The sequence below is a fragment of the Corynebacterium pacaense genome (assembly GCF_900169525.1).
GTDB lineage: Bacteria > Actinomycetota > Actinomycetes > Mycobacteriales > Mycobacteriaceae > Corynebacterium > Corynebacterium pacaense.
Map to the genome: position 1 here is coordinate 1,273,486 of NZ_LT821239.1, position 115,343 is coordinate 1,388,828.

At 63.9% G+C, this 115,343-nt stretch carries 98 protein-coding genes, 1 pseudogene, 1 riboswitch and 1 other annotated feature (1 of these 101 running past the window's edge); of the genes and pseudogenes, 64 read left to right on the top strand and 35 right to left on the bottom strand.

Annotated features, from left to right (window positions below; all coding sequences use genetic code 11):
- Window positions 1–489, bottom strand: partial view of a CYTH and CHAD domain-containing protein gene (locus B7E02_RS06080; RefSeq protein WP_080794470.1) — the beginning only. 1,263 nt of this gene lie to the left of the window's left edge; the window shows 489 of its 1,752 coding nt (coding positions 1–489); the start codon lies at window positions 487–489; its stop codon lies off the left edge, out of view.
- An 87-nt stretch (window positions 490–576) separates the two neighbouring features.
- Window positions 577–1,722, bottom strand: a complete 1,146-nt coding sequence (locus tag B7E02_RS06085; protein WP_080793968.1) for a DUF2786 domain-containing protein — start codon at window positions 1,720–1,722, stop codon at window positions 577–579.
- 195 nt (window positions 1,723–1,917) lie between these two features.
- Here B7E02_RS06085 and B7E02_RS06090 point away from each other — a divergent pair, with 195 nt between their 5' ends.
- From B7E02_RS06090 to B7E02_RS06105, 4 genes and pseudogenes are all read left to right on the top strand, one after another.
- Window positions 1,918–3,258 carry a glutamine synthetase family protein gene (locus B7E02_RS06090; RefSeq protein WP_080793970.1) on the top strand — a complete coding sequence of 447 codons (1,341 nt, stop codon included), beginning with the start codon at window positions 1,918–1,920 and terminating at the stop codon, window positions 3,256–3,258.
- A 36-nt stretch (window positions 3,259–3,294) separates the two neighbouring features.
- Window positions 3,295–6,423, top strand: coding sequence for a bifunctional [glutamine synthetase] adenylyltransferase/[glutamine synthetase]-adenylyl-L-tyrosine phosphorylase (locus B7E02_RS06095; protein WP_080793972.1), 3,129 nt, complete (start codon window positions 3,295–3,297; stop codon window positions 6,421–6,423).
- Between the two features lie 200 nt (window positions 6,424–6,623).
- Window positions 6,624–7,286: a biliverdin-producing heme oxygenase gene (locus B7E02_RS06100; RefSeq protein ID WP_080793974.1), complete on the top strand. Its 663-nt coding sequence runs from the start codon at window positions 6,624–6,626 to the stop codon at window positions 7,284–7,286.
- 215 nt (window positions 7,287–7,501) lie between these two features.
- Window positions 7,502–8,767: pseudogene (locus tag B7E02_RS06105) on the top strand (IS1380 family transposase); the annotation flags it as partial.
- Window positions 8,768–8,804: 37 nt separating this feature from the next.
- Here B7E02_RS06105 and B7E02_RS14355 read toward each other — a convergent pair.
- A complete protein-coding gene (locus tag B7E02_RS14355; RefSeq protein WP_342743706.1) occupies window positions 8,805–9,710 on the bottom strand; it encodes an IS3 family transposase in 906 nt (301 codons plus the stop codon).
- Window positions 9,621–9,749, bottom strand: a sequence feature (AL1L pseudoknot). Its footprint overlaps the gene before it by 90 nt.
- Window positions 9,710–10,021, bottom strand: a complete 312-nt coding sequence (locus tag B7E02_RS06115) for a transposase (protein WP_080792459.1) — start codon at window positions 10,019–10,021, stop codon at window positions 9,710–9,712. It overlaps the preceding feature by 40 nt. The genes B7E02_RS14355 and B7E02_RS06115 overlap by 1 nt, the downstream gene beginning before the upstream one ends.
- 429 nt (window positions 10,022–10,450) lie before the next feature.
- Between B7E02_RS06115 and B7E02_RS06120 the strand changes: the two genes are divergently transcribed.
- Complete coding sequence (locus B7E02_RS06120) at window positions 10,451–10,885, top strand: hypothetical protein (RefSeq protein WP_080793976.1); 435 nt, start codon at window positions 10,451–10,453, stop codon at window positions 10,883–10,885.
- 30 nt (window positions 10,886–10,915) lie between these two features.
- Here the strand turns inward: B7E02_RS06120 and B7E02_RS06125 are convergent, their stop codons facing one another.
- A complete protein-coding gene (locus tag B7E02_RS06125; protein WP_080793978.1) occupies window positions 10,916–12,196 on the bottom strand; it encodes an MFS transporter in 1,281 nt (426 codons plus the stop codon).
- A gap of 142 nt (window positions 12,197–12,338) precedes the next feature.
- Window positions 12,339–12,512 carry a hypothetical protein gene (locus B7E02_RS14360; RefSeq protein WP_179129666.1) on the bottom strand — a complete coding sequence of 58 codons (174 nt, stop codon included), beginning with the start codon at window positions 12,510–12,512 and terminating at the stop codon, window positions 12,339–12,341.
- A 125-nt stretch (window positions 12,513–12,637) separates the two neighbouring features.
- Between B7E02_RS14360 and thrC the strand changes: the two genes are divergently transcribed.
- Complete coding sequence (gene thrC, locus B7E02_RS06135) at window positions 12,638–14,083, top strand: threonine synthase (protein WP_080793982.1); 1,446 nt, start codon at window positions 12,638–12,640, stop codon at window positions 14,081–14,083.
- Here the strand turns inward: thrC and B7E02_RS14365 are convergent.
- On the bottom strand, window positions 14,080–14,250 hold the full coding sequence (locus B7E02_RS14365) for a hypothetical protein (protein ID WP_179129667.1): 171 nt from the start codon (window positions 14,248–14,250) through the stop codon (window positions 14,080–14,082). The two genes, thrC and B7E02_RS14365, sit on opposite strands and share 4 nt — an antisense overlap.
- Before the next feature lie 95 nt (window positions 14,251–14,345).
- Between B7E02_RS14365 and B7E02_RS06140 the strand changes: the two genes are divergently transcribed.
- Window positions 14,346–14,879 (top strand): NUDIX hydrolase, encoded by a 534-nt coding sequence (locus B7E02_RS06140; RefSeq protein ID WP_080793985.1) that lies wholly within the window; start codon window positions 14,346–14,348, stop codon window positions 14,877–14,879.
- Here the strand turns inward: B7E02_RS06140 and B7E02_RS06145 are convergent.
- A complete protein-coding gene (locus tag B7E02_RS06145) occupies window positions 14,876–15,394 on the bottom strand; it encodes a PRC-barrel domain-containing protein (RefSeq protein ID WP_080793988.1) in 519 nt (172 codons plus the stop codon). The genes B7E02_RS06140 and B7E02_RS06145 overlap by 4 nt on opposite strands.
- Window positions 15,395–15,873: 479 nt before the next feature.
- On the opposite strand from B7E02_RS06145, the gene B7E02_RS14060 reads away from it, so the two are divergent.
- Window positions 15,874–16,041 (top strand): hypothetical protein, encoded by a 168-nt coding sequence (locus tag B7E02_RS14060; protein WP_143336662.1) that lies wholly within the window; start codon window positions 15,874–15,876, stop codon window positions 16,039–16,041.
- Window positions 16,042–16,124: 83 nt separating this feature from the next.
- Here the strand turns inward: B7E02_RS14060 and B7E02_RS06150 are convergent, their stop codons facing one another.
- The 3 genes from B7E02_RS06150 to glnA form a co-directional block, all read right to left on the bottom strand.
- On the bottom strand, window positions 16,125–17,516 hold the full coding sequence (locus B7E02_RS06150) for a GntT/GntP/DsdX family permease (protein WP_080793991.1): 1,392 nt from the start codon (window positions 17,514–17,516) through the stop codon (window positions 16,125–16,127).
- The gene (locus tag B7E02_RS06155) at window positions 17,513–18,016 is read right to left on the bottom strand and encodes a gluconokinase (RefSeq protein ID WP_080793993.1); all 504 of its coding nucleotides are present in this window, start codon (window positions 18,014–18,016) and stop codon (window positions 17,513–17,515) included. Before B7E02_RS06155 ends, B7E02_RS06150 begins: the two co-directional genes overlap by 4 nt.
- A 334-nt stretch (window positions 18,017–18,350) precedes the next feature.
- Window positions 18,351–19,787, bottom strand: a complete 1,437-nt coding sequence (gene glnA, locus B7E02_RS06160; RefSeq protein WP_080793996.1) for a type I glutamate--ammonia ligase — start codon at window positions 19,785–19,787, stop codon at window positions 18,351–18,353.
- A 233-nt stretch (window positions 19,788–20,020) separates the two neighbouring features.
- Here glnA and B7E02_RS06165 point away from each other — a divergent pair, with 233 nt between their 5' ends.
- Window positions 20,021–20,494: an RDD family protein gene (locus B7E02_RS06165; protein WP_080793998.1), complete on the top strand. Its 474-nt coding sequence runs from the start codon at window positions 20,021–20,023 to the stop codon at window positions 20,492–20,494.
- A gap of 33 nt (window positions 20,495–20,527) precedes the next feature.
- Here the strand turns inward: B7E02_RS06165 and B7E02_RS06170 are convergent, their stop codons facing one another.
- The 5 genes from B7E02_RS06170 to sucB form a co-directional block, all read right to left on the bottom strand.
- Window positions 20,528–22,120, bottom strand: a complete 1,593-nt coding sequence (locus tag B7E02_RS06170; RefSeq protein ID WP_080794000.1) for an aspartate:alanine exchanger family transporter — start codon at window positions 22,118–22,120, stop codon at window positions 20,528–20,530.
- 108 nt (window positions 22,121–22,228) lie between these two features.
- Entirely contained in the window at window positions 22,229–23,011 is a 783-nt protein-coding gene (locus B7E02_RS06175; RefSeq protein ID WP_080794002.1) for a DUF4191 domain-containing protein, read from the bottom strand.
- Window positions 23,012–23,221: 210 nt separating this feature from the next.
- Window positions 23,222–24,268, bottom strand: a complete 1,047-nt coding sequence (lipA, locus tag B7E02_RS06180) for a lipoyl synthase (protein ID WP_080794004.1) — start codon at window positions 24,266–24,268, stop codon at window positions 23,222–23,224.
- A 113-nt stretch (window positions 24,269–24,381) separates the two neighbouring features.
- Window positions 24,382–25,125 carry a lipoyl(octanoyl) transferase LipB gene (lipB, locus tag B7E02_RS06185; RefSeq protein WP_080794472.1) on the bottom strand — a complete coding sequence of 248 codons (744 nt, stop codon included), beginning with the start codon at window positions 25,123–25,125 and terminating at the stop codon, window positions 24,382–24,384.
- Between the two features lie 102 nt (window positions 25,126–25,227).
- Window positions 25,228–26,961, bottom strand: coding sequence for a 2-oxoglutarate dehydrogenase, E2 component, dihydrolipoamide succinyltransferase (gene sucB / locus B7E02_RS06190; RefSeq protein WP_080794006.1), 1,734 nt, complete (start codon window positions 26,959–26,961; stop codon window positions 25,228–25,230).
- 126 nt (window positions 26,962–27,087) lie between these two features.
- Here sucB and B7E02_RS06195 point away from each other — a divergent pair, with 126 nt between their 5' ends.
- Window positions 27,088–27,483: an oxidoreductase gene (locus B7E02_RS06195; RefSeq protein WP_080794008.1), complete on the top strand. Its 396-nt coding sequence runs from the start codon at window positions 27,088–27,090 to the stop codon at window positions 27,481–27,483.
- On the opposite strand, the gene B7E02_RS06200 is transcribed toward B7E02_RS06195, so the two are convergent.
- Entirely contained in the window at window positions 27,480–29,015 is a 1,536-nt protein-coding gene (locus B7E02_RS06200) for a leucyl aminopeptidase (protein ID WP_080794009.1), read from the bottom strand. The genes B7E02_RS06195 and B7E02_RS06200 overlap by 4 nt on opposite strands.
- Window positions 29,016–29,148: 133 nt before the next feature.
- On the opposite strand from B7E02_RS06200, the gene B7E02_RS06205 reads away from it, so the two are divergent.
- Both B7E02_RS06205 and B7E02_RS06210 read left to right on the top strand, forming a co-directional pair.
- Window positions 29,149–30,261 carry a branched-chain amino acid aminotransferase gene (locus B7E02_RS06205; RefSeq protein ID WP_080794011.1) on the top strand — a complete coding sequence of 371 codons (1,113 nt, stop codon included), beginning with the start codon at window positions 29,149–29,151 and terminating at the stop codon, window positions 30,259–30,261.
- A gap of 99 nt (window positions 30,262–30,360) precedes the next feature.
- Window positions 30,361–31,083 (top strand): SDR family NAD(P)-dependent oxidoreductase, encoded by a 723-nt coding sequence (locus B7E02_RS06210; protein WP_080794012.1) that lies wholly within the window; start codon window positions 30,361–30,363, stop codon window positions 31,081–31,083.
- 3 nt (window positions 31,084–31,086) lie between these two features.
- On the opposite strand, the gene B7E02_RS06215 is transcribed toward B7E02_RS06210, so the two are convergent.
- Genes B7E02_RS06215 through B7E02_RS06230 form a run of 4 tightly spaced genes read right to left on the bottom strand, consistent with a single transcriptional unit; the run spans window position 31,087 to window position 34,271 of the window.
- Window positions 31,087–31,914 carry an adenosylcobinamide-GDP ribazoletransferase gene (locus B7E02_RS06215; protein ID WP_080794014.1) on the bottom strand — a complete coding sequence of 276 codons (828 nt, stop codon included), beginning with the start codon at window positions 31,912–31,914 and terminating at the stop codon, window positions 31,087–31,089.
- A gap of 2 nt (window positions 31,915–31,916) precedes the next feature.
- Window positions 31,917–32,972 (bottom strand): nicotinate-nucleotide--dimethylbenzimidazole phosphoribosyltransferase, encoded by a 1,056-nt coding sequence (gene cobT, locus B7E02_RS06220; protein WP_080794016.1) that lies wholly within the window; start codon window positions 32,970–32,972, stop codon window positions 31,917–31,919.
- Window positions 32,973–33,006: 34 nt separating this feature from the next.
- Entirely contained in the window at window positions 33,007–33,537 is a 531-nt protein-coding gene (locus B7E02_RS06225; RefSeq protein WP_080794018.1) for a bifunctional adenosylcobinamide kinase/adenosylcobinamide-phosphate guanylyltransferase, read from the bottom strand.
- A 5-nt stretch (window positions 33,538–33,542) separates the two neighbouring features.
- Entirely contained in the window at window positions 33,543–34,271 is a 729-nt protein-coding gene (locus B7E02_RS06230; protein ID WP_143336664.1) for a DUF3043 domain-containing protein, read from the bottom strand.
- Window positions 34,272–34,587: 316 nt separating this feature from the next.
- Between B7E02_RS06230 and B7E02_RS06235 the strand changes: the two genes are divergently transcribed.
- Complete coding sequence (locus B7E02_RS06235; protein ID WP_080794020.1) at window positions 34,588–34,932, top strand: HesB/IscA family protein; 345 nt, start codon at window positions 34,588–34,590, stop codon at window positions 34,930–34,932.
- A gap of 258 nt (window positions 34,933–35,190) precedes the next feature.
- Here B7E02_RS06235 and asnB read toward each other — a convergent pair whose 3' ends face one another.
- Entirely contained in the window at window positions 35,191–37,113 is a 1,923-nt protein-coding gene (gene asnB, locus B7E02_RS06240; RefSeq protein ID WP_080794022.1) for an asparagine synthase (glutamine-hydrolyzing), read from the bottom strand.
- Window positions 37,114–37,628: 515 nt separating this feature from the next.
- Here asnB and ctaC point away from each other — a divergent pair.
- The 14 genes from ctaC (at window position 37,629) to B7E02_RS14370 (ending at window position 53,558) form a co-directional block, all read left to right on the top strand.
- Entirely contained in the window at window positions 37,629–38,705 is a 1,077-nt protein-coding gene (gene ctaC / locus B7E02_RS06245; RefSeq protein ID WP_080794024.1) for an aa3-type cytochrome oxidase subunit II, read from the top strand.
- A gap of 21 nt (window positions 38,706–38,726) precedes the next feature.
- Window positions 38,727–39,158, top strand: coding sequence for an aa3-type cytochrome oxidase subunit IV (gene ctaF, locus B7E02_RS06250; protein ID WP_080794026.1), 432 nt, complete (start codon window positions 38,727–38,729; stop codon window positions 39,156–39,158).
- A gap of 521 nt (window positions 39,159–39,679) precedes the next feature.
- Complete coding sequence (ctaE, locus tag B7E02_RS06255) at window positions 39,680–40,297, top strand: aa3-type cytochrome oxidase subunit III (protein ID WP_143336665.1); 618 nt, start codon at window positions 39,680–39,682, stop codon at window positions 40,295–40,297.
- Window positions 40,298–40,385: 88 nt separating this feature from the next.
- A complete protein-coding gene (qcrC, locus tag B7E02_RS06260; protein WP_179129668.1) occupies window positions 40,386–41,276 on the top strand; it encodes a cytochrome bc1 complex diheme cytochrome c subunit in 891 nt (296 codons plus the stop codon).
- Window positions 41,273–42,499, top strand: coding sequence for a cytochrome bc1 complex Rieske iron-sulfur subunit (gene qcrA / locus B7E02_RS06265; protein ID WP_080794031.1), 1,227 nt, complete (start codon window positions 41,273–41,275; stop codon window positions 42,497–42,499). The genes qcrC and qcrA overlap by 4 nt, the downstream gene beginning before the upstream one ends.
- On the top strand, window positions 42,496–44,121 hold the full coding sequence (gene qcrB, locus B7E02_RS06270) for a cytochrome bc1 complex cytochrome b subunit (RefSeq protein ID WP_080794033.1): 1,626 nt from the start codon (window positions 42,496–42,498) through the stop codon (window positions 44,119–44,121). Before qcrA ends, qcrB begins: the two co-directional genes overlap by 4 nt.
- A 314-nt stretch (window positions 44,122–44,435) precedes the next feature.
- Window positions 44,436–45,641, top strand: a complete 1,206-nt coding sequence (locus B7E02_RS06275) for an IS110 family RNA-guided transposase (protein WP_080794035.1) — start codon at window positions 44,436–44,438, stop codon at window positions 45,639–45,641.
- A gap of 845 nt (window positions 45,642–46,486) precedes the next feature.
- A riboswitch (cyclic di-AMP (ydaO/yuaA leader) is annotated at window positions 46,487–46,644 on the top strand.
- 13 nt (window positions 46,645–46,657) lie between these two features.
- The gene (locus tag B7E02_RS06280; RefSeq protein ID WP_080794036.1) at window positions 46,658–47,281 is read left to right on the top strand and encodes a C40 family peptidase; all 624 of its coding nucleotides are present in this window, start codon (window positions 46,658–46,660) and stop codon (window positions 47,279–47,281) included.
- Window positions 47,282–47,452: 171 nt separating this feature from the next.
- Window positions 47,453–48,484 (top strand): NlpC/P60 family protein, encoded by a 1,032-nt coding sequence (locus B7E02_RS06285; protein ID WP_080794038.1) that lies wholly within the window; start codon window positions 47,453–47,455, stop codon window positions 48,482–48,484.
- 29 nt (window positions 48,485–48,513) lie between these two features.
- A complete protein-coding gene (locus B7E02_RS06290; RefSeq protein ID WP_080794040.1) occupies window positions 48,514–49,647 on the top strand; it encodes a glycosyltransferase family 4 protein in 1,134 nt (377 codons plus the stop codon).
- Between the two features lie 94 nt (window positions 49,648–49,741).
- On the top strand, window positions 49,742–50,725 hold the full coding sequence (locus B7E02_RS06295; RefSeq protein ID WP_080794042.1) for an ROK family protein: 984 nt from the start codon (window positions 49,742–49,744) through the stop codon (window positions 50,723–50,725).
- A gap of 234 nt (window positions 50,726–50,959) precedes the next feature.
- A complete protein-coding gene (locus tag B7E02_RS06300) occupies window positions 50,960–51,691 on the top strand; it encodes a lysophospholipid acyltransferase family protein (RefSeq protein ID WP_080794044.1) in 732 nt (243 codons plus the stop codon).
- A 379-nt stretch (window positions 51,692–52,070) separates the two neighbouring features.
- Window positions 52,071–53,321, top strand: coding sequence for an acyltransferase family protein (locus tag B7E02_RS06305; protein ID WP_080794046.1), 1,251 nt, complete (start codon window positions 52,071–52,073; stop codon window positions 53,319–53,321).
- Window positions 53,322–53,402: 81 nt separating this feature from the next.
- A complete protein-coding gene (locus tag B7E02_RS14370) occupies window positions 53,403–53,558 on the top strand; it encodes a hypothetical protein (RefSeq protein WP_179129669.1) in 156 nt (51 codons plus the stop codon).
- Here B7E02_RS14370 and B7E02_RS06310 read toward each other — a convergent pair.
- Window positions 53,518–55,866, bottom strand: a complete 2,349-nt coding sequence (locus tag B7E02_RS06310; protein ID WP_080794048.1) for a glycosyltransferase 87 family protein — start codon at window positions 55,864–55,866, stop codon at window positions 53,518–53,520. The genes B7E02_RS14370 and B7E02_RS06310 overlap by 41 nt on opposite strands.
- Before the next feature lie 148 nt (window positions 55,867–56,014).
- Here B7E02_RS06310 and B7E02_RS06315 point away from each other — a divergent pair, with 148 nt between their 5' ends.
- A complete protein-coding gene (locus B7E02_RS06315) occupies window positions 56,015–56,527 on the top strand; it encodes a polyadenylate-specific 3'-exoribonuclease AS (protein ID WP_080794476.1) in 513 nt (170 codons plus the stop codon).
- A gap of 52 nt (window positions 56,528–56,579) precedes the next feature.
- Window positions 56,580–57,968 carry a class II 3-deoxy-7-phosphoheptulonate synthase gene (locus B7E02_RS06320; protein ID WP_080794050.1) on the top strand — a complete coding sequence of 463 codons (1,389 nt, stop codon included), beginning with the start codon at window positions 56,580–56,582 and terminating at the stop codon, window positions 57,966–57,968.
- A gap of 69 nt (window positions 57,969–58,037) precedes the next feature.
- Here the strand turns inward: B7E02_RS06320 and B7E02_RS06325 are convergent, their stop codons facing one another.
- The 3 genes from B7E02_RS06325 to pknB form a co-directional block, all read right to left on the bottom strand.
- Complete coding sequence (locus B7E02_RS06325; RefSeq protein WP_143336704.1) at window positions 58,038–59,327, bottom strand: glycosyltransferase family 87 protein; 1,290 nt, start codon at window positions 59,325–59,327, stop codon at window positions 58,038–58,040.
- Window positions 59,328–59,417: 90 nt separating this feature from the next.
- The gene (locus tag B7E02_RS06330; protein ID WP_080794053.1) at window positions 59,418–60,617 is read right to left on the bottom strand and encodes a glycosyltransferase 87 family protein; all 1,200 of its coding nucleotides are present in this window, start codon (window positions 60,615–60,617) and stop codon (window positions 59,418–59,420) included.
- On the bottom strand, window positions 60,618–62,807 hold the full coding sequence (pknB, locus tag B7E02_RS06335) for a Stk1 family PASTA domain-containing Ser/Thr kinase (RefSeq protein ID WP_080794055.1): 2,190 nt from the start codon (window positions 62,805–62,807) through the stop codon (window positions 60,618–60,620).
- 95 nt (window positions 62,808–62,902) lie between these two features.
- On the opposite strand from pknB, the gene B7E02_RS06340 reads away from it, so the two are divergent.
- Window positions 62,903–63,280: an Rv2175c family DNA-binding protein gene (locus tag B7E02_RS06340; protein WP_080794057.1), complete on the top strand. Its 378-nt coding sequence runs from the start codon at window positions 62,903–62,905 to the stop codon at window positions 63,278–63,280.
- Between the two features lie 28 nt (window positions 63,281–63,308).
- On the opposite strand, the gene B7E02_RS06345 is transcribed toward B7E02_RS06340, so the two are convergent.
- Window positions 63,309–64,826 (bottom strand): alpha-(1->6)-mannopyranosyltransferase A, encoded by a 1,518-nt coding sequence (locus B7E02_RS06345; RefSeq protein WP_080794059.1) that lies wholly within the window; start codon window positions 64,824–64,826, stop codon window positions 63,309–63,311.
- A 3-nt stretch (window positions 64,827–64,829) separates the two neighbouring features.
- On the bottom strand, window positions 64,830–65,930 hold the full coding sequence (locus tag B7E02_RS06350; RefSeq protein ID WP_080794061.1) for a polyprenyl synthetase family protein: 1,101 nt from the start codon (window positions 65,928–65,930) through the stop codon (window positions 64,830–64,832).
- Window positions 65,931–66,161: 231 nt separating this feature from the next.
- Here B7E02_RS06350 and B7E02_RS06355 point away from each other — a divergent pair, with 231 nt between their 5' ends.
- Entirely contained in the window at window positions 66,162–67,163 is a 1,002-nt protein-coding gene (locus B7E02_RS06355; protein WP_080794480.1) for a methylenetetrahydrofolate reductase, read from the top strand.
- A gap of 9 nt (window positions 67,164–67,172) precedes the next feature.
- On the opposite strand, the gene B7E02_RS06360 is transcribed toward B7E02_RS06355, so the two are convergent.
- Window positions 67,173–67,805, bottom strand: coding sequence for a GNAT family N-acetyltransferase (locus B7E02_RS06360; protein ID WP_080794063.1), 633 nt, complete (start codon window positions 67,803–67,805; stop codon window positions 67,173–67,175).
- Window positions 67,806–67,995: 190 nt separating this feature from the next.
- On the opposite strand from B7E02_RS06360, the gene B7E02_RS06365 reads away from it, so the two are divergent.
- The 24 genes from B7E02_RS06365 (at window position 67,996) to B7E02_RS06480 (ending at window position 93,543) form a co-directional block, all read left to right on the top strand.
- The gene (locus tag B7E02_RS06365) at window positions 67,996–68,421 is read left to right on the top strand and encodes an SAV_6107 family HEPN domain-containing protein (RefSeq protein ID WP_080794065.1); all 426 of its coding nucleotides are present in this window, start codon (window positions 67,996–67,998) and stop codon (window positions 68,419–68,421) included.
- Between the two features lie 168 nt (window positions 68,422–68,589).
- Window positions 68,590–68,979 carry a DUF3040 domain-containing protein gene (locus B7E02_RS06370; protein ID WP_080794067.1) on the top strand — a complete coding sequence of 130 codons (390 nt, stop codon included), beginning with the start codon at window positions 68,590–68,592 and terminating at the stop codon, window positions 68,977–68,979.
- A 558-nt stretch (window positions 68,980–69,537) separates the two neighbouring features.
- The gene (mraZ, locus tag B7E02_RS06375) at window positions 69,538–69,969 is read left to right on the top strand and encodes a division/cell wall cluster transcriptional repressor MraZ (protein WP_080794069.1); all 432 of its coding nucleotides are present in this window, start codon (window positions 69,538–69,540) and stop codon (window positions 69,967–69,969) included.
- A gap of 239 nt (window positions 69,970–70,208) precedes the next feature.
- Window positions 70,209–71,207, top strand: a complete 999-nt coding sequence (rsmH, locus tag B7E02_RS06380) for a 16S rRNA (cytosine(1402)-N(4))-methyltransferase RsmH (protein ID WP_080794071.1) — start codon at window positions 70,209–70,211, stop codon at window positions 71,205–71,207.
- A gap of 13 nt (window positions 71,208–71,220) precedes the next feature.
- A complete protein-coding gene (gene ftsL, locus B7E02_RS06385) occupies window positions 71,221–72,012 on the top strand; it encodes a cell division protein FtsL (RefSeq protein WP_245802177.1) in 792 nt (263 codons plus the stop codon).
- A gap of 8 nt (window positions 72,013–72,020) precedes the next feature.
- A complete protein-coding gene (locus B7E02_RS06390; protein ID WP_080794073.1) occupies window positions 72,021–74,114 on the top strand; it encodes a peptidoglycan D,D-transpeptidase FtsI family protein in 2,094 nt (697 codons plus the stop codon).
- A 52-nt stretch (window positions 74,115–74,166) separates the two neighbouring features.
- Entirely contained in the window at window positions 74,167–75,711 is a 1,545-nt protein-coding gene (locus B7E02_RS06395) for a UDP-N-acetylmuramoyl-L-alanyl-D-glutamate--2,6-diaminopimelate ligase (RefSeq protein WP_080794074.1), read from the top strand.
- Window positions 75,712–75,720: 9 nt separating this feature from the next.
- Window positions 75,721–77,241, top strand: coding sequence for a UDP-N-acetylmuramoyl-tripeptide--D-alanyl-D-alanine ligase (locus B7E02_RS06400; RefSeq protein ID WP_080794077.1), 1,521 nt, complete (start codon window positions 75,721–75,723; stop codon window positions 77,239–77,241).
- Between the two features lie 6 nt (window positions 77,242–77,247).
- Window positions 77,248–78,348, top strand: a complete 1,101-nt coding sequence (gene mraY / locus B7E02_RS06405) for a phospho-N-acetylmuramoyl-pentapeptide-transferase (protein WP_080794079.1) — start codon at window positions 77,248–77,250, stop codon at window positions 78,346–78,348.
- A 3-nt stretch (window positions 78,349–78,351) separates the two neighbouring features.
- Window positions 78,352–79,764: a UDP-N-acetylmuramoyl-L-alanine--D-glutamate ligase gene (gene murD, locus B7E02_RS06410; RefSeq protein ID WP_080794081.1), complete on the top strand. Its 1,413-nt coding sequence runs from the start codon at window positions 78,352–78,354 to the stop codon at window positions 79,762–79,764.
- Between the two features lie 9 nt (window positions 79,765–79,773).
- Window positions 79,774–81,303, top strand: a complete 1,530-nt coding sequence (locus B7E02_RS06415; protein WP_080794083.1) for a peptidoglycan glycosyltransferase FtsW — start codon at window positions 79,774–79,776, stop codon at window positions 81,301–81,303.
- Window positions 81,304–81,337: 34 nt separating this feature from the next.
- Window positions 81,338–82,420 (top strand): undecaprenyldiphospho-muramoylpentapeptide beta-N-acetylglucosaminyltransferase, encoded by a 1,083-nt coding sequence (gene murG, locus B7E02_RS06420; RefSeq protein ID WP_080794084.1) that lies wholly within the window; start codon window positions 81,338–81,340, stop codon window positions 82,418–82,420.
- 126 nt (window positions 82,421–82,546) lie between these two features.
- Entirely contained in the window at window positions 82,547–83,926 is a 1,380-nt protein-coding gene (gene murC / locus B7E02_RS06425) for a UDP-N-acetylmuramate--L-alanine ligase (RefSeq protein ID WP_218672384.1), read from the top strand.
- A 7-nt stretch (window positions 83,927–83,933) separates the two neighbouring features.
- A complete protein-coding gene (locus B7E02_RS06430) occupies window positions 83,934–84,602 on the top strand; it encodes a cell division protein FtsQ/DivIB (RefSeq protein ID WP_080794087.1) in 669 nt (222 codons plus the stop codon).
- 219 nt (window positions 84,603–84,821) lie between these two features.
- Window positions 84,822–86,102 (top strand): cell division protein FtsZ, encoded by a 1,281-nt coding sequence (ftsZ, locus tag B7E02_RS06435; RefSeq protein WP_080794089.1) that lies wholly within the window; start codon window positions 84,822–84,824, stop codon window positions 86,100–86,102.
- A gap of 26 nt (window positions 86,103–86,128) precedes the next feature.
- Window positions 86,129–86,866, top strand: coding sequence for a peptidoglycan editing factor PgeF (gene pgeF / locus B7E02_RS06440; protein WP_080794091.1), 738 nt, complete (start codon window positions 86,129–86,131; stop codon window positions 86,864–86,866).
- Entirely contained in the window at window positions 86,867–87,571 is a 705-nt protein-coding gene (locus tag B7E02_RS06445) for a YggS family pyridoxal phosphate-dependent enzyme (protein ID WP_080794093.1), read from the top strand.
- A 91-nt stretch (window positions 87,572–87,662) separates the two neighbouring features.
- Complete coding sequence (locus B7E02_RS06450) at window positions 87,663–88,109, top strand: cell division protein SepF (RefSeq protein ID WP_080794095.1); 447 nt, start codon at window positions 87,663–87,665, stop codon at window positions 88,107–88,109.
- A gap of 196 nt (window positions 88,110–88,305) precedes the next feature.
- On the top strand, window positions 88,306–88,593 hold the full coding sequence (locus B7E02_RS06455) for a YggT family protein (RefSeq protein ID WP_080794097.1): 288 nt from the start codon (window positions 88,306–88,308) through the stop codon (window positions 88,591–88,593).
- A 446-nt stretch (window positions 88,594–89,039) separates the two neighbouring features.
- Window positions 89,040–90,041, top strand: coding sequence for a DivIVA domain-containing protein (locus B7E02_RS06460; protein WP_080794100.1), 1,002 nt, complete (start codon window positions 89,040–89,042; stop codon window positions 90,039–90,041).
- 105 nt (window positions 90,042–90,146) lie between these two features.
- Complete coding sequence (locus tag B7E02_RS06465) at window positions 90,147–90,356, top strand: hypothetical protein (RefSeq protein WP_080794101.1); 210 nt, start codon at window positions 90,147–90,149, stop codon at window positions 90,354–90,356.
- Between the two features lie 59 nt (window positions 90,357–90,415).
- The gene (locus tag B7E02_RS06470; protein WP_080794103.1) at window positions 90,416–91,033 is read left to right on the top strand and encodes a HEAT repeat domain-containing protein; all 618 of its coding nucleotides are present in this window, start codon (window positions 90,416–90,418) and stop codon (window positions 91,031–91,033) included.
- A gap of 3 nt (window positions 91,034–91,036) precedes the next feature.
- On the top strand, window positions 91,037–92,029 hold the full coding sequence (locus tag B7E02_RS06475; protein WP_080794105.1) for a MerR family transcriptional regulator: 993 nt from the start codon (window positions 91,037–91,039) through the stop codon (window positions 92,027–92,029).
- 92 nt (window positions 92,030–92,121) lie between these two features.
- Window positions 92,122–93,543, top strand: coding sequence for an amino acid permease (locus B7E02_RS06480; RefSeq protein WP_080794106.1), 1,422 nt, complete (start codon window positions 92,122–92,124; stop codon window positions 93,541–93,543).
- A 3-nt stretch (window positions 93,544–93,546) separates the two neighbouring features.
- On the opposite strand, the gene B7E02_RS06485 is transcribed toward B7E02_RS06480, so the two are convergent.
- Both B7E02_RS06485 and B7E02_RS06490 read right to left on the bottom strand, forming a co-directional pair.
- Window positions 93,547–95,064, bottom strand: a complete 1,518-nt coding sequence (locus B7E02_RS06485) for a mannitol dehydrogenase family protein (protein ID WP_080794107.1) — start codon at window positions 95,062–95,064, stop codon at window positions 93,547–93,549.
- Window positions 95,065–95,081: 17 nt separating this feature from the next.
- Window positions 95,082–96,461, bottom strand: coding sequence for an MFS transporter (locus B7E02_RS06490; protein ID WP_080794109.1), 1,380 nt, complete (start codon window positions 96,459–96,461; stop codon window positions 95,082–95,084).
- A gap of 268 nt (window positions 96,462–96,729) precedes the next feature.
- On the opposite strand from B7E02_RS06490, the gene B7E02_RS06495 reads away from it, so the two are divergent.
- The 4 genes from B7E02_RS06495 (at window position 96,730) to B7E02_RS06510 (ending at window position 103,976) form a co-directional block, all read left to right on the top strand.
- Window positions 96,730–97,608, top strand: coding sequence for a DeoR/GlpR family DNA-binding transcription regulator (locus tag B7E02_RS06495; RefSeq protein ID WP_179129671.1), 879 nt, complete (start codon window positions 96,730–96,732; stop codon window positions 97,606–97,608).
- Window positions 97,605–98,984 (top strand): xylulokinase, encoded by a 1,380-nt coding sequence (gene xylB, locus B7E02_RS06500; protein WP_080794112.1) that lies wholly within the window; start codon window positions 97,605–97,607, stop codon window positions 98,982–98,984. Before B7E02_RS06495 ends, xylB begins: the two co-directional genes overlap by 4 nt.
- 372 nt (window positions 98,985–99,356) lie before the next feature.
- Window positions 99,357–102,521 carry an isoleucine--tRNA ligase gene (ileS, locus tag B7E02_RS06505; RefSeq protein ID WP_080794114.1) on the top strand — a complete coding sequence of 1,055 codons (3,165 nt, stop codon included), beginning with the start codon at window positions 99,357–99,359 and terminating at the stop codon, window positions 102,519–102,521.
- 66 nt (window positions 102,522–102,587) lie between these two features.
- Window positions 102,588–103,976: a DNA polymerase IV gene (locus B7E02_RS06510; RefSeq protein WP_080794115.1), complete on the top strand. Its 1,389-nt coding sequence runs from the start codon at window positions 102,588–102,590 to the stop codon at window positions 103,974–103,976.
- 2 nt (window positions 103,977–103,978) lie between these two features.
- On the opposite strand, the gene B7E02_RS06515 is transcribed toward B7E02_RS06510, so the two are convergent.
- Window positions 103,979–104,959: an asparaginase gene (locus B7E02_RS06515; RefSeq protein ID WP_080794117.1), complete on the bottom strand. Its 981-nt coding sequence runs from the start codon at window positions 104,957–104,959 to the stop codon at window positions 103,979–103,981.
- Window positions 104,960–105,285: 326 nt separating this feature from the next.
- Here B7E02_RS06515 and B7E02_RS06520 point away from each other — a divergent pair, with 326 nt between their 5' ends.
- Entirely contained in the window at window positions 105,286–105,870 is a 585-nt protein-coding gene (locus B7E02_RS06520) for a WKL family lipoprotein (protein WP_080794118.1), read from the top strand.
- A 2-nt stretch (window positions 105,871–105,872) separates the two neighbouring features.
- On the opposite strand, the gene B7E02_RS06525 is transcribed toward B7E02_RS06520, so the two are convergent.
- A complete protein-coding gene (locus B7E02_RS06525; RefSeq protein ID WP_080794120.1) occupies window positions 105,873–107,516 on the bottom strand; it encodes an ABC-F family ATP-binding cassette domain-containing protein in 1,644 nt (547 codons plus the stop codon).
- Between the two features lie 130 nt (window positions 107,517–107,646).
- A complete protein-coding gene (locus B7E02_RS06530) occupies window positions 107,647–108,681 on the bottom strand; it encodes a hypothetical protein (RefSeq protein WP_143336666.1) in 1,035 nt (344 codons plus the stop codon).
- Between the two features lie 78 nt (window positions 108,682–108,759).
- On the opposite strand from B7E02_RS06530, the gene lspA reads away from it, so the two are divergent.
- From lspA to B7E02_RS06545, 3 genes are read left to right on the top strand one after another with little or no spacing between them, the layout of a single operon-like run.
- The gene (lspA, locus tag B7E02_RS06535; protein WP_080794485.1) at window positions 108,760–109,347 is read left to right on the top strand and encodes a signal peptidase II; all 588 of its coding nucleotides are present in this window, start codon (window positions 108,760–108,762) and stop codon (window positions 109,345–109,347) included.
- Window positions 109,344–110,273 (top strand): RluA family pseudouridine synthase, encoded by a 930-nt coding sequence (locus B7E02_RS06540; protein ID WP_080794122.1) that lies wholly within the window; start codon window positions 109,344–109,346, stop codon window positions 110,271–110,273. Before lspA ends, B7E02_RS06540 begins: the two co-directional genes overlap by 4 nt.
- Complete coding sequence (locus tag B7E02_RS06545; RefSeq protein WP_080794125.1) at window positions 110,270–110,830, top strand: hypothetical protein; 561 nt, start codon at window positions 110,270–110,272, stop codon at window positions 110,828–110,830. The genes B7E02_RS06540 and B7E02_RS06545 overlap by 4 nt, the downstream gene beginning before the upstream one ends.
- Here the strand turns inward: B7E02_RS06545 and rarD are convergent.
- On the bottom strand, window positions 110,814–111,692 hold the full coding sequence (gene rarD / locus B7E02_RS06550; protein ID WP_080794127.1) for an EamA family transporter RarD: 879 nt from the start codon (window positions 111,690–111,692) through the stop codon (window positions 110,814–110,816). The genes B7E02_RS06545 and rarD overlap by 17 nt on opposite strands.
- A gap of 84 nt (window positions 111,693–111,776) precedes the next feature.
- Between rarD and dnaE the strand changes: the two genes are divergently transcribed.
- On the top strand, window positions 111,777–115,343 hold the full coding sequence (gene dnaE, locus B7E02_RS06555) for a DNA polymerase III subunit alpha (protein WP_080794486.1): 3,567 nt from the start codon (window positions 111,777–111,779) through the stop codon (window positions 115,341–115,343).

Below are 115,343 nucleotides of genomic sequence, written 5' to 3' on the forward strand. Positions count from 1 at the left end.
CAGTTCCCACTCCCGCCACATCTGACGTGCCCCACCGGGCAGGAAGGATTCCGTGCTCACGTGATCGTCGCAGAACTCCGCGATCTCGGTTCCCTCCTCATCCTCCAGGTAGGAGGTGTGCCGTTCATTGTCCACCCGCGCGATAGGGTTGAGGCCCGCGCCTCTGATGATCGCGCGTACCTGGCCGAGGATCTCCCGAGGGACCGTGTGTTCATCGCCGCCGGCCTCATCGAGAGGAACCTGAAGTTCCTCCCGGCCGACCTCGCCGGGAAACTTGATGTGCCATCCGGCATCATTACCGCCGGTTCTGCGCCGCAGGGTGATCTTGGAGCGGGTGAGGCGGAGATCGACGGTGTCGAAGTAGATGGCGCTGAGTAGGTGGGTCTCGGATTTCCCGACCCTGTCCACCCATGCTATCGCGGTGAGATCCGGAACCCCGGTGGAGGCACTGACGGAGAATTTGGTTTCAATTTCCATGTACCGACGCATATTCATAATCCATTCCTAGCAGCACTGGTGAAGGCGCACGCGATATTCGGAATTCGGGTGCGCACCTTCTGTTACTCATTGCTCATGCTACGCGGACATCGGGCCGTTCTGCGTCCCCGGATCCATTGGTCGCCTACCCGCCAGCCCCGCAGAGTCGCCGCCGATTCTGGATCGGGCAGCGGCGTCACGTCCGTCACGGTATCCGGAGGTGTGGTAGGCCCGCAGCCGGAATGACGTGGTGTCCGGGAAGAACTCGTGCAGTGTGGATTCCGCACGTCGGCGCCTGTCCTCGAACGCGGCGACCACCGATCCCGGGGCCTCTGGTGCGACATCGCCGAGGGAATCGACGACCTCGTCGGCAGCCCTCCTGAGCAGCGATCCGATGTTCGACGCGTAGGCGATCATGAAGGAGTGGCGGTAGCTGGAGGTTTCGTTGTTCTCCCTCGCCGCCTGGGCCCCGGGCGCCCGCCGCATGAAGTGGTCCCGTTGCCGGTTGAGGCTGGTGAACAGGTCAATCACATGGGCGACATCCTCGGAGGTTCCAATCACGGTGGAGATTCCCGATCCCGTCAGCAGCAGGGGTGCGCAGGAATGGGCCCGGGCAACGGTGGAGAGCAGCCGGAACTGATGCCTGATCCACGGGGCTCCGATTCTGACCCTGGTGGCGACGAGGCCCGGCCTCATCCCGGGGGAGTACAGGTCCGAGATCACCGCCTCGATGCGATACTGCTGGCGCAGCTGCTCGGCCTTGTCGATCAGTGTTTCCGCCTCCTTTTCAAAGCTGGTGGATTCCGCCTTCTTCAGCAGTGCGTGGATACGATGGTGGGCCTTTCGCTGCTGCGGGGAGAGCCCGGCGAGGAATCTCGCCTCCTCCTCCAGTGGATCCCCGGTGGAGAGGATCTCCCATTCGTCCAGTGATCCCAGGTGCTGGAGATCCCTCAGCATCTTCTCGAGCGCGCCGATCTCGGGATCGCCCAGGTGGCACGGGGGCGTATCGCGCATCCACAATTCCGCGATCCGGCCAGGGGCCGTGGTTGCAATCCTGGGGAGTGCCAGGAACAGGAGAGGCTCGACCCGGCCGCCGAGTTCGTGGCGGAGGTCCCCGGGGGTCCAGCCCCGGGTTGCCAGGACGGTGATCCGGTTGCTGATCAGTCCGGTAAGGGATTGCGAGTATTCCCTCCGTGTCCATTCGTGGTCGGTGGAGGTGGAGGAGGAGTTTCGGGGGATTGCCATGACGGGCTCCTTTTAGCTATTGTGTGCGAGAACTACCTGCGTTTCGTACCTAATCAGAAGGTCGGGACACGGACCACCCCCGAAGCTGCAGAAACATGTCTGGACATCGGCGAACGGTCGCTAAAACCACCCCCGTTATCGCCCGACTTCCCGAGTTTTCAAACCTGCGTCCACCCGCTGCGTAAATTGGTCTGCATGAACAGTCAACAGGAATTCGTCCTAAGCAGCATCGAGGAGCGTGACATCAAGTTCGTCCGACTGTGGTTCACCGATATCCTCGGTCACCTCAAATCGGTCGTCGTCGCTCCCGCCGAGGTCGAGTCCGCCTTCGACCAGGGCATCGGTTTCGACGGTTCCGCCATCGAGGGTTACGCCCGTGTCTCCGAGGCTGACACCATTGCCAGGCCCGACCCCTCCACCTTCCAGGTCCTGCCCCTGGAGGCGGACGGTTCCAGGCTGCAGGCCGCGAGAATGTTCTGCGATGTCACCATGCCCGATGGGCAGCCGAGCTACTCCGACCCCCGCCAGGTTCTGCGTCGACAGGTTCAGTTGGCCGCGGACGAGGGACTGACCTGCATGATCTCCCCGGAAATCGAGTTCTACCTTGTCAAGAGCCTGCGCACGGACGGACAACCGCCGGTGCCCACGGACAATGGCGGGTACTTTGATCAGGCGACATTCAATGAGGCGCCGAATTTCCGCAGAAATGCGATGCTGGCGCTGGAGGAACTGGGTATTCCGGTGGAGTTCTCGCACCATGAGACCGCGCCGGGGCAGCAGGAGATGGATCTTCGTCACGCCGACGCGATGACGGTGGCGGACAATGTGATGACCTTCCGCTACATCATGAAGCAGGTTGCACGCGACCAGGGGGTCGCGGCATCCTTCATGCCCAAGCCCTTCCGTGACCACGCCGGATCAGCCATGCACACGCACATGTCCCTCTTCGAGGGTGATGAGAACGCCTTCCATGACCCCGATGACCCCTACATGCTGTCCCAGACCGCCAAGCAGTTCGTCGCGGGAATCCTTCGGCATGCCCCGGAATTCACCGCAGTGACCAACCAGTGGGCGAACTCCTACAAGCGCATCGTCTACGGCAACGAGGCTCCGACAACCGCAACCTGGGGAATGTCCAATCGTTCAGCGCTGGTGCGTGTTCCCACCTACCGTCTGAACAAGGCCGAGTCCAGGCGGGTCGAGGTGCGGCTGCCCGACACCGCCTGCAATCCCTACCTGGCCTTCTCCGTACTCCTCGGCGCGGGGCTCAAGGGCGTCAAGGAGGGATATGAACTCGATGATCCGGCGGAGGATGATATCTCCAACCTGTCCCGCAGGGAGCGGGTGGCGATGGGCTACGAGGATCTTCCGGCCAGCCTCGATCAGGCGCTGCGCACGATGGAGAAGTCCGACTTCGTCGCCGAGGTGCTCGGTGAGCACGTTTTCGAGTACTTCCTCCGCAACAAGTGGCGTGAATGGCGTGATTACCAGGAGCAGATCACGCCCTGGGAACTGAGAACCAACCTCGACTACTAGCTTGCAGCACCCACGTTGAAGGAGAGTGAGTAAGCGGTGACAACCCCGGAGGACGCACGCACGGAACGGGTGGGATTTGTCAGGGACCCGCTACCGACCATCGCGGCACTGTCCCTGAAATCCGCCCATGCCCGCGACGATCTGGAATGGTTGGGTTGGCGGAACACCGAATCGCTCCGGATGCTGTGGTCGTTGTCCGGGGCGGGCGACCCTGATGTGGCGCTGAACCTCCTCGTCAGGCTCTACCGCGCCCTCGAGGAGGAGGGGCAGGGGCTTCGTGAGGAGTTCGATATGGCACTGCGGGAGAACACCGCACTGCGAATCCGGGTGCTGTCCATGCTCGGAGGGTCCTCGGCGCTCGGTGACCACCTGGTGGCCAATCCATTGCAGTGGAAGCTGCTGCTCGAGGACGCACCGACACGCGAGGAGATGTTCGCGGAAATGCTGGCCTCGGTCGGTGCGGCGCCCGCGCGGGTGGAACTGGCCGAAGCAGACCAGCGGCGGGATACCGCCAGCGATGATCTGAGTACACCCGGGACCTATCGTGCCACGCTCATCGGTGCGGAGGCGGAACGTGAACTCCGGCTGACCTACCGGAGTCTGTTGATGCGATTGGCCGCTCTCGATCTGGCCGGCAGCTTCCCCGCCGATCATCGTCGTGAGGGGCAGCCCAGTGTCCCCTTCACGGTGGTGACACGGCGTCTGAGCGATCTCGCCGATGCCGCACTGACGGCAGCCCTGTCCGTTGCGATCGCCGGCGTCTACGGGGAGAAACCGGTCGATGCGCGGCTCAGTGTCATTGCCATGGGCAAGTGCGGGGCCCAGGAACTCAACTACATCTCGGATGTGGATGTCGTCTTTATCGCCGAGCCGGCCCACTCGAAATCGACAAGGCTCGCCGCCGAGTTCATCCGCATCGGCTGCAACTCCTTTTTCGAGGTTGATGCCGCGCTCCGTCCCGAGGGCAAGAGCGGAGCCCTGGTGCGAACCCTCGATTCCCATCTCGCCTACTACAAACGGTGGGCCGAGACCTGGGAGTTCCAGGCACTGCTCAAGGCACGGCCGATGACCGGCACGATGGAGCTCGGCCGGGAGTACATCGGGGCGCTCGCGCCACTGGTGTGGAGCGCCAGCCAGCGGGAATCCTTCGTCGATGATGTCCAGGCGATGCGCCGTCGGGTCCTGGACAATGTACCCGAGGACATGCGCGACCGGGAGCTCAAACTCGGACGCGGTGGGCTGAGGGATGTTGAATTCGCGGTCCAGCTGCTGCAGATGGTGCACGGGCGTTCGGATGAGACGCTGCGTGTGCGCTCCACGGTCGAGGCGCTGAGTGCGCTGGTGGAGGGTGGTTACGTGGGTAGGGAGGACGGCACGAGGCTGATCGAGGCCTATGAGTTTCTCCGTCTGCTCGAACACCGCCTGCAGCTCGAGAGACTCAGGCGCACCCACTCCCTGCCGCGTGCTGATGACAGGATGAACATGCGTTGGCTCGCCCGCGCAGCAGGATTCACCGCCTCCGGTGAGCGCAGCTCCGCCAAGGCCATGGAGCAGTACCTGCGTCTGGTGAGACTGCAGATCCAGTCACTGCACAGTCAGCTGTTCTACCGGCCGCTGCTCAACTCGGTGGTCAACTTCAGCGTCGGTGCCATCAAGCTGACACCGGAGGCCGCGAAGCTGCAGCTCGGTGCGCTGGGGTATCAGCATCCGGTGCGCGCCTACGAGCACCTCACCGCGCTCGCCGCGGGAAATTCCCGCAAGGCCAAGATTCAGTCGATGCTGCTGCCGACGCTGATGGAGTGGCTGTCCCAGACGGCGGATCCGGATGCCGGTCTGTTGAACTACCGGAAGCTCTCCGATGCCGCCTATGACCGGAGTTGGTTCCTGCGGATGCTGCGCGATGAGGGCGTCGTCGGTCAGCGCCTGATGCGCATTCTGGGAAACTCCCCCTACACGGCGGCACTGATCATCGCGGCGCCGGATTTCATCAAACAGCTCGGTGACGGTGCCAATGGACCCAAACTCCTCGACACGGCCCCGGATCAGGTGAGCAAGGCGATCCAGGCGACGGTGTCGCGGCACAGCAATCCGGACAAGGCCATCTCGGCCGCACGTTCGCTCCGGCGCCTGGAACTCGCCCGTATAGCCTCGGCGGACCTGCTCAACCTGCTCAGCGTGGAGGAGGTCTGCCGCAGCCTGTCCCTGGTGTGGGACGCGGTGCTGGACGCGGCACTGAAGGCGGAGATCCGCGCGGCTGTCGGTGCGGGGGAGGGGCCGGGTACGGCACCGGCGAGGATCTCGGTCATCGGAATGGGCAGGCTGGGCGGTGCGGAACTGGGATACGGCTCGGTTGCGGACGTGATGTTCGTCTGCGAGCCCGAGCCCGGCGCGGATGAGGGCGAGGCGCTTAGATGGTCGATCGACATCTGTGATTCCATGCGTTCGCGGCTGGCAAAACCCTCCGATGATCCGCCCCTTGAGGTGGATCTTGGACTGCGCCCCGAGGGCCGTTCCGGCGCGGTGGTGCGGACGCTCGACTCCTATGTCCAGTATTACCAGCGGTGGGGGGAGGTGTGGGAGGTCCAGGCGCTGCTGCGGGCTACGTGGATCGCCGGGGACCGTGATCTCGGAATCCGCTTCCTTGAGGCCATTGACCCCTTCCGGTACCCGGAAAACGGTGCCACGGAGGCGCAGATCCGTGAGGTGCGCAGAATGAAGGCGCGGGTGGATGCGGAGAGGTTGCCCAGGGGTGCGGATCGCAACACCCACACCAAGCTCGGACGCGGTGCCCTCACTGACATCGAGTGGACCACACAGTTGCTCACCATGCTCCACGCCCATGAGATTCCGGAGCTGCACAACACCTCGACCCTTGCAGTACTCGACGTGGTGGAGGACAAGCGGATCATCACACCGGCGCAGGCCCAGGCGCTGCGTGAGGCGTGGTTGACCGCCACCCGTGCGCGGAATGCGCTCGTGCTGGTGCGGGGTAAACGCACCGATCAGCTGCCACCGCCGGGTCCGCATCTGGCGCAGGTCGCGGGCGCCTCCGGGTGGGATCCCACGGAGTACCAGGAGTATCTGGAGAACTATCTCAGGGTGACCAGGAAGAGCCGGCACGTCGTCGATGAGGTCTTCTGGGGGCTGGACACGATGGAGCCCTAGAAATCCCCTTCGATCCGAAGGGGTTGATCTCCCGAGGTGGGGCCAAGTTCAAACTAAAGACCGATTACTACTTTGGTTACCCTTAGTTAGGGTTGCTTTATTAGTTTTCCGGTTCCCGTCCGGAGCCGGCGGGCTCCGGACGGGCCCCATTCACCAGCACGGCGTGGTCAACGCCGAGCCTGCACCCGAGGAGATCCCCCATGACCAGTGCCGTGGCACAGTCGACCGAACAGAATGCCCTGGCACTGTCCCAGGAACTGAAGACGCACACCGCCAGGGCCCATCAGCAGGCCGAACACTCGTCCTTCATGGATGATCTACTCGGCGGAAGGCTGGATTCGGTGGCCTTCATCCGACTCCAGGAGCAGTCCTGGCTCTTCTACACGGCACTCGAGGAGGCCGCGCGTGCGGTGGCGGACGATTCCAGGGCAGGTTCTCTCCTTGATCCGCGGCTGGAGCGAACGGCCGCCCTGGACCGGGACCTCACCCTTCTCCACGGTGGTTCACGGTGGCGTCCCACAGTCCATGCCTCACCGGCCACCGCTGCCTATGTCTCGCGGCTCAGGCAGATCCGGGATGCCCGCGATTTCCCGCGACTGCTCGCCCACCACTACGTCCGTTACCTCGGCGATCTCTCCGGTGGCCAGATCATCTCCCGGATCGTCGCCCGTGAGTACGGCGTCGATGAAACCGCCCTGAGCTTCTACCGCTTCGAGGGGATCGACAAACTGAAGCCGTACAAGGATGGCTACCGGAACGCACTCGACTCCCTCTTCCTCAGTGGGCCGGAGCGCAGGACGCTGCTGAATGAGGCGGCTGAGGCTTTTACCTTCAACCAGCAGGTGTTCGCGGATCTGGGCTAGGGCCCGCCGGATCCCGTCCGCGCGGGGTCAGCCGGGCGCCGGGTGGACGCCCCATGGACAACCTCGGGGTCTACCCTGAACTTTGCCCCTAAGCCCGGATCCACCGATGTAGTTCGGGTTCCAGCGGCGTGGGAAGAAAAGAAATGCTCTTCTGATCTGGGAAAATACGACTTGTCTAAGGTCCGTATCCCACATCAAGAAAGAGCATCTCGTAGATGCAATTATCTCATACTCCCGCTGCGGTGTCATCATCATTCGATGACCCGAATCTCGTGGCATCCGCTGGTCTGGTTCCGGTCATGCGGCTAGCCGATGAGGCCGGTCTGTCCACCCTGGCCCAGGACCGGTTGAGCGTGCCCACCGACAAGGGCGCCAACGCCGGGGCAAAGATCGCCACACTTGTCGCCGGGATGCTCGCCGGCGCTGATTCCATCGACGATATGGAACTGTTACGCCACGGCGCGATGAGCACACTATTCGACCGGATATATGCGCCGTCGACCCTGGGTTCCTTCCTCCGGTCGTTCACCTTCGGGCATGTCCGCCAACTCGATGCGGTCGCTTCCCGATTCCTGGCCAACCTCGCCGGGCAAGCACCGGCCCTCATGCCTACTACCAGCAGCAATGATTATGCCTTCGTCGATGTCGACGACACGATCATCGAAGTCCACGGACACCACAAGCAAGGCTCCGGCTTTGGGTACTCCGGGGTACGAGGACTCAATGCCCTGGTGTCCACGGTCACCACGAAGGATTGTGCTCCGGTGGTCGTGGCCCAGCGTCTGCGCCGTGGTTCGTGCGGATCACCCCGCGGGGCCGGGCGTCTGATCGCCGATGCGATCGCTACCACCCGACGCCTGCCGGGAATGCAGCAACAGAAAATCCTGGTCCGGGCGGACTCGGCATATTACGGGCATCCGAGTATCAGTGCGGCGCTGAAGGCGGGGGCTGATGTGTCGGTCACCGCCCGGATGACCGCCCCGGTCCAACGCGCCATCGCCACGATTCCCGACAACCGGTGGCAGACCATCCAGTACCCTAACGCGATCTTCGACGAAGACACCAGGCGTTGGATTTCGGTGGCGGAGGTCGCTGAAGTACCGTTCACCGCGTTCGCCTCGCAGAAGGAGCCCCAGCAGGTCCCTGGTCGCCTGGTGGTGCGCCGGATCCCGGAGCTGAACAAAAAGGACGTTGATGAGCCGGGGTTGTTTGATCTGCACCGGTTCCACGCGGTGTTCACCACCAGTGCCCTAGATACCGTTACAGCCGATAAGACCCACCGCCAGCATGCGGTCATTGAGCAGGTCAACGCCGATCTGAAGAACAGCGCTCTGGCGCATATGCCGTCCGGGAAGTTCACCGCAAATGCGGCGTGGCTGGTGTTGGCGGTGATGGCATTCAACCTCACCCGCACCGTTGGTGTCGTCGCCGGCGCCGGGCTGGCCAAGGCGACCACGGCAACGATCCGACGAAGGTTTGTCAAGCCCCGGGTTTTGTAGAGGGTGATTTACTTGTCGATCAGGCCGCGTAGGCCTGATACTTCTGCCATTCCTGGTGAACTTCCTTCGGCGGGCGATGAGCCAGTGCGGAGTGCAACCGGCGGTTGTTGTACCACCCGATCCACTTCGAGGTCGCCACGATCACATCGGTCAGCGCCGGCCACGTCCTGCGGTCGATCAGCTCGGCCTTGAACATCGAATTCAACGCCTCGGCCATCGCGTTGTCATAGGAGTCGCCGCGGGATCCGACCGAGGCCACGACCTTCGACTCCGCCAATGACTCGCCGTAGGTAATAGAGCGGTATTGCACTCCACGGTCGCTGTGGTGGATCAGCCCAGAGACGTCCTCACCAGCGCGAAGACGAGCCGACAGGGCCATATCCAAGGCATCGCGGGCCAACGAGACCCGCATGTGGTTCGTCACTTGCCAACCGATGATCTCACGGGTGTAGGCGTCCAACACAAACGCCGCATACACCCACCCGGCCCGGGTGGGGATATAGGTGATATCGGCGACCCACAGCATATTCGGCGCGGTCACGGCGAAGTTGCGCTCCACCAGGTCGACAGGACACTCGCCGGCGTCGGCGCTGCGAGTTGACGGTCTTTTCTTCCGCCGCCGGATCCCCTTCAGCCCGTCGGTCGCCATGAGACGCTCGACGGTGCAGCGGGCGACGTGACCGAAGGTGGCCTCGCGGTTGATCTCCGCCCACAGCTTCCGGGCGCCGTAACATGAGTAGTTGTCTTCGAAGATCCGGCGCAGTGCCCGGGTGATCTGCTTGTCCCGGATGGACCGGGCTGATTCAGGCCGTGATTTGTGGGCGTAATACGTGCTCAGGGCTATCTTCGCGCTGGTGGTGGCCAGGACGCGGATGATGGGCTCGACCCCGAACTGAGCACGGTTGTCGTCGATGAAGGTGACGATTACTTGTGTGGGCGGTCGAGCTCCGCCGCGAAAAAAGCCGAGGCTTTCTTGAGGATCTCGTTGGCGCGTTTGGCTTCGGCGAGCTCGGCCCGCAGCCTGCGGTTTTCTGTTTCCAGGTCCATCGATTCGGCCGGTGTGTCGGTTCCGGATTGCTTGTGGGTGCGGACCCAGACGCGCAGGGTTTCCTTGCTCACGCCGAGTTCGTCGGCGATGCGGGTGACCGCGCCCCGGGCGGTGACGGGATCAGCTTGAGCGTGGAGCACGAGTTCTACAGCGCGCTGCTTGAGCTCGACAGTGTATTTGGTGGGCATGTAAGGGTTTCCTTTTCCAATTTCCTACCCTCCATTAAACCCGGGGCGAACCAGTTAGTAACCGTTCCGGCCCGCACTGCCCGTAGTGCACGACGGCTGGTTCTGCACCTGCCCGAGCAGTGGAAGTGGCAACCGCAGTGGACTCGACTGTTCTGCCATACCCATTCACCACCACCAGCAGCAGCAGTCTGACCACCCAGCCGATGTATCGGCTACCGAGATGACAACAATTCGTGGAACAACCAGATGACCGTGATCTGGGGGTCACCCCTGCTTCAAAGTTCCGAGGACGCCTGCAGTGAAAATCAGCTCACCACCGAAAGCCGATCGGTGGATTGAGGCTAAGTGGTTTACAGGCGGTGATGGCGAACGTACGCTCGGGTCTAGTTCACCGGAAGCAGTACGTATCAGGGATAGGATTGACAAACAATGGCCATCAAACTCACCATCGATCTTTCAGATGCCACATTCGCAGAGGTGGCGGCGGTTATCGGATACGCCCACCAGCTCGGCGTCGACCCGGATGAGAAACTCAACTTCGAGGGTTCGGTCCTCAGCATTGAATTCGACGGCGACCTTCAACCCGACGACGTGTTCGGTGGGCTCGACGAGGCGGAGGACGCCGACCCCGAGGACGGCCCCCTCTATGTTGATGACATCGTCGACGCGGACGAGGACACCCGGTACCGGCGCCGTCCCCGTCCGCAGCGTGACCCCGCGGCGGACCTGATCAACGAGGTCGGCGATGCCGTCAAGAACATCGTTGACGGCTTCATTCTCGGCGCCGAGCGTCCGGATGGAAGGGGCCACCGTGGTCGGGGTTATGGAAACTTCGGTCCCTTCGGACCCGGTCGACACTTCTGATCACACCGGCCCCGGCCCCGCCCGTGATCGCTACACCACGCGGGGCCGGGGTCGCTGGTGCCTGGAGACGATGAGCAGACAGATCGCGTACCCGATAATCCCGAGCAACCACACGACGAGCACGGCGAGCCAGGCGTATCGGAAATCCGCCCACGCATAGGCCTGCCCGTGGGAATGGCGATCGAGCAGGAGCCCGAGGAGCTGCGTCGATAGCATCGCCGCGGAGAACCCGCCCATGTTGGCAAAGCCGGTTCCGGTGGCATTGAGTGAGCGGTCTACCCGTTCGCGCACGGTGTCGAAGCCGAAGTTCGCCGCCGGCACGATCATCCCGGCGAAGAAGGAGACCACCGCCGCGGCGAGGAAAGCATTGCCGTGCGGTGTCGCAGGAAAGAACAGATAGGTCCACAGCAGGGCCTGGAGGACCGCGGTCCCCAGTGCGAAGGCGTCACGCCTTCTGCCCAGACGCGCGGAGGTGATCCCGGCGAAGGGGCCACCGATGACATTGCCGATGGTGGACAGCGTGAGCACCATGCCCACCTGGGCGGTACTCAGCCCGAGGCCCAGCGTCATCATGGGCATGCCCCACAGGAGTTGGAAGACAACCAGGGGGAACATGTTGGTCCAGTGCGTGAACAGCCCCTGCCAGCAGTAGGGGCTGGTGACAACCAGCCTCAGGTTGTCCAGAATCCTGCCCCCGCTTATCGACGCCCCCACCGCTGCCACCTGCGGTTCCCGCACGGGTGTGTCGCGGACAACCAGCGCGCCGGCCAGCGCGACCAGGGCGCCGGCGGCGCCGAGACTGACGAAGGCCGTGGTCCAGCCGCTGGCGCCGAGGAGCGCGAGAAAGGGAACCGCGGAAAGAAACTGACCCACCTGTCCGATGGCACCGGTTAACTGTGTGAACACCGGAGTCCGGCGGATGGGGAACCAGGAGGGCAGCAGTCGCATGACGGAGAGGAACGCCGTGGCGTCGCCACAACCGATCAGCACGCGTGCGCCGATGGCGATCCCGTAGCTGCTGGTGACCCCGAGCAGAATCTGGCCGGCCGCCATCACAAGGGCGCCGGCGACAAGCAGCCTGCGTGGTCCGAACCGGTCCACCAGTATTCCGGTGGGGATCTGGGCGAGTGCGTAGACACCGAGCTGGACGGAGGTGAACACCGCGACGCGGGAGGCGTCGATACCGAATCTTTCTATGGCGTCCACACCCGCGACGCCGAAGGAGGTGCGCCCGGTGATCGCCATGACGTAGATCAGTACCGCCGACAGCCAGACGATGAGTGCTCGACGCGAAATCCGATCAGAGGCCATAGAAGACATTCATTCCCTGCAACGATTAAACCCACGGGGCCAGGCGGACGCCTGCGATGGATTTGTACATACTACCTATGTTGCGGGATCCGCACGCCATCAGGCGGTCGGACGTGGCGCTCGGGATGGTGGGGGAGGGGCGCTACTGGTAGATCCCGAAGGGGTCGAACTGCTGGATCAAGGGGTAGATGTAGGGTCCGAGAAAGACGAGAGCCACGACAAGGGCGGTACAGCCGATGAGGACGTAGAGGTTGTGTTTGGACACGGGGGCCGGTTCAAGGGAGAAGTCCTTTTCCGGGGCCGGGGGGTTTTGCATGGCGCACATCCTAAATCATCGCGGGGAGTGATCAGGAACACTCTATTGGAAGGGGGCTGGGTTGTCACGGGAATGGGTGTGGTGCGGGGGAGTGCCGGTGGGTGTGGTCGGCTACCCTGTTAACCGTGGACTATATTTCGACGCGCGACTCCAACCGCACCCCGGCTCGTTTCAGTGACATTCTGCTCGGCGGACTCGCCCCCGACGGTGGCCTGTACCTGCCGGCGGAGTATCCGCAGATTGATGATGACACCCTGAACCGCTGGCGTGGTGTGCTCGCCGGGGACGGGTACGCAGCCCTGGCGGCGGAGGTGATCTCCCTGTTCATTGATGATATCCCGGTGGCCGATATCAGGGCGATCACCGCACGCGCCTACACCTACCCGAAGTTTTCCAGCAAGGAGATCGTCCCCGTCACCGAACTAGATGACGGTCTGTGGATCGGGCATCTCTCCCAGGGGCCGACGGCGGCGTTCAAGGATATGGCGATGCAGCTTCTCGGTGAGCTCTTCGAATACGAACTCGGGCGCCGCGGCGAGACCATCAATATTCTCGGCGCCACCTCCGGCGACACCGGTTCCTCGGCGGAGTATGCGATGCGCGGAAGGGAGGGGATCCGTGTGTTCATGCTGACCCCCGCCGGGCGTATGACCCCCTTCCAGCAGGCGCAGATGTTCGGACTCGACGATCCCAACATTTTCAACATCGCACTCGATGGTGTCTTCGATGACTGCCAGGATGTGGTCAAGGCGGTGTCAGCGGATGCCGGGTTCAAGGCCGAATACCGCATCGGCGCGGTCAACTCGATCAACTGGGCCCGACTGATGGCGCAGGTGGTCTATTATGTCTCCTCCTGGCTGCGGATTACCGAGAACAACGGGCAGAAGGTCAGCTTCTCGGTTCCCACCGGAAACTTCGGTGACATCTGCGCCGGGCATATCGCCCGCCAAATGGGGCTGCCCATCGACCGGCTGATTGTGGCCACCAATGAAAATGATGTCCTGGACGAGTTCTTCCGTACCGGCGACTACCGGGTCCGCAGCTCGGCGGACACCTTCGAGACATCGAGCCCGTCGATGGACATTTCGCGTGCCTCGAATTTCGAGCGCTTCATCTTCGATCTGCTCGGACGCGATGCCACACGTGTGGCCGACCTCTTCGGAACACAGGTGAAGCAGGGCGGTTTCTCCCTCGCCCGGGACCCCGCATTTTCGCAGGCGGAGACCACATACGGCTTCGCCTCGGGGCGCTCCAGTCACGCCAACCGGGTGGAGACGATCCGAGACGTGTCCGATCGCCTGGGGATTCTGCTCGATCCGCACACCGCGGACGGCGTGCACGTCGCCAGGCAGTGGCGTGACCGAATCTCCACGCCGATCATCTGCCTGGAAACGGCGCTTCCGGTGAAATTCGCGGACACGATCGTTGAGGCAACCGGAGCGGAGCCACCGATGCCGGAACGTTTCGCTGCGGTCATGGAGGCCGAACGTCATGTCAGCGAGCTGCCCAATGACGTTGAAGCGGTGAAAACCTTCATCGTCGAATCCATCACCGCCGGAAACGGCAGCTAATCGACGACCGCGGTGGTATCTACCTCAACCGAGGCCGCGAAGGTGTGCGCGGGCCGGGACCCCATGACGTGCTCGTCCGCCTTCCTGCGTCCGTCGACAAGCGTGTAGTTGGCATCGATGGACGTGCGTTGGAGACATGGTTTCCGGCGCGCCTGGCCGATGAACATGGATGATCACCGGGCATGACCGCCGCCACGGCCGCCAAACTGCGGGGGTGTAGTGTGGACCGCGCAGTCGAGCCACAGGACAGGGGAGTATAGGTATGTCGACACCGGAGTTCATTGTCAACCTGCGCGCGCGTATCGGAAACGAGGAGTTGTGGCTCCCCGGCGTCACGGCCGTGGTGATCAGGGATGTCCCACCGGGATCGCCCTTCCATGTCGTGCCCGATGTCCTGCTGGTCAGGCGGGTGGACACGGGGGAGTGGACACCCCCCACCGGCATCTGCGATCCCGGTGAGCAGCCCGATGCGGGCGCCGTGCGGGAGGTGCTCGAGGAGACCGGACTTCACGTGTCGGCGGAGGCGCTGCTCGGCGTCGGGGCCGTCGGTCCGGTCATCTATCCCAACGGGGACCGGTGCCGCTTCATGGACACCGCGATGCGATGCGTGGTGGTGGGCGAGAGCGACGCACCCTTCCCCGCGGACGGGGAGAATACCGAGGTGGGGTGGTTCCCCATCTCCCATATGCCGGTCAGCAACCAACGCTTCCGCATGGTCATCGCCGATGCGGTCGCCCAGTTGAAGCATCCGCAGGGTTTCGCCCCGCGGATGGGCTTTGAAAAGAGGCGTCGTTAGGGATCGAGCCTCTCGATGACCTCGGTCTCCTCGATCACGTAGCGACGCGAAATAATGCGATCGCCACGGTCGAAATCGCCGGGAGCCTTACCCTCGACCTGGGATTCCTCGCCGACGGTGGTGTCCGGATCCGATATCTGGGCACCGGGCGCGGCGTCCGCGGTCGCCCATGATGAGCGGTAGTCCGGGGTTTCCGTCAGCTGATAGTGCCCGTGAATCGTTTCCTGCTGCTCCCGGTTCAGTCCGGCGGCGTTGTCGATATCGGGGGCGTCCCGGATGGCGTCTTTGGAGAAGCCGAGGTTGAGGGTGGTTCCCTCCAGTGACGCTCCCCTTAGCGGAACGAGGCTCGCGGAGAGGCCGAAGAGGCCGTGACTGACTTCCGCGAAGGTGGGGGTTCCGGTTTGGTCGTCGAGGTAGATTTCGCTGATGGAACCCAGTTTCTCGCCGGAGCTGTCATATGCGGTGGCGTTGAAGATCGCGCGGATGTCTTCCTGGTTGGTGACTGGTTCGGTCATGATTCAACTCGATCCTTGTGTGTGGGGGATATGTGCTTCCGACCCTAGTTCAGGGAGATGGTTCCGGAAGCTCGGTGACCGTTGCCCGAGTACATGGACGGGGGTGGTCCTGCGGTCGGTTCCTCAATGGAGCCAGCCCCTGTTCAGGTGATTCCGGCAAAGCGACGGGGTGGAGACACGGACCGGTGGGGGTGCATGAATCAAACTCGGGTTGGGACGGGCGGTGGTCGCCCCGCTGGTCGCTGTGGGGTAGCTCCCACCCGAGCAGTACCCCCGTTATGTTTGGGAGCGGAACCTGTGGCACTGAAGCAAACATGAGCCTTTCCTCGTATTTCACCTGTTCGGGGGTGGTTTCGGGGGATTTTGACTCCTCCGGCTTCACTTGCTTCCGACCGCAGCCTAGGATGAGTTATAACGCATTGAATAGAAAATGTGAACTGAACCACCTTGGTTTGGCTTGTTGTTGAGAGGAGTTCGTCATGGGTCTGCGGGTTCGCGCTAATGAAATGAAGGTCTGGGAGACCTTCACCCTGGAACGGCAGCTCGAAGTGATCATCAACGCCGACAAACTCCTCGCCTCCCGCGGCGAACCCGACGGCACCATCTGTGTCTCCGATGTCGTCGCCTCAGAACTGATTGGTATCTAGCACCGCTCATACGCCTGTACAACGGCGGCCGGCGCACCCCGTGGAGGGGGTTGCGCCGGCCGTCTTTTTCGTGTTCGGGCTAGCTATAGCACCAGACTCAGTGCCAGCACGCCGAGGAGCCCGGTGACCGATAGCAGGGTCTCCATCGCGGACCAGGTCTTGAAGGTCTGCACGACCGTCATCCCGAAGTATTCCTTGACCAGCCAGAAACCGGCATCATTGACGTGGGAGAGGAAGACGGAACCGGCGCCGATCGCCAGCACCATCAGCGCTGCCTCCACGCTGCCTGCATCGGCGACAACAGGGGCCATGATTCCGGCGGCCGTGATCGTGGCCACGGTCGCCGACCCCGTTGCCAACCTGATGAACACCGCGACGAGCCATGCCGTGACAAGGGGCGAGAGTGGAGCTGCCTGCACCCAGTTGCCCACCACCTCCGCGACACCGGTATCGACCAGGGTCTGTTTGAAGCCTCCGCCGGCACCGACGATCAGCAGAACACCGGCGATCGGGCCGAAGGCGCCACTGACCACGTTGGAGGAGTCCTGTGCGGAGCGTCCCTGCATGAACCCCAGTAGGACCATGGCCACCAGTACGGTGATCAACAGTGCGTTCAGGGGCGTGCCGAGCACATCGAAGGTGGTGCGCACGATGGTGCCCTCGGGAACCTCGAGTGTCTCCACCAGGGTGCGGGAGAGCATGAGCGCGACCGGGAGGAGGATGACGAAGAAGCCGGCTGCGACGGAGGGACGGCTGCGTTGCCCGTCCCCATCGCCGGTGTCGGCCGCCGATCCGCCCGGGGTGTTCAGCGGAGCCTCGATGGGTACCCAGCGCACCATGAAACGCGCGGCGATGGGGCCGGAAATGATGACGACGGGAATGGAGACGAGCAGACCGAGGGCGAGTGTGAGTCCCAGATCGGCTTCGAGGGCGTCGATGGCCAGCAGCGGACCCGGATGCGGTGGCACCAGCGCATGCAGGGCAGACAGCCCGGCGAGGGCGGGGATTCCGAGCAGGATCACCGGAGTCTTCGAACGTCGTGCCACCAGGATCACAACCGGAATCAGCAGGACGATACCGACCTCGAAGAACAGGGGGATGCCCATGAGGAAGGCCAGTCCCGCCATCACCCAGGGGCGCCAGCGTGTGGTGGTGCGGCTGAGGAAGGTGTCGACGATGGAGTCGGCAGCGCCCGAACTGACGAGGAAACCGCCGATAACGGCGCCCAGCGCCACCAGGACGCCGACACTTCCCAGCGTGGAACCGAAGCCGCTGGAAAATGAGGAGAACATCTCTACCACGGGGGTGCCGGCAGTCAGTGCCAGCGCCGCGGAGCCGATCATGAGGCTGAGGAAGGGATGGAGCTTGGCCCAGACGATGAGGGCGACGATCAGCGCGATGCTGAAGACCGTGGCGAAGACGAGCCTGCCTGGTGACTGCTGTGCCATCTCCGCAGCGAGGACGTGGGTGATCATGGGAGTAGTCCCTCCTTGTGGTAGTCGTTCAGGGTGTGCAGAATCTCCGCGGTGAGGGCGCCGGGGGGAAGCGTGGCGTCGAGCCTTCTGCCGAGTTCGCCGGCGCGCAGCGGCTGGAGATCGCGCAACTGGGATTCGAGAAGTGAGGTGGGCATGAAATGGCCCGCGCGCTGAGCCATCCGATCCGTGAGTACTTCGGTGCCTGCGTCGAGTTCGAAGAATACGACCCGGCCCTGTGCCTGTCGGAGCAGTTCGCGGTAGGAGTGTTTGAGGGCGGAGCAGGTGATGACCGTCGAGTGTCCCGCGGCCGCCTGCTCGCCGGCCCAGTCCCTCATGATTTCCAGCCAGGGCCAGCGATCCTCGTCTTCGAGGGGGATTCCCCATGACATTTTCTCCTTGTTCGCCACCGGGTGGAAGTCATCGGCCTCGGCATAGGGAAATCCGCTCAGTTCATGGATCCGCTGCGCGATCGTGGTCTTTCCGCTTCCGCTGACTCCCATGACGATGATGTGGACAGGGGAGTGGAAAGCGAGTTCAGGTGGGGTGGAGGGGGCAGTGGAAAGCGAGTTCAGGTGGGGTGGAGGGGGCGGGGAGGTTGATGTTGGGTGACATGGCTTGCGCTTTCGTCTGGACAGTATTTTTTAATAGTGATGCGAGCAACATTATTTGTCTGTTGTGACTGCTATCAATCAAGCATAGATCATCCGATCCTAAAAGGTAATACCTAAAGGATTGCGGGTGGTGCGCATACCCCCGCCGCAATGGCGCGACAAAAAGACCGCTGGCCCCACCACACGGTGGGGCCAGCGGTCCTGGCGTCGATAGGCTGCTGTTTTAGCAGTCGAAGTACATCTCGAATTCCTGCGGGGTCGGGCGCAGGCGAACCGGGGTGATCTCGTTATCGAACTTGTAGGCGATGTAGGACTCGATGAGATCCTCGGTGAAGACATCGGACTCGGTGAGGAAGTCCGAATCCTCCTGCAGTGCCTTCAGGGACGCCTCGAGCGAGGTGGGGGCCTGCGGGATGGACGCGGCCTCCTCCGGGGGCAGCTCGTAGAGGTCCTTGTCCACCGGTGCGTGCGGCTCGATGCGGTTCTTCACACCGTCCAGGCCCGCCATCATCATGGCGGCGAATCCCAGGTAGGGGTTGCCTGAGGGGTCCGGTGCACGGAACTCGATGCGCTTGGCCTTCGGGTTGGAACCGGTGATCGGGATACGCACGGCAGCCGAGCGGTTGCGCTGCGAGTACACCAGGTTGATGGGAGCCTCGAAGCCCGGTACCAGGCGGTGGTAGGAGTTCAGGGTCGCATTGGTGAAGGCGAGCACGGCGCCTGCGTGGTGCAGGATTCCGCCGATGTAGTAGCGGGCGGTGTCGGAGAGGCCGGCGTAACCGGACTCGTCATGGAACAGCGGCTTACCGTCCTTCCACAGCGACTGGTGGGCGTGCATGCCCGAACCGTTGTCACCGGCGAGCGGCTTCGGCATGAAGGTCGCGGCCTTGCTGTGCAGCGCGGAGGTGTTCTTGACGATGTACTTGAAGGTCTGGATATCGTCCGCGGCATGCAGCAGCGTGTTGAAGCGGTAGTTGATCTCCTGCTGTCCGCCAGTGCCCACCTCGTGGTGGAAACGCTCGAGCTTGAAGCCCGCTGCGGTGAGGTTGCGGGAGATGTCATCGCGGAGCTCTACGGTCTGGTCGTAGGGCGCCACGGGGAAGTAGCCGCCCTTGATCCGGGTCTTGGATCCAAGGTTCGGGGATCCGTCGATGTTGAACTCCTCGCCGCGGTTCCACCAGCCCTCGTCGGAGTCGACCTCGTAGAAGGCTTTGTTGATCTCGGCGGAGTAGCGGACCTTGTCAAAGACGTAGAACTCGGCCTCGGCGCCGAAGTTGCAGGTGTCCGCGATGCCGGTGGAGGCCAGATACTGCTCGGCCTTGCGGGCGACGTTGCGGGGATCGCGGGAGAAGGCCTCGCGGGTGAAGGGATCATGGACGAAGAACTTCATGTTCAGCGTCTTGGCCTTGCGGAAGGGATCGATGGATGCGGTGGCCAGGTCGGGCAGCAGGTTCATGTCGGACTCGTCGATGGTGGTGAAACCACGGACGGAGGATCCGTCGAATGCCAGACCTTCCTCGATGGCGTCCTCATCGAATGCGGAGGCCGGGATGGTGAAGTGCTGCTCGATTCCGGGAACGTCGGTGAATCGGACGTCGATGTACTCGACATTCTCATCCTTGATGAACTTGGTAACTTCTTCCGGGGTGTTGAACGCCACGGTGACTCCTCATTGACATGGGCTATCAGGGTTTTTGTCTCCGGTTGGTCTACCGGAGGACGCATCACAAGTAGTAGACTCGTTTTCAGATGTAGTCCTTACGACAGAGTTCAGTATACGTCATTATCTGTCGTTCTATCAAAACTTGACCCGGAATTTCCGGAAAAGTCGAGGAAAATCTGAGCCGGAAATCCCGTTTCCGCTTTCACCCCGTATTGGATACATTGAGTTCCATGGCGAATCCGAAAAGAAGCTGGCTCGAAGGCCCCCAGATCCCGGCGGACAACGAAGATCCGGATGCCCCCGGCCGCTGGCCGGGAGAGAAGCTCGGCCTGCCCCAGAGTGGTCCCGGCTCGCTGGTGTCGGTGGCCAGGCGCTGCGGTGGAGTGGCCATTGACTGGATCATCGCCTGGATCCTCGCCATCGCACTGAGCACCTTCACCAAGGCGCTCGGTGATGTCGCCACCTCCACGCTGATCATCTTCGCGATCCTCGGCTGGCTCAGCGTGTGGTTGTTCGCCCGCACCCCCGGCCAGGCGATGCTGGGCATGGGAGTGGCGCGCATCGACGCGGAGGCGCGGGTCGGATGGTGGCGCTCACTGGTGCGTCCGCTGTTCACCGTGCTCATCCTGCCCGCCGTGATGGTCGACCCCGATGGTCGCGGACTCCACGACAAGGCCACCGGCACCGCGGTCATCTACGGTTGACACCCGCCCCACCCGGCCACGACCAGCCGGGTGCTACATCAGCACGAAGAGCAGGACCTGCGCAGCGATGATCTTTCCCACCATCGATATGGGGTAGACGGAGGTGTAGCCCATCGCGGGGAGTTCGTTCCTGGTTGATTCCGACACATAGGACAGCACCGCGGGATGGGTCTGGGTGCCGGCGAGGATCCCGGCGGCCTCGCCGAAGGGAATGCCCAAGATGCGGTGGCCCACGATGAGGACGATCAGCGAGATCAACAGCGTGAGCACCGCGCCCACGGCGATGATCAGCAGGGATGCGGGATCGCTGAGCGCGGTTCTGAACCCGGCACCCGCGGTGGTGCCGATGGCTGCGAGAAACATCGTGATCCCCAGTTGCCTCAGTGCGAGGTTGGCCCCGTAGGGCACCTGCCACACCAGGGGACCGGTGCGGCCCAGCGCACCGAGGACGAGTGCGACCATCAGCGGACCGCCCGCGTTGCCGAGTTTCAGCGCGGCACCGCCGGGCAGCGGAAACTCGATCATTCCCGCGAAGATACCCAGCGCCAGGCCGACCGCGAGGGGAACGATGTTGAAGTCGGAGATGCGTTTGTAGGAATCACCCAGCGTACGGGTCGCCTCGTCGATCCGATCGGCGGGCGCGACCACGCGAACGCGGTCACCCAGCTGCAGGGTCATCTCGGGTTCGGCGACCAGATCGGTGTCCCCGCGGCGGATCCGGGTGATCAACATGCCGTTGAATCGCTGGCGGAGCCGGTGCAGCGGGGTACCGACCATATCCTCATTGGAAACGAAGATCCGCCGGAAATGCAGCTCCTCGCCGCTGTAGGGGTCGCCCGGGAGGATGTCACCGATCAGTTTCTCCGCCCTGGCCAGCTCGTCCTCATCACCGACCACGGTGAAGATGTCACCGGGCTCGGCACGGTCGCCCTCCTCCGGGATGAACTGCTCACCGTCACGCTCGACGCGGGAGATGATCACGTGGAGCCCGAACAATCCCGGGATGTTGGTGATGGCGGGGAGATCATCACGGATGACCTTCAGCCGCCTGCCGTAGAGCTCCTTGATGGCCACCCCCGCCTCCTCCGCCTCCTTGGCGTGGTTGACCTTGAACACCGAGGACAGGACGGCGATCGAGAGGATCACCATCAGGACCCCGAGGGGATAGGTCAGTGAATAGGCGACGACGGGGAACCCCTCGAGTTCCGCGGGAAGGGACTCCACCACGGCGGCCATGGCGGGTGTGTTGGTCAGCGCGCCGGTCAGCAGGCCGGCGCCGGTGGCGGCGTTGACGTCGAAAAGCGTGATCAGTGCCCATGCGGCGGCCGTGGTGGCCGCGATCGCCCCCAGCGCGAGACCGTTGTTGCGGACCCCCGTCGATCGCAGCGAGGTGATGAAACCGGGACCCGCCTCGAGGCCGATGGTGTAGACGAACAGTGACAGGCCGATGACGTAGATCAGGGGTGGGATGGTGATATCGGGCTCGATGGTGGCGAAGGCGAGCCCGACGAAGAGCACCGCGGCCACACCGAGCCGGAACCCGAAGATGCGGATCCTGCCCAGCAGCAGTCCCACCGCCATGATGGACACCAGGGCCAGGAGCTGATTCTCTACAAGAAGACTCACGCACTAATCATGGCATCTGCGGCGGGGCAATAATGTGACTGTGATCAAAAAAGGGTGCACCCCCGGAAGGGATGCACCACATAAGCAGAATGGCCGACACCGACGAACCTAGGCTTCGCCCTTGCGCTCAGCCTGGCGACGTGCACGGCGATTCATGCCGGACATCTTGGCGCCCTTGGGCATCGGCCCCTTGGGAAGCGCCGCTCCGGCTCCGGCGCCGGTGCTGTCCATGGCCTCGATGCGGGCCGCCAGCGAGGCGACGTCGTTTTTGCGGTAGTTGCGCGGAAGCTTGACCAGCTCACGCTGCAGTTTGGCGATCGGGACCTGCCCCTCGCCCTCACCGGTGATGATCTCGTATACCGGCACGCCGGGTGCGACGCGGTTGAGACGCTTGCGCTGCTGCGCCATCAGCGGCTTGAGGCGGTGTGGGGAACCCTCGCCGACCAGCACCACGCCGGACAGACCGATGACGCGGTGCACCGCATCCATGTGGGTGGTCACTGCGACGGCGGTCTTGGTCCTCCAGGTCATGCCGACCCCGGATCGCAGGTTCTCCACGGCCCAACCAGCGGCGCCCTGCTGTCCCTCGGCGCGCTTGTACACGTCGCGCTCGACGCGCCTGGTGAAAATGAACATGGCAAGCACAATGCCCAGCGCGATACCGATGGGCAGCATCCACCACTGGCCACCCCAGATCAGCCCGATGAGGAACAGCAGCAGCGGGATGCCGATGACCGACAGGAGTATCAGCGGTATGAGCGCCTTGTCCTGTTTGCGCTGCATATTGAACACCTGCCACATCTGTGACCGAGTCTGTTTGCGCTGCGCTTTCTTCGCCGCCCTGACCTGCTTCTTGGCGGCTTTATCCGCCTGCTTGCTTGCGTCTGCCATGAACTTAACAATAGGCGATGGCCCCCGTACTTGAAAACGTACCCACGCACGCCGGTGTCCGGCGTGCGTGGGTAAAGGGGGCAGAAGGGGGGCATGAAGGGGTGTCGGGCGCGGACCCAGGCAGCCGCCACCGTGGAGGTACGGGACCCGGAAAAGAGCACCCCCGAGTAAATCGGAGGTGCCGGACACCGCGGGACGCACGGGGAGGGGCTACACCCGCGCCGCCACCGGTGTGTCCTCCGAGGCGCCGTAGCGCTGCAGCAGCGTGGAGGCCTCCTGCGCGGTGGAGCCACCGGAGGTGTCCTCCAGATGGGACAGGTGCTCGGGAAGCTGCTCGCCACGGAAGGCCAGCGCCTGCGCATACAGGCGACCGGCACGGTATGAGGAGCGTACCAGCGGTCCGGACATGACGGCCGCGAATCCCATGTCCGTGGCGGATTCGGCGTGCTCGAGGAATTCCTCCGGCTTCACCCAGCGCTCGATGGGGTGGAAGAGGGGACCCGGCCGCAGGTACTGGGTGATGGTGATGATGTCGCAACCGGCATCGTGGAGATCCTGCAGTGCGGAGGTGATCTCCTCCTTGGTCTCACCCATGCCCAGGATCAGGTTCGATTTTGTCACCAGGCCGAAATCCCTGGCCTGACGGATCACGTCGAGGGAACGCTCATAACGGAAGGCGGGTCGGATCCGTTTGAAGATGCGAGGCACCGTCTCCACGTTGTGTGCGAACACCTCCGGCCGGGATTCGAAGACCTCCTGCAGCAGATCCCTCTTGCCGGAGAAGTCGGGGACGAGGTTCTCCACCCCGGTGTGGGGGTTCAACTCGTGGATCTTGCGCACAACCTCCGCATACAGCCAGGCGCCCTCATCATCGAGGTCATCGCGGGTGACGCCGGTGATGGTGGAGTAGTTCAGCTGCATGTCGCGCACGGACTCCGCGACGCGCAGGGGCTCGCCGCGGTCCAACGGTTCGGGGCGCGCGGAATTGATCATGCAGAAATCGCAGCGACGCGAACAGTTCGCACCCCCGATGAGGAATGTCGCCTCCCGGGATTCCCAGCACTCGTGAATATTGGGGCAGCCTGCCTCCTGGCACACGGTGTGCAACGCAGCTCCGGCGACGCGTTCCTTCATGTCCCGGTACTCGGGCCCGTTCTTGACCTGGTTCCTGATCCACTTGGGTTTGGTCTCGATCGGGGATTTGGAGTTTCTGGCCTCGACGCGGAGTAGTCTGCGTCCTTCGGGTGCGGTAGTCACAAAAGCAACCTTACATCTTTCAATATTGATCGAATGCTCCGGAACTGGCCGGAAGGGTTCAGTGTTTCTCAACGCCAACGGGGTGGGGCCTAATTCCTCCGGCCCCGGGTGGGCTACCCCCGTTTGGTGGGGTCGGGGGCGCTGCCGAAACTGTGGTCGGCGACGCTCAGGCGTCCGGCGAGCGCATCATCAAGCGCTGTGACCAGCGGGGCACTGAGCTTATCGACGCCCACATCGTAGCCGAGCTCACGGGAGAGGGTGGTCACCCCGGCATCCGCGATGCCGCAGGCGACGATGTGCGCATAGAAGTCGAGTGTGTTGTTGCAGTTCAGCGCGAGTCCGTGCATGGTCACCCCCTGGGTCACCCGTATCCCCAGGGCGGCGACCTTGCTGTCCACCCATCCGTCGTGTGCGGGCACCCACACCCCGGAACGGCCATCGATCCGGCCCGCATCGGCGACGCCGATCTCCCGGACGACGTGGATCAGCGCCTCCTCGAGCCGCCGGACATAGTCCACGACGTCGATGGGCTCGGCGAGCTTGATGATCGGATACATCACCAGCTGGCCGTGTCCGTGCCAGGTGATCCGGCCACCCCGGTCGGCGTTGATCACGGGGAGACCGTTGGTGGGCAGATCCTCCGGCTGCGTTCTCTTTCCCGCCGTGTAGATCGAGGGGTGTTCGAGGATCAGAATCTGATCCCCGATCTCTCCACGGGCCCGCCGCGCGGCCAGCCCTGCCTGATAGTCCCAGGCCTCTCGGTAGTCGACGGTGCCCAGCTGCTGTATCTCAATGGGATCCTGAGAGGCCCTGATGGAGCGGTCGGCCGGGAAAAAGGGATCACGTGGTGCTGTCATGATGGCAACAACCATACTCCACGGCTGTCTCCCGGGGACAAAAGCCCGGCCGCCGACCCCGTGATGAACACGGGGTCGGCGGCCGGATAGGTGAAATGGTCACTAGAGTTCGAGATCACCCTTGAAGTTGGCGGTCTCGAGACGGTCCTTGATGGTGGTCATGAAGCGACCGGCATCGGCACCGTCGACGACCTGGTGGTCGTAGGTCAGCGGCAGATAGACCATCTGGCGGATGGCGATGGAATCGATGCCATCCTCGGTGATCACCACTGGACGCTTGACGATGGCACCGGTACCAAGGATGCCCGCCTGCGGCGGTACCAGGATCGGGGTGTCGGACAGGGCGCCCTCGGATCCGATGTTGGTGATGGTGAAGGTGCCACCCGAGAGATCCTTCGGCTTGAGCTTGTTGTTGCGCGAACGGTCCGCCAGGTCGATGATCGCCTTCGCGATCTCGGGCAGGGAGAGATCCTGCGCATTGTGGATGACCGGGGTCAGGAGTCCGGCAGGGGTATCCACCGCGATCGAGATGTTGACGGCCTCATGGTAGGTCATCTCCTTCGTCTCGGCGTTGTAGGAGGCGTTGACATTGGGGTGGGACACCAGGGCCTCGACAACCGCCTTGACGAAGAACGGAAGGTAGGTCAGGTTCACTCCGTGCTTCTGCTGGAAGGCCGGCTTGCTGGACTTGCGCAGTTCCGCCACTCGGGTCATGTCGATCTCGTGCAGCTGTGTCAGCTGCGCGGAGATCTGCAGGGCCTCGACCGTCTTTTTGGCCGTGATCTCGCGGATACGGTTGACCTTCTGGGTGGTTCCGCGAAGCTTGGCCTTCTCCGGATCCACGGACTTGGTGGAGGCGGCCGACTTCGGAGCGGACTCGATGACCTCGGTGCCCTCGCCGTTGGCGGCAGCGAGGACATCCTGCTTACGGATGCGGCCACCGATGCCGGTGCCCGTGACGGTGTTCAGATCGACACCGTGCTTCTCCGCGAGCTTGCGCACCAGCGGAGTGACGTAGGGGACGTTGTCGCCGGAGGCGGAAGCCTCGGACTTCTTCGGAGACTCCTCCCTCTTCGGAGCTTCGGTCTTCGGAACCTCGGTCTTCGGAACCTCAGCCTTGGGGGCTTCCTCCTTGGGGGCTTCCTCCTTCTTGGGGGCCTCCTCCTGCTTGGGGGCTTCCTCCTTGGGGGCCTCCTCCTGCTTGGGCTCGTCCTTCTTCGGTGCCTCGGTGGTGGCCGCGGAGGCGTCGCCGATGCGGGCGATCACTGCGCCGACGTCGACGGTGTCATCCTCGTCGGCGAGGATCTCGATGATGGTGCCGGCGACGGGGGAGGGGATCTCGGTGTCGACCTTGTCGGTGGAGACCTCGAGCAGGGGTTCATCGACCTCGACGGTGTCGCCGACGGCCTTGAGCCACTGGGTGATGGTGCCCTCGGTGACGGATTCGCCCAGTTCGGGCATCTCCACATCGGTGGATTCTCCGGATGCCGCTGCCTCGGCCTTCGGGGCCTCCTCCTGCTTGGGGGCTTCCTCCTTGGGGGCCTCGGTTTCCGTGGCTTCCTCGGCGGGGGAATCATCGGAGGACTCGGGGGATTCGTCGGCATCACCGATGATGGCGATGACTCCGCCGACGTCGACGGTATCGTCTTCCTCTGCCTTGATTTCAAGGATTACACCGGCGACCGGGGAGGGGATCTCGGTGTCGACCTTGTCAGTTGAGACCTCGAGCAATGGCTCATCAACCTCAACGGTGTCACCGACGGACTTCAACCACTGGGTGATTGTTCCTTCGGTAACTGATTCGCCCAGTTCGGGCATCTCTACAGAGAACGCCATTGTGTAAGACTCCTCGAAAGTCGTGTCGTTAAAAAGAACTAATAGCCAAAAGAATACCGACTTCAATTGATCGGTGTGGACTTCGGGTCATTGGAGGCGGGAAAGTTGCCCCCTACAATTGGGGACGTGTTCAATTTTTTCGGTCGGAAGAAGCCCCGATCCAACCTCCGTCCCGCCCGTGGTCCCGGCGAGACCGTCCGCCCAGAGGACCTTGAATTCCTCCTGGGATGGGTGAGGGAAAAGCCCTTTGTGGAAGCGTTTATTGAACCGGAAACCCTGGTCAACGAGATGTCCGTGGTGCTTGTCGACGACCGTGGTGTGTTCGTCCGACGCCGGATCGGCGGCCCCAAGGGCATCGACGTGATCATCAAGAAACTCGGTGTTCCGGTGTACGACGTCGAGGAGACGGGCTACCCCCAGCGCATGCGTGAGAGGATCGAATACGAACGCATTCTGCGCAAACGTGAGGAGCAGAAGGCCCGCCGCGCGAAATTTGAGCGCGGCGAGCATCCGGACCTCTAGTCGGCCAGTTCGGAGAGCAGTTCCACGAAGGTCCGAACCGGTGCTCCGGTGGCACGCTTGGGCGTGTAGCCGTAGGCGCCCGCGGTGTTGTACGCCGGGCCCGCGATATCGACGTGGGCCCACTCGACGCCATCGGCGACGAACTCCTGCAGGTAGCGACCGGCCGCAGACATACCCGCGAAGCGCGAGTTGGTGACATTCCGCAGATCGGCGACCGGCGAGGTGATCTCCTCATCGAGTTCCTCAGGCAGCGGCATCGCCCATGCCTGTTCACCGACCTCCCGGCCGGTGAGGGCGACCCGATCGCGGAACTCGGCCGTGCCCATCACCCCGGCGGTGCGGATACCGAGGGCCACCAGCTGCGCGCCGGTGAGGGTCGCGGCATCGATGAGGTAGTCGGGGTTGTCCTCGCAGGCGCGGACGATGGCGTCGGCGAGGATCAGCCGTCCCTCCGCATCTGTGTTGAGGATCTCGGAGGTGATTCCGCCGTAGTGGGTGATCACATCGCCCGGACGGAAGGCATCGCCGGAGGGCATGTTCTCGGCCATCGGGATCGTGGCGGTGACATTGATCCTGAGATTGAGTCGTGCGGCCGCGATGATACTGGCGATCATCGCCGCCGAGCCACCCATATCTGAAATCATGTTGTCCATGTTGGCGCCGGGCTTGAGGGAGATGCCGCCGGTGTCGAAGGTGATGCCCTTGCCAACCAGTGCCACGGACTTCGCGGACTTCTTGCCCTTCCACGTCAGTCTGAGCAGACGGGGCTTGCGGGATGAGCCGTTGCCCACGGCGAGGATGCCACCGTAGCCCGCGGCCTCGAGCTGCTTCTCGTCGAGGATCTCAACATCGAGATTGTGCTTGGCCGCCTCGTTGGCTGCTATGACCGCATAGGACTCCGGATACAGATGGGACGAGGGGGTATTGACCAGATCGCGGGCGAAGATCACTGATTCGGTGATCACCTGTGCGGTGACGAACTCGGACTTGTCCCCGCCGAGGAAGTGAATGCTCGGGGCCGGTGATTCCGGTTCCCCGGTTTCCCTGCGCAATCCCTTGAACGAGTAGGAGCCCAGGCCGAAACCTGTCACAGCGGCGGCCAGACCGAGATCGCCGATGGTCGTCGCCGCTACCTCCACGCCCCTGAGTGACCGTGCCGCCGACCCGGTGGCACGGCGGAGGGTTTCGTCGTCAAGCTCCTCCGCCTTGCCCAGACCCACCGCGATCACGGAGGTCACGCCCTCAATGCCCGGGACGCGGGTGATCTCGTTTCTCTTCGCGGTGGCACCGACGGCCTCCAACTGCCTGAGGATCTGGGCCTGCTGCTTATCACTGAAGATCGAGTCAAGGGTGGTGCTGCCGGCGAGTTCAATGGTGTCATCCTCCCCGGCGAAGATCGCGATGATCACCGCCCCGGTGGACTTGGGGAGCTTCTTGGACAGCACAAGTTCGGCGGTCTCTCCCCTCACCGGTAGGCCGGCGTCCCTGGCCACCTTCCGGGGTGCCGTGGTGGGGGCGGGGTTCTTAGCCATAAATAAAACGTCCTTTCGGTGCTCCTGTGCACACATACGTGCAATTGGTCTCAAGCCTAGCCACATTGTTCGTGCCGGCACTAAGGTCCATCCTTTGCTGCCCGGCGACGGTCGGCGGTGTACTTTTATCACCATGACGTCTATCGAATTCACCGTGACCCCCACTGATAATCCGACGTCACCCGATCGTCTGAAGGAAATCCTGACCGAGCCGAAGTTCGGAAAGTTCTTCACCGACCACATGGTGACCATCGACTGGAACGAGCAGCAGGGCTGGCACAATGCCCAGGTGGCGCCCTACGCACCTCTCCAGATGGATCCCGCGACGACGGTGTTTCACTACGGTCAGGCGATTTTTGAGGGAATCAAGGCCTATCGCCACGAGGACGGCTCAATCAGGACCTTCCGCCCCGATGCCAACGCCGAGCGGATGCAGCGTTCCGCTGCGCGACTGGCCATGCCGCAGCTCCCCACGGAGACCTTCATCAAGGCGCTGGAACTCCTGGTGGACATCGACCGCGACTGGGTCCCGGCCGCTGGAGGTGAGGCCTCCCTCTACCTGCGGCCCTTCATGATCTCCTCCGAGGTGTCCCTGGGAGTCCATCCGGCGAATGAATACAAATTCATCGTCATCGCCTCCCCGGTCGCCGCCTATTTCTCGGGGGGAATCAAGCCGGTGTCCGTCTGGCTGTGCGAGGACTATGTCCGTGCCGCCCCCGGGGGCACTGGGGCCGCGAAGTTCGCTGGAAACTACGCGGCATCACTGCTGGCGCAGCAACAGGCGGAGGAAAAGGGCTGCGATCAGGTTGTGTGGTTGGACGCCATCGAGCACCGCTACATCGAGGAGATGGGTGGCATGAACCTCGGATTCATCTACCGTGACGGTGACAACGGGGATGAAATCACCCTGGTTACCCCCTCACTGTCCGGATCCCTCCTCCCCGGCATCACCCGCGATTCGCTGCTGCAGGTCGCCGCGGACCTCGGTTATAAGGTTGAGGAGCGCAGGATCTCCACCTCCGAATGGGAGGAGGATGCGCGCTCGGGTGCCATGTCGGAGGCGTTCGCCTGCGGCACGGCGGCGGTGATCACCCCGGTGGGTACCGTCAAGTCCAGGCACGGCGATTTCACGGTCAACAACAACGAGGCCGGAGAGATCACCATGAAGCTGCGGGAGACGCTCACCGGCATCCAGCACGGCACGGTGCCCGATACCCATCACTGGCTGCACACCCTGGTCAAGTAGGCGGCGGGACACGCGGCGGGCGCGAGTCTTCCGCGGCCCCGCCAGAGTTTGCCGGGTACTTTCTGCGAGCCCGTGCCCCGCAATGCCATGATTGTGGGTATGACTGAGAATTCGCAGAAGAAGAAGACCGCACTGGTCTCCGGTGCATCCAGCGGGATCGGGGCAGCCACGGCACGGGCGCTGGCCGCCGACGGGTGGCAGGTGATCATCGCCGCACGGCGGGTTGACCGCCTGGAGGCGCTCGCAGGCGAGATCGGTGCGACCCCGCACGTGCTCGATGTCACCTCCGATGAATCGGTGTCCGGTCTCGCGGAGGCGGTGGGTGACATTGATCTTCTGGTCAACAACGCCGGTGGCGCCAAGGGACTCGACAGCATCCACGATGCCAGGCTCGAGGACTGGACGTGGATGTACGAGACCAATGTGCTGGGTACCCTGCGCATGACCAGGGCCTTCATGGACCGCCTGATCGCAGCTGACGGTCTGATTGTCAACATCGGGTCCGTGGCCGCCCATGTCCCCTATGCGGGTGGGGCGGGATACAACGCCGCCAAACACGGGGTGGCCGCCATGACGCGCGTGCTGCGCCTGGAGACCCATTCGCAGACCCTGCGTGTCACGGAGATCGATCCGGGCCGTGTCGCCACTGAGGAGTTCTCCCTCGTCCGCTTCGGTGGTGACGCGGAGAAGGCGAAGGCCGTCTACGACGATGTGCTCAACCTTTCCGCTGACGATATTGCGGAAACGGTGCGGTGGGTCGCGAGCCTGCCCCCGCACGTCAACATCGACTCCATGCGGGTGGTGCCCCGCGACCAGATCTAGAAACTAAAGGGACACTATCGACGCCCCGAGGGCACACACCGCCGCGGCCACCGCGGCGCTGATATGCACGCAGGCACCGATGCAATCGCCGTTGACACCGTCGAACCGCCTGGAGAAGTGACGGCCGAGCACCTCCGAGACCAGGCAGATCACCAGGGCCGCCGCAGCCGGAATCCAGAAGGTCCCACTCTGGCCCAGGAGCATCGCCGTGGCGGTGGAGATGGCCCCCAGCCCCGCCCACCACGCCAGAATCCACCAGGGTCGCACCGTTCCGATGAGCATCGCACCGAAACCGGTGGGGGAGAGCGGCCGGCGGCCGCTCCGGGCGAGGACCTGCCCTCCCAGGCGGCAATACGCGGGGATGAAACACACCATCCATGCCGAGGAGGTGTCGATCAGCGCAGAGACCGAGGCGATCTGGACGAGAAGTGAGAAAAGCGCCGCGCTGAAGCCGATGAGGCCGGTCTGGGGATCCGCGAGGATCTCCCGGGCACGGGCGGGCGGAGCATAGGAACCGAGGGCGTCGCCGACATCGGCGAGGCCATCGAGATGCATCATCCGGTTGAGCAGCTCCCACATCACCACGGTCAGGGTGGCACACAGCAGCGAGGGGACCCCGGCCAGGTTGAGCAGTCCCAGCACGATGGCGGTGAACACCCCGAACACCATGCCCACAACCGGGATCGAGGCCATCACCCTGGCGCCGGTGATCCGGTCGAAGGCGGATGCGCCGGAAAAGGGCAGGATACTCAACCAGCTCAACGCGGTGGTCACACCCTCGACCACAGCGGGGCCGTGCTCACCCTCCTGGAAACGGCCTTTTCCGGACACCGTTATGCGGTGGTGGAGTCGGTGCGGTCATCGATGCTGGCTGAGGCCATGGTGTTCATATCGATCATGATGTCGACGCTCATCTTCACCAGCGGAAGCGCCGCCGCGGCCCCTGCGCCCTCACCCAGCCACATGCCGAAATCCAGCAGCGGGGTCAGCCCGAGGGCATCGAGTGCGATCGAGTGGGCGGGTTCCTTCGATCGGTGGCCCGCGATGAACCACCTCCTGGCGCCGGGGGCGAGTTTGTTGGCCAGCAGCGCGGCGGAGGTGACCACCGCTCCGTCAAGGATCACCGGGGTGCGCCTGATCGCGGCCTGCGCGATGAACGCGGCCATGGCGGCGAGGTCGGGGGAGGAGATCTTCTGGGCGATGGCGATGGGGTCCTGCCGCAGATCCCGCACCCGGAACATCGCATCGCGGATCGCGGAGATCTTTCGCTTCCAGCCCTCATCATCGACACCGGAACCGCGGCCGACGACAACGGCGGGCTCGGCCAGGGTGAAGGTTCCGATGAGCGCTGCCGCCGGGGTGGTGTTGCCTATCCCGAGATCGCCAGGGATCAGGATGTCCGCACCGGAATCGATCTCCTGGTCCGCGATCCGTTTTCCGATCTCAATTGCCCGCAGCACCTGCTCGGGAGTCATGGCGTCCTCGAAGTCGATGGAGCCACAGGACCGCGAGACCCGTTCATCACCCCAGGCCTCGTGATCGAGGGAGACGTCGACCACACGCACATCGGCTCCGGAGGCCCTGGCGATGACGTTGATGCCGGCCCCGCCGTTTTTCATGTTCTCCGCCTGCTGGAGGCTGACGGAGGAGGGGTAGGGGGACACACCCTTGGTGGCGATTCCGTGGTCGCCGGCGAACACGACCACCCGGGGCCGTTGAATGCGCCGCGGCGGAACCTGACCCTGACAGGCGGATATGAAACAGCCGAGCTCCTCCAGGCGGGAAAGTGAGCCAGCGGGCTTGGCCAGCTGCCGTTGGTACTCCTGTGCCCGTGCGAGAGCCTCCTTGTCCGGGAACTCCACACGCGCGAACAGTTCGGCAGGAACCATGTTCGAAACTCCTCAAGTCAGATGAAGCGGATTTCTAAAACCTTTTCAACTCTAGCGCCTGTCCTGCCACTACAAGCACAACGCGATCACAAAGCCCGGCGATTTCCTGATTGAGGGTGCCTATCCGATCACGGAACACCCGACCCGACCTGTGCTCCGGAATCACACCCATACCCACCTCGGGTGAGACCAGAATGAGATCGCCACCTTCATAGGCCGCGACGGCGGTGGTGAGAGCCCGGATCCGCGCGGTCAGCGCGGGGACCTCCTGCTCCCACGCGGAGACGCCGCACCGATCGGTGGCGGTGGTCAACCAGGTGCCCAGGTCGTCGACAAGCATCGTGCCCGGCACCGGGGTCCCGAGGAGTTCAACGAGATCGGTGGTGTCCTCCGTGGTCCAGGAATCCGGACGGCGTCCGGCGTGGATCGCTATCCGCTCGGCGAAATCCTGATCGCCGGGCCACGGCCGCGCCGTGGCGACATAGACGACCGGGCCGGGGCCGGCGATGTCCTCGGCGAACACCGACTTGCCCGACCGGGCGCCACCGAGCACCAGGGTGCGCATGGATGCTAGACGTCCGCGCCGATTTCCACCCGTGCGCGGGGGGTACGCCACTTTCGGGGCTGCACGGAACGGGAGTAGGCGTAGTAGCCCAGACCGAAACCTGTCTCCGTGGTCTCCGGGAACTTTGCACGGGTGGCCTTGTTCACCCGGCGGCCGATGCTGACGCCCTCGATGAGGAAGACCAGCATCAGGAGCATGGCGAACATCGATGAGGTCGCCGCAATCTCGGGGAAGGTGGTGCCCAGGAGCATGATCACCAGCAGTGCGATGGCAACGGGCATGACGAAGTTGGAGATGAACCGACGAGAATCGACCCAGTCGCGGGCGAAGCGCCGGATCTCGCCCTTGTCCCTGGCCATGAGATAGGCCTCGTCGCCGCGGTCCATGGCGGCCTGGGCGTCGCGCTGCCGCTTCAACCGGGCGTCGCGCTCCCGCTTCTTGTAGGCCTTATATTCTTCCTTTGACATGGAACTCTTCAGTTCCTTGCGCTTCTGCCGCGCCTGGGCCGAGGTTTCGGTGGGGGCGAGTGACTGACCATGGATGATGCCGCGCTCGAACTCCACCTCCCTGCGCTTCGGAGTCGGCCGACCCTTGGGAGGGGTGTAGCCCTTCGGCTTCGTGGCCCCGGCCTCCCCCGAACCCTCGGCGGACGGTGATCCGGCTACGGCGCCCGAATTCTCGTCGGATGAGCCTTGGTTGTCTGAGGGTGCGTCTTTTTGCCACGGAAGTTTCACAATGAACAGGCTACAAGCAAATGGCGCGAATTCGGGAATAGGGGTGGTGTGTGTGGCGTTGTATGTGGACAGGAAGAGCAATCGGGATTTCTCATCGGAGGCTGCCATCGGCGTTCGTTGGAGGCCCCGGTTGGGCTTTGTACACGAAGGAGTTCCTTGACGCCCCGGTTGCCCACCGATCCCCGGGTTCCGACGGCGGAGGAGGCCAGGTGTGGCGGAGGTTGTCCTTTTCCCCTCGAGGCGGACAAGAGTAGACTTCGAGCCACGCATTGAAGTACCGGTCCCATCGGGCCGACAAGTTAAGGAGATACAAGCGATGACCGCACCATCCACCAATACCGGCGTAATCCTGACCGATGCGGCTGCATCCAAGGCCAAGGCCCTCATCGACCAGGAGGGACGCGATGACCTCGCCCTGCGCATCGCCGTTCAGCCGGGAGGCTGTTCCGGACTGCGCTACCAGCTCTACTTTGACGACCGCACCCTCGACGGCGACAAAGAGGATGTCGTCGGAGGCGTGCGTCTGGTCGTGGACAAGATGAGCACCCCCTATCTGCTCGGCGCGCAGATTGATTTCGCCGATTCCATCGAGCAGCAGGGATTTACCATCGACAACCCGAATGCGGGCAGCTCCTGCGCCTGCGGTGACTCCTTCAACTAAAGGATGTGTGACCCCCACCGGTGGACAAGCGGCCGCGGGCGGGGAGATACGGAAACGGCTCTGCGCTATCCCTGCAGACCGTCACCTCTCATTGAGGCGGACGGTCGCGGTGGAGGCAGCAGAGCCGTTGCTTCGTCCCGGGTTCCGCTGATCTGCCGCGGGTGGCCCCGGAGGGCCACACCCCGTGCTGCCTACTCGGTGGGTACTACCCGGTGAGCAGTACGTGAATGTGACCCGGTGAGTAGTACCCGGTGGGGACTACAGGCGCACCGGGTAGTCGCGCTGTTCAATTTGCGGGTCGATGCGCTTTTCCACAAAGACGCCGTGCCAGACCATGAACGCCAGAACGGTCCACAGTCGGCGGGAGTGATCGGAGACTCCCTCACGGTGTTCCCTGAGCATCGCCAGGACCGCGGCCTTGTCAAAGATGTCCTCGGTCTGGGATTCATTGATGGTGTCCAGTGCCCACCCGTGGAGCTCGTCGCCGGCGAGCCAGTGGCGCATCGGGACCGGGAATCCGAGTTTCCTGCGGTGCAGGACATGGGCTGGAACAATCTCCTCGAGGGCTTTGCGCAGCGCGTACTTCGTGGTGCCGTGGGAAATCTTGAGCTGATGGGGGATGGTTTCGGCGACCCTGAAAATCTCCTTGTCCAGGAAGGGAACGCGGAGCTCGAGTGAGTTTGCCATGGTGATCTTGTCGGCCTTGACCAGGATATCCCCACGCATCCAGGTGAATAGGTCAAGGTGCTGCATGCGGGCAACCGGGTCCATGCCGCGGGACTGGGCATAGATCGGGGCGGTGACCTCGCGGTGGTCCCATTCGCGGCGTGCCCAGGGAATCACGCGCTGCATCTGCTCGAAGTTGAAGGAGCGCGCATTGCCGTAGTAGCGCTCCTCCATGGTCATCGAACCGCGTTCGAGAAGGGACTTGCCCTTCATTCCCTCGGGTAGGACGCGGCTGAGTTTACCGAGGCCCCTGCGCAGCGGGGAGGGGATCTTCTCGAAGGGTGCCAGGGAGAGCGGTTCCTTGTATATGGTGTAGCCGCCGAAGAGTTCATCGGCACCCTCGCCGGAGAGCACGACCTTGACATGCTTGCGTGCCTCCGCGGCGACGAAAAAGAGCGGGACAAGTGAAGGATCTGCCACCGGATCGTCCAGGTACCACATGATCTTCGGGATGGCGGAGGCGTACTCCTCCGGTGAGACGATCTTGACTATGTGCTCGGCGCCGATGGCAGCGGCGGACTCCGCGGCGACATCGACCTCGGAGTAGCCCTCGCGCTCGAAGCCGGTTGTGAAGGTGAGCAGGTCGGGGTTGTGCCTCTTCGCCAGCGCCGCGATCGCGGTCGAGTCGATACCGCCGGAGAGGAAGGAACCGACCGTCACATCGGCACGCATGTGCTTGGCGACGCTGTCCTGGAGGGCATCGGCGATCCGATCGAAGAGCTGCTGTTCCTTACCCTCTGCGACGGGACGGACATTGAACCTCGGCTTGAAGTAGCGACGCTGTTCCATGGTGCCGCCGGGTGTGATGGTGGCGGTGCAGCCGGATTCCAGGCGGCGGATACTGGCGTGGAGGCTCTCGGGCTCCGGGACGTACTGGAGGTCGACATAATGCTCGATGGCCCGCCGGTCAAGGCTGAGATCCAGACCGAACTCCGCGGCCATCTCCAGAATGGTCTTCTTCTCGGAGGAGAAGATGGTTCCGGCGTCCGTGGTGGCGCAGTAGAGCGGCTTGATGCCGAACTGGTCACGCGCGAGGAACATCGAACGTGCGGTGGTGTCCCAGATCGCGAAGGCGAACATCCCGCGCAGGTGCTCCACCACATCCCGCCCCCAGTGGTGGAAGCCGACGACGATGGTTTCGCCATCACCGGAGGTATTGAAGGAGTACCCGAGTTCCTGAAGCTCCTGGCGCAGCTCGACGTAGTTGTAGATCTCGCCGTTGAAGGTCAGGGCATACCGGTCCTCCTCACCCTCCGGACCCCACCTCAGGGGCTGGTGGGAATGGGCGATATCAATGATGGCGAGACGGTTGAATCCGAAGGCAGCATCCGTATCGTGCCAGGTTCCAGCGGCATCGGGGCCACGGTGTCGCATGCACGGAAGTGCACGCTCCAGAGCCGGAACGAAGTCAGCGGCGTTTCCATCTGCTGTCAAAATGCCTAAAAGGCCGCACATGAGTCGGTGTTCCTCCTGAAGAATTCCGCACCCCGGGGAAAGAAACGCAGGGCACTCTAACGTAACGGTTCCACGATACGGCCCGAAGCGGGTGCGGGTGAAACCGGCTCGCCGGAATTCGGCCCGCGTGCCGGGGCGCCGCTGAGCACCGAGCGGGCCCTTAGCGTTTCGACGCCCACCCGGGGGTGCGACCCACCGTCATCGGCCGGGACCCCGGGGGATCACGGCGCCCCGCCCCGGGGTGGGGGTAGTGAGGGCCTGCATTCAAGGGCAACCAAAAGGATGATGGTCTGTGACGTGGGTAACAGGGTTGATATGGTGAATTGCCGGATCGTCGCGGTGGCGTGGGCCATCGCTGCAGTTGAACGTCTTATGCCGCGGGAAGGCCACCCGCGGGAGGTGCTGCCGGAAATATTTCGGAAGATATGGAAACGGCTGGCAAATAGGCTATTCTGCGAAGATAGAAATGACCGTAGAGGTCTCTAGTTTTGTGTGGACAGGAAGGCAGAACACACGTGGAACAGCAAAACAAGCGTGGTTTAAAGCGCAAGGCACTGCTCGGCGGTGTCCTTGGCTTCGGTGGCCTCGCCATGGCCGGCTGTGAAGTCGCTCCGCCCGGTGGTGCGCTCGGCAAATTCCTCCGTATGGGTTGGCCCGACGGCATCACGCCTGAGGCTGTAGCAATGGGCAACTTCTGGTCCTGGGTCTGGGTTGCGGCCTGGATCATCGGCATCATCATGTGGGCACTTTTCCTCACGGCTATCTTCGCGTGGAGCGCCAAGAAGGCGGAGAAGCGCGGCGAGGGAGAATTCCCCAAGCAGCTGCAGTACAACGTTCCGCTGGAGCTCGTGCTGACGATCGTCCCGATCATCATTGTCATGGTCCTGTTCTTCTTCACTGTCCAGACGCAGGACAAGGTCACCGCACTGGATAAGGACCCCGAGGTGACGGTCGATGTCACCGCCTTCCAGTGGAACTGGAAGTTCGGCTACTCCGAGATCGGTTCTGAACTCGCCCCCGGCGGGCAGCAGTACGAGGGTCTTGACGAGCAGAGCCAGGCGCGCGCCGAGGCCTCCCAGTTCGATCCCAACGGTGATAACCCGATCCACGGCAGGTCCAAGTCCGACATCTCCTATCTGAACTTCAACCGGATCGAGACCCTCGGCACCACCGATGAGATTCCCGTCCTTGTCCTTCCCTCACACACGCCCATCGAGTTCAACCTCGCCTCCGCGGATGTCTCGCATTCCTTCTGGGTTCCCGAGTTCCTGTTCAAGAGGGATGTGTACTCACACCCTGAGGCGAACCAGTCCAACAGGATCTTCCAGATCGAGGAGATCTTCGAGGAGGGCGCCTTCGTCGGACGTTGCGCCGAAATGTGCGGAACCTACCACGCGATGATGAACTTCGAGGTCCGCGTGGTCCCACGCGAGGCCTTCGCGGATTACATCAACTTCCGGGATGAAAACCCCGACGCGACCAACGCCGAGGCTCTGGAGTCCATCGGTGAGGCACCGTACGCGACCTCCACCCATCCGTTCGTAACTGACCGAGTTGAAACCCGCGACGGCGAGAACGCCGCGGACGCTTAACAGAGGAACTGGGATAAAACAATGAAGGCTTCATCAAAGATCATGTACGGGATCACCGTATTCCTGCTGGCAGTGGCTGTGATCTACATCTTCGCAACCATGCACGTCAGGGATACCGGCTCGGTGACAACCCTTGAATGGGCCGGATCCACCGCGCTGGTGCTCAGCGCCGGCCTGTCCCTGATGCTCGGCGCCTACCTGAACTTCACCGAGCGCAGGATCGACATCCTCCCGGAGGACTACGAGGAGGCGGAGGTTCAGGACAAGGCCGGAACCCTCGGATTCTTCAGTCCGAATTCGATCTGGCCGGCGGCGATGTCCGGAGCGGTCGCAGTACTCGGCTTCGGCATCATCTACTGGCAGTTCTGGCTCATCGTCGTGGGAGCCATCCTCCTTGTGTGGACCGCGACCAAGATGAACCTTCAGTATGGAATTCCTCGCGAGAAGCACTAGTTCACGCATCACTCGCCGTGCCCCCGCAACCGATCGGTTGCGGGGGCACGGTTTTTGCGCTGTCACCGCGCCGGCACCGTGCATGGCTGCGGAACCGGGTCAATGCGACGAGGAGGCCCGGACGAACAGGGAAAGGCGGGCCCACGGGGCCCGTGACCCTACCACTAGCTGCACGAACGCTCTCCTGCGGGGGTCATTCGAAAGTTGTACTCAGGGCGGATGGGTACGGAAAACCGCTGTGACGTGTCTCTCAAGCAAAACGCTGCGCGGGGCGGAAAGACCGCTCTCATGTGGTCGCCATGGACGATGCGGCGAGGGTGTACTGCTGCTTGGAGTCTCCTGTGTCACCGATGACCTGCACTTATGTACTAGTCGGAAATTGCTGCGACAAAGTTCCCAAAGCTCTGAAAAATCGCCCGCATCCACGGGGTGGAGGTGGGGTGAAAGTCAGGGTTGAAACTTTCAGTTGAGACGGGGGGCATGAAGTGACTTTGGCATATCGAACCGCCATACTAGATAGCGTGACGAGCGCAGTAGGAAATACAGGTATGGCAGCACCACAACGTGTTGCGGCACTGAACCGTCCCAATATGGTCAGTGTCGGCACCATTGTGTTCCTGTCTCAGGAATTGATGTTCTTCGCCGGGCTTTTCGCGATGTACTTCGTGTCCCGTGCGAACGGATTGGCAAACGGATCCTGGGAAGAGCAGACCGAACACCTCAACGTGCCCTATGCACTGGTGATCACGGTCATTCTGGTCTCTTCCTCGGTGACGTGCCAGTTCGGTGTCTTTGCGGCGGAAAGGGGTGACGTATACGGCCTCCGCAAATGGTTCTTGGTCACGATCGTTCTCGGAACGATCTTCGTTCTGGGTCAGAGCTATGAGTACATCACCCTCGTTGGCCATGGTCTGACGATTCAGAGCAGTGTCTATGGTTCAGCCTTCTTCATAACCACCGGCTTCCACGCTGCCCACGTTATAGCCGGTGTGCTTGCCTTCGTGGTGATCCTTCTGAGAATTCAGAAATCCAAGTTCACGCCAGCCCAGGCGACAGCCGCAATGGTGGTGTCCTACTACTGGCACTTCGTTGACGTGGTCTGGATCGGCCTGTTCATCACGATCTATTTCATTCAGTAGGCCGCAGGGTTCGTCGCCGCCCCAGTTCAGTGCAGGAGCGGGGGACAACCCGAAGCCCTTCACTTCCACAGTCGAGATTCAAAGGGAAATGATGGAAACCAACCCACAGACCACCGAAGGTGCCGGCACGGCGCAGCCTTCGGCGAAGAAGGTCAAGAATCGCCGTAAAGTCAGGCGGACAGTTGCCGGTGCCCTGGCGCTGACGGTCGGATTGAGTGGTGCAGGAATCCTGGCTACCGCTATTACTCCGGATGCACAGGTTGCAACCGCCAGGGTCGATGATCAGGCGTTGATCGCAGAGGGCAAGGACCTCTACGATGTCGCCTGCATCACCTGTCACGGAGTCAACCTGCAGGGTGTGGAGGACCGCGGTCCCTCACTCGTCGGCGTCGGCGAGGGCGCTGTGTACTTCCAGGTTCACTCCGGTCGTATGCCTATGCTGCGCAATGAGGCCCAGGCCACCCGTAAGACCCCGCGTTACACCGAGGCGCAGACCCTGGCCATCGCGGCATATGTTGCGGCCAACGGTGGGGGACCGGGACTGGTGTACAACGAGGACGGGACCCTCGCCATGGAGGAGCTCCGTGGTGCGAACTTCGATGGACAGATCAATCCTGCCGACGTCGCTCGCGGCAGCGATCTGTTCCGCCTGAACTGCGCGTCCTGCCACAACTTCACCGGTCGCGGTGGCGCGCTGTCCTCCGGTAAGTACGCCCCGGTTCTGGATCCCGCCAATGAGCAGGAGATCTACCAGGCCATGCTCACCGGACCGCAGAACATGCCCAAGTTCTCCGATCGCCAGCTCAGCGCGGACGAGAAGAAGGACATCATTGCATTCATCAAATCCACCAAGGAGACACCGTCACCCGGTGGTTACAGCCTCGGTGGTCTCGGCCCGGTTTCTGAGGGTCTGTTCATGTGGGCAGTCGGCGTCATGGTCCTCGTGGCCGCCGCTATGTGGATTGGATCGCGTTCATGAGTAACGACAATAAGAAGCAGTACACCACCCAGGAACTCAACTCCATGAGTAACGACGACCTTGCGCGACTGGGTACCGAGCTCGACGATGTCACCATCGCCTACCGCAAGGAGCGTTTTCCCATCGCCAACGACCCCGCTGAAAAGCGTGCGGTTCGTGCGGTCGGTATCTGGGCGGCACTCGGAATCCTCGGTGGTATCGGGTTCCTCGCCGTTTACCTGTTCTGGCCCTGGCAGTACAAGGGCCACGGTGATGAGGGACTGTGGACCTACACGGTGTTCACCCCGCTGCTGGGTGTGCTCTCGGGACTCTGCATCATCTCACTCGGTTTCGCCGGCGTTCTCTACGTCAAGAAGTTCATCCCCGAGGAGATCGCGGTGCAGCGTCGCCACGACGGCCCCTCCGAGGAGGTGGATCGTCGCACGATCGTCGCCCTGCTCAACGATTCCTGGCAGACATCGACGCTGGGTCGCCGCAAGGTGCTGATGGGTCTGCTCGGCGGTGGTGCGGTCTTCGCCGGCCTGACAATCGTCGCGCCCCTGGGCGGCATGGTCAAGAATCCCTGGAAGCCGAAGGAAGGTCCGATGGACGTTCAGGGTGACGGCACCCTCTGGACCTCCGGTTGGACCCTGCAGAACAACGGAGTGAAGCTCTACCTCGGTCGCGACACCGCGGCCATCGCCGAGAGGCACACCGGGGAGAGTGGTGAACACTTCATCACCACCGGAATCTCGCGGCTCGTCCGCGTCCGCCCGGAGGACCTCGCCGCGGCATCGATGGAGACCGTCTTCCCGCTTCCCGAGGAGGACGTCAACGATGGTGATCTCTACGACCCGGCCCGCGACGTCTACACCAACCACATGCACTCCATCCACGGACCCCGTAACGCGGTTATGCTGATACGCCTGCGCACGGCGGATGCCGAGCGGGTGGTTGAGCGTGAGGGACAGGAATCCTTCCACTACGGCGATTACTACGCCTATTCAAAGATCTGCACGCACATCGGCTGCCCGACCTCTCTTTACGAGGCTCAGACGAACCGAATCCTGTGCCCGTGCCACCAGTCGCAGTTCGATGCGCTGCACTACGGAAAGCCAGTCTTCGGACCCGCCGCACGTGCACTGCCTCAGCTGCCGATCACCGTTGACGAAGAGGGTTACCTCGTCGCCGAAGGCAACTTCATTGAGCCCCTCGGCCCGGCATTCTGGGAGCGTAAGTCATGAGCAATAAACTAGCCAACCTGGGAAACAACCTTGACTCCCGCTACACGATGGCCGGCGGCCTGCGGCGTCAGCTGAACAAGGTCTTTCCCACCCACTGGTCGTTCCTTCTCGGCGAGCTCGCGCTCTACAGCTTCGTCGTCCTGATCCTGACCGGTGTCTACCTGACGCTGTTCTTCGACCCCTCGATCACCAAGGTCATCTATGACGGCGCGTACCTGCCGCTCAACGGTGTCGAGATGTCGCGCGCCTATGAAACGGCGCTGAACATCTCATTCGAGGTCCGTGGCGGACTCTTCGTCCGTCAGATGCACCACTGGGCGGCACTGCTGTTCATCGTCTCCATGATGATCCACATGATGCGCATCTTCTTCACCGGCGCATTCCGTAGGCCCCGCGAGGCCAACTGGATCATCGGCTGCGTGCTGCTCATCCTCGGCGTCGCCGAGGGCTTCATGGGCTACTCCCTGCCCGATGACCTGCTCTCCGGTGTCGGCCTGCGAATCATGTCCGCGATCATCGTCGGCCTGCCCATTATCGGTACCTGGCTGCACTGGCTGGTTTTCGGGGGCGACTTCCCCTCCGAGATCATGCTCGACCGTTTCTACATCGCGCACGTGCTGATCATCCCGGGTATCATCCTCGGTCTGATGGCGGCACACCTCGCGCTGGTGTGGTACCAGAAGCACACGCAGTTCCCCGGAGCGGGACGTGCGGAGAACAACGTCGTCGGCATCCGCATCATGCCCGTGTTCGCGGTCAAGTCCGTTGCATTCGGTGCGGTGACCCTGGGCTTCCTCGCCCTCCTCGCCGGAATCACCACGATCAACGCGATCTGGAACCTCGGACCGTACAACCCGTCGCAGGTGTCGGCGGGTTCGCAGCCCGACATCTACATGCTGTGGACGGATGGCGCGGCCCGTGTCATGCCCGCCTGGGAGATCTACCTGGGCAACTACACCATTCCCGCCGTCTTCTGGGTGGCCGTGATGCTCGGTATCCTCGTGGTGCTGCTGTTCACCTACCCCTTCATTGAGAAGAAGCTCTCCGGCGATGACGCGCACCACAACATTCTGCAGCGGCCGCGCGACGCCCCGGTCAGAACCTCTCTCGGCATGATGGCACTCGTGTTCTACGGGCTGCTGACGGTCTCCGGTGGAAACGACATCTGGGCCTACCACTTCCATGTGTCGCTGAACGCGATGACCTGGATCGGTCGTGTCGGCCTGATCATCCTTCCCCCGATCGCCTATTTCGTCACCTACCGTATCTGCCTCGGTCTGCAACGCTCTGACAGGGAGGTACTCGAGCACGGTATCGAAACCGGTGTGATCAAACAGATGCCGAATGGTGCCTTCATCGAGGTTCATCAGCCCATTGGCCCAGTCGACGAGCACGGACATCCGATCCCGTTGCCCTACGCCGGGGCCGCGGTGCCGAAGCAGATGAACCAGCTCGGTTTCGCCGAGGTCGAGTCCCGCGGTGGGTTCTTCTCGCCGGATCCCGAGGACGTGACCGCTAAGGCACGCGCCATCGAGCACGCCAACCATGCAGAGGAGCTGGACGCGCTGCAGGCGATCCAGAACGCGAATATCGAACGCGACAAGCGAGACGGCAAGCTCTAGGTCTCAGTTCGCCGGATACACCCGAGGACCCTTATCAAAGGGGCCTCGGGTGTTTTTTCTCCCCGTTACTTTGATGGTGTCCCCATAATGGGGATAGTCGCTGGGCCCGGTATGGCTTATTTCCCCTGTAGTTACCATGATCCGGGGGGTGTTGTCGCCGGGCTACCAGGACACCCGTTGACTGCTGATAGGGACACGGACGAGTCACTCGACTCAGTTCTCTTTTGTAACGTGGGTGCCAGCATCGGATGTCGAGACACCAGCGACGAGGTTTGACCTGTCACTGTTGCTCCGACACCACAAGGAGGCCGGCCATGACCACCGGCACCATCGACGTCACCATCGGATTAGACGTGGGCAAAACCGCCCACCACGCCTGCGCCATGCTAGCCACAGGCGAGATCATCTACGACAAACCCCTGCCCCAGGACGAGGATCAGCTTCGCAAGGTCTTCACCGACCTCCAAGCCTGCGGCACCGTCCTGGTGGTCGTCGACCAGCCCAACACCATCGGTGCCCTGCCCATCGCCGTGGCCCGGGACGCTGGCTGCTTCGTCGGCTATCTACCCGGCCTGGCGATGCGCAAAGCCGCGGACTTGCACCCCGGCCGGTCGAAGACCGACCGGCGGGACGCATTCATCATCGCTGATACCGCCCGGACGATGCCGCATACCCTGCGGGCCGTGGACCGGGACAACGAAGTCCTCTCAGCGCTGAAGATGCTGTCCGGGTTCGATGACGACATCGCCAAGGACGCCACCCGCACCATCAACCGGCTGCGTAGCGTGCTGACCCAGATCTACCCGAGTCTGGAACGAGCCCTACCGGGCAGCATCATCACCCGACCTCTGGTGCTGGACATGCTCATCCACTACGGCGGGCCAACAAGGTTGAAGAAGGCCGGTTACCAGCGGGTACACACCTGGATGGCCAACCGATCGAAGAAAGACCCCACGAAGCTGGTCGACGCGATCTTCGACGGACTCAAAGCCCAGACCGTCGCCGTACCTGGCACCACTGCCGCTGAGGTGGTGATCCCGCAGCTGGCGACCAACATCAAAGCCCTGCTGGAACAGCGGAAAACCATTGCTGATCAAGTAGAGGAACTGTTGGCTGAATTCCCTCTTCACCAGGTCTTGATATCCATGCCGGGAATTGGCATCAAGACCGCCTCCAACATTCTCCTCGCTGTCGGCGACTGCTCCGACTTTCGGTCAGCCGGCCACCTGGCAGCGTATGCGGGGATCGCCCCGGTGACACGAAGATCCGGCACGTCCATCCGAGGTGAGTTCCCGGCCAGATCCGGTAACAAACGGTTGAAAAACGCCCTGTTCTACTCGGCATTCGCATCGATCCGGTTCCATGAACCATCCAAGACCTACTACGAGCGGAAACGGGCCGAGGGTAAACGACATAACGCTGCAGTGATGTGCCTGGCCAGACGCCGGTGCAACGTCATCTACGCAATGTTGACCCGGGCCGAGTTCTTTAGGGAGATCCCCGCCAGAGTTGCTGCGTAGCCCACCTTCACCACGATCAGCTGGTCGACGCGAGTACGCCGGCCAGCTGCTCAACCACGCCCATCATCAGAATCGGGAGCTACCCCCGAAATGCTTTCCTGAATACAGGGCCTATCCCTTGACAAAAACATAGGGACACCCCCCTGTGCCTTCAGTGGAGTCCAGGTTCTTCGGCGGTGCGAGCGGGTGTGGGCCGTCCTTAATATATGGTGACGTCGGGGTGCAGGGCGATCGTCCTTGCATCGCGCTGCACGGACCATTGGGCTGAGCTGCCAACGTCATCGTTGTGCGCTGCGGATGGGGTTGAATTCAGCTTGGAGCTCTCCTCTGCATCCACCCGGGTGCGCTTTGGGATGGGACGGAAGCGGCGGCTGTTCGCGCCCAGCCGCCAGGGTCCCTTGCCACCTTAGGCGGTTCCGTATGGAATGGATTCCGATCGTTTTCGCGCGCGATTCGGCCCCGTGCAGAGGCTTGTCCCGACAATGTGGCGAAGGTCACGTTGTTGTCTTTGTGCGCTCGGCATGCCGCATCCTCGCCCAATCGGCGGTGTGGTGCGTTCTGGCCAACAGTCGTTCGAAAGTACTGGTCAGGGACCAGTTTTCAAAGGCGCTGGCTTCCGGTCGGCCGTCCCGGTCGGGTGTGGGTTCTTCCTGGTCTCCAGGGCATGAATTATTGATAACGGATCGATAACGCAGTTGAATTCTGATTCAGGGTGGACATCAGGCGTGACAATTTCGTAACCTGATTGAGACCTTGCGGGGTTGATTGAAAGATTCTTTCAATTGAGCCGCGTTAGAAACAAAAGAAAATGCTTAATCGCCACGTTCCCAACATCACCCGCATTCATCATCCGGGGGCATGCAGGGGGCGTGGTGAGCCGGGGAACCAGAGTCAGTTCCTGGGGTTAACTTCTCACGAGGGCCACCGACGGTGGATGGAGTGGGGAGAGGGGCCTTCCGCTCCGAATCCGACAGCTAACCCGGTCAGCCAACAGGAAGAATTTGGAGTTTCATCACATGGCCAAGCACCGTCGCAGCAATCCCAAGACCGTCCGTAGCGCAGCAGTCGCATCCGCAGTTGCTCTTGGTGCCACCGCAGTGATCACCAGCCCCGCGCAGGCGGCTGAGGTCGTGGTACCCAACACCGATTACCGCGTCGAGGTTGCAGGCATCGAGAACACCCCGGGTATCAACAACGTCCCCGGTATCGACCAGTGGATCCCCTCACTCGCGAGCCAGGCCGCCCCGGTCGCCTACTCCGCTGAGGTAGCGGCCCCCGTGGCAGCTCCGGTCCAGAGCACCGGCCAGGCGATCGTGGATGCAGCACGCAGCAAGATCGGCGCCCCCTACGGATGGGGAGCCACCGGGCCGAGCGCCTTCGACTGCTCCGGTCTGACCTCCTGGGCCTATAGCCAGGTTGGCAAGTCCATCCCGCGCACCTCCCAGGCACAGGCTGCCCAGGGCACCCCGGTCGCCTATTCCGACCTCCAGGCCGGCGACATCGTGGCCTTCTACTCCGGAGCAAGCCACGTCGGGATCTACTCAGGCCACGGCACCGTGATCCATGCCCTGAACTCCTCCACGCCGCTGTCCGAGAACTCCCTGGACTACATGCCCTTCCACTCGGCTGTACGCTTCTAAACGGAGCCCCGGAAAACCTCCCCGCCGCATACGTGGCCGGGAGGTTCTTGTGGTTTCACGGCGAACCACCGGCAAACGCGACACGGGCCCTCCACGGTTGGCTCCGGAGGCCGCATACACGCTAAAGTCTTACACATTGTCTGCCTTGATCCCGGGAGTAACTGAATCGACATGTCGAAGCTTCGCCGACTTAACGCCCTCACCGTAAGCGCCCTGGTTTTCGGCATCGGTGTATCCCCGTCACTCGCCGGAAGCCAGGAGGTCGTCTCCAGGGTCGACGGGTTGATCGCGGAGATGGAACAGGTGTCGCAGGCGACCTCGGCTCAGAACGAGGAAGTAAAGGCGATTGAGATCGATATCGAGTCCCGCGAGGATTCGCTTGATCAGATCCGCTCCGAGATCGACCGCTCCCGCGAGTCCGCGGACGCAGCCACCGCGGCCGCAGCGGGATATCGCAGCGAGATCAACCGTATCGCCCAGGCGAAGTACCGTGGCACGGTTCTTGATCCGATCAGCGTGGCGGTCTCCGCGGAGAACCCGCAGAACGCCATCGATAGGATGAGTTACATGGCGACCCTGAGCAAATCGACCAGCGACGTGGTCGAGGGGCTCAACGAACAGACGCGGAGGGCAGCGGACGCCTTCGGAGAGGCGAACCGGACCAAGGCCCAGGCGGATTTCCAGATTTCCCAGCTCCGCGACCGTCTTGCGGATCTTGATGAGCAGAAGGCGGAGTTGGATCGGCGCACCGAGGAGATCAGGAGCAGGGTCGATGCCCTCTCGCCGGAGGAGCGCCAGGCCTGGGTTGCCAAGAACGGTCCCCTTGACGTGAACCTGGGCGACCTGCTCGGCGCCTCCGGTGAGGCCTCTGGTGCGGTCCAGGCGGCGCTGGGGAAAATCGGCTCCCCTTACGGGTGGGGAGCGATCGGCCCCGACACCTTCGATTGTTCCGGCCTGATCTATTGGGCATTCCAACAGCAGGGCAAGACCCTGCCACGGACGTCACAGGCACAGATGGCCGGCGGAACACCCGTTGGTCGTGATCAACTGCAGCCGGGTGATGTCATCGGATACTATCCGGGGGCGACCCACGTCGGGCTCTATATCGGCGATGGCAAGATTGTCCACGCCTCGGACTACGGAATCCCGGTCCAGGTGGTTTCCGTGGATTCCGCACCCTTCTACGGTGCACGTCGCTACTAGGGATTCAGGACCCCTTAAGGAGGGTTGCAGTGGCACCTACCCCGCACACTCTGGTTGTCACCAACGATTTCCCGCCGACGATCGGCGGAATCCAGTCCTACGTCCGTGATTTTCTGGCAACCCAGGATCCGGAGACCATCACCGTTTTCGCCTCGGTTCAGGATGCCCGGGCCGCGCGCGAGTTCGACCGTGAACAGAGCTACGAGGTCATTCGCTGGCCGCGATCGGTGATGCTCCCCACCCCGACGACGGTCACGGCGATACAGGAGATCATCAGGGCGCGCGGGATCACCACCGTCTGGTTCGCCGCCGCGGCGCCGCTGGCACTGATGGCGGGGCCGGCGCGCAGGGCGGGCGCCCGCCGCATCATCGCATCCACACACGGGCATGAGGTCGGCTGGTCGATGCTGCCCGGTGCCCGGCAGGCACTTCGTCGAATAGGCGACAACGTGGATGTGATCACCTACATCTCCGATTACACCCTCGGGCGCCTGCGGCCGGCCCTCGGCGGCAACCCCGAGTTCGTCCATCTTCCCTCCGGGGTGGACACCGAACTCTTCGCCCCCGCCACACCGCGGGAGCGGGCGGACATCCGAACCCGGCATGATCTTGACCAGCAGGCACCGGTGATCGTGTGCGTCTCACGGCTGGTGCCGCGCAAGGGGCAGGACAGTCTGATCAGGGCAATGCCGCGGGTGCTCGAGGAACATCCCGACGCCGTGCTGCTCCTGGTCGGCGAGGGACGCTACGACGGGCGACTGCGCACGATGTCCGCGCAACTGGGCGCTTCGGTGCGCATGCCGGGTCGGGTCCCACGTGCGGAAATGGTTTCCCTCCTCTCGGCCGCGGACATCTTCGCCATGCCCGTCCGCACCCGGGGCGGGGGACTCGATGTCGAAGGACTCGGCATCGTCTACCTGGAGGCGCAGGCCTGTGGCATCCCCGTCGTCGCCGGCACCTCCGGCGGCGCACCTGAGACGGTGACCTCCGATACGGCCGTGGTCGTTGACGGTCGGGACGTCGACACGCTGTCTGCGGTGCTGAACCGGCTTATCGACGCCCCGGACCTGCGCCACTCAATGGGGGCCGCCGGTCGGCGGTATGTGGAACAGGAATGGACCTGGGCGGTAATGGGGGACAGGCTGCGGAAACTGCTCGCCTGAATTGCTCAATGCTGGTTCGGCGCGTCCCGCTGGCTATACTTTGGGGGGTGTTCATTAGAGGAATCCAGTCAGCGAGATCGTGAGGCGCCCAACCATGCCACAGAACCCGGACCGTCTTGCGGTGGGATTCGACATTGGCGGCACCAATATGAGGGCCGGTGTCATCGATGCGAAGGGGCACATCGTGGAGAGCCTGTCCGCGCCGTCGCCACAGACCACCGAGGCAATGGAGGCGGGCATCGCCGATCTCGTTGCCCGGCTGCGTGAGAACCATGAGATCGAGGCGGTGGGCCTGGCGCTCGCGGGTTTCCTCGACCCATCCTGTGAATACGTCCGCTTCGCCCCCCACCTTCCCTGGCGTGATGAACCGGTGCGGGCCCGGCTTGAGGGGCTGCTCGGGCTCCCGGTGCGACTTGAGCATGACGCCAATTCCGCGGCGTGGGGTGAGCACAGGTACGGAAGCGCTCAGGGGACGGAGAACTGGGTGCTCTTCGCCATCGGCACCGGAATCGGTGCCGCCCTGATCGATGACGGCCGGATCTACCGGGGCGCCTTCGGTACCGCCCCGGAATTCGGGCACATCCGGGTAGTTCCGGGCGGGCGGCCGTGCGCGTGCGGCAAGCAGGGGTGCCTGGAGCGCTACTGCTCGGGTACGGCCCTGGTGGACACCGCACTGGAACTCTCCGGTACCGGTGACTTCGGGTCGAGCACCATCAAGTCGCTGATCCGCAGCGACGCTTCCCGTTTGAAGGGAAAGATGATCACCGAGGCTGCTCGGGAGGGCGACCGGCTCGCCCTGGCGGTGCTCGAGGATTTCAGCCTGTGGCTGGGTGAGGCCCTGTCGATTGTGGCCGATGTGCTCGATCCCGGTCTCATCGTCATCGGGGGAGGGGTGTCCCGGGATTCCGATCTCTTCCTTCCCCTGGCCACCGAGCACTTCGGCACCCGGGTGGTGGGGGCCGGGTACCGGCCGCTCGCGCCCGTCGTGCCCGCCCGTCTCGGTGCCGATGCGGGGATGATCGGTGTGGCCGATCTGGCGCGGGCCTCGGTGGCCTCGGGTGATCCCGCCGCGATCTGAGGATGCCGGGTCGCACCACCTGGGCGCGCCCCGACCGGTTGATCGTTGAAATTTTCGCCCACTCCGCGTCGGCTGCGGGGTTTTCGGTGTGTCTTTGACGTACCCTGAGACAGTAAATGTGTGCGGTAGCTGTGAAATGCACGTCTGTTCACCGCACGACCGAGAACTCCCGGAAGGCGCGACGGGGGCACCGCGATAAGTGATGGAAGCAGCTGGGGAAAGGGACACGGCATCATGGACAACAAGTGGTACAAGGTGTACAAGGACATACTGATCGGCCCCTTCCTGCGTATCTACAACCGACCCGAGGTGGAGGGGCTGGACAATATTCCCCGCCAGGGTCCAGCGATCCTGGCGTCCAACCACCAGGCCGTGATGGATTCCTTCTACTTCCCGTTGGTCTCCCCGCGCCAGATGGTGTTTCCGGCCAAGAGCGAGTATTTCACCGCACCGGGACTCAAGGGGCGTTTCCAGAAGTGGTTCTTCACCTCCACGGGACAGGCGCCACTGGATCGGACCGCCGGAAACGCGATGGATTCGCTGCTCTCGACGGCCCGGTCCGTTCTGGACAAGGGCGATCTCTTCGGCATCTATCCGGAGGGCACCCGTTCGCCCGACGGGCGTATCTACAGGGGAAAGCTGGGGATGGCACGGGTCGCCGTGGAGACCGGGGTGCCCATTGTTCCCGTCGGGATGATCGGAACCCGCGAGGCCAATCCCATCGGGACCTGGATGCCGCGTCCAGCGAAGGTCAGAATCAGGATCGGGAAGCCGATCGATCCCCGCGCGTACATCAATGACCTGCACCTTGACGCCGGCTCGCACGAGGCGCTGCGTGCCCTGACCGACCATGTCATGCACACGCTTTCCCAGCTAGTGGGCCAGCCCTACGTCGACGTCTATGCCAAGGACGTCAAGGATTCGCTCGCAGCAGGGAAGGGATACCCGGAGGGTGCACAACCCTGAGGCGAAAGCTGGACACAAGGTGAATGGAGGATTGCGGTAACCTTAAGTGACCGCGCTCAACTGGGCCTATTCGGAACGTCATTTAGGCACTTGTTATTTTTCATCCCGGATGTAATCGGGTACCGTTGGCGATTGTAAGGCAATCGCCAACGGTTTTTTCAAGCAGTCCGTTTCCGGAGTCCTCCGCGGCACCCGGACCTGAGTGCTCGGCGAGGATCAACGGGCTCACCGGGGCCGAGAGGACCGGGGGAGCGGGGACGGCGACCCGGACGTCAGGCGTTTCCTGCCTCCTCCGAGACGAATCCCGGGCCCCCGGGGCCCGGTTCCTCTGCAGAAGAGAGCACGTGGGGCACAGGAGCCATCAAGGAGGTGGGCAGCAATGACGAACCGGCAGGACAGGGAAGTCGCAGCGGAGGCGCAGCCGGTCCCGCACAGCCTCCCCAAGGAACCCGGCGCTCGCCTGGACTGGCCGGACATTGCCAGGGGCCTGTCCATCCTGGGCGTGGTTCTGCTCCATGTCACCCTCGCGGTCCCGGAGGGCGGTTCCACACTCATCGCCGAACTCAACCACTTCCTCGACCCTCTGCGAATGCCGCTCTTCTTCCTCGTCAGTGGATTCTTCTCTGTGAAGGTGCTGAACCAGAGCTTTGCCCGGCTGTTCACCACCCGCCTCTGGTTCTTCCTCGTTCCCTACGCCATCTGGGCACCCATCGAGCTCTACAGTCACTATGTGGAGGTTGATCTGCATGCGGGGCATCCGCCGATGCCCCTGCAGTTCTATGTTTCGGCCATCATCAACGGTGGAACCATGTACTGGTTCCTGCACGCTCTGGTGTGCTTCAACCTCGTTCTGTGGCTGACCCGTCGGCTGCCCCGGTGGGCGATCGTCCTGGTAGCACTGTCCCCGATGCTGCTGATGCCCGCATTCAGCGATCATCTCCTGGTCCGCCGCATGGTGATCTATCTGCCCGTGTTCCTCATCGGGGTGTACCTCCGCCCGCAGATCGCGAGATTCGCCGAGATGGCCGCGCGCCCGCGAACCGTGGTCACCGTCGTCGCCCTCTATGTGGCGGGCATGGCCGTGTCGACGCTCTGGGCGCTGTTCGCCCACCGCACCCCGGGGGAGGGCCAGTTGTGGCTGATTGACCTGAAGGACGATATCGCGGCCTTCCTCGGCGGGGAGCTCACCCCCTTCGACCTCGGCCACATCCAGTCACTGCTGGTCTATCTCCTCTCGGTGCCCGCGGGAATCGTGGTGTCGGTGCTCCTGGCCAGAATCGGTCCGGTCGCCCGGGGTCTGAAATTCTTCGGCCGCCACACCCTGCCGATCTACCTCGGTCATGCGCTCGGTATCAACATCATCTTCGGGTGGTTCATCAGGTACCGGTTCATGGAGATCGACAACACCTCGCCGAATCCGCTGCACTGGACCCAGACCTGGATGGCCGTGGTGTTCCTCCTCGCGATGCTCGGTGCCGGCATCGTCTACGTGATCTCGCGGATCCCGGTGCTGGGCTGGATCGTCGTCCCGCCGAGGCTGACCGGACCCACCCGCCCCGCAGCCGTGACCGCCCCCGTCGCCGACCCAGCCCGGGGACGCACCGGGGCCCTCGATCCCCCACGCACTTAGGTTTCCTTTGCTTTCCGCGTAAGCTAAATCCGGAAATATTCAATCCGGGTTCCACCCGGGGAAGGTCAGGCGCGCTGAAACGTGGACAAGACAATGCTGATCAAGCTCTCGATCGTCGTGGCGTTGATCGTCGCCTACACCGTTCTGGCTGCGTTCCAGGTCTCGATCGGTGTGTTCGCCCCGATCATCGTCCTGGTCATCGCCGCAGTGGTGTTTCTTCCCTTCCGGAGGAAATAGCACCACCGCGTGTCGACGCCCCCGTCGGCAATGCGCCACCGACGTAGAGGGCCACGAGGATCGCCGACGGCGCGAGCGCCATCGGCTCCACGAGCACGTACAACCAGGTTTGTGCGACGGATCCGACCAGATCTGGATGATTCAACGGGAACAGGATGTCCCAGGACAGGTGCGAGGGTGTCCAGCTGATCGCGGTGATGAACACACCCAGATAGGCGACCACGTAGCGGCCGGAGGCCAGCACCGCCACCAGGAGCGGGAGCACGAGGACCCAGTGGAAGATCTCGACGCTGGGCAGGACAAGCAGCGGAAGGGCGATGCCCAGCGCCAGGGACAGCGTTTCCTCCCCGCGGCGGTGGCTGCGGTGGATCGCCCAGATGCCCAGGGCCAGCGCGAGAACCATCCAGATCCCGGCGGCCCAGGCCGAATCGCTGATCCAGCGTGCGATGAAGGCGAAGGGGGAGAGGTTTCGGGAGCCATCGCGTCCGGTGAACCAGCCCGTGTGCAGGTTCAGGGCGGACGCGGGCGGGTTGAGCAACCAGCCGGCCCCCCAGTGCAGGCCGGTGCTCGCCGCGGCCACGGCTGCGGGGCGCCAGCGGCGCTGCACCAGGAACGTAACGGCGATCAACACCGGCCATCCCGCAATCCCGGCGGCCACACCGGTGAACAGTCCGCGGGCACGGCGGTGCCTCATCACGAAGAGGTCCGTGAGAACGAGGGCGAGGACAGCGATGGCGACCGAACCGAACTGCAGTGCCGCAACCACGGGAAAGGTGATCAATGCCGCGAGTATGACCAGGCAGAGGGTGAAGGCCGTCAGTTTCCTGCCCAGGAGGTATCTGATGATCACCACGGCGCTCCACACGATACCGAGCAGATTGAGTCCGCCGTAGAGGACCAGTGCACCGGTACCGGCGACGGGCGGGGTGAGTGCGATGCCGAGGGAGGTGAGATCGAGCGAGTTGATCGCCATGAGGGGATACTTGATGTGCACCCGCAGGGAGTCATCGCCGCGGAACCAGATATTGGCCAGCTGATAGCCAATGGCGATGATGAGCACGACGATGTGGGCTGGCCGGGGACCCCGTTTCTGTTTCGCCGCGCCACCGAAGATCCCCGGATCAAGCAGACTGAGAATAACGATCGCGAGGGCGAGCAGAACATAGGAGTTCCCCGACGGCTGGAGTATCAGTGGCCAACCCACCCCGCCCTGTGGATGGTAGGGCATGTTCCAGAAGGCGGGGTCGATGATCGCGACGGCGACGAGCCCGCCGAGCAATCCCGCGGTCGTCGCCGTGGCGGGGGCTAGGTGGCGCTGGGTCCAGGCGCTGGAGAGCAGCACCACGGAGATCGGCACCAGCCAGACCCAGTGGTGGGACCAGGAAACCGGCGAACAGAGCAGGGCGATGAGTGAGTTGAGCAGCAGCGCGGCCACGGGGTTGCCGGCTTTGAACGCACGGTACATGGCAGCGCCCACACCCACCAGGGTGAGAACCACCAGCAGCATCCAGCCGAGCTCGATCAGACCCCCATCACTGAACAGCCGGTGCAGCACGCCCTGGAGGGACTGGTTGGTGATGTAGCTCAGATTCCCGATCCGGTCTGCGTTGCGCAGCGTCTCGGTCCAGTAGATCCGCGAACTCGCGGGGGCGATCGCCCACGCCAGGGCGCTGAACCCGATCCCGGAGGCCAGGCACACACCGGCGCCCTTCCAATCCCGCTTGACCAGGAAGTAGAGGCCGAACACCGCGGGGGTTAGCTTGATCGACGCCGCGAGGCCGATCCAGAATCCCCGCGGCAGCCACGGCCTGCTGGTGAGGGTGTCCATCAGGACCAGGGTCATCAGGATGATGTTGATCTGCCCGAACTGAACCGTTTGGAACACCGGCTCCGCAGCCAGGGCGAAGGGCAGGATGACCAGCGCCAGCAGACGCGAATCCGCGACGTCGATGCCCCTGACCGCGCGCCGGGTGACGATGGCGAGGCACCACCACAGCAGAACAGCGGAGAGTACCGTGAGTATGACACCTGCGATATTGCCCGGAAGCAGTGCCAGCGGAATGAAGAAGGCGGCCGCAATCGGCGGGTAGGTGAAGGGGAGCTGGATACCCCCCACCGAGTAGTCCCGGGTGTAGAGGTTCTCCCCGCGGAGGAAGGCCAGGGCTCCCTGCCGGTAGACCTCGGTGTCGATGTGGAAGAAGAGATTGAAATCCTCGATCGCACGCACATTGAGCACCGAGGGCATCAGTGCCAGGATCGAGGCGAGGCACGCGGCGACCGCCAGAGTCCTGCGAAGGGGAATCGGCATGGCGACCCTAGCTGCGGGGGTATGTGGACGCGCTGCATGCATTGTAGGAATCCTAGTCTTAGAGGCTGCCCCGAACCATTTGATCTCGTGCTCTACCCTACAATGAGCTGTACGTTTGATCGACGAAGAGTCAAGGGACCTGAAGACTGTGCGCTTTTTCTACGACACCGAGTTCATTGAGGATGGTCATACCATCGAGCTGGTATCCATCGGTATCGTCGCCGAGGATGGCCGGGAATACTATGCGGTGTCCACCGGTTTCGATCCCTCCCGAGCCAACAACTGGGTCCGTGACAACGTGCTCAACAAGCTGCCCAACCCGGCTGACCGATCATGGAGATCGGTGGACCGCATCCGGGAGGACATCCTCTCCTTTCTGTCCTCCGGTTCGGGTCGGCCCGAGCTGTGGGCGTGGGTCGGAGCCTATGATCATGTGGTTCTGGCACAGTTGTGGGGCGATATGGCAGGATTGCCCCGCTCCCTGCCCCGCTACACACGCGAATTGCGACAGTACTGGGAAATGGCTGGTCAACCTCGTTTGCCGGTGCTCCCGGAGGGAAGCCACGATGCTCTGGTCGATGCCAGGCACAACCTGGCGAAGTTCAGGGTCTGCATGCAGGCGCTGCCGCTGGGCCGTGGCAACAGGGTGGCGCGGGCCTAGGTAGCACCTGCCCTGATGCATGGCCACCTGCACGACATGATATGAATAAGGGGTGAGTTGGACAGTAGACATCCCCAAGGAAGTGCTCCCGGACCTGCCTCCTCTGCCTGACGGTATGCAGCAGAGGTTCGAGGACACCATCGCCCGTGACGCCAAGCAGCAGCCCACCTGGGACCGTTCCCAGGCGGAGAACGTACGCAAGATCCTGGAGTCGGTGCCGCCGATCGTGGTCGCGCCGGAGGTGCGTGCGCTCAAACTCAAGTTGGCCGATGTGGCCAACGGCAAGGCATTTCTGCTTCAGGGCGGAGACTGTGCCGAGACTTTTGAATCTAACACCGAGCCCCACATCCGCGCCAATGTCAAGACCCTCCTCCAGATGGCGGTTGTGCTGACCTACGGCGCTTCCACCCCCGTGCTCAAGATGGCGCGCATCGCGGGCCAGTACGCCAAGCCGCGCTCCTCCGACCTCGATGGAAACGGCCTTCCCAACTACCGGGGGGATATCGTCAACGGCGTTGAGGCGACTCCCGAGGCACGACGTCATGATCCGGCGCGGATGGTGCGCGCCTATGCCAATGCGTCCGCGGCGATGAATCTCGTTCGCGCACTCACCAGTTCGGGTACGGCGGATCTGTACCGGCTCAGCGAGTGGAACCGCGAGTTCGTGGCCCAGTCCCCGGCGGGCGCCCGCTATGAGGCGCTGGCCCGCGAGATTGACTCCGGCCTGCGATTCATGGAGGCCTGCGGGGTATCGGATGATTCGCTGCGCGCCGCGGAGATCTACTGCTCTCATGAGGCACTCCTGGTGGATTATGAGCGCTCCATGCTGCGCCTGGCCGAAAATGAGGAGGGGGAGCAGGCGCTCTACGATCTCTCCGCGCACCAGCTGTGGATCGGTGAGCGCACCAGGGGGCTGGATGACTTCCACGTCAATTTCGCCTCCATGATCGCCAATCCGATCGGCCTGAAGATCGGGCCGGGAATCAGCCCCGAGGAGGCCGTCGCCTATGCAGACAAGCTCGACCCCGACTTCGAGCCGGGCCGTTTGACCTTGGTCGCCCGCATGGGACACGACAAGGTCCGCACCGTTCTGCCCGGAGTCATCCAGGCTGTCGAGGCCTCCGGGCACAAGGTGGTCTGGCAGTGCGATCCGATGCACGGTAACACCTTCACCGCATCCAACGGGTACAAGACCCGTCACTTTGACAAGATCATTGACGAGGTACAGGGGTTCTTCGAGGTCCATCGGGCACTGGGCACCCACCCGGGCGGCATCCACATCGAGTTCACCGGAGAAAACGTCACCGAGTGCCTCGGCGGTGCCGAGGACATCACCGATATCGACCTGCCCGGTCGTTACGAGTCCGCCTGTGACCCCCGCCTGAACACCCAGCAGTCACTGGAACTGTCCTTCCTCGTTGCGGAGATGCTGCGCAACTAGTCACGGTCGGTCCGGTCCACGCCGGCACACACCCCGTCTCACCCGGGGGTGTGCCGGCCTCGTGCGTCGTCAGGCACGTGTGCGGGGGAAGTACCTCAGCGACACCGCGGTGGCGATCAGCAGCGCGATCGCTGCCCAGAGATAGTCGGAGATCAAAAACTTCTCCCCAGGCGTCAGGTTGAACACATCCACGCCGTCGCGGCCGAACCACCACTTGGGCGGCAGCATGAGCAGCAGGACGCTCAGTCCGAGACCGCTGTAGAGCAGTATCCGGGGCCGTCCGGGGTGGAGCATGTAGCGCAGCAGAAGGATCAGCGCCCACAGGGGCAGCCACACCCAGTGGTGCGACCATGAGATCGGGGAGATCATAAGCATCAGCACCGCATTGGCCATCACCGCCTCGGCCGTCAGGCCACGGGCCAGAAGATGGTGCATGAGCACGGCCACGGCGATGATGGACACCACCGACAGCACGATCCACAGCACCGAGGGCCAGGCGGAGGCTTCCGCTGCGGACTGGGATGGCCACCAGCGGTAGATCATCGCCTGCAGGGAGCTATTGGACTGAAACACCGTGCTCACCCCGGAATCACCGTCGGCACCGAGATTGAATACGGTGGTGGTGAAGAACTCCCTGGTCTGCCGCCAGGACACCAGCGCGCCGATTCCGGTGAACACCAGCGCCGATCCCAGGGCCGTGAACATTCCGCGGAAGTCCTTTCGCACCAGGAAAAAAAGCAGCATCGCCAGCGGGGACAGCTTGATGGCCGCTGCCAACCCGATCAGCACCCCGCGGGGCAGCCTGCGCCGGACCGGCAGCAGGTCCATGACCACCAGCGTCATGATCAAAATATTGATCTGTCCGAGATCAGCGTTCAACCACACCGGTTCCGCGAACAGGGCGATCGGCCAGGCGATCGCGGCGATGGTGAAGGCGAGGAGCCTGTCCCTTCCGCGGAGCACGGAGTTGGAGACCAGGAACAGACACGCCAGCAGCATCAGAGAGGATAGTGCGACGATGATGTTCCCGGCCAGCTCCTCGGTGAAGAACTCGAAGTAGCCGAAGGGGGCGAACAGGACAGCGCCGATGGGCGGATAGATGAACGGAAGCGAAAGATCGCCGATATCGAAGGGTGCCGCGTACAGTTCCTCGCCCTTGACCAGCGCCCTGCCGGCCAGCAGATAGATCGTGGAATCGGTGCGCCAGTCGAACTTTTCAATCAGGATCTTGTTCGCAATCAGTCCCGCCGCGATTCCGAGGACCGACAGGAGAGTGAGAATATCCCTGGTCGATACCCTGATGATCTGGTGTCCGACATCTGAACCGTCCGGGGCGGTGGTCTGCTCAACCTGGCTCACGTGTGAATTCACGTCCTTTCCGATGGGTGCGTCAACGGACAGCCCCGCAACCCGGGGCGGGAACCGTCGGTGATGCGGGGTGTACTCAGTTTAGGTTGTATCGGGCCGCGCTCCCACTTCGGGACCGACGCGTGGTCTCAGCGCAACGGTGATCAGCACGCTCAGGGCGAACCAGAGGTAGTGGGCGACCAGGAGATGCTGCAGCGGTGACCACTGGAACTCCCGTCCGTCGCCGCCACCTCCGTCGATGAACAGTTGGAAGGGTCCGAGCGACTGTGCGAACACCGCCCAACAGGCGAGAAAACGGTGTCCCGTGGACCACAGCGCGATCGCCAGTGGACCCAACCACACCCAGTGGTGGTTCCAGCTCACCGGCGAGCACAGCAGTGACACCAGCGCCACCACGGTGATGGCCAGAAGCTGGGCGGCGGGGGAGGTGTCCGTGCGCAGGATGCGCCAGAGACACAGGCAGGCAAGGGTGATAACCGCGCACACCGCTGCAAGCCAGATCGTGGTCTCCGCCCCGAGCTGGGGAAACCGTGAGAGCAATCCGTGAATGGAGACATTCTTGGCATAGGCGGGGTCGCCGATTCTTCCCGTTGATGTCAGTGTCTGGGTCCAGAAGGTGAAGAAGGCGGAGGGATTGGCCAGCCAGGCGAATCCACCGGCGAGGCCGAAACCCGCGGCCATGCCGTAGAGGCCCCGGGGATCGCGGCGCAGGATCAGCAGAAAGAGAAAGTACAGGCCGAAGACGGCGGGGGTGAGCTTGATTGCCGCGGCGATGCCGGTGAGAACCCCGATCGGGAGACGCGGATGGGCCCGGGTCGCGTCGAGGATGACCATCGCCATGAGCACGATGTTGACCTGGCCCAGGTAGAGAGTGTCCAGTACCGGCCAGCTGCACAGGCAGATGGCCATGACCACGACCACGGGAATGCGTGAACCGGTTGCCGCGGCCACCGCCCTGGACGCCAGCCACAAAGCTATGAGGGACAGCAGTGTGACCACTCTCTCGGTGGCAGTCTGTCCGATGGCCCCACTCAGCCACCACACCGGGGTGAACAGGATGGCGGCGAAGGGCGGATAGGTGAATGGCAGATTCTCGTGGCGGGTGGGGAAATAGACATCGTAGAGTGGCTGATCCGACCAGAATCTCTCCGCGCCCTGAATGTAGACATCCAGGTCGAGGAGATAGCGCAGGCGGCCGTCCACCTCGAAGTTGACCGCCGTTCCCAGCACCAGGATGGCAATCCAGGAAAGGGCAATCCAGGGATGGACCTTGGCCCTCATCTAGATCGACCGCACTTGGATCGCTGTTCCCACCGCTGCGTGGCTGCGTGCCCTGGGGGTCTGGGTGATCACACGCTCATCGTCCGCGGCGTCGCTGTCAAGCTCGAGGCCTGCCTTGTCCAGGAGCTCACGGGCCTCACCGATGCGCTTGCCCACGATGTTGGGAACATCGACCTGGCCGGCCAGCTCCAGGCTGACCTGCGGCGCGGCGGGATCGATCAGTCCACCTGGACGGGGCGAGACACCGACGACGGTGTCGGCCGAAGCCGCCGACTCTGAGGCGTTTCTGCTTGTCGACGCCACCGTCAGCCCGGCATCGGCGAGCGTCTTGAGGGCATCGGACTCCTTCATCCCCTCGACCTCGGGCACAGAAATGGCGTTGGAAACCTTCAGCACCACTGAATCACCGCGGGAGATCTGCCGGGAGGCGGAGGGTTCGGTCCCGTAGACATGACCCTCCCTGGTACCGGCGTCGAAGGCCTTGACGGTGTGGTCGACCTTCAGACCGACCCTCTCCAGCGCCTTGGTGGCCTGGTCGACGTCCATACCGCTTACATCGGGGACTGATACCGGCGCGGGACCGCGGCTAAGATGAACCTGGACGTGTGCACCGACATCGACCGTGCTGCCCGGCGACGGTGACGTGGACACCACCTCCCCCGCGGAGATGTCATCGGAATACTCCGCGGGTCCCTCCACCCACACCAGTGTGCGGTTCTCCAGCGCCGAACGGACAGCCGCTACAGATCGGTCACCGTCGAGATCGGGGACGACCGGACGCCCCTGGGACACCAGGACGGTGACGTCCTGTCCCCGGGGAAGACGCGAGCCGAAGGACGGTTCGGTTCCGATGACCGCGCCGTCGCTGGTGTCGTTGTCATAGCGCAGTTCGGTGACCGCGCCGTACCCGGCGTCCTCGACCATGGACACCGCCTGGACCTCATCCATGCCGATTACCTGGGGTATCTCGCCGTAGCGCCCCGAACCGAACCACCATCCTCCCACGGCGACCGCTGCGATGATCAAGCCGACGAGGATCAGCCACAGGGTGAGTCTGAGGCCCGAACGGTTGCTCAGCGGGGCGGTCCCCCCGTCCCCGGAATCCGATTCGCCGGATTCCGGCTCGGCGACCTCTACGGCGTCCCGGTCGGGGACCGGAGTCACCCGGGGTACCATCTCCGTCTCCGGGACAACCGGTGGCAGGATCGAGGTTTCATGGGCGGCCGGTATGACCGAGGTCTCGTCCCCGAGCCCCGGCAGCTGTGTGGTGAACATATCCGTCGGCTGTGTGGTGGGTGCGGCGGCGTGGGCGCGGTGTGCGGCCGAGTTGATCGGTGCCGGCACCCGGAACCCGGGCAGATTCAATTCGCCTGCCACATCCTCGAGAGCCTCGAGGAACTCCCCGGCATCGGCGAAGCGGTCCCCGGGGTCCATGGAGGTCGCGGTGGAGACCAGCGCATCCATCAGGGAGGGGACACCGTCGATCAGTGAACTCGGTGCTGGAACCGACTGCTCGAGACGGACGTAGGCGTGCTCCATGTCGTCGTCGCCGCGGAAAGGGGTGACGCCGGTGAGAAGCTCGAACAGCACGATTCCGGCGGAGTACACGTCACTTTCCGGCCCGATCTCCCGGCCCTCGACCTGCTCCGGTGAGAGATAGGCGACCGTGCCCACGATCTTATTGTCCAGGGATTGTCCGGCGGAGGCCGCCCTGACCAGGCCGAAATCGGAGAGCTTGACCTGGTGGTCGCTGTTGATCAGCACATTGTCCGGTTTGATGTCGCGATGAACCATCCCCGCACCGTGGGCGGCGGCGAGGCCGCGGAGCATTCCCCGCATCACTTCGACGGCGGCGTGCGGGGGCATGGGGCCGCGTTCGGCGAGGAGCTCACGCAGGGTGCCCCCCGTGATCAGCTCCATCACCAGAAAAGCGTGGTCACCGGATGAGGAGAAGTCATAGACATTGACCAGATTGGGGTGTGAGAGCTGTGCCATCGAGCGGGCCTCCCTGCGGAAGCGCTGCAGAAACACCGGATCGTTGACGTAGGCCTGATCCATCACCTTCACGGCCACCGAACGCCCCAGTCGGAGGTCGACGCACCTGTAGACGGTGGACATCCCACCCCGCGCGATGGGGGTGTCAATTCGGTACCTGTCCTCGAGAACGTCACCCACCTTCAAAATCGCCATGAAATCCAGTATGGACGAACCGGGCCGGAAAGTGGTAGCGGTGCGGTTTTAAGGGCCGCTTCTCCCGGAGGGGGTGGAGGCGCTAGATTGTTTCTGTGAGTTCCTATCCCGTATCCCATGATGTCCTGCCCGTCGATGAGCCGCTGCTGACCATCCCCGAGGTGTCCGAGCGACTCGGGGTGGTGGTGACCAAGGTGATGGATCTGCTCGGTGAGCACAAACTCATCGCGGTCCAGAGGCAGGGTGTGCGCTACATCCCCGAGGCGTTTCTCAACCGCGGGGAGAAGAAGGCGTCAACCAACCGGTTCGTCCCCGGTGTCATCGCGCTGCTGGCGGACGGCGGCTATTCCGATGAGGAGATTATCGCCTATCTCTTCACCGAGGACGAGACGCTGCCCGGCCGCCCCGTGGATGCGCTCCACGGGTATCTGGCGCGCGAGGTGATGCGCAGGGCCCAGGCGATGGGCCTGTAGACCGCCGTCCCGTACCCCGGCAGGGCGATCAGTCCAGCGCCGGGGCGGGGTTTTTCGGGAACACCGTCTGCACTGCGCCCCAGGCGATCAGGGCGGTCACCAGCACCCAGGGGATGTTGTAGAGCTGATGGTTTCCACTGCTGGTGAAGGCCAGAGCGATGAACACCGAGGCTGCCGTGATGAATTTCATCAGCCGCGCCGGGGGCCGGAAGGTGCCCACCAGCGAGATCATGCTGGCGTAGTACCAGGGCAGCGTCACCGAGTTGAAAACGAAGGCGACTCCGTAGGCCGCGACTGTTCCCATGACGGCGCGCCGGGGGGACTTCCGGAACAGCCACCAGGTTGTCACCAAGCCGGCGAGCATGATGACCATGGAGACCGATCGCAGCACCGCGAGGACGGCGTTGTAATTGAAGTCGGAGGTGAACAGCTGGGCGACCATGGAGATCAAACCGGCGATCAGGCTGGGGAAGGCCAGGGGATTGATCACCTTGGAGTTTCCGGTTAGTTCGCTGACCCAACCCCAGGATGCGCCGGAGGCCCAGGTGATCAGACTGACCACCACCGCGGTGACCAGGACCGCCAGTCCACCGGAGATGACGAACGCGATCAGATACTGACCTGTCCCCGGCCGGGTCCGGCTTCTTCGCGCAACCAGAATCGCCGCGAGCTGATGCATGCCGATCCACACCATGAACGGCAGGGCGATGGCGGCGGTGGCCTTAAGCGCCGTGGCCACTGCGATCAGCGCCACCCCCGCCATGAAACGTCGGCGCAGTACCAGCAGAATTCCGACGCTGACCAGGCCCACCATGATGGACTCGTTGTGCATTCCCCCGATCATGTGGATGACCATGACGGGATTGGCCACACCGATCCAGAGGGCGAGGGCACGGTCGGAGTTGAAGTATCCCGCGATACCCGAGACGCCGTAGGCGATGGCGATGAAACCGATCACTGAGACCACCTTGTAGCAGAGCACCCCGAGGGTGACGTTGTCGCCGACGATGGAGGTGATCACATCGCCGATCCACAAATGCAGCGGGCCGTAGGGCGTGGTGGTGTTGCGCCAGTCGTGGGAGACCTCGAGGAGCATGGGGCCGGGGTTGACGGCCGCGCCCTCGGTGTAGGGGTCGAATCCATCGCGGAGCATGGCTCCCTGCATCAGGTAGGAGTAGACATCCCGCGACATCATCGGCGCGGCCAGGAGCAGGGGTGAGACCGTGGCGATCAGGACGTTTCGCACCGTGCGCAGCCGGATCTCCGCCGTCCGCCCGGACTGATGCAGCCAGCGGCCGAGCAGCACCCAGGTGAGGATGGTCAGGAGCAACCCCACCGCGAAGACGGCATTGGACAGTCCCTGGCCGTGCCCGTAGGCGAGGAAGCCCAACCCGAGCGCATCGAGGACCCCGCCCCGATAGCGGATCGCACCGGCGCCGAAGGAACCGAGCGTGAGCAGCACCGAGCCGGTCAGTGCGAGGCCCACCGGGCTCAGCGACCTGCCACGGATCTGGAAAGCCGCTGGGGCGGAGAGTGTCGTTGACATCGGCTACATCCGTCGCTCGGTGGACCGGATCGCCAGATGCTCGAGATGCTCACGGACATCGGCCGGGAGGCCGACGTCCTCGAGCTGGGCTAGGCCGGACCGGGTCAATCGGGTGATGCGCTCCTCGACCTCCCGCTCCGCCCCTGTCTCGCGGATGATTCCGGCGAGCTCTGCGATGTCGGCGGGGGTGCTCACCCGACCGACCCCCTCCCGGATCGCGGTGGCGGAGTCGGGGTTGTGGGCGTCGGCAAGCTTCAGCGCCAGAGCGAGCAGCACGGTGCGCTTTCCCTCACGCAGATCATCACCCGCGGGCTTTCCGGTGACCACGGGATCGCCGAAGACCCCGAGGAGATCATCGCGGAGCTGGAAGGCGACGCCGATGTCCCTGCCGTAGCCGCGCAGGGCGGTGATCAGCCCCGCATCGGCGCCGGCGATGGCGGCGCCGAGATGGAGGGGGCGCTCGATGGTGTAGGCGGCGGTCTTGAATCTGTTGACCGCGTCGGCGAGTTCGACGGATTCATTCGTGGTCGCCTCCAGAGAGATGTCGAGGAGCTGACCACCGATGACCTCGGTGCGCATGGCGCGCCAGGGCTCGCGTGCACGTGCGAGGGCCGGTGCGCTGAGTCCGGAGTCCTGGAACATGTCCTCGGACCACACCAGCGCCATGTCCCCGACGAGGATTGACACGGATTCGCCGAAGTGCGCGGAATCCCCCTGGAGTCCCTGGCTTCCGTGCTGCGTCTCGACGGCCCGGTGCACCGTGGGTCTGCCGCGCCGGGTATCGGAGGAGTCGATGATGTCATCGTGGAGCAGTGCGCAGGCCTGGATGAACTCTAGGCTGGAGGCCGCATCCAGCACCGATTCCAGGCGCTCCTCGGCGCGTTGCGGACCCTGTGCGGCGAGGAAGCCGGCCCAGGCGTAGAGGGGTCGGATACGTTTGCCGCCGCCGAGGACGAAACTGCGCAGATGTTCCACCGCGGCACTGACCGGGGCGCCTATGACGGCGATGTCGCCGGCCCGGGAGTCCAGATACCGGGTCAATCGCCCGGCCACGACGCCGGGGATCCGGTCGAGTGTGAGATCGTGGGCATCGAAGCTGCTCAAAGGGGGTATCCTCTTCCCGGTTGAAGGCGGTTCAGGTCAGTGTTCTCGGGGACATGCGAGCGGGTCCCCGGTGAACTGTTCGTTGAAAGATTTCGGGTTCCGGCGCGGGTCTCAGCCCCGGGGGAGTCATGGATGAATAAATGCCTGTGGCGGTACCATCTGTGGCGCCCACATAATTTAAGATACCCAGGCATGCCGTCAACCAACATCTCCGCCTCCTCGGAGCAGTCGATGCTGAAACCTGAGCAGAATTCACATCCTAGACCAATTCCGGCATCGAGCCAGTGGTCCATCAGTGAGGTTCTCAGCCGGCCGGTCCCGGGACGGGTTCCTTTCTCCGTGGAGTTCATGCCCCCGCGGGATGATGCCGCCGAGGGGCGGCTCTACCGCGCCGCCGAGGTCTTCCATGACCTCGGGGCGAGTTTCGTCTCCGTTACCTACGGGGCGGGTGGATCGACGCGCGAACGGACCGCTCGTGTGGCACGCAGGCTGTCCCGTCAGCCACTGACCACTCTCGTGCACCTGACGCTCGTTGATCACAGCAGGGCTGAGCTGGAGGCGATCCTGCGCGAATATGCGGAGCTGGGTCTGACCAACCTGCTCGCACTGCGCGGAGATCCCCCGGGAGATCCCCTCGGTGACTGGTCGACGGCGCCGGGAGGCTTGTCCTACGCCTCCGAGCTGATCGACCTTGTACATGAGCTTCCCGAGTGCGCGCAGTTCGACATTGGTATCGCCTCCTTCCCTGAGGGGCACTACCGTGCGCGGGATCTCGAGGAGGACACCAGGTACACGTTGGCGAAACTCAGGGCGGGGGCGGGATACTCGATCACGCAGATGTTCTTCGACGTCGAGGACTTTCTCCGGTTGCGCGACAGGCTCGTCGCCGCCGATCCCGAGCACGGATCGAAGCCGGTCATCCCGGGCCTGATGCCGATAACCAGCCTGCGTTCGGTGCGCCGTCAGGTTGAGCTCTCCGGTGCGAAACTGCCCGGTGCCCTGGAGGAGCGGCTGCTCCGGGCCGCCGCGGGCGATGAGGAGCACAACCGCGATGAGATTCGCAAGGTCGGTATCGAGATAACGACGGAAATGTCGGAGCGACTGATCTCGGAGGGGGTGGCGGATCTGCATTTCATGACGCTCAACTTCACCCGCGCGACGCAGGAGGTTCTGCACAATCTCGGGATGGCCCCGGCCTGGGGTGCGGAGTTCGGCCAGGATGCCGTGCGCTGAGCGCATGCCTCACGACGCCCGGTCCGCACCCCCCACGGAGTGCCCGCCGGAACCGGGATTCGGTGAACCCGGTGCGCCTGCCGCAAGGGGAAGTGGGAGTGGGGCGGTGAGCACCGCGAACTCCCGCTGGTCACCGTCGAATCTGAAGTGCCGCAGGAGATCGCCGAATCCCAGCGAGCGGTAGAGCCCGAAGGCGTAATTGTCCTCGTGGGCGACCTCGGGTGTGGACAGGATCGCGGCGGAGGCGGGAATGCTCCCCAGAAGCTCGCGCATCATCGAACGGCCGATTCCACGTCCCTGGTGAGAGGGGAGGACGTGGACCTCCGCCACCTCGAAGTAGTCATGGAGGAGATCGACCTGGTCCGGGGTGGGGCCACCATGTTCCCTGAGTCCACGGCGCAACTGGCGCTGCCACCAGTGATCCGGTGATCCCGTGAAGCCGTAGGCAATGCCCGCCACGGCATCATCAAAGGTGGCGCAGACCGCGGTGAACCCCGGGTTGAGCGCATTTCGCCGCCAGACACCGATGCGGGCATCCCGAATGGCCGGGTCGTAGTTCATGGCCCTGATGTAGATATCAACGAGAGTCGGAGCGTTGACGGTGAACTCTGGAGTGCTCAATCTGCGGATGGTGGGTGACACATTCCCATCCAACCACGTCCCCGCGATTCAGATGCTGAATTCAGGGGAGAACGGCCGTTTCCAGCATTGACGATATAGAAAACTTGTTCTAAAATGAAACCAGGTTGTCCACCGGTGCATCTAGGTTGAGTGTCATAGGAAGACGGGGTCACCCGGTGGCCGAGTGCAGGCAAGGGAAGGAGTGAGGGTGATGGGTGAGATTATTTCAGCAACAACCCGATTTACCGCGACCGGTGGCAGGAGTGCGGAATTTCTGGAGAAGGCCAATATCCTTCTCGATCAGGCACGGCAGTACCGTCGCGCCGGGGACCTGTCACTCGCGCTCGAGTTCGGCTACCGCTCATCACTGCGGACCGCGGGTGCCATCATCGCGGCCAGTCCGGTGTCGAAGCGAAAGCGGAAGCCACGGGGAGCGTGGAACCAGCTGGCACTGGTTGATGGTGCGGCCGCTGACTGGGCCACCGAGCTCTCCGCATTCTCCCGTATCCGCTCCCGTGCCTCCAGCGGGCTGGAGGTGAACCTGAGCGAGGAGTACATCGATGGTTTTCTCTCTCGCGTCGGGGCATTTCTGGACGAGGGGGAGCGCGGTGCGGGGTGGCTCCCGTCCGCGGCCTAGGGTGTGGGGTGGACGGATCGGACCGCGGCGGAGGCCCATGGCAACCGGGTGGGTGTGATGTGGCGCCGGGTGTTTTCCCGTTTGGCCAAGTGGGGAACAATCCGGTTAATCTGGTCGTTAACAAGGTATAGACGATAAAAGGTCTCTACTACCTAGGAGGAGGACGGCATGGCCCTTTCAGAGCAAGAGCAACGGGCATTGCGTGAGATCGAGCAGGCACTGATGGCTGATGACCCGAAGTTCGGGAAATCGGTTGCAAAAGAGACAGGTCTCGGTGGGAGAGGCCTGAGCCTTCGCGGGATCGCGCTTTTCGTGCTCGGCCTTGTTCTTCTGGTTGCGGGTGTCGCACTGAGTCAGCAGACACTGTGGTTCGCGGCACTCGGTGTGCTGGGATTCCTGGTGATGTTCGGATCCGGTGTCTGGATGCTTCGGGGTGGCGGTTCGGTTGGTTCCGTCCCGTCTGCCGCGTCGAAGAAGTCGGCGGCGGGGGCGACCGGGGGATCATCAATCGGGGACAAGATGGAGGAGAACTTCCGTCGCCGCTTCGAGGGGCAGTAGTCTCCGCAGCGGTTTCATCGAGCCTGTGATCGCCGTCTGAGACCTCTCGCGTCCCTTGGTAGGGGGACAGCGATTCCAACCCGGAAAACCATGACTGGTTTTCCGGGTTTTTCTCTGCCTTTTTTCGGTATTTCGGTGCGCTGACGCACAATCCCCACTTGTCCCCACCGATCGTGATCCGGATTCCATCACCGGTTTGCGGCAGTGCGGTATCCGGATCGCAAAACCGCAGCAAGCGGCAAACAGCTGGGGGTTATGGGGTGCAAGTGTGTCAGGTGCTGCCTGTGTCTGCTGGGAAGAAACATGATCAATGTGCAGTAGGGTGTCGACGCAATGCGTCCCACACACCCATCCCCCACCGGACTTTATTTGCCTTGACCTGTGTTTTTGTTGGCGGATCGGGTCATTTTGCCGCAGGCACTTGATTCAGGTGGGGGAAAGTGGGGTATTGTGGGCGACAGTGGTAGATGGGCTTCTCAACCGGGGGCTCCATGTGCCGCACAAGAGACAAGCTGATCAACCCGGTGTCTGCGAGTTCAGGGAAAGGGGACACAAGGAATGTTCCTTGGTACCTACACCCCCAAGCTCGATGACAAAGGCAGGCTGACGCTGCCGGCGAAGTTCCGTGAGGAGCTGGCCGGTGGGCTGATGGTCACCAAAGGCCAGGATCACAGTCTCGCGGTTTATCCAAAGGAGGAGTTCGCCGCCCGTGCACGAAAGGCGGCGGCGGTTTCCAGGACGAGCCCCGAGGCGCGAGCCTTCATCCGAAATCTCGCAGCGAGTGCGGATGAGCAACGGCCCGACGGTCAGGGGAGAATCACGCTCTCCGCCTCGCACCGCAACTATGCGGGGCTGAGCAAGGAGTGCGTGGTCATTGGATCGGTGGATTTTCTTGAGATCTGGGATGCACAGGCTTGGGCCGCATACCAGGACGAGACAGAGGCTGCGTTCTCTGCGGCCGATGAGGATGTTCTCGATGGGTTCCTCTAGGAACGCAGACGGGAGCACCGGTCGGGAGCGCGTGTATGGACTCTGCTCGAGAGGGTCGCTCTGGTGTACTTCCCCGACATCAGATCGATTTCTCGAGTGGGGCCCTGTACGCACTTCGTGAGGTCCGGGCGAGGAACTGCGTGACATGAATAAAGGATTGTCGCGCAGTTTTTTTGTCCACGAGCACAGGTACCGGACACAGAGACAATCGCCAGAAAACCAGGGGGAGGGACGTCACCATGGAAAAGCACTCCACTGAAAGCAACCACGGACACACTCCCGTCATGCGCGAACGGATGGCCGCACTGATCGCCGGGAAGGTTCAGGCCATGGGGGAGCGTGCGGTCATCATCGACGCCACCCTGGGCGCCGGCGGGCACAGCGAGTTCTTTCTCACCACCTTCCCACTGGCCAATGTGATCGGTCTGGACCGCGATGAGGCGGCGCTGAACGGGGCACGGGACCGGCTCGCGGTCTTCGGTGGCAGGTTCCTGGGCATCGGCACGCGTTTCGACGGTCTGGCGGACATTCTGGCGCACGGCGAGGGCGAACTTGTGCAACTGGCACGCGACCAGGGAATCTCCGGGGCGCTGTTCGATCTTGGGGTCTCATCCATGCAGCTCGACCAGCTCGAGCGGGGATTCGCCTACCGCGCGGACGCACCCCTGGACATGCGGATGGACCCGACGAGCGGAATCACGGCGGCAGATGTCCTCAACACCTATTCCCACGGTGATCTGGCCAGGGTGCTGAAAACCTACGGCGATGAGCGCTTTGCGGGAAAGATCGCATCCGCGGTGCTCCGAGAGCGGGAGAAGGAGCCCTTCACCACCTCCGCACGGCTGGTTGAACTGCTCTATCAGACGATTCCCGCAGCAACCCGGCGAACCGGGGGCCATCCTGCCAAGCGCACCTTCCAGGCGCTGCGCGTGGAGGTCAACAATGAGCTCGAGTCCCTGGAAAGGGTCCTTCCACAGATCACCGGAGCGCTCAACGTCGGTGGGCGAGCGGTGTTCATGAGCTACCAGTCGCACGAGGACAAGCTGGTGAAGAAATACTTCACCGAATTGACCACCTCGACGACTCCGCCCGGCCTCCCGGTCGATCTGCCAGGGACCGCACCGCTGTTCAAACAGGTCACCAGGGGCGCTGAAACTGCCTCTGAACGGGAGATCGAGGACAACCCCAGGGCCGCACCAGTTCGTGTGCGCGCCATTGAAAGAATCGCCGAGAAGTAGTCAGGAGACCACCATGACCATGACCCGCGGCTCCCGAGCCGAACAGAGGCAACCCGCACGCGATCGGCGTTCGCAGTCACGCGATCACCGGGAGGTCCTGTCGAGCAGGGACTACTCCACCTCAACGCTCAACGAAGCCCCGCCACGCGTGCCCGCGGAGCGGACCCACTCCACCCGGGGTCTGCTCAAGCCGGGGCTGCAGCCCACCCGCACGCGCAAGCTGCAGCACAAGACTGGCTCGCAGCAGGTGATCTCCGTCCGTGGTCGGCGGGTGGTCGCCCCGAAGGCGGATCCCAGGTTGATCAGGCTCTTCGCCATCGTGGTGTTCCTGCTGTGCAGTGGCGTCGGAATCTCCATGGGACTCTCGGGTATGACCACGGAGCAGACCTTCCGCCTCCAGGAGCTCAACTCCCAGGAGACGGATCTGAACAATCGAATCGAATCACTCAACCGCGATGTCGAGGACGCACGCGCGGCCTCCACCATCGCCGCAGCGGCACAGGGCATGGGCATGGTCTCCCCGGTCCAACCGGGGGTTCTGGCGGTTGAGGAAAACGGCGACATCGTTGAACAGCGGCCCGCGGATCCGGAGACTCGTCCTATTATTGACATCAATGGTGAACAGGCACGGCCGAACAGAGCCTCCAGCAACCCGGATGAAACGAGTGAAGTGACCGACAATCTGCAGGCGATTCCACGGGGCACCGCGAACCCGCCGTACCAGCCCAATTCAACCGCCGGTGCGGTTCCCTACGCAGCCACGACCAGGGGCACCGGCGGGCAGGCGGGTGGCGTCGGGCAGTGACACACCCGATGGATGGAAGAAATCGCGGCGATGGCGCGGGACGTTCGGACACGTCCCGTCGTTCGGCGTACCGGGACGAGAGCAGGCGTGCGGCCCGCGAGCGTGAGCTCAGGCGTCGATCCGGTGCCGTCGGCACGGAACCATCCGCGACCTACCGTCCGGGAATCTACAACGGCGGTGCCCGCAGACACCGCGTCAACATCATCACAGCGATCGCGCTGCTGCTGGCCGTCGCACTGATCGGTCGACTTGCCTGGGTCCAGCTGGTCTGGGGACCCGACCTGGCGGTGCACGCCTCGGAACAGCGCACCCGGGTCTACGTCGATCCCGCGCGCCGTGGCGAGATCACCGATCGGGAGGGGAACCAGCTCGCCTACACGATGCAGGCCCGCTCCCTGACCGTCTCACCGATTGTGATGCGTTCGGAACTGGGGGAACGGATCGATCTCGCCCTCAGGGTGGCGGCCGAGGAGACCGACCCCGACCGGGTCGAGCCCTACGTCACCATCGCGGAGGGCGAGGGTTATCTGGCGATGGACCCCGACCGGCGCTCCGCCTTCATTTCGGACAAGGTCGAGGAAGCCCTGGAAAACACCGCGCGGCGCATCCCCGAGATCATCTCATCACACGGCAAGGACACCGCGGGGATCCATGTCGATGAGATCCTGGACAAACTGCACGCGGATTCCCAGTACGAGGTCCTCGTCCGCAACGTCGATCCCGATATCGCAACCGAGATCTCCGCCGAGCTCTACGGCGTCGCAGCGGACCATCAGGACATCAGGCAGTATCCCAACGGTGCGGTCGCCGAGAACGTCATCGGCCGCATCAGCATGGACGGCGACGGCCAGTTCGGTCTGGAGGCCTCTTCCGATTCCCAGCTCGCCGGTTTCAACGGACGCTCCACCTCGGATGTCTCCATCTTCGGCCAGTCCATTCCCGGCACCCTGCGCGACCAGGTCCCCGCCATCGATGGCGCCAATGTCGAACTGACCCTCGATCTTGATCTGCAGACCTACGTCCAGCAGGCCGTGGAGCAGGCCAAGACCAATTCCGGGGCGGACGGTGCCTCCGCGGTGGTGCTGGACGTGGAGACGGGCCAGGTCCTGGCCATGGCGAATTCGGACACCATCAACCCCAACGAGGACACCGCCAAGCAGATCGAACGGGGCAGGAGCTTCGACAACTCCTCGGTGACGCACCCCTTCGAACCGGGTTCCGTGGCCAAGATCATCACGGCCTCCGGGATCATCCAGGAGGGACTGAGCGATCCCACCGAGGTGCACCAGGTTCCGGGAAGTATCGAGATGTCCGGCGTCACGGTCAAGGACGCCTGGGACCACGGGGTCGCCCCCTATACCACCGCGGGCATCTTCGCCAAGTCCTCCAACGTGGGCACCCTGATGCTCGCGGACCGTCTCGGGGAGGACCGCTTCGCCGACTATCTCGACCGTTTCGGTCTGGGACAGTCCACCGGTATTGAACTGCCCAGCGAGTCACAGGGACTGCTGCCGGCGCGGGAACAATGGTCGGGCGGCACCTTCGCGAACCTGCCCATCGGGCAGGGCATGTCCATCACGCTGCTGCAGATGGCCGGCGTCTACCAGGCGCTGGCCAATGACGGCGAGCGGATCGAACCGCGGATCATCAGGAAGGTCGTCGACGCCCAGGGCGATGAGATCGAGCAACCGGAACCGAAGAGGGTTCAGGTGGTCAGCCCGGAGGCGGCACGCACCACCGTGGACATGTTCCGCGGGGTGACCCAGTCCGATCCCACCGGTGTGCAGCAGGGCACCGCCCCCGACGCGGCCATCGAGGGCTATCAGATCGCGGGTAAGACCGGCACCGCCCAGAAGGTCGATGAGAACACCGGAGCCTACTCCAACTCCGAGTACTGGATCACCTTCGCGGGAATCGCACCCGCGGATGATCCGCGCTTCGTGGTCGCGATCATGCTCGATGAGCCCGAGCGCGGAGTCCACGGTGGTGGCGGCCAGTCCGCGGCACCGCTGTTCAAGGACATCGCCACCTGGCTGCTCAACCGTGACAACATTCCACTCTCCGGTCCCGCCGACCCGCTGCTGCTGCAGGCCGGTTCCTAGGGTCCGCCATCAACTCGTTCCTGAACAAAAGCCCACTACCTGAGGAGAAACCGTGTCCATCCCACTAGAGGACCTGACCCGCACAATCGGAGGCACCCTGTCCGAGGGCGCCGATCCGACGGTGGAGATTGCCGACATCGGACTCGATTCCGCCTCGCTCGCCGACCGCGACGCGATCTTCGCGGCGGTACCGGGCACCCACGTCCACGGTGCCGAGTTCGCGACCCGGGACAATGCGGCGTCGGCGGTGGCGGTGCTTACCGACGCCGAGGGTGCAGCAATCCTCGCCCGCGCGGGTGATCGCCGTCCGGTGGTCACCGTGCCGGACGTCCGGAAGGTGCTGGGGGAGGCGTCGTCACGCATCTACGGTGACCCCTCACGGGAGATGGTGCTGGTCGGGGTCACTGGCACCTCCGGAAAGACCACCACCAGTTACCTGCTGGAACGCGGACTGATGGCCGCGGGGCACACTGTCGGTCTGATCGGCACCACCGGCACCCGCATCGACGGTCGGCCGGTGCCGACCAAACTGACCACTCCGGAGGCGCCGACGCTGCAGGCGCTGTTCAGACAGATGCGTGATCAGGGGGTCACCCACGTGGTGATGGAGGTATCCAGTCACGCACTGTCGCTGGGTCGGGTCGCCGGCACGCATTTCGATGTCTCCGCCTTCACCAACCTCTCCCAGGACCATCTGGACTTCCATCCCACGATGGAGGATTATTTCGAGGCCAAGGCCCTCTTCTTTCGCGCCGACTCGCCGCTGGCTGCGGACAGGTCGGTGGTGTGCATCGATGATTCCTGGGGGCGCAGGATGGCCGAGGTCGCAGCCGATGCCCTCACCGTCGGCAGCATGGGGGAAGAAGCTGACATCACCGCGGGGGAGGTCGAGGTCGGTGAATCGGGTACGCAGCACTTCACCGTGCACCTTCCCGATGACGGGGTCGTCGGGGTGGAGCTGGCACTTCCGGGTGCCTTCAACGTTGCCAATGCCACACTCGCCCTGGCGGCGGCCTACCGCATCGGGGTGGACCCGGAAGCCTTCGCACGGGGTCTGGCCACCGTGACCGTCCCAGGCAGGATGGAGCGAATCGACCTGGGCCAGGACTTCCTGGCCGTCGTCGACTACGCGCACAAGCCCGCGGCGGTGGCGGCGGTTCTGGATACCCTGCGCTCCCAGGTGGACGGCCGGCTCGGCGTCGTCATCGGCGCGGGCGGGGATCGTGATCCAAGCAAGCGCGGACCCATGGGCGCGATGTCCGCCCAGCGCGCCGACCTTGTCATCGTCACCGATGACAATCCGCGTTCGGAGGATCCGGCCACCATCAGGGCCGCCGTGCTCGCCGGGGCCCGTGAGGCCGCTGACGCCGAGTCAAAGAACAGTGGCCGGAAGGTGGAGATCCGGGAGGTCGGTGATAGGGCCGAGGCAATTTCCGCGCTCACCGAGTGGGCACGTTCCGGTGATGGCATTGTGGTAGCTGGCAAGGGACATGAGGTGGGACAGCTGGTGGCCGGAGTCACCCACCATTTCGATGACCGTGAACAGGTGCGTGACGCCCTGTCGCGGAGACTCCACAAAGGCAGCGAAGGAAAGTAGGTCTAGGCCATGATTGAACTGACTCTGGGAGAGATCGCCGACATCGTCGGTGGACGTCTCAGCGGTGGCGCCTCGCCGGACACACCCGTCACGGGCACCGTGGAGTTTGATTCCCGCGCGATCACCCCGGGCGGTCTGTTCCTGGCGCTGCCGGGTGCGCGGGTGGACGGGCACGAGTTCGCCGCCGCCGCGGCGGAGAAGGGCGCGGTGGCCACCCTCGCCGCCCGTGAGGTCGACGCACCCGCGATCATCGTGCCCGCCGTGCCAGGGACCGATTCCAATGCCGACATCTACGCACATGATCCCGAGGGGCACGGGGCCGCGGTTGTGGCGGCCCTGTCGCTGCTTGCCAGGCACGTCGTGGACCTCGCCACCGGAGAGCATGGTCTGACCGTGGTCGCCCTGACCGGTTCCGCAGGAAAGACATCAACCAAGGACTTCATCGCGACGGTGCTGGCCACCGCCGGCGAGACCGTCGCGCCACCCGGCTCATTCAACAATGAGGTCGGGCTGCCCTACACGGCCCTGCGCTGCACCACATCCACCGACTTCCTGGTCGCAGAGATGTCGGCGCGGGGCATCGGCCACATCGAGCACCTGACGCATATCGCCCCGCCGCGGATCGGTGCGGTGCTCAACGTCGGTAGCGCACACCTCGGGGAATTCGGTTCCAGGGAGAACATCGCCCGCGCCAAGGGGGAGCTGGTGGAGGCGCTGCCACCCGCGGACCAGGGTGGCGTGGCGGTGCTGAACGCCGATGATCCCTTCGTCAACGCCATGGCCGAACGCACCCGCGCCCGGGTTGTCAGATTCTCCGTCCAGAACCAGCAGGGCAGGGGAGTGGACTACTGGGCCAGCGATGTGGTGCTCGATGACGTCGCCCGTGCCCGGTTCATCCTCCACACCAGGGAGGGGCAGTGGCCGGTGCGGCTTCAGGTATTCGGCGCGCACCAGGTGCCAAATGCACTCGCAGCCGCAGCGGTGGCCGTGGAGGCCGGAATGGCCGCGGCGGACGTCGCGGAGGCACTGTCGCGCCACGCGGCGGCCTCGGCCAACCGCATGGATGTGCGCACCCGTGCCGACGGGGTGACCGTGATCAATGATTCCTACAACGCCAACCCGGATTCGATGCGGGCGGCGATAGCGGCACTGGCCTACACCGCGAGTGCGCGTTCCGAGTCGATCAGCTGGGCCGTGCTCGGCCAGATGGCGGAACTCGGCGGTGAGGCAACCGGGGCGCACAGCGACCTCGGGCTGCAGCTGGCGAAGTATCATATACAGGGACTGGTGGCCGTGGGTGAGAACCCGAATACGCTCGCCATGGTTGAATCCGCGCGTGAGCACGGCGTTCGCACCCACCTGGTGGCGGACGTGGATGCGGCGGTAGAGCTCCTGCGCGGTGAGATCAGGGGTGGGGACGTGGTGCTGGTCAAGGCATCCCACTCGGATGGGCTGTGGCGTGCCGCGGAACAGCTGCTTGGCTCCAATTCCGGGGACAGTCAGACAGCCCGGATCGTGAGAGGACGATAGAGAAGAATGCAACAGATCATCATCAGTGGGGGCATCGCCTTCCTGGTCTCCATATTCCTCACACCACTGCTCATCCGGTACTTCACCCGCAGGCACCTGGGGCAGGAGATCCGGGAGGAGGGACTGCAGTCGCACCTGCGCAAACGCGGCACCCCGACCATGGGTGGTATCGCGATCATCGCGGGAATCGTGGTCGCCTACCTGGTGACCAACATCTACACCTACTCCACCGGCTACGGTGGTTTCACCGCCTCGGGCCTGCTGGTGCTCGGGCTGACCCTCGGTCTCGGGGCGACCGGTTTCGCCGATGACTTCATCAAGCTCTACAAGGGGCGGAACCTGGGTTTGAACAAGACTGCGAAACTCATCTCCCAACTGGTCATAGCGCTGGTGTTCGGCCTGCTCGTCCTCCAGTTCCGGGACGAGAACGGTCTCACACCCGCCTCGACCCAGCTCTCCTTCATCCGGGACATCGACACCGTCGATCTGGCCTTCGGCGGGGGGATCCTGGGCACCATCGTCTTCTTGATCTTCATCTACATCGTGGTCAGTGCCTGGTCGAACGCCGTCAACATCACCGACGGTCTCGACGGACTGGCCGCCGGTGCGACCGCCTTTGTCATGGGCGCCTACACCGTGATCACCTTCTGGCAGTTCCGCAACTCCTGCGATACCGCCGTGGAGGCGGGCTGCTACACGGTCAGGGACCCCCTGGACATCGCCGTTCTGTGCGCCGCGGGTCTCGGCGCCACCCTCGGATTCCTGTGGTGGAACGCCGCACCGGCCAAGATCTTCATGGGCGACACCGGGTCCCTGGCACTGGGTGGACTCATCGCGGGGCTGTCTGTGGTCACCAGAACCGAGCTGCTGATGATCGTCATCGGCGCACTCTTCGTCATCGAGGTCGCCTCCGTGGCCATCCAGATCGCTGTGTTCAAGACCAGGGGCAGGAGGGTGTTCAAGATGGCACCGATTCACCATCATTTCGAGGCACTTGGCTGGGCGGAAACCACCGTGGTGGTGCGCTTCTGGCTGATAGCAGTGATGGCGGTGCTCGCCGGTACCGCCATATTCTACGGGGACTGGCTCTCCCTGGCGGAGGTGTAGGACATGACTGAGAACAGCACACTGCCCGAGGAGCTCCGGGGAACCATCCTCGTCGCCGGGGCCGGGGTATCGGGAATGGGTACAACCGCGATGCTCCGCGAACTCGGCCTGCGGGTGGTCGTCGCCGACGATGATGAGACCGCCCGCGCGCGGGTTGTTGAGATCACCGAGGCGATGGAGATGTCCACCGCCGCAGCGCGCTCGCAGATCTCGGATTTCAGTCTCGTTGTCACTTCCCCGGGGTGGCGCCCGGACACCCCGCTGCTTGTCGACGCCGCCACCGCGGGACTCGAGGTGATCGGGGACGTGGAACTGGCCTGGCGGCTCGACCGCGCGGGGACCTTCGGTCCCCCGCGCACCTGGCTCGCGGTGACCGGCACCAACGGCAAGACCACAACCACCGCGATGCTCGCCGCGATGATGGTGCGCGGCGGATTCGCGGCCCGCGCGGTGGGAAACATCGGAGTCCCCGTCACCGCTGCACTGGCGGGCAGGGAGCGCGTGGATGTCCTCGTGGCCGAGCTGTCGAGTTTCCAGCTGCACTGGGCACCCACACTGGTGCCAGACGCAGGCGTCGTGCTCAACCTCGCCGAGGACCACATCGACTGGCACGGATCCTTCCGCGCCTACGCTCTGGCCAAGACGAGGGCGCTCAGGGGCCGGGTCGCCGTCATCGGCGATGATGACCGGTACCTGGTGTCACTGGCGCGGGAGATCGACATCGCCTCTCCGATCGGCTTCACCCAGTCGGAGCCGATGCGGGGGCAGCTCGGTGTCCGGGCAGGGGAGCTGGTGGACAACGCCTTCGCCGACAACCTCGAGCTGGCACCGGCCGACGGGATCAGTCCCCCGGGGGCCGCGGGGGTGCTCGACGCACTCGCGGCCGCCGCGATCGCACGTTCCCAGGGTGTCCCCGCCTCCGCCATCGCCGAGGCACTGTCCACATTCGAGGTGGCGGGGCACCGCGGGCAGATCGTCGCCGACACGGGCGGCATCGTATTCATTGACAATTCCAAGGCCACCAACCCGCATGCCGCGGACTCGGCACTTGAGGGCCACCAGTCGGTGATCTGGATACTGGGTGGCCAGCTCAAGGGCGCGGACATCTCGGAACTCGTGCGCAGTCACGCCGGAAGGATCAAGGCGGCGCTCGTGCTCGGGGTGGACCGCGGCACTATCGTGGACTCCCTGCGCGCCCACGCCCCCGAGGCGGGGGTGTATGTCACCGACTCCACCGACCCGGTCGAGGCGATGGAGTACCTGGTTTCGCGGGCGTGGGAAATCGCGGAACCGGGCGACACCGTGGTGCTGGCCCCGGCCGCCGCATCCCTGGACATGTACAAGGGAATGGGGCAGCGCGGAGACATCTTCGCGGTGGCACTGAAGCGCCACATTTCCCAGGCTCCGGAAGAATAGGACAAAGCAATGACCAGCAGCAGAGTCCCCCCACGGACGGAACCCGTGAGATCGGCGACCGGTCTCCGGCTGCGCGACCGGATCGTCGGTGCGTGGAGAGACGTCCTGTCCCGGCCGCTGACGGACTACATCATGATCCTGTTCACCGTCATCGCCCTGACATCGATCGGCGTGGTGATGGTCTATTCATCGTCGATGACGTGGTCGATCTGGGAGGGCGGTAGCGTCTGGGGCACCGCCCTGCGCCAGGCGGTGATGATCGTCGTCGGCCTCGCCGCGATGTGGGTGTGTCTGATGGTGCGCCCGCAGACCATCCGCACCTTTGCACCCGCGCTGCTCATCATCTCGATCGTGCTGCTGATCGCGGTGCAGATACCGGGAATCGGCACGGGACGTGAGGAGGTGGGTTCCCAGTCATGGATCGTGCTCGGACCGCTGCAGTTCCAGCCCTCTGAGATCGCCAAGGTCGCGATCGCCGTGTGGGGCGCACACTACCTCGCCGGCCGCGGACCGGCCACCCACTGGCTGAATAACCACTACATGAGGTTCGCGGCGGTGGCCGGTGTGATGACCCTGATGATCTCCATGGAAGGCGATGCCGGCATGGCCGTCTCCTTCCTCATCGTGGTGCTGTTCATGCTGTTCTTCGCCGGTATCGCTATGGGTTGGATCGTCGTTGCCGGTATCGCCGTCCTCCTCGGGATGGCCGCACTGGCACTCGGTGGCGGGTTTCGATCGAACCGATTCTCGGTCTACTTCGATGCCCTGCTCGGCAACTTCACGGACACCAGGGGTACCGCCTTCCAGTCCTATCAGGGGTTCCTCTCGCTCGCCGATGGCTCAGCCACCGGAGTGGGGCTGGGCCAGTCACGGGCGAAGTGGTTCTATCTCCCTGAGGCCAAGAACGACTTCATCTTCGCCATCATCGGTGAGGAGCTGGGATTGCTGGGTGGCGCGCTGGTGATCGCCCTGTTCGCGGTGCTGCTCTTCTTCGGACTCCGCACCGCGCTGCGCAGTCATGATCCCTTCCTCAGTCTGATGGCCGCGACACTCACCGCGGCGGTGGTTTCCCAGGCGTTCATCAACATCGGATACGTCGTCGGGCTCCTCCCCGTCACGGGCATCCAGCTTCCGATGATCTCCGCCGGCGGTACCTCCGCGATCATCACCCTGGCATCGATGGGGCTGCTGGCCAACGCCGCGCGACACGAGCCGGAGGCGGTGTCCGCGATGGCCTCCTACGGTCGTCCCACCATCGACCGGCTCCTGATGCTGCGCGAACCCACCTCCGAACTGACCTCGAGAAACGCGCCCGTGGACAAACCTGCACGCAACGACAACCCCGGGCGCGACCGTGCCGCGGCGTCGAGGGAGCGTTTCGGCGAGCCGGTCACGGCCCGCCGTCCCACGAGGGAGGCGTCGAAGGATCCCTCCGGAACAACTGGTAGCCTCAGAAACCGACCCTCACCCCAGCGTTCCAGGGAACCGGGGTATCCGCGCAGGGCACCGGATGACCGGGACAACCGTTACCGTCGATAGCAGCAGGAATTCAAGGTAGGAGAGCTTCACGCACGTGAGTTACAGCACGCAGTTTTCTGTCGTCGTTGCAGGCGGTGGCACCGCCGGACACATTGAACCGGCCCTGGCGGTCGCGGAGGCTCTCAGGGACAACCACAACGCCCGGGTCAGTGCACTGGGTACGGCCAGGGGGCTGGAGACCTCCCTCGTCCCGGCCCGTGGATTCGATCTCCGGCTGATCGAGCCGGTGCCCGTCCCGCGCAAACCCAGCGTCGATCTGCTCAAACTACCCGCGCGCGTGCTGCGCTCTGTCAATCAGAGCAGGGCGGTCCTGCGGGAGGTCGGTGCCGATGCCCTGATCGGCTTCGGTGGCTATGTCTCGGCCCCGGCGTACCTCGCCGCACGCCAGCTCGGACTACTCTTCTTCGTCCACGAGGCCAATGCTCGTGCGGGGATGGCGAACAAGCTGGGGGTGCGCCTGGGCGGCGTCGGGCTCAATGCGGTCGCGGGTTCGGGGATGAAGGGGGAGGTGGTCGGGATCCCGATTCGGGCCGAACTGACCGGTGGTTCCAACAAGGCTGCCGCGCGCCGCGCCCACGAGCAGTGGAAGCTGGAGGACGGGCGCCCGATCATCCTGGTCACCGGAGGATCGCAGGGGGCGAGAAGCATCAACACCGCCCTGGAACCCGTCCTGCCCGAACTCCTCGCTTCCGGTTTCCAGGTTCTGCACGCGGTGGGAAAGAAGAACCCGCTGCCCAACCCGCAGCCGGGGTACGTCCCCGTGCCCTTCATCGAGGACATGCAGGCGGCCTACAGTGCGGCGGACCTGATTGTCTGCCGATCCGGTGCCATGACCGTCGCCGAGGTCACCGCCGCCGGACTGCCGGCGATCTACGTCCCCCTGCCGCACGGCAATGGCGAACAGGCGCTCAACGCGGGCGCCGTCATCGACGCCGGCGCGGCTCGGATGATCAGGGATGACGATCTGCGCCCGGAGATCCTGGGTGGGATGATCCACGAGATTCTTAACGACCCCGCGGTCGCGGGGTCGATGTCCGCGGCCGCCACGGCATCGGGGGCGGGCAACGCCGCCGGTGTCATCGCCGAACGGATCGTCAACGCGATCGCGAAGAACTAAAACTCCTTATTTCCGCAAGAACCCAAAGTACCAACTAAGGTGGTCACCGTGAATGAGCCCTCAAGTCCGGAAAAAAGCAAGATCGACCTGTCCCGGGTTCACCTCATCGGGATCGGCGGCGCCGGTATGTCCGGTGTGGCGAGAATCCTGCTCGCCCGCGGAAAGACGGTCACGGGTTCAGATGTCAAGGAGTCCAGGACGCTGCTTCCCCTGCGCGCGGTCGGCGCCAGGATCGCCGTCGGACACAAGGCCGAAAACCTTGAACTCTCCGGGCAGCTGCCCACCGTCGTCGTCACCTCCTTCGCCGCCATCCCACAGGACAACCCGGAACTCGTGCGCGCACGCGAGGAGGGGATTCCGATCATCCGCCGTTCGGACCTGCTCGCCGAACTTCTGGAGGGATACCGGCAGGTGTTGATCGCCGGCACCCACGGAAAGACCTCAACCACCTCAATGACGGTCGTGGTGATGCAGGCCGCCGGAATGGACCCGAGCTTCGCCATCGGCGGGCAGCTCAACAAGGCGGGCATCAACGCGCATCAGGGCACCGGGGAGGTCTTTGTCGCGGAGGCCGACGAATCCGATGCCTCGCTGCTCCGCTACCGTCCGGATGTGGCCGTGGTTACCAACATCGAGCCCGATCACCTCGACTTCTTCAAGACCGAGGAGGCCTACTTCGCGGTATTCGACGACTTCGCCGCGCGGATCGTCGAGGGTGGGACCCTGGTGGTGTGCCTGGACGACGAGCATGCCGGGGCACTCGGCGAACGCAGCCTGGACAAGGGAATCCGCGTGATCGGATACGGTACGGCCGCGGCTGCGGAAAGGCATCCCTCCGTGCCCGCGGCGGCGGTGGTCACCCGCACCGAGGTGGTTGCGGAGGGTACCCGGGCGACCATCGACATCGATGGTCGCGACCTCGACGTCGTTCTTCGCATCCCTGGTGAGCACATGGTGCTCAATGGTGCCGCGGCCCTGCTGGCCGGCCACCTGGCAGGCGGGGACCTGGACAGGCTCGCGGAGGGCCTCAGTGACTTCTCCGGAGTGCGTCGCAGGTTCGAGCTGCACGGAATCGTCGAGGGTGGCCCCTTTGACGGCGCCGCGGTATTCGATGACTACGCCCACCATCCCACCGAGGTCACCGCCGTGCTCACCGCCGCGCGGGAGAGGGTGAAGGCGGCGGGAAGGGGACGTGTCATCGTCGCATTCCAGCCGCATCTGTACTCCCGCACCATCGAGTTCCACAAGGAATTCGGACAGGCGCTCTCTCTGGCGGATTCGGTTGTCCTGCTCGATATCTACGGTGCCCGTGAACGTCCGGTCGAGGGCGTCACCTCTCAGATCATCGCCGATAACGTCACCGTGCCGGTGGTCTTCGAGAGGAACTTCTCGGCAGTGCCCGCTCGTATCCTCGAGATCGCGGGTCCGGGTGATCTGATTCTGACCATGGGTGCCGGGTCGGTGACCATGCTGGCTCCGGAGATCTTCCACGAGCTCCGGGGATAGGGTCGGGATGCGGAGGAAGACCGTTACCTGGTCCATCGTCGCCCTGATACTGCTCGTCGTGATCGGCGCCGCGGTGACGTGGTTCGTCCCCGTGTTCCGGGTGGGCTCGATCGAGATCACCGGGGCCACGCGGACCGATCCTACGGAAGTGGAGGAGGTCTCCGGGATCGCGGAGGGGAGCAATCTCCTGCGCATGGATGCCACCGCGGCCGCCACCTCGATCGCCGCCCTGCCGTGGGTCGAGTCGGTGACGGTCAACCGGCGCCTGCCGTCGACGGTGCAGATTGATCTGGTGGAACGCGAGGCGGCGGTCTTCGTGCGCCGTGGAGACGGAGATCATGTCATAGACACCAGCGGGCGTGCGATCATCATCGGCACACCGCCACCGGGGAGTATTGAAGTCAGGGGGGCGCGGGAGGATGATCCCGATGTGCTCCCCGCCGTCACCGCGGTTCTCGCCGCGATTGACGCGCAGGATCCGCAACTGCGGACGCTGATCGCCGACATCCAGGCTCCCGACCAGTTTGACATCTCCCTGCATCTGACCGACGGCAGGGAGATCTACTGGGGTTCCTCCGACAACAACCACGACAAGGCCGTTGCACTGGCCACGGTTGTCAAGCGGGAGGGGGGATCATGGAATATCAGCTCCCCGTCGATGGTGACCGTCCGCTAGAGTGTGTCTCGGGTATTTTCGCACCTCAATAACCCTAAAGTTGTAGTTTAGGGTACCGACACGCCGCCGGAAATGTCCGACACATCCGGCGGGTTTTCACACATTATTGATTGCAGTCGACAATCGTCGGGCCAGCATCCTTCACGGGCGCACGATTGGCTTGAAAAACTGGCAATTGTTTTAGCGCACAACTCATCTCCGAAAGGCGAGACATAGACCATGACCTCACCGAACAACTACCTCGCCAAGATCAAGGTCGTCGGCGTGGGCGGCGGCGGAGTAAACGCCGTCAACCGCATGATTGAAGAAGGCCTCAAGGGCGTGGAGTTCATCGCGGTGAACACCGATTCGCAAGCCCTGATGTTTTCGGATGCCGATGTCAAGCTCGATATCGGACGCGAGGCCACCCGTGGGCTGGGCGCCGGAGCGAACCCGGAGGTCGGTCGCACCTCCGCGGAGGATCACAAGAACGAGATCGAGGAGACCATCAAGGGCTCCGACATGGTGTTCGTCACCGCGGGTGAGGGTGGAGGCACCGGCACCGGCGCAGCTCCGGTGGTCGCCGGAATCGCCAAGAAGATGGGTGCCCTTACCATCGGTGTGGTCACCCGCCCCTTCGAATTCGAGGGGAAGCGGCGCACGCGCCAGGCGGAGGAGGGTATCGCCGCCCTGCGCGAGGTGTGCGACACCCTTATAGTCATTCCGAATGACCGTCTCCTGGAGCTCGGCGACGCCAATCTGTCGATGATGGAGGCCTTCCGGCACGCCGATGAGGTCCTGCACAACGGCGTTCAGGGTATCACCAATCTGATCACCATCCCCGGCGTAATCAACGTCGACTTCGCCGACGTCCGTTCGGTCATGGCGGAGGCCGGATCGGCCCTCATGGGTGTGGGATCGGCCCGCGGGGACAACCGGGTGGTCACCGCGACCGAGCAGGCGATCAACTCCCCGCTCCTGGAGTCCACCATGGACGGCGCCACCGGTGTGCTGCTCTCCTTCGCAGGTGGTTCGGACCTCGGTCTGCTTGAGGTCAACGCCGCCGCCTCCATGGTGCGCGAGCGCTCCGACGAGGATGTCAACCTCATTTTCGGTACCATCATCGATGACAATCTTGGTGATGAGGTCCGTGTCACGGTGATCGCCACCGGTTTCGATTCCGCGCGTGCGATCGCCTCCCAGGAGCGCCGTGGCACCGATTCCGCTCCGATCAGCCAGACCGCGACGCCCGCACCGGTCGGTGAGGCCGCGCCGGAGCCTGCCGGTGAATCGATCTTCGGCGGATCCCGTGAGTCCGACCCCTATGAGTCCCGTTCGGCGGGTGCCCGCCACCGCGTCGACGGCGGCCGCGGTAACGGACTGTTCACCCGCGGTGATGAGCGCGAGTACCGGCGCGAGGATTCCCGTGAGGATCGCAGGGACGACCGGCGCGATGACCGCAGGGATGACCGTCGCCGGGACGACGGCGATGATTTGGATGTACCCAGCTTCCTGCGCTGATCCCGCGGGAGAATAGACTGTGCCGCATGGATAGTCTTGATCCCCGTTCCCGCCCCGTCCGCAAGGTGTTCACCACCAGAGCGGGCGGGGTTTCGCGTGCCCCCTATGACTCCTTCAATCTCGGCGACCACGTCGGTGATGATCCCGCGGACGTGCTCAGCAACAGGAAGCGCCTCGCCTCCGTGATCGGTATACCCGCCGAACGGGTCGTCTACATGGAGCAGATCCACTCCAACACCGTCACCGTGGTTACGGGCCCCACGCCGGGTTCCGAGGCCGTTCCCGCAACGGATTCCCTGGTCACCACCGAGCGGGGACTGGCGCTGGCCGTGCTCGTCGCCGACTGTGTGCCGGTGCTGATGTCGGACACCGTGGCGGGGGTGATCGCCGCTGTCCACGCGGGCAGGATGGGGGCGCGTAACGCGATCGTTGCCAGGACGGTGACGACCATGGTCGAGCTGGGTGCCACCCCCGCGAATATCCATGTGCTCATGGGCGCGGCGGCATCGGGGCGCAACTACGAGGTCCCCGAGGCCATGGCGCTCGACGTTGAATCGAGGCTGCCCGGATCCAGGACCACGACCGACCGCGGGACTGCCGGCCTGGATATCCGAGCGGGACTGATCCGCCAGCTGCTCGGCCTCGGTGTCCGGGCGATCGATGCCGATCCCCGCTGCACGATCGAGGACGGGGAGTTCTTTTCCCACCGTCGCCAGGGAACCACCGGCCGCCAGGCCGGCGTCATCTGGATGCCGGAGGCATAGATGGAGCGCCGAACCGAGTTGGAGAAGAACCTCACCAGGGTCCGAGCGCGTATCGACGCCTGCACCGCCGCCGCCGGACGTCCCACGGGCAGCGTCCGGCTACTGCCGGTAACGAAGTTCCATCCCGTCGACGACATCAGGGTGCTCCGGGACCTGGGGGTGCGCGAGGTGGGGGAGAACCGGGAGCAGGAGGCCAGGGCCAAACACGCGGAGCTTCCCGGGATCACCTTCCATATGATCGGCCAGATTCAGGTGAAGAAGGCCAATGCGGTCGCCCGCTGGGCGGGCGCCGTCCATTCGGTGGACAGCATCCGCCTCGCGGATGCGCTCGACCGTGGGGTCCGGCTGGCGGTCGAGCGCGGCGACAGGGGCGTCGGCAAGCTCGAGTGCTTTGTTCAACTCAGCCTGGACGGCGACGACGGCCGCGGGGGAGCCACCGGGGACGAGATCACCGACATCGCCGAGGCGGTGGCGGGATCGGGGCATCTCGCCCTGGCCGGTCTAATGTGTGTGCCGCCGCTGGGGTGGGACCCCTCGGCGTCCTTTGCCCGTGCCAGGGAGGTACTGGCACGATTGGAGGAGCGATTTGCCAGGCAACTTGAATTTTCCGCCGGTATGTCTGGGGACATGGCTGAAGCGATCAGCCACGGCTCAACAATCGTGCGTGTCGGAACGGATATTCTCGGGCCCCGGCCGCTAGCGTAGGAAACCAGGTTCGATGGTGGATTACGATTGTCGAAGTTCCAACGAACGAGCTGCACATGAATCAAGAAGTTCCAGGTGAAGGGAAGCCGCCATGTCAATGTTGAAGAAGACGAAGGAATTCTTCGGCCTCGCGCCGTATGAAGCCAGCCACGACGATGCCTACTACGCGGAGGAGCCGCGCTACGAGGGCAGCACCGCCTACGCTCCGGAATATCGCGAGCAGGAGTACTCCTACACACCGCCGGCCCCCGCCGCACCGGCAAGTCGTGCCTTCCAGCCGACGATCGTGCCCGTGGAACTGCATTCCTTCGAGGATGCGCAGGAGATCGGTGCCGCGTTCCGCGACGGCGACGCGGTGGTCTTTGAAATGTCGCTGCTCTCCCGAGAGGAATCCCGGCGCATCGTCGATTTCGCCGCCGGCCTCTGCTTCGCGCTGCGCGGGAAGATGAAGAAGCTTGACGGCGTGACCTTTGCCGTCATTCCCGAGCTGTCCACAGTGAGCACGAGCGAGCTGGAGAGGGCCGCCCGAATTCGCTAGTCCCCTCCGGATTCCTGGGAGGAGTTGCGGACCGAGGGGAAACGGCCCCCGGTGATCCGTGACCGTCACCGCAAACATGTGCAGCGTGACCGCGAAACCACCGAACCCGCCATGACGCGTCGAACGTCACGGCGGGTTCGCTGGTTTCGGGGCATGGCGTGACATGCTCAGACAAAGTCAGATAGGCTGGTTCGCCGTGGGTACCATTGCATTCCTGATCGCCTGGATCATCAATCTCTATATGTACGTGCTGATCGCGCGCATTGTCATTGAGATGATCCAGTCCTTTTCCCGAAGTTTCGCTCCGCCTAAGTGGTTCTATGTGGTCGCCGAACCGATCTTCCTGATCACCGATCCGCCCGTGAAGGCGCTGCGTCGTCTCATTCCACCGCTGCCGCTTGGCAACGTCCGCCTGGATGTCTCGGTGATCATCTTGTTCTTCCTGCTCTCGATTCTGCGTGTGGTCGTGCTGGCGTTCGCCTGATTCCATGCTCCCCGGGCCGGTTTTCCGGCGCGGACGTAGATTGAATTACCCCCGGATGTCTCCCCCCGCAGCCGACCCTGTCCGGCTACCGGGGAGGTCATGCCGGGGCCGTTGCTTTTCTGCGCAACCCGGTGTGGGGCGCCCGGCGGGTGGACGCCCGAAAATCGGGCAAAACCGGTCGCAGAATCACATTTCTCTAACCCAAAGGGGTAGGGTGAGGCTCATCCGCCTAAAATGTCGGGTGGATCGGGATTGGTTGTGTTCCGGTGCGAAAGTTGAAGGTCTCATCCGGAACAGTTTCGGCGCGTGAACACGACAAAAACTCAAGCCTGGCTACAATGACGACTTAAGAATAGTACGATAAATGGAAAAACCGGTCGTGGGAGATTCCCGCGACCGAGTCCCGGTTCCGCCTGGGCCACCGTTAAATCGAAGGGAATCCGCTCATGCCGTTGACTCCAGCTGATGTGCATAACGTAGCTTTCAGTAAGCCGCCGATCGGCAAGCGTGGCTACAACGAAGATGAGGTTGATCAGTTCCTCGACCTCGTCGAGGACACCCTCGCCCAGTTGCAGGACGAGAACGACGATCTGCGCCAGCGTGTTGAAGAACTGGAAACGGAGGCGAAACAGGGATCCCCGAAGGGTTCCACCGCCGCCCCGGTCGCGGCGGGCACCAAGCCGGGCGTCGACGAGGCCGCCATCCGCCGCGAGGCCGAGGAGAAGGTCCGCGCCGAGTACAAGAGCAAGCTGGACGAGGCCACCAAGGCCGCAGAGAAGGCCAAGGCCGAGGCAACCGCCGCACGCGCCGAGGCTGACAAGGCCAAAGCGGAGGCCAAGAACGCAGGCAGCGCCACCACCGCGCAGCCGGTCGCCGTGGCCGCACCCACCGGCGCCGCCACCGTGGACACCCACATGCAGGCAGCCAAGGTGCTGGGCCTCGCACAGGAAATGGCGGACCGCCTCACCTCCGAGGCGCAGGCCGAGTCCAAGTCCATGCTCAATGAGGCACGCGAGGCCGCTGAGAAGCAGGTCGACGAGGCGAACACCGCATCATCGAAGACCCTGGAGGAGGCCCGCCAGCGCGCCGCATCCCAGGTCTCCGAAGCCGATGCCCGTGCCAAGAACCTCATCGCGGAGGCAGAGAAGAAGTCCGCGGCCACCATTGCCGACGCCACCTCCAGGGCAGCCGCCCAGGTGCGCCAGGCTGAGGACAAGGCAAACGCCCTGCAGGCGGACGCCGAGCGCAAGCACACCGAGACCATGGCCGCGGTCAAGGAGCAGCAGAACGCGCTCGAGATCCGAATCGCGGAACTCCAGACCTTCGAGCGTGAGTACCGCACCCGCCTGAAGACCCTGCTCGAGGGCCAGCTGGAGGAACTGAACTCCCGTGGCTCCTCCGCCCCGAGCAACAACACCGGCTCCAACAACGGTGGAGATTCCCAGTAGGATCTCACCGACGATGAACAGCGCTCCCCGGGGGTCCGACAATAGTGACGGACACCGGGAGCGTTTTTGTTTTCCCACAAGAATTTCAATCCTAGGAGCACGAACGTGCTGATTGCCGCGATCGTCCTGGCCCTCATCGGGTTCATCCTGCTGGTGATAACCCTGGTCGCACCGTCGGCGGTGTGGACCTGGCTGCTCATTGCGGTGGTGCTCGCGGGTCTGGTGCTATTCGCCCTCGACGAGGCCAGACGCTTGGCCAGACGGCGAAACCGCGACCGGATCCGGAACCGCGGCGACGCGGTCGACCGGAGCTGAGGTCGCGGGCCCACGCAACCCTTGACCCTGACACCGTGTCAGGTGGTGGACTCGGGGGCATGGACAGCACAATCATCACAGCCCTCTCCGCACAGAACCCCTCGATCCGCCTGCGTGCGGTGCTGGCGGCCGGGACCGTTCCGGACCCGGCGCTGGTGGACCCGCTGATCGATCGAGGAGCCGGGGAGCGGGACTTCTATGTCCGCGACATGCTCACCTGGGCTGTGACCAGACATCCCGATCGGATCGTGGTCCCGAAGCTGATCCGGCAGCTGGGCGATTCACGCCCGGGGGCGCGCAGCTTCGCCCTGCACACCCTGTCGAAGGTGCGGGTTCCGGGCATCTGGGAGCAACTACCGGTGCACCTGCTTCACGACGCCTCCACCGAGGTCAGGACCGCCGCCTGGCGGGCTGCGGTGGCGGTCGTGCCGCAACGGGAGCAGGGGGTTCTCGTCGACGAGCTCAGACAGGAGCTGGGTCGAGGGGATTGGGAGACCCAGCGCAGCCTCAGCCGCGCCCTCGCCGCACTCGCCGGAACATCGCGGCCCGAGCTGCTCGCCGTGTCCGCGCACGCGAGCGCCACGCTCGCCCTGATTGATGATCCGGATTCGGATTTCCTCTCCGACCTGGAGCTTGCCCGAAGGCTTGCCGCCGCGGGCACGGAAGCGGACAATTAGGTCATGCTGATCGGTGAGGTGGTGGAGCTGAGCGGGGTCAGTGCCCGCATGCTGCGCCACTATGAGGCCAGGGGGCTGTTGCCCACCACCCGGCGCCTGAGCTCCGGATACCGTGAGTACAGCGACGCCGATCTGCGCAGGATCTTCCATATAGAGAGCCTGAGAACCCTCGGGATGAGCCTTGAACAGGTCAGATCCGCCCTCGACGATCCGGATTCCGACCTGGGTGAGGTGGTGGATCAGCTGATCGGGGAAACCGGGCGGAGACTGCGAAGGGACAGTGAGCTCCTGGAACGGCTGCGGTCGGTGAAGTCCACCGGAGTCGGCGACACCGACTCGGTGCTGGGGGTCACCGCGCTGCTCACCGCCCTGCGCTCGACGGATCCGGGGCGCAGACAGCTCTCGGCACTGTCGGTGGCACCCCCTGTTCCCGTTCCGCAGCTGGTGCGCTCTGCCCTCCGGGAGGAGGACCCGAATGTCGCCGGGGCCCTGTCCTGGGCCGTCCTGCAGGCCGGCGATGCGGCGCTCGCCGAGGTCGGCAGAGGGCTTCACTCCCGCGATGCCGCGGTACGCCTTCGGGCCCTGCGGATCCTCGTCCAATCACCGGGCTCGACCCCGGAACTGCGTGTCGCACTTGCAGATTCCGATCCGGCTGTCAGTCATCTGGCGGCCCTCGAACTGGGCAGGCGCGGCGAGGAACAGGCCGTGGGAATCCTGCTCGGGATGATTCCCGCGGGGCACCGTGATGTCGAGGCCGCGGAGGCCCTTGCGCTGCATCCCCAATGGGAGGCGGCGGTCATTCAGCAGATAGCCGCCGAGCTCGGGAACCGGACTGGTCCCGATCCCGCGCGGGCCCGCCTGACCCAGGCACTGGCCGAGTTTCCCGGAGCCGGTGAGCTTCTTGAATCCCTGACGGCGGATGACAACCGGCGGGTCCGGCTGACCGCCAGGTCCATCCTGGACTCCCGGGCACCGGGGCGTCGTCCCCGCGGGTAGCCATCCGGGTGGGCGCCGGCGGACGGGGAGTGCGTGAATGAAACCAGCCCTGGAATAGACCACACGGTCTACGGCACTGCCATACTTTATCCATGAGTGAGTATCTGGCGATTCAACACGCCGAGACACAGGGGTATCGCAAGGATCTGAAGGCGCGACACATCCAGATGATCGCGCTCGGCGGCGCACTGGGAACCGGCCTCTTCCTCGGCGCCGGGGGTCGACTCAACGCGGGCGGCCCGGGTCTGGCACTGGTCTACGCGGTGTGCGGGCTGATCGGCTATCTCATGCTCAGGTCCCTGGGCGAGATGGTGGTGCACCGACCGACCTCCGGATCCTTCACCTCCTACGCCAGGGAGTTCCTCGGGGAGAAGTGGGCGTTCTTCGCCGGCTGGATCTATTTCCTGGCCTGGGTCACCGTGGGAATCGCGGAGCTCACCGCGATAGCCGTCTATCTGCAGTTCTGGCCGATCTTTCAGACGGTTCCGCAGTGGGTGCTCGTGGCCGTCGCACTAGGGGTGGTGGTCGGCCTGAATCTTCTCGGGGTCAGATTCTTCGGAGAGGCGGAGTTCTGGTTCGCCCTGATCAAAGTCGCGGCTATCCTGGTGTTCATGGTGGTCGGCATCGTCGTCATCGTCAGTGGCCATGACGTCGCCGGCCACCAGCCCGGCTTCGCCACACTTTCCGAGGGCGACTGGTTTCCCAATGGTGTCCTTCCGCTGATCGTGATGACCCAGGGTGTCGTCTTCGCCTATGCGGGGATAGACATGATCGGTGTCGCGGCGGGCGAGACGAGGAACCCGGAGAAGCAGATACCCAGGGCGATCAATACCACCGTCATCCGGATCATCTTCTTCTACGTGGGATCCGTGCTGCTGCTCGCCCTCCTTCTTCCCGCGGCTGCTTATCGGGGGGACGAGTCGCCGTTTGTCACCTTCATGAATGCCCTGGGTGTTCCCGGCGCCGCGGACATCATGAATCTGGTGGTGCTCACCGCGGCCCTCTCCTCGGTCAATGCGGGCCTCTATGCCACCGCCCGGGTGCTCAAACCGCTCGCGCACTCCGGTTCCGCACCGCGGTTCCTCGGGCTGATGTCCGGCAACGGGGTTCCGATGGGCGGTGTGTGGCTGACCACCGGCATGCTGGTTCTCGGCATAGTGTTGAACTACGTTGTCCCGCACCGCGCCTTCGAGATCGTGCTCAACTTCGGGGCGATCGCGATTCTGTGTGAGTGGGCGATGATCGTCATCGCACATCTGGGATATCTCCGCTGTGCCGCGAGGGGGGAGCTCAGCCGCCACGGCTACAGGGCCCCTCTCGGTGCCGCCGGCGACTGGATCGTGCTGGTGTTCCTGGCGGGCGTTTTCGTGTTGATGGCGCTGGACCGCCCCGTCGGCAGCTACACACTGCTTGCCGCCGTGATCGTGCTGACACCCGCCTTCACCCTCGGTTGGCTACTGACCGGAAACTCCAGGCGGGCGGCACGCCGCGCCCCGGTTCGGGTATCCCCGTGACAGCTAACCGGCCGTGGAAAGCAGCCGGTCCAGGGTCGCCTCCGCTCCGTGTTCGTGGAGATCTCGAAGCGTGGTGAGGTAGGAGTCGGTGAAGGTGGTGGAGTCCACGAGGTCGCCGAAGACCTCCCGGAGCCTGAGAAAGGACAGGGCGTCCTCCTGGTAGCGCTGCGCCGCAGGTACCAGGGTGTCGGACAGCCGGTCCACGACGGGGATCGGCCGGCCCTTGTCGTCGACGGCCTCGGCATAGCGCGCCCAGCTGGCGACGATGGCGGCGGAGAATGTGATCCCGCGTCCCGCGTCGAGGTTCTCCCGTATCACCGGGAGGAGCCATGTGGGTATCCTGTCGGAGGATTCGGCGCAGAGTCTGGCCACGGTGTCCCGCACCGCCTTGTTTCCGAAACGCTCGATCAGCTGGTGCCGGTAGGCGTTGAGATCCGTTCCGGGAAGCGGCAACAGGGTGGGGCTGGCCTCCCGCTCCATATAGGCCAGAAGGAACTCCCGGAAGCGCCGATCCGCCATGACCTCGGCGACCTCCGTGTGCCCGGCCAGATATCCGAAATAGCACAACCCCTGGTGGGAGGCGTTGAGCAGGCGCAGCTTCATCAGTTCAAAGGGTACGACGTCGCTGACCAACTGGACACCCGCATCCTCGAGGGGTGGGCGACCGGCGGTGAAGGTATCCTCCAGGACCCACTGGGTGAAGTCCTCACACACGACCGGCCAGGCGTCGCGGTAGCCGAGCCGATCGATGACCTCGGTTCGGTCCGTATCCGTGGTCTCCGGGGTGATCCGGTCCACCATCGAATTCGGGAACGCGACATTGGCGTCAATCCACGCGGCGAGGTCAGGGGAGATCCCCCCTGCGAAGGCAAGGAACATCCGGTGGGCTATGTCCCCGTTTCCCTGAATGTTGTCGCAGCTCATGATGGTAAACGGGGTCAGTGCGTCATCCCTGCGCCTGATCAGCGCGGCGGTGATCAGGCCGAAGAAGGTGCGGAGGTTGGTGGTCCGGCCCGCCCGGAGCTCGGCGGTATCGTGGGCGATGTGTTCGTTTCGGGCGTTGAACTCCCCGGTGAGGTGGTCGAAATTGTACCCGCCCTCGGTGACAGTCAGCGAGACGATCCTGATCCGGGGATCGCTGAGGATACCGACGGCGCGGGCCGGATCCTCGGGTGCGAAGACATAGTCGATGATCGATCCCACGATCCTGGAGGTCACCGAGCCGTGGGCCGACTTCTCGCTGAGCGTGTAGAGGTGGTCCTGGCCGGCGAGCGCATCCCGCATGCGGACGTCGGATGGCATGACACCCATGCCGATGATTCCGTAGTCGAACGCCTTCCCCTGGTTCATCAGGGTGTCCAGATACAGCGCCTGGTGGGCGCGATGAAAGCCGCCGACGCCGAAATGGACGATTCCGGGGGTTATCGAGGTGCGGTCATATCCGGGTCCGGACGCGGCGGCGCTACGGGTGGCGGAGGTGAGGCGGGGTGTGGTGGTCACGGCAGTTCGGGCCTTTCGCATGGAGGGTGGGGTGGAACCTAGGTGGTGGTGCGTTCGACGGTCGGAGTGGCCCCGGACGATGTGACGGGATCCCCCGGCACGGTCACGGGAACGCCGTCGAAGCCTGGCTGGGTGCCCTTCAGCGCCAGGGACATCGCCCCGGACGCGAGATAGAGGGCAAAGAAGACGAGCACCAGCCCGGTGGCGCCGATCAGCGGATGCAGGATGGCCACGAGCAGCGGTCCCACAGCTACCGCGGCACCGATGCCCAGATTGTAGGTCGACATCGCCGCGCCGGGATGCTCGCGATCAAGCGAAACTGCGATGGCGGACAGGGGAACGTAGCCGGCGAGTGAGATTCCGAACAGGGCACCGGCGAGAAGTGTCAGGGCGAACGCGGTGTTGTCCGCCAGCCCCGCCCTGAGCGCGATGATCGGGGTGAAGTACACCAGGACCATGGTCACCGCGCAGGCGACCGAACCAGACCAGAACATCGTCCGTGCCCAGCCCAGCCTGTCCCCGAGCCATCCGTAGAAGGGATTGAATGGGAGATTGACCGCATATATGACGGTGGTCAGGAGCAGAAACCGGGATACCGACCAATCAAGATCCTCACGGAAGAACGCGGGGAAGAAGATGGCCATGGCATAGGTCGGGATGGAGTTGATGGTCCGGATGTAGGTGACAAACCTGGCCCTGCGGTCGCGGAGGAAGAGCTTGAGTCCGTGGCTGAGTGTCTCCACCACCTCATCGGGGTTGTCCACGAGGGGAGCCCGGCCCTTCTTCTCCCTGACGCCGATCAGTGCGAAGGCGGCGCCGATGACAACCAGAACGAGGGATACCCACAGTGTCTGGTAGTAGGACAGGCTGAACATTGACATGGAAACCGTGGCGGTCAGCGCACCGAGGGTGGGCAGTCCCGCGGAGAAGGCGACATAGAACCAGCCGACCCCGGTCCCGAGCTGTCTGGGGGCGGCGGTGGCGGTGATCCAGACCAGGAATCCGTAGGCGAACAGCGGGTAGCCGAATCCGCGCAGGCCGTAGGTGATGAAGATCAGGGCACGGTTGTCACTGGTCAGTGCGAGGGTAAGAAAGGCAATCTCGAAGGCGACCCAGATCGCGGCGCCGAGCAGCATCACCTTCCGGGGACCCCAGAGATCGGACAGTGCGGCGGCGAAGAAGGCCGCCACCGCGACGGCGATGCCATAGACGGTAACCAGGGTCCCCGCCAGTGACACCGAGAAGCCGTGGTTGTCGCTGAGAAAGGGTTCGAGAATATTGGTTTCCACCCCGTCACCGATCATGAAGATGGTCAGGCCGACGAATCCCCACAGCAGGGGACGGGGTATACCCATGCGCTGCAGTGGTCCGCGCGATTCGACGTCGCCGGGGCCGGGACTGGAACTTTGTGTGCTCATTGTGGTCCTCAATTGGTCTTCCGTGGTGTGGTGATGTCAGTCACTCCTCATTCATAACAAGAATCTAACACCAAACTAACGTCGTCGTGCAAGAAAAATGCGACATTCGTGTTGCGTAGGGGGTGATACTGAAACTTTTGGCAATGAAGCTGATAAGTTTTGTGAGAAACGGCAGAATCCCCTTCATCCTGGTTAGAATGATGTGAGAAATGCGGCTGTTTTTTAACAAGCTCGACCCACGTATGAACGATCGGCGGAAGGAATGGCCATGGGAGAGGTGAACGCTCATCCCCCGGCACACGCGGGTACCGGTGTTCCGGTGGAAGCGGGTGCCGCCGCACTGGGTATGGACCAGCGAAGGGTCGGAATCGCGGAGGTGATCAACAATAACGGGGGAGCCAGAATCGAACAGCTGGCCACCAGGTTCGGGGTCAGCGCGATGACCATTCACCGCGATCTCGACGCACTGGCCGCGGAGGGGCTGATCACCCGCGTCAGGGGAGGCGCCCGACCGGTTCGTGCTGCCCTGGTGGAACGGGATGTCGAGATCCGCCGTGGCCTCAATCATGAGATCAAGCAGCAGCTCGCTCTCTGCGCACTCAGGCTGCTCGAGCCCCGATCCGTGATCGCACTGGATGATTCGACCACCGTGGCCACGCTGGTGCCGGGCATCTTCGACAGCCATCCGTCCGGTCTGATCACCCATTCCCTGGCGCTGATGCAGGAGATCGCCCTGCAGTCACCGGATACCCCGATGGTCGGACTCGGCGGAACATACGAGCCGGGCACCGGGTCCTTTCTCGGCGCATCGACAATCAGCCAGATCAGCCAGCTCAACGCCGGGTTCTCGGTCGTCTCAACGACCTCGCTGCGGGGCCGGGCGATCTATCATCCCGACGAGCACGCGGCCAGGACGAAGACTGCGGTCCTCAACGCCGGCGAGGTGAGGATCCTCATGGTTGATTCCTCAAAAACGGCGATGACGGGCATGTACCACGTCGCCGATCTGGGCGAATTCGATCACGTCATCATTGATGACAACATCAGCATGGAGGTACGGGAGAATCTCGCACGCTGCGGTGCGCAGCTCCACCTGGTGGACACCCCCGTACCCATGAGTCCCGAAGGAAAGGTCACCAAGGAATGAGTCTGGTTCTCGGCGTGGATTCCTCCACCCAATCGTGCAAGGCACTTCTCGTCGATGCGGAAACCGGGGAAATTGTCGACAGGGGCCGGGCCGCCCATCCATGGGGCACCCGGATCGATCCCCGGGTGTGGGTCGAGGCGATGGAGGAAGCGACGGCGGGGCTGATCGATCGCGCGGATGCGATATCCATAGCGGGCCAGCAGCACGGAATGGTGGTTGTCGATGACAGGGGTGAGGTGGTCCGTGATGCCATGCTCTGGCACGACACCTCCTCCGCGCCTGAGGCGCGTGAGCTCATCAGTGAACTTGGCGGGGCGCAGGAGTGCATCAGTCGCACCGGAAGCCTGATGGTGGCCTCGTTCACGGGCGCCAAACTGAGGTGGCTGCGCAACCATGAACCCGAGAACGCCGCGCGGGTCTCGGCGGTTATGCTCCCGCACGACTACCTGACCTGGTCCATCACCGGGCGGGGCCGGATGGTCACCGACCACGGCGATGCCTCGGGCACCGGATACTACGATCCGCGTGCCAGGGAGTTCCGCCCCGAGCTCGCCGAACTCTATCTCGGACACCCGCTCAGACTCCCCGAACTCGCGGCCCCCGCCGAAATCGTCGGCAGCACGGCGGCGGGCATTCCCGTCGCCGCGGGGACGGGTGACAACATGGCCGCGGCACTTGGCCTCCAGCTGGGTTCCGGAGATGTCTGTGTCTCCATCGGCACCTCCGGCGTCGCCAGTGCCGTGGTCGCGGAACCGGTTGCGGATCCCACTGGCCTGGTGGCGGGATTCTGCGACGCCAGCGGGCGATACCTTCCACTCGCCTGCACACTCAACGGTGCCAGGGTGCTCGATTTCGCCGCAACGCTATTGGGTGTGGATCACGGGCGGCTATCCGATCTCGCACTCTCCGGCACCCCCGGCTCCAACGGCGTGGTGATGCTGCCCTACCTGGCGGGGGAGCGCACCCCGAACCGGCCCGATGCCACGGGGGTGATCTCCGGACTAACCGGGGAAACCAGTCGCGAGGATATCGCGCGCGCAGTAGTGGAGGGAGTGCTCTCATCACTCTCGGATGCCGTCGACGCCGTGGAATCGGCAACCGGGGTGGTCACCGGGCGCATCATATTCATCGGTGGGGCGACCAACAACGAGGCGGTGCGCGCGATCGCACCCTCGATCTTCGGCGTGGATGTGGTCATTCCGGAGGCGGGCGAGTACGTCGCGCTCGGAGCCGCACGCCAGGCGGCGTGGGCGCTGGCCGGCGGTGGCGATCCGCCGGCGTGGAACCCGGTTCCCTCGAGCACCCTGCCTGCTGGGCGACGCGGCACCGCGGTCGCCGGCTACACACGATTGCGAAACGACACCGCCGGCTGGTGACGGCGCCTCCATTCCGCACCGCGCCCCGTGCCGGGATCGGGGCGAGGTTGACCGGGTGCGCTATACTCGGTTCAGACGCGTTCCCGGTGAATTTGAGGTACCGGGTTGTGCGGGCGGCGTCGATCCGGCCATCACCGGGGAGCCATTCGGAAGAACAGCGACATCCCCTCACGTTGTGAAATGTCGCCCAGTAGAACCGGACGGGTGGGACCGTGACAGACCTTTTTTTCAATGAAGTGGAGCGTTGCCGCGAATCCCCTGAGGGTTCGCGGAGATGCTCAAGCAGGGTGGTACCGCGTCCCCGTTCGGTGGCGTCCCCGCAGGACAGATGAACAACATCACTTCTTGCGTGTAAGGATAGGACCAGCACCCATGACTGAAGCCGTAGGCGGAGTCTACCCACAGGTCGACATGACCGGTGGATCCCAGCGTTTTCCCGAGATGGAGGAAAACGTTCTCAACTACTGGAAGAGCGACGACACCTTCCAGGCCAGCATCGATCAGCGTTCCGAGGCCAAGGACTACGTCTTCTATGACGGTCCGCCCTTCGCCAACGGACTCCCGCACTACGGCCATCTGCTGACCGGCTATGTCAAGGACATCGTTCCGCGCTACCAGACGATGCGCGGCTACCGTGTGCCCCGCGTCTTCGGCTGGGACACCCACGGACTGCCCGCTGAACTGGAGGCCGAGAAGCAGCTGGGTATCAAGGACAAGGGCGAGATCGAGGCCATGGGTCTGGCCAAGTTCAACGAGTACTGCGCCACCTCAGTGCTCAAGTACACCAGGGAGTGGGAGGAGTACGTCACCCGTCAGGCGAGGTGGGTGGACTTCGAGAACGGGTACAAGACCATGGATCTTTCCTATATGGAATCCGTGATCTGGGCGTTCAAGGAGCTGTACAAGAAGGGCCTGATCTACCAGGGGTTCCGTGTGCTGCCGTATTCCTGGGCCGAGCACACCCCGCTGTCCAACCAGGAGACCCGCCTGGACGATTCCTATAAGCTGCGTCAGGATCCGACCCTGACGGTGACCATGCCGATCACCGGAGCCCTCGACGGTTCCGATGCCGCTCGGGCACTGATCGGTGCCTCGGCGATCGCCTGGACCACCACGCCGTGGACGCTGCCCTCCAACCTCGCACTCGCGGTGAACCCCCGGGTCACCTACGTCGAGGTCGAGGTCGGAGAGGACGGGGAGCAGGGTTTCATCGGCCAGCGGCTGGTCCTGGCCAAGGACCTCATGGGCTCCTACGCCAAGGAACTGGGCTCCCAGGCCAAGGTGCTGTCCGAGTACAGCGGAAGCGATCTGATCGGTCTGACCTACGAGCCGGTGTTCACCTACTTCCGGGATCATCGGAACAGTTTCCAGATCCTCGGCGCGGACTATGTCACCACCGAGGACGGCACCGGAATCGTCCACCAGGCGCCCGCCTTCGGTGAGGACGATATGAACACCTGCAACGCCGTCGGAATCGAGCCGGTCATCCCCGTCGACATGGATGGCCGGTTCACCTCCCTCGTGCCCGACTACGAGGGCGAACTGGTCTTCGACGCCAACAAGGACATCATCAGGGATCTCAAATCGGCGGGAAGGGTGCTGCGTCATCAGACCATCGAGCACTCCTACCCTCATTCCTGGCGCTCGGGCCAGCCCCTGATCTACATGGCGCTGCCCTCCTGGTTTGTCAACGTCACCGAGATCCGGGACCGCATGGTCGAGGTCAACAAGGACATTGAATGGATGCCGGCCCATATCCGCGACGGGCAGTTCGGCAAGTGGCTGGAAGGGGCACGGGACTGGAACATCTCCCGGTCGCGCTACTGGGGTTCACCGATCCCGGTGTGGGTCTCCGACAGCGAGGAGTACCCCCGGGTCGATGTCTACGGTTCCCTCGATGAGCTGGAGGCGGATTTCGGGGTCCGCCCGACCTCCCTGCACCGGCCCTACATCGACGAGCTGACCAGGCCCAATCCGGACGATCCCACGGGCTCCTCCACCATGCGCCGGGTACCTGATGTCCTCGATGTCTGGTTCGACTCCGGTTCCATGCCCTTCGCGCAGGTGCACTACCCCTTTGAGAACAAAGCCTGGTTTGACACCCACGCCCCGGCTGACTTCATCGTCGAGTACATCGGTCAGACCCGCGGCTGGTTCTACCTGCTCCATGTGCTGTCCACGGCCCTGTTCGACCGCCCCGCCTTCAAGAAGGTCGTCGCCCACGGTATCGTTCTCGGCGATGACGGGCTGAAGATGTCGAAGTCCAAGGGCAACTACCCGAATGTCAACGAGGTCTTCGACCGCGACGGCTCCGACGCCATGCGGTGGTTCCTGATGTCCTCGCCGATTCTGCGCGGCGGCAACCTGATAGTCACGGAGAAGGGCATCCGGGAGGGCGTGCGCCAGGCCCAGCTCCCCATGTGGAACGCCTACTCCTTCCTCCAGCTCTACGCCTCCAAGAGGGCGACCTGGTCGGTGGAATCGGCGGACGTGCTCGACCGCTACATTCTGGCCAAGACCCACGACCTGGTGGCCGAGGTCACCGCCGCCCTGGACGCCACCGACATCGCCCGCGCCTGCGATCTGGTTCGCTGGTTCTGCGATGCGTTGACCAACTGGTACGTCCGGCGCTCCCGCGATCGTTTCTGGGCGGGGGACAGGGAGCACCCAGAGGCCTTCAACACCCTCTACACGGTGCTCGAAACGCTCACCCGCGTCACGGCCCCGCTGCTGCCGATGACCTCGGAGGTCATCTGGCGCGGACTGACCGGTGGGCGCTCTGTCCATCTCTGCGACTTCCCCTCGGCGGAGGACTTCCCCGCCGATGCCGAGCTGGTGCGCACCATGGATGAGATCCGCGGGGTCTGCTCCGCGGCCTCCTCGGTGCGCAAGGCGCACAGACTCCGCAACCGGCTCCCACTGCCCGGCCTTACCGTGGCACTGCCGGATGCGCAGCGTCTGAGCGATTTCACCGGGATAATCCGCGACGAGGTCAATGTGAAGAACGTCGAGCTGACCTCCGATGTCGATTCCGTGGGAACCTTCGAGGTTGTTGTCAACGCCAAGGTCGCCGGGCCCCGTCTCGGCGGGGATGTGCAGAAGGTGATCAGGGCGGTGAAGGCCGGAAACTACACCCGTGAGGGTGATGGTGTCTCCGCCGACGGCATCGAGCTTCAGCCGGGGGAGTTCACCGAACGCCTGGTGGCCGCCGATCCCGATTCCACCGCGCGCATCGACGGCGTGGACGGGCTGGTTGTGCTGGATCTGAACGTCACGGAGGAGCTCGAGGCCGAGGGCTGGGCGGCCGATGTCATCCGTGGGCTCCAGGATGCCCGGAAGAGCTCCGGTTTCGAGGTCTCCGACCGAATCTCGGTGTTGCTCAGCGTTCCCGCGGACAGGGAGGAATGGATAAACAGGCACCGCGGGCACATCGCCGCCGAGGTGCTGGCCACCTCATTCGAGGTGACCACCGGTCCGCTCGGGGAGCCGGGCCACGAGGTGCTTCCGGGCGTGACCGCCTCCGTGTCCAGGGCCTGAGGCAGGGAGACTGTGGCAACCGCTCCGGTATTTCGCGCACGCGTTCGGTTTGCCTAGACTGGAGTCATGCAACGCTGGGTTCTGCACATCGACATGGATGCTTTCTTCGCATCCTGTGAACAGTTGACCCGGCCTACCCTCCGGGGCAGACCCGTCCTCGTCGGGGGCGTATCCGGCCGCGGCGTGGTGGCGGGAGCCTCCTACGAGGCACGGAGGTTCGGCGCGCGTTCGGCGATGCCCATGCACCAGGCGCGGGCCCTCGTCGGTTTTGGTGGTGTGGTGGTCGCACCGCGTCACAAGGTGTACTCCGTGGCGTCGAAACGCGTCTTTGAGATCATCGCGCAGCACGCCGGGGTAGTGGAGCAGCTCTCCATCGATGAGGGGTTCATGGAGCCGTCGGACCTGGTCGGCGCCACCGCCGGGCAGGTGCGTGAGTGGGCGGAGGAACTGCGCCACCGGATCGCGGCCGAGACGGGGCTGCCGGCCTCCGTGGGCGCCGGCGCGGGAAAGCAGTATGCCAAGATCGGGTCCGGAATGGCCAAACCCGACGGGGTGTTCATCATCCCGGCGGACCGGCAGCATGTGCTGATGAATCCGCTCCCCGTCAAGGCCCTGTGGGGTGTCGGCCCGGTCACCTGGGCCAAACTGTCGAGCATGGGCGTGACAACCATCGGGGATCTCGCCGCGATGAGCGCGAAGGAGGTGGAGATCAGCCTGGGTCCCACGATGGGGCTCAACTTCTGGAGGCTGGCCAGGGGCATTGATGACCGTCCCGTCGAGCCGCGGGCGGAGGCGAAACAGATCTCGCAGGAGCACACCTACGAACAGGATCTGAAAACACGCGCTCGGGTGGACGCGGCGGTCACGCGCGCCGCCGAGGGCGCACACCGCCGCCTGCTTAACGACGGCCGGGGTGCCCGCACCGTCACCGTCAAGTTGCGCATGAGTGATTTCCACGTCGAATCCCGCTCATTGACTCTTCCCTACGCCACCGACAACTACGAGACGCTGGAGGCCACCGCGTTCAGGCTTGTCCGCTACCCCGATGAGGTCGGCCCCATCCGCCTGGTCGGGGTGGGCTTCTCCGGGCTGGAGAGCAACCGCCAGGATGTGCTCTTCCCCGAGCTGGACAGACAGATCATCAGCGCGCCACCCGCGGACTCGGATTTCGAGGCGGGCGTGAGGTCCGGGGGCGGCCCCGGGGTCATCATCGAGGAGCGGATGGAGGATCCGGAGGACCCCACCTGGCGGCCCACGCAGGATGTTCGGCACCCCGAGTTCGGACACGGCTGGGTGCAGGGCAGCGGACACGGTATCGTCTCCGTGCGTTTTGAGACCAGGGCGAGCGGTCCGGGAAGGACCGCGAGCTTCGCGGTGGATGACCCGCACCTCTCGCCCGCCGATCCGCTGGACAGCCTGAGCTGGAGGGACTGGCTCGAGGGTCGTGAACAGTAACGCTAGAAAAGTGTCGCGGGGTGCTGGCCGGTGGCCAGTGACACAGCGAGCAGGACACGGGACTGACCGGAGCGGAAGTACCGCGAGCCGATGGCACCCTTGGCTGCCAGGGTGGCGCCACCGCCCGCACCACCGTAGACCCCGGAAACCTCGCCCCTGGGCACACGGGTGCTGATGACCACGGGAACGCCGGCGTCCAGCGCCCTGCCGAGGGCCGCGCCAAGGGCCGTTCCCACATTGCCCGAACCCATGGCCTCCACGACGAGACCCTGTGCACCGGAGTCCAGGGCCGCCTGAACAAGTTCCCCACCGGCCCCCGGATAGGCCGGGATGATCTCCACCCGAACGCCGTCGAGCGGGGCGGGGGCCAGGGGATCGGGTCGCTCCGGTTCCTCCGGGCCGTTGGTGGCAAAGGCCAGCTCATCGGTGGTGTGCCACTTGGTGCAGCCACGCGCCGGGATCACCGCGCGACCGAAGACCACGAGCACGCCGATGCCCCGGGCGGAGGCGTCGGAGGCGATCAGGCAGGCCTCGAAGAGGTTCTCCGGGCCGTCCGCCTGCGGATGGTCGAAGGGTTTCTGGGCGCCGGTGAAGATGACCGGACGGTCGTCGGTGTGGAAGGTGTCCACGGCGATGGCGGACTCCTCCATGGAATCTGTGCCATGGGTGACCACCACACCAACCACCTCCGGATCCTCGAGAACCCGGTGCACGGCAGCGACCAGTTCATCGATGTCGGCGAAGGTGATGGAGGAGGAGTCGAGCCGGTTGAGCTCGTGGATCTCGAAGTTGATCGCATCCGCGCCGAAACGGGCCGCGACGGGCGCGAGCAGATCCCGCCCGCTGACCGTGGGCAGCAGATGGCCGTTGGCGTCGGCGGTGCATGCGATGGTGCCTCCGGTGGTGATCACCGCCACCTTAGGGACCCCCTGGGGGGTGCCGGGGCTGGTGGTGCCTGGTTCTACGGAAAGGTGCTCGGACATGCGATCTACAGTATCAACCGGCGGCGGTTCACCGGACACCGTATGACACCGAATGAGCCGCGGGACACGGCTCGGGTGATATGTCCCAGTTTCCTCCCAGGTTTTTAGAGGGCTACTGCCGGGTTTTCCCATGTCGGGGATGTGGGCTCCCCGAAGTATGCGTGTAACCTTTAGTGGGAAAGTCGTCGGCGGGCCGTTCACTCCTTAGATGACAGGGGGCACAACACGTCCAGCCGTATCCCGGAATGTGGCGGGGTATAATTCTGCGCAGCGGTTCACCCACCCCGGACCCGGCGACGGCAACACAGATGCAAAGGATCTTTAACGTGAAGCTTTTCAAGTCAACAGCGGTCACCTTTACTATTGCGGCAGCTCTCGCCCTGGGAGCATGCTCCAGTGACGGGGACTCGGGTTCAACGGGGTCAACCACATCAACCCAGTCCAGCGCCTCCGAGTCCGCCGCGGCCTCCCCCCAGGCCCCGACGGCCGCCGAGCTCAACAGCGTCCTGGCAGTGGCCACGGATCCGGCGGCCCCCGTCGACCAGAAGATCGCCACCGTGCAGGGGTCGGAGAACGCACCGGAGCTCTTTGAGACCATGACGCAGGCCAAGGCCGAATCCGGCGCTGATTTCCAGGTCGTGGACCCGGTTCTGCCGGGCTACACCCCGGACACAGTGCTGGCCACTGTGAGCTTCAGCCTGCCCGACCGACCAGCGCAGACCGCGGACAACGTCGAGTTCATCCACAGCAACGGACAGTGGCAGCTCTCCCAGAACTGGGCCTGCATCCTGATCACCAACACCGTTCAGCCCGAGCAGGTGCCGCCGATGTGCGTCGGTGTCGGTTCCAGCGAGGCCGGTGCCGGTGTCCTCGAGGAGGCTCCTGCCGAGGAGCCCGCACCGGCCCAGTAGCCTCAGCTCAGCGATATTCTCTTCCCCGTCCACCTTCTTCTGATCCACCTGTCATGGCTGGCCAGGAGAACCCTGCCGGGGAATTTCTCGATCGCCGCCTCCAGTTCCTCGCTCAGCGCGAGCGAGAGGTGGTTGGTGGGCTCATCGAGCAGCAGCAGATCGGGCGGACTCGCAAGGATAAGGCCGAGGGACACCCTGCGGCGCTGCCCCAGTGAGAGGTCCCCGACCGGGGTGCGTGCCGACGCCTCCGTCAGCAGCCCCATCTCCACCAGATCGGGTCCGTCGCCGGCACCGGTGAGCAGGTCCGCGAAGACTGACTCCGCGGGTGTGGCCAGCTGCGCCCGGCTCCACGCATCATCCTGTTTCAGGCGGGCGATACGGAGGCCGTCGGGCAGGATGATCTCTCCGGCGGTGGGGGTAACGGTACCCTCGAGAACCGACAGCAGCGTCGATTTCCCCGCGCCGTTCGGACCCTCTACAAGGATGTGCTGCCCGGGGTCGATGCGGAAATCAAGCTCGGGTAGGCGGGAGTGCACCGCGACCTTCCGCACCTCCACCGGCTCGCCCGCGCCATGTCGCTGGAAATCCGGGATACCCCGGAACTCCAGGGGTTTCGGTGGTGCGGGTATGGTGAAACGTTCGAGCTCATCGAGGCGGTTGCGGGCGGATCGAACGCGGTTTCCCTGCGTTTTCGCGGCGCGGTCGGCGTAGAACTTCGTGGAGATCTTCGACTCGGATTTGGACACGGAGCGGTGGAAGATATCGGTTTCCTCGATTCCCGCCGAGTTCTCGAGTTTCGCCCGTTCTGCCTCCTGGGCGGTGTGGAGCTGTGCCCATCTGCGGCGTCGGGTTTCACGCTCGCTGAGGTAATCGCTGAACCCGCCGCCGAAGGACATCGCCTGTTTGACCTCCTCGCCCCGGCCACCCTCCGGCCCCAGCGCCGGATCGAGGTCGACCAGCTCGGTGGCCACATTGTCCAGAAAGTAGCGGTCGTGGCTGGCCAGGAGCACGGGCCCGTTGAATGCACCGAGTTCGGAGATGAGGAAATCCACCGATGAATCGTCGAGGTGGTTGGTGGGCTCATCGAGGATCATCGCTGATGCGGGTTGCAGCAGCAGTGCCGCCAGGGCGAATCGACGACGCTGACCCCCGGAGAGCTGACGGATCGGGGTGGAGCGGTCAATGCCTGCGATCCCGAGTCCGCCCAGCACCTCCTCGATCCGGGAGTCGAGCGACCAGACCCCCCATTCCTCCGCGGCACTGAGGGCGGCGTCGAAACGCTCGGCCACGTCGCCGGCATCGCCGGTGGTGTCACCGAGCTGCTCGGAGAGTTCGGTGATGGTGGATTCGATGGCGCGGATCGGGGCCACGGCCTGATCGATGAGTGCATTGGCCGGTGCCTCGAAGGGAAGCGAGGTTTCCTGGGCGATGAATCCGGTGTCCGCGGGAAGTCGGATCACTCCGACATCCGGTTCGAGGTCCCCGGCTATCAGTGCCAGGAGTGTGGATTTCCCGGCCCCGTTCTCGCCGATCAGGCCGACCACGGAGCCGCGGTTGACTGTCAGGGAGACATCGCTGAGCACACGATGGGAGGGATAGGAAAAGCTGAGGCCGTCAACTGAGATGTAGTTTGCGGGGGAGCGCATGGGTGTCCTTCGAAGTCAGGTGAAAATCCGGGGCAGGGGGTTGACTATCGAAGGATCATGAATTCGATTATGCCCTCCGGAGCCGTGTGGCTGCAACTTCGAGCAGCCGCCGCGGGCGTGAATTCCGCGGCTAGCTGAAACTCAGTGAGGAGGTCGAATCCTGGATGACGCGTGTGTCATTGTCGGAGCCACCGTAGATGATGCGGGTGGTCCAGGAGACCTCGCCGCCGGTGGGCACCGGCCTGCTCAGATCCACGGTCAGGGAACCGGTGGAGGTGGTGTTGGAATTCAGCACCGTCAGCTGGGCGGGGGCGGCGTCCCGGTTCCCGGCCTGCTCCCCCGCCTGCTCCCCGGTGATGTCGATGGCGCCGAGGGAGGGGCGCTGGGAGATGTCGACATCGAGCTCCACCTCGCTGCCCCGCAGTGCATTTACGGTGTAGGTCACGGTCTGGAGCAGGGTGGATTCACCGGTGACCCTGCTGTCCACCGTCCAGCTTGCGCCGGTGCCCACCGGTTCCGCGGGGAAGATGATCGGGAGGGAGGTGTACTTGAGCAGATACTGCTCGAGCATCAACCTGCCGGTGTCCGTGGCGTTGACTGGCGCGGCGAAACTGACGCTGCTCTGCTGTCCGAGATCGTTGGCGCGGATTCCGAGTTCGAACCCCTCTCCGGAGCGGATGTCCTCTGCCAGATCCACGTCCGTGAATGCCGGTTGACCGGACCAGATCCTGATGGCGCGGGTGGCGGAGAGCGATTCGGTCTCGGAGGCCCCGGCCGCAGAGACCGTCGCGGTGAGGGGGAACCGCATCGTCGAGACATCCCCGCCGGCGGGTGCGAGCGGATTCGCCTGGGCCGCAGGTGCCACGGTCTGGGAGAATCCATCCGACACCGACAGTGTGACCTCCTGCTCCTCCGCGGTCTCCCCGTCCGCGGGGAGATCCTCGTAGCTCAGGACCCGTTTCTCCCCCTCGCCGGTGCCGATCACCTGGACCCGGGAGGCGTCGACAGCCAACGCGACCGCCTGCTCCACCTCCGCGCTGTTCGAGGATTGTGGCTCCTGCGTCGCGCAGGCGGTGATCGGCAGGATGATGCCGAGTGCCAGGGTGACGCCCAGAACACGTCGAAGGTGCGGTTCCTGGCGGTTCCGGTGGGTCTGGTTTCTCATACGCACGTACTCCAACTTATCCCGTGGAATCCCAAGGAGGGACACCCAGGTGGAGATTCCGGCGGATCTTAGGGAATGATGGTCAGGGTGAGCTCAAACGACGCAGGGGCCAAAACTCCGACCACCTCCCCCGAGTTGAAGGGCAGGAGTGCCCGGCGGATAGCGCCGATGATGGCGGTCATCATGGTGGGTATCGCCGCATTGGACCAGCTGGTCAAGCAGATCATGCTCAACTGGCTGGAACCGGGGGTTCCCTTTCCCGTGATTGGGGATTTCTTCCGTTTCTATCTCCTGTTCAATCCGGGTGCGGCCTTCTCCATGGGCGACAACATGACCTGGTTGTTCACCACCATCCAACTGGGCTTTTTCCTCGGAATCTGCATCTATGCACCCCGGGTGAGGCACCGCTGGATCGGTGTGGGTCTGGCCTTTGTCGCCGGAGGTGCCCTGGGTAATGTGCTCGACCGCCTCTTCCGTGATCCCTCCTTCTACGTCGGGCATGTCGTCGACTACATTTCGGTGGGCAGCTTCGCCGTGTTCAATATCGCCGATGCCGCCATCAGCTGCGGGGTCGTGATCTTCCTGATCGGCATGTTTCTGGAGGATCGGGAAACCACAGCGGGCGGGGCGGGACAGCGGCCCGACTCCGGGGGTGGAAAGCGATGACGCGACAGAGCAGAACCCTTCCGGTTCCGGAGGGGCTGGCCGGGATGAGGGTTGATGCCGCACTGTCCAAGCTCCTGGGCATCTCCAGGACGGTGGCCGCGGAGCTGGCGGAGGCCGGCGATGTGACCCTCGACGGCACCGTGGTGCGAAAGAGCGACCGGCTCGTCCCCGATGCGCTGCTCGAGGTACTGCTTCCCGAACCCGCCCAGCCACTGGTCCCCAGGGAGGAACTGGTGGAGGGCATGGATATCCTCTACGCCGATGAGGATCTCATCGCCGTGAACAAACCGGTCGGGGTGGCGGCCCATCCGACCGTGGGCTGGGAGGGGCCGACCGTTGTCGGGGGACTGGCAGCGGCCGGTTTCCGGATTTCCACCTCCGGTCCACCGGAGCGAAAAGGAATCGTCCAACGCCTTGATGTGGGTACCTCCGGTGTCATGGTCGTGGCGGCGTCCGAACGTGGCTATACCGCGTTGAAACGGGCGTTCCGCGACCGGACGGTGGACAAGACCTACCATGCCCTGGTCCAGGGGCATCCGGATCCCTCCACCGGAACGATCGAGGCCCCGATCGGCAGGCATCCCTCGGCGGGATGGCGGTTCGCCGTGACCACCGACGGCAAGCACGCGGTGACCCACTATGAGACCATCGAGGCCTTCCAGGAGGCCAGCCTCGTCCGGGTCCACCTGGAAACGGGTCGCACGCACCAGATCAGGGTGCACTTTTCCGCACTGCACCACCCGTGCGTGGGGGACCCGATGTACGGTTCCGATCAGGCGTTGGCGCAACGCCTCGGACTTATCCGCCAGTGGCTGCACGCTGTCAGCCTCGGATTCCATCATCCTGCGGATGGGCACTGGATGGAGATCACCAGCCCCTATCCGGATGATCTCCAGCACGCTCTGGATGTGCTGCGCGAGCAATGAGCCCCCTGAACCTCGACCATGGGCGCAAACTGGTGGCGGCGCTCTGCCTAGTTGCATTACTTCTTCTGGTGCTGATGCTGTCCACCGACGACCGGGTGGCGAAACCGATGGCGATCAACGGCGATTCCCTCGGACAGGTATCGGGGGAGACCCCGGAGCAGTACCGGCAGCGGGCGGCGATGACCCTCGAATCAGCGACGGGACCCGCCTTCGCCCTCGTGACCTTCGAGCAACCCGTCGCGCCGGAGCTGGCCGCAACCGAACTGGAGCCCCTGGCCCGGGTCAGCGCCATCACGCTCGACGGCTCCACGCCGGTGGAGTTGCCCGAACCCACCGGCACCGAGGGGCGGCGCGAGGTGTTCGACCGCGCCATCGCGCAGGCGGACAGGAGGATGGACGGACTGGCGCCACAGCATATCGACGCCGCCGTTGTCTATGATTCAGGCGCCAACCTGCGCGCTGTCGCGCAGCGTGGGGGAGTCTTCGCCGTCGAGGTGCTGCCCACGGACGCCGCGTGGGGGCGCTTCGGTGTCCGACCGGTCACCGTGTCGCGGTAGCACGTTTCCTGACCGCGGACCCGCGCTGTCCGATGAGATCGGCGAGATAGATCGCCACCGCCACCCAGATGATGATGAAGCCGATCCACCGGGCGACCTCCAGGTGCTCGCGGACGATGAACACCGCCCACAGCATCTGCATCGTCGGGGTCAGGTACTGCAGCATCCCCACCGTCGACAGCGGAATGGCCTTCGCCGCCAACCCGAACAGGAGCAGGGGAACGGCGGTGACCAGCCCGGAGCTGATCAGGGCCAGTGAATGCGCGGGCCCCTCCGAGAGGAAGGTGCCCGCGCCGCTGCCCTCCAGCCAGGTGATGTAGAGCAGCGCCGGGGGCAGAAGCATCAGAGTCTCGGCGGTCAGTGAACCGACCGCGGAGAGCTCCACCTTCTTCTTGATGGCGCCGTAGATTCCGAAGCTGGCCGCCAGACCGAGTGCCAGCAGGGGTGGCTGGCCACCGAGGAAGGACAGAAACAGCACCGCCACCAGGGCGATCAGGACCGCGAGTACCTGCAGGCGGCGTAGCTTCTCCTTGAAGATGACGATTCCCAGCACCACGCTGAGCAGCGGGTTGATGAAATAGCCCAGTGCCGCCTCGGTGACGTGACCGCTGTTGACGGCGATCACATAGATCAGCCAGTTAAGGGCGATGGCGATGGAGGCGAAAAACACCCGCAACCAGGTCGCTTTATCCGCGCGCCGCAACTCGCCCCATCCGCGGCGCACACTGAGAACAACGGTCATGATCACCGCGGTCCAGATGATGCGGTGCGCGAGAATCTCCACCGGGCCCGCGGGGAGCAGGAGGGGGAAGAAGGCGGGAAACAACCCCCAGACGAGGTAGGCGAGGACACCGAAGATCATAGAAGGACACCATATACCCGGCGCCCTGACCACCCGATCCCGGGTGGATTTCACCCCGTGAACTCCGCGACTACACTGTTCGCCATGGCCAAGAACTCTTCATTCGTTCACCTGCACAATCACACTGAGTTCTCGATGCTGGACGGCATGGCGAAAATTGACATGCTCGCCGATGAGGTCAGCCGTCAGAAGATGCCGGCCGTGGGGATAACCGACCACGGCAACATGTACGGATCCAACCCCTTCTACCGGAAGATGGCCGCAACCGGGGTCAAGCCCATCATCGGTATCGAGGCCTATCTCGCTCCCGAGTCGCGCTTCAACAAAAAGCGCATCCGGTGGGGCGAGCCGCACCAGAAGTCCGATGATGTCTCCGCCTCAGGAGCCTACCTTCACCAGACGATGCTGGCCGAGAACGCGACCGGTCTGCGCAATCTCTTCTACCTGTCCTCCATGGCATCCTATGAGGGTCAGCTGGGCAAGTGGCCACGCATGGACGCCGAGATCATCGCTGAGAGGGCCGAGGGCATCATCGCCACCACGGGCTGCCCCTCCGGGGATGTGCAGACGCGGCTACGGCTCGGACAGTTCGACGAGGCGCTGGAGGCGGCCGCGATGTGGCAGGACATCTACGGCCGCGACAACTATTTCCTTGAATTGATGGACCACGGCCTGGACATTGAGAACCGGGTGCGCTCCGAGCTCCTGGAGATCGGTCGGAAACTCGACCTACCCCCACTGGTGACCAACGACTGTCACTACGTGCTGGAAACGCAGTCCCAGGCGCATGAGGCGATGCTCTGCGTACAGACGGGCAAGACGCTTCACGACGAGGACCGCTTCAAGTTCGACGGTTCCGGCTACTACATCAAGTCCGCCGAACAGATGCGCGCACTGTGGGACGATCTTGTTCCCACGGGCTGCGACAACACGCTGTGGATCGCGGAGCGGGTGCAGGATTACGGCGAGGTCTGGGAGGAGCATCCCCACGACCGCATGCCCATCGCCGATGTCCCCGAGGGATACACCCCCACCTCATGGTTGCACCACGAGGTGATGGTGGGACTCGAGGAACGTTTCGCCGGCCGTCAGATTCCGCAGGACTACATCGACCGCGCCGAGTATGAGATCTCGGTGATCGACATGAAGGGCTACCCCTCCTACTTCCTCATCGTGGCGGAGCTGATCAAGCACGCCCGATCCGTGGGGATCCGGGTCGGGCCCGGCCGCGGCTCGGCCGCAGGAGCCCTCGTCGCCTATGCGCTGACCATCACGAACATCGATCCCATCGAGCACGGACTCCTCTTCGAGCGCTTCCTCAACCCGGAGCGCCCGTCCGCACCCGATATCGATATCGACTTCGATGACCGCCGCCGCGGCGAGATGATCCGCTATGCGGCCGACCGCTGGGGCGAGGACAAGATCGCCCAGGTGATCACCTTCGGCACGGTGAAGACGAAGCAGGCGCTGAAGGACTCCGCCAGGGTGCAGTTCGGGCAGCCCGGCTACCAGATAGCCGACCGGATCACCAAGGTGCTCCCACCGGCGATCATGGCCAAGGACATTCCCCTCTCGGGGATCACCGATCCGGAGCACCCCCGCTTCAACGAGGCCGGTGAGGTGCGGTCCCTCATCGAGACGGATCCGGATGTCAAACGCATCTATGACACCGCCAGGGGACTGGAGGGGGTGGTGCGCCAGGCGGGTGTCCACGCCTGTGCGGTGATCATGTCCTCGGTCCCGCTGCTCGACTGCATCCCGATGTGGAAGCGTGCCGCGGACGGCGCGCTGATCACCGGATGGGATTACCCGGCCTGCGAGGCCATCGGTCTGTTGAAGATGGACTTCCTCGGGCTGCGAAACCTCACCGTCATCGGTGACGCCATTGACAACATCAAGGCCAACCGCGATGGCGAGGTGGTCGATCTGGAGAATCTGAGTACCCAGGACCCGGAGACCTACGAGCTCCTGGCGCGCGGCGATACGCTCGGCGTTTTCCAGCTCGATGGTGGTGGCATGCAGGAACTGCTCAAGAGGATGAAGCCGACCGGCTTCGATGACATCGTCGCCGCGCTGGCCCTCTACCGCCCGGGGCCCATGGGAGTTAACGCCCACTGGGACTATGCGGACAGGAAGAACGGCAGGAAGCCGATCACCCCCATCCACCCGGAGCTGGAGGAGCCGCTTCAGGAGATTCTCGGTGACACCTACGGGCTGATCGTCTACCAGGAGCAGATCATGAGGATCTCGCAGAAGGTGGCCAACTACACGGCGGGTCAGGCCGACGGATTCCGGAAGGCCATGGGCAAGAAAAAGCCCGAGGTGCTGGAGAAGGAGTTCGTCGCCTTTGAGCAGGGAATGAAGGACAACGGTTTCTCCGCTGGTGCCATTACGGCGCTGTGGGAGACCATCCTGCCCTTCGCCGCCTACGCCTTCAATAAATCGCATGCGGCCGGCTACGGGCTGGTCAGCTTCTGGACGGCGTACCTCAAGGCCCATTACACGGCCGAGTACATGGCGGCACTGCTGACCTCCGTGGGTGACAACAAGGACAAATCCGCGATCTATCTCTCCGACTGCCGGCACCTTGGTATCAGGGTGCTCTCCCCGGACATCAACGAGTCCGTTTTGAACTTCCTTCCCGTCGGGACCGATATCCGATACGGACTCGGGGCCATTCGCAATGTCGGGTCCGAGGTGGTGGATTCGATCATCGAGACCAGGGCGGAGAAGGGACTGTTCAAGAACTTCTCCGACTACCTCGATAAGATCGACACGCTGCCGTGCAACAAGCGCATCACGGAATCCCTGATCAAGGCCGGTGCCTTCGATTCCTTGGGCCATCCCCGCAAGGGCCTGATGCTGGTGTACGAGGATGCGGTGGATTCGGTGATCTCCACGAAGAAGGCCGCGGACAAGGGGCAGTTCGATCTCTTCGCTGCCCTGGGATCGGAATCCTCCGAGGAGGCGGCGAGCTTCTTCTCCATCAATGTCCCCGATGAGGAATGGGAGCGCAAGCACGAGTTGGCGTTGGAGAGGGAGATGCTGGGCCTGTATGTGTCCGGTCACCCCCTCGACGGGTACGAGGGTGCGATCGCGGCACAGGTGGACACCGCACTGACCACCATCGTCGCCGGTGAGCTAAGCCACGGGGCGGAGGTCACCGTCGGTGGAATCATCTCCGGCGTGGACCGCCGATTCTCAAAGAAGGACGGTTCCCCCTGGGCGATTGTCACCCTGGAAGACCACAACGGCGCCTCCGTGGAGCTGCTGGTGTTCAACAAGGTCTATTCAATCGTCGGATCCCTGATCGTCGAGGACAACATCATTCTCGCCAAGGCACATGTGTCCATCCGCGATGACCGGATGAGCCTGTTCTGCGATGATCTGCGGATACCTGAACTGGGTCCGGGAAACGGTACCGGATTGCCTCTGCGGCTGAGCATGAGGACCGATCAGTGCACCATGAGCAACATCACGAAGCTCAAACAGGTCCTGGTGGACAACAGGGGAGAGTCCGACGTCTACCTCAATCTCGTCGACGGTGACACCTCCACGGTCATGGTGCTCGGTGAGCATCTCCGGGTCAGCCGCTCGGCCAGCCTCATGGGCGATCTCAAGGCGACGATGGGCCCGGGCATCCTGGGTTGA

Bases quoted from the DNA above. Each gene is read 5' to 3' on its own strand.
- B7E02_RS06085 (WP_080793968.1), bottom strand. From the start codon at position 1,722: ATGGCAATCCCCCGAAACTCCTCCTCCACCTCCACCGACCACGAATGG.
- B7E02_RS06090 (WP_080793970.1), top strand. From the start codon at position 1,918: ATGAACAGTCAACAGGAATTCGTCCTAAGCAGCATCGAGGAGCGTGAC.
- B7E02_RS06100 (WP_080793974.1), top strand. From the start codon at position 6,624: ATGACCAGTGCCGTGGCACAGTCGACCGAACAGAATGCCCTGGCACTG.
- B7E02_RS06115 (WP_080792459.1), bottom strand. From the start codon at position 10,021: ATGCCCACCAAATACACTGTCGAGCTCAAGCAGCGCGCTGTAGAACTC.
- B7E02_RS06120 (WP_080793976.1), top strand. From the start codon at position 10,451: ATGGCCATCAAACTCACCATCGATCTTTCAGATGCCACATTCGCAGAG.
- B7E02_RS06125 (WP_080793978.1), bottom strand. From the start codon at position 12,196: ATGGCCTCTGATCGGATTTCGCGTCGAGCACTCATCGTCTGGCTGTCG.
- B7E02_RS14360 (WP_179129666.1), bottom strand. From the start codon at position 12,512: ATGCAAAACCCCCCGGCCCCGGAAAAGGACTTCTCCCTTGAACCGGCC.
- B7E02_RS14365 (WP_179129667.1), bottom strand. From the start codon at position 14,250: ATGTTCATCGGCCAGGCGCGCCGGAAACCATGTCTCCAACGCACGTCC.
- B7E02_RS06140 (WP_080793985.1), top strand. From the start codon at position 14,346: ATGTCGACACCGGAGTTCATTGTCAACCTGCGCGCGCGTATCGGAAAC.
- B7E02_RS06145 (WP_080793988.1), bottom strand. From the start codon at position 15,394: ATGACCGAACCAGTCACCAACCAGGAAGACATCCGCGCGATCTTCAAC.
- B7E02_RS14060 (WP_143336662.1), top strand. From the start codon at position 15,874: ATGGGTCTGCGGGTTCGCGCTAATGAAATGAAGGTCTGGGAGACCTTC.
- B7E02_RS06150 (WP_080793991.1), bottom strand. From the start codon at position 17,516: ATGATCACCCACGTCCTCGCTGCGGAGATGGCACAGCAGTCACCAGGC.
- B7E02_RS06155 (WP_080793993.1), bottom strand. From the start codon at position 18,016: ATGGGAGTCAGCGGAAGCGGAAAGACCACGATCGCGCAGCGGATCCAT.
- B7E02_RS06165 (WP_080793998.1), top strand. From the start codon at position 20,021: ATGGCGAATCCGAAAAGAAGCTGGCTCGAAGGCCCCCAGATCCCGGCG.
- B7E02_RS06175 (WP_080794002.1), bottom strand. From the start codon at position 23,011: ATGGCAGACGCAAGCAAGCAGGCGGATAAAGCCGCCAAGAAGCAGGTC.
- lipB (WP_080794472.1), bottom strand. From the start codon at position 25,125: ATGACAGCACCACGTGATCCCTTTTTCCCGGCCGACCGCTCCATCAGG.
- sucB (WP_080794006.1), bottom strand. From the start codon at position 26,961: ATGGCGTTCTCTGTAGAGATGCCCGAACTGGGCGAATCAGTTACCGAA.
- B7E02_RS06200 (WP_080794009.1), bottom strand. From the start codon at position 29,015: ATGGCTAAGAACCCCGCCCCCACCACGGCACCCCGGAAGGTGGCCAGG.
- B7E02_RS06205 (WP_080794011.1), top strand. From the start codon at position 29,149: ATGACGTCTATCGAATTCACCGTGACCCCCACTGATAATCCGACGTCA.
- B7E02_RS06210 (WP_080794012.1), top strand. From the start codon at position 30,361: ATGACTGAGAATTCGCAGAAGAAGAAGACCGCACTGGTCTCCGGTGCA.
- cobT (WP_080794016.1), bottom strand. From the start codon at position 32,972: ATGGTTCCTGCCGAACTGTTCGCGCGTGTGGAGTTCCCGGACAAGGAG.
- B7E02_RS06225 (WP_080794018.1), bottom strand. From the start codon at position 33,537: ATGCGCACCCTGGTGCTCGGTGGCGCCCGGTCGGGCAAGTCGGTGTTC.
- B7E02_RS06235 (WP_080794020.1), top strand. From the start codon at position 34,588: ATGACCGCACCATCCACCAATACCGGCGTAATCCTGACCGATGCGGCT.
- asnB (WP_080794022.1), bottom strand. From the start codon at position 37,113: ATGTGCGGCCTTTTAGGCATTTTGACAGCAGATGGAAACGCCGCTGAC.
- ctaF (WP_080794026.1), top strand. From the start codon at position 38,727: ATGAAGGCTTCATCAAAGATCATGTACGGGATCACCGTATTCCTGCTG.
- qcrC (WP_179129668.1), top strand. From the start codon at position 40,386: ATGATGGAAACCAACCCACAGACCACCGAAGGTGCCGGCACGGCGCAG.
- qcrA (WP_080794031.1), top strand. From the start codon at position 41,273: ATGAGTAACGACAATAAGAAGCAGTACACCACCCAGGAACTCAACTCC.
- qcrB (WP_080794033.1), top strand. From the start codon at position 42,496: ATGAGCAATAAACTAGCCAACCTGGGAAACAACCTTGACTCCCGCTAC.
- B7E02_RS06275 (WP_080794035.1), top strand. From the start codon at position 44,436: ATGACCACCGGCACCATCGACGTCACCATCGGATTAGACGTGGGCAAA.
- B7E02_RS06280 (WP_080794036.1), top strand. From the start codon at position 46,658: ATGGCCAAGCACCGTCGCAGCAATCCCAAGACCGTCCGTAGCGCAGCA.
- B7E02_RS06285 (WP_080794038.1), top strand. From the start codon at position 47,453: ATGTCGAAGCTTCGCCGACTTAACGCCCTCACCGTAAGCGCCCTGGTT.
- B7E02_RS06295 (WP_080794042.1), top strand. From the start codon at position 49,742: ATGCCACAGAACCCGGACCGTCTTGCGGTGGGATTCGACATTGGCGGC.
- B7E02_RS06300 (WP_080794044.1), top strand. From the start codon at position 50,960: ATGGACAACAAGTGGTACAAGGTGTACAAGGACATACTGATCGGCCCC.
- B7E02_RS06305 (WP_080794046.1), top strand. From the start codon at position 52,071: ATGACGAACCGGCAGGACAGGGAAGTCGCAGCGGAGGCGCAGCCGGTC.
- B7E02_RS06310 (WP_080794048.1), bottom strand. From the start codon at position 55,866: ATGCCGATTCCCCTTCGCAGGACTCTGGCGGTCGCCGCGTGCCTCGCC.
- B7E02_RS06330 (WP_080794053.1), bottom strand. From the start codon at position 60,617: ATGAGGGCCAAGGTCCATCCCTGGATTGCCCTTTCCTGGATTGCCATC.
- pknB (WP_080794055.1), bottom strand. From the start codon at position 62,807: ATGGCGATTTTGAAGGTGGGTGACGTTCTCGAGGACAGGTACCGAATT.
- B7E02_RS06345 (WP_080794059.1), bottom strand. From the start codon at position 64,826: ATGTCAACGACACTCTCCGCCCCAGCGGCTTTCCAGATCCGTGGCAGG.
- B7E02_RS06355 (WP_080794480.1), top strand. From the start codon at position 66,162: ATGCTGAAACCTGAGCAGAATTCACATCCTAGACCAATTCCGGCATCG.
- B7E02_RS06365 (WP_080794065.1), top strand. From the start codon at position 67,996: ATGGGTGAGATTATTTCAGCAACAACCCGATTTACCGCGACCGGTGGC.
- B7E02_RS06370 (WP_080794067.1), top strand. From the start codon at position 68,590: ATGGCCCTTTCAGAGCAAGAGCAACGGGCATTGCGTGAGATCGAGCAG.
- mraZ (WP_080794069.1), top strand. From the start codon at position 69,538: ATGTTCCTTGGTACCTACACCCCCAAGCTCGATGACAAAGGCAGGCTG.
- rsmH (WP_080794071.1), top strand. From the start codon at position 70,209: ATGGAAAAGCACTCCACTGAAAGCAACCACGGACACACTCCCGTCATG.
- ftsL (WP_245802177.1), top strand. From the start codon at position 71,221: ATGACCATGACCCGCGGCTCCCGAGCCGAACAGAGGCAACCCGCACGC.
- B7E02_RS06390 (WP_080794073.1), top strand. From the start codon at position 72,021: ATGGATGGAAGAAATCGCGGCGATGGCGCGGGACGTTCGGACACGTCC.
- B7E02_RS06400 (WP_080794077.1), top strand. From the start codon at position 75,721: ATGATTGAACTGACTCTGGGAGAGATCGCCGACATCGTCGGTGGACGT.
- mraY (WP_080794079.1), top strand. From the start codon at position 77,248: ATGCAACAGATCATCATCAGTGGGGGCATCGCCTTCCTGGTCTCCATA.
- murD (WP_080794081.1), top strand. From the start codon at position 78,352: ATGACTGAGAACAGCACACTGCCCGAGGAGCTCCGGGGAACCATCCTC.
- B7E02_RS06415 (WP_080794083.1), top strand. From the start codon at position 79,774: ATGACCAGCAGCAGAGTCCCCCCACGGACGGAACCCGTGAGATCGGCG.
- murC (WP_218672384.1), top strand. From the start codon at position 82,547: ATGTCCGGTGTGGCGAGAATCCTGCTCGCCCGCGGAAAGACGGTCACG.
- B7E02_RS06430 (WP_080794087.1), top strand. From the start codon at position 83,934: ATGCGGAGGAAGACCGTTACCTGGTCCATCGTCGCCCTGATACTGCTC.
- ftsZ (WP_080794089.1), top strand. From the start codon at position 84,822: ATGACCTCACCGAACAACTACCTCGCCAAGATCAAGGTCGTCGGCGTG.
- pgeF (WP_080794091.1), top strand. From the start codon at position 86,129: ATGGATAGTCTTGATCCCCGTTCCCGCCCCGTCCGCAAGGTGTTCACC.
- B7E02_RS06445 (WP_080794093.1), top strand. From the start codon at position 86,867: ATGGAGCGCCGAACCGAGTTGGAGAAGAACCTCACCAGGGTCCGAGCG.
- B7E02_RS06450 (WP_080794095.1), top strand. From the start codon at position 87,663: ATGTCAATGTTGAAGAAGACGAAGGAATTCTTCGGCCTCGCGCCGTAT.
- B7E02_RS06460 (WP_080794100.1), top strand. From the start codon at position 89,040: ATGCCGTTGACTCCAGCTGATGTGCATAACGTAGCTTTCAGTAAGCCG.
- B7E02_RS06470 (WP_080794103.1), top strand. From the start codon at position 90,416: ATGGACAGCACAATCATCACAGCCCTCTCCGCACAGAACCCCTCGATC.
- B7E02_RS06475 (WP_080794105.1), top strand. From the start codon at position 91,037: ATGCTGATCGGTGAGGTGGTGGAGCTGAGCGGGGTCAGTGCCCGCATG.
- B7E02_RS06480 (WP_080794106.1), top strand. From the start codon at position 92,122: ATGAGTGAGTATCTGGCGATTCAACACGCCGAGACACAGGGGTATCGC.
- B7E02_RS06485 (WP_080794107.1), bottom strand. From the start codon at position 95,064: ATGCGAAAGGCCCGAACTGCCGTGACCACCACACCCCGCCTCACCTCC.
- B7E02_RS06490 (WP_080794109.1), bottom strand. From the start codon at position 96,461: ATGAGCACACAAAGTTCCAGTCCCGGCCCCGGCGACGTCGAATCGCGC.
- B7E02_RS06495 (WP_179129671.1), top strand. From the start codon at position 96,730: ATGGGAGAGGTGAACGCTCATCCCCCGGCACACGCGGGTACCGGTGTT.
- xylB (WP_080794112.1), top strand. From the start codon at position 97,605: ATGAGTCTGGTTCTCGGCGTGGATTCCTCCACCCAATCGTGCAAGGCA.
- ileS (WP_080794114.1), top strand. From the start codon at position 99,357: ATGACTGAAGCCGTAGGCGGAGTCTACCCACAGGTCGACATGACCGGT.
- B7E02_RS06510 (WP_080794115.1), top strand. From the start codon at position 102,588: ATGCAACGCTGGGTTCTGCACATCGACATGGATGCTTTCTTCGCATCC.
- B7E02_RS06515 (WP_080794117.1), bottom strand. From the start codon at position 104,959: ATGTCCGAGCACCTTTCCGTAGAACCAGGCACCACCAGCCCCGGCACC.
- B7E02_RS06525 (WP_080794120.1), bottom strand. From the start codon at position 107,516: ATGCGCTCCCCCGCAAACTACATCTCAGTTGACGGCCTCAGCTTTTCC.
- B7E02_RS06530 (WP_143336666.1), bottom strand. From the start codon at position 108,681: ATGAGAAACCAGACCCACCGGAACCGCCAGGAACCGCACCTTCGACGT.
- lspA (WP_080794485.1), top strand. From the start codon at position 108,760: ATGGTCAGGGTGAGCTCAAACGACGCAGGGGCCAAAACTCCGACCACC.
- B7E02_RS06540 (WP_080794122.1), top strand. From the start codon at position 109,344: ATGACGCGACAGAGCAGAACCCTTCCGGTTCCGGAGGGGCTGGCCGGG.
- B7E02_RS06545 (WP_080794125.1), top strand. From the start codon at position 110,270: ATGAGCCCCCTGAACCTCGACCATGGGCGCAAACTGGTGGCGGCGCTC.
- rarD (WP_080794127.1), bottom strand. From the start codon at position 111,692: ATGATCTTCGGTGTCCTCGCCTACCTCGTCTGGGGGTTGTTTCCCGCC.
- dnaE (WP_080794486.1), top strand. From the start codon at position 111,777: ATGGCCAAGAACTCTTCATTCGTTCACCTGCACAATCACACTGAGTTC.